General features: G+C 73.4%; 99 protein-coding genes (1 of these 99 running past the window's edge). 59 read left to right on the forward strand and 40 right to left on the reverse strand.

All coding sequences use genetic code 11. The annotated features are described in order from the left end of the window. From AB0J24_RS13710 to glpX, 3 genes are all read right to left on the reverse strand, one after another. Positions 1 to 843 carry the 5' portion of an EAL domain-containing protein gene (locus tag AB0J24_RS13710; RefSeq protein ID WP_358680296.1) on the reverse strand. The gene continues 393 nt to the left of window position 1, outside the view, so only the first 843 of its 1,236 coding nucleotides appear in the window; its start codon is at positions 841 to 843; its stop codon lies off the left edge, out of view. Positions 844 to 1,085: 242 nt separating this feature from the next. After that, the gene (locus AB0J24_RS13715; RefSeq protein ID WP_358680299.1) at positions 1,086 to 2,495 is read right to left on the reverse strand and encodes a class II fumarate hydratase; all 1,410 of its coding nucleotides are present in this window, start codon (positions 2,493 to 2,495) and stop codon (positions 1,086 to 1,088) included. Positions 2,496 to 2,554: 59 nt separating this feature from the next. Then, positions 2,555 to 3,541, reverse strand: a complete 987-nt coding sequence (gene glpX, locus AB0J24_RS13720) for a class II fructose-bisphosphatase (protein ID WP_358680566.1) — start codon at positions 3,539 to 3,541, stop codon at positions 2,555 to 2,557. A 192-nt stretch (positions 3,542 to 3,733) separates the two neighbouring features. On the opposite strand from glpX, the gene AB0J24_RS13725 reads away from it, so the two are divergent. Then, complete coding sequence (locus AB0J24_RS13725; RefSeq protein WP_358680302.1) at positions 3,734 to 4,612, forward strand: DUF4245 family protein; 879 nt, start codon at positions 3,734 to 3,736, stop codon at positions 4,610 to 4,612. Positions 4,613 to 4,750: 138 nt separating this feature from the next. Here AB0J24_RS13725 and AB0J24_RS13730 read toward each other — a convergent pair whose 3' ends face one another. Genes AB0J24_RS13730 through AB0J24_RS13740 form a run of 3 tightly spaced genes read right to left on the reverse strand, consistent with a single transcriptional unit; the run spans position 4,751 to position 6,872 of the window. Further along, entirely contained in the window at positions 4,751 to 4,972 is a 222-nt protein-coding gene (locus AB0J24_RS13730) for an exodeoxyribonuclease VII small subunit (protein WP_358680305.1), read from the reverse strand. After that, positions 4,969 to 6,288, reverse strand: a complete 1,320-nt coding sequence (xseA, locus tag AB0J24_RS13735; RefSeq protein ID WP_358680308.1) for an exodeoxyribonuclease VII large subunit — start codon at positions 6,286 to 6,288, stop codon at positions 4,969 to 4,971. The genes AB0J24_RS13730 and xseA overlap by 4 nt, the downstream gene beginning before the upstream one ends. Then, positions 6,285 to 6,872: a lipid droplet-associated protein gene (locus AB0J24_RS13740; RefSeq protein ID WP_358680311.1), complete on the reverse strand. Its 588-nt coding sequence runs from the start codon at positions 6,870 to 6,872 to the stop codon at positions 6,285 to 6,287. The genes xseA and AB0J24_RS13740 overlap by 4 nt, the downstream gene beginning before the upstream one ends. 102 nt (positions 6,873 to 6,974) lie before the next feature. Here AB0J24_RS13740 and AB0J24_RS13745 point away from each other — a divergent pair, with 102 nt between their 5' ends. Next, positions 6,975 to 7,934 carry a 4-hydroxy-3-methylbut-2-enyl diphosphate reductase gene (locus tag AB0J24_RS13745; protein ID WP_358680314.1) on the forward strand — a complete coding sequence of 320 codons (960 nt, stop codon included), beginning with the start codon at positions 6,975 to 6,977 and terminating at the stop codon, positions 7,932 to 7,934. 64 nt (positions 7,935 to 7,998) lie between these two features. Here AB0J24_RS13745 and AB0J24_RS13750 read toward each other — a convergent pair whose 3' ends face one another. The 6 genes from AB0J24_RS13750 to AB0J24_RS13775 all read right to left on the reverse strand — a co-directional run bounded on the left by AB0J24_RS13750 (position 7,999) and on the right by AB0J24_RS13775 (position 14,010). Further along, positions 7,999 to 8,541, reverse strand: a complete 543-nt coding sequence (locus tag AB0J24_RS13750) for a L,D-transpeptidase (RefSeq protein WP_358680317.1) — start codon at positions 8,539 to 8,541, stop codon at positions 7,999 to 8,001. Positions 8,542 to 8,735: 194 nt separating this feature from the next. Next, the gene (locus AB0J24_RS13755) at positions 8,736 to 9,692 is read right to left on the reverse strand and encodes a DUF6542 domain-containing protein (RefSeq protein WP_358680320.1); all 957 of its coding nucleotides are present in this window, start codon (positions 9,690 to 9,692) and stop codon (positions 8,736 to 8,738) included. A gap of 4 nt (positions 9,693 to 9,696) precedes the next feature. Then, positions 9,697 to 11,268 (reverse strand): DNA recombination protein RmuC, encoded by a 1,572-nt coding sequence (locus AB0J24_RS13760; RefSeq protein WP_358680322.1) that lies wholly within the window; start codon positions 11,266 to 11,268, stop codon positions 9,697 to 9,699. A 79-nt stretch (positions 11,269 to 11,347) separates the two neighbouring features. Continuing rightward, positions 11,348 to 11,863, reverse strand: a complete 516-nt coding sequence (locus tag AB0J24_RS13765) for a methylated-DNA--[protein]-cysteine S-methyltransferase (protein ID WP_358680325.1) — start codon at positions 11,861 to 11,863, stop codon at positions 11,348 to 11,350. Further along, positions 11,860 to 13,380 carry an AlkA N-terminal domain-containing protein gene (locus AB0J24_RS13770; protein ID WP_358680328.1) on the reverse strand — a complete coding sequence of 507 codons (1,521 nt, stop codon included), beginning with the start codon at positions 13,378 to 13,380 and terminating at the stop codon, positions 11,860 to 11,862. Before AB0J24_RS13770 ends, AB0J24_RS13765 begins: the two co-directional genes overlap by 4 nt. A gap of 57 nt (positions 13,381 to 13,437) precedes the next feature. Further along, complete coding sequence (locus AB0J24_RS13775; protein ID WP_358680331.1) at positions 13,438 to 14,010, reverse strand: hypothetical protein; 573 nt, start codon at positions 14,008 to 14,010, stop codon at positions 13,438 to 13,440. A 156-nt stretch (positions 14,011 to 14,166) separates the two neighbouring features. Here AB0J24_RS13775 and AB0J24_RS13780 point away from each other — a divergent pair, with 156 nt between their 5' ends. The 9 genes from AB0J24_RS13780 (at position 14,167) to AB0J24_RS13820 (ending at position 20,235) form a co-directional block, all read left to right on the forward strand. Continuing rightward, a complete protein-coding gene (locus tag AB0J24_RS13780) occupies positions 14,167 to 15,696 on the forward strand; it encodes a HAMP domain-containing sensor histidine kinase (protein WP_358680334.1) in 1,530 nt (509 codons plus the stop codon). Continuing rightward, positions 15,693 to 16,361 (forward strand): response regulator transcription factor, encoded by a 669-nt coding sequence (locus AB0J24_RS13785; protein WP_358680337.1) that lies wholly within the window; start codon positions 15,693 to 15,695, stop codon positions 16,359 to 16,361. The genes AB0J24_RS13780 and AB0J24_RS13785 overlap by 4 nt, the downstream gene beginning before the upstream one ends. 35 nt (positions 16,362 to 16,396) lie before the next feature. Beyond that, a complete protein-coding gene (gene ychF, locus AB0J24_RS13790) occupies positions 16,397 to 17,470 on the forward strand; it encodes a redox-regulated ATPase YchF (protein WP_358680340.1) in 1,074 nt (357 codons plus the stop codon). 213 nt (positions 17,471 to 17,683) lie between these two features. Further along, positions 17,684 to 17,914 carry an antitoxin gene (locus AB0J24_RS13795; protein WP_358680342.1) on the forward strand — a complete coding sequence of 77 codons (231 nt, stop codon included), beginning with the start codon at positions 17,684 to 17,686 and terminating at the stop codon, positions 17,912 to 17,914. Continuing rightward, positions 17,911 to 18,339, forward strand: coding sequence for a PIN domain-containing protein (locus AB0J24_RS13800; RefSeq protein WP_358680345.1), 429 nt, complete (start codon positions 17,911 to 17,913; stop codon positions 18,337 to 18,339). The genes AB0J24_RS13795 and AB0J24_RS13800 overlap by 4 nt, the downstream gene beginning before the upstream one ends. A gap of 84 nt (positions 18,340 to 18,423) precedes the next feature. Continuing rightward, positions 18,424 to 18,696 (forward strand): type II toxin-antitoxin system prevent-host-death family antitoxin, encoded by a 273-nt coding sequence (locus AB0J24_RS13805; RefSeq protein WP_358680348.1) that lies wholly within the window; start codon positions 18,424 to 18,426, stop codon positions 18,694 to 18,696. Then, on the forward strand, positions 18,693 to 19,103 hold the full coding sequence (locus AB0J24_RS13810; RefSeq protein WP_358680351.1) for a type II toxin-antitoxin system VapC family toxin: 411 nt from the start codon (positions 18,693 to 18,695) through the stop codon (positions 19,101 to 19,103). The genes AB0J24_RS13805 and AB0J24_RS13810 overlap by 4 nt, the downstream gene beginning before the upstream one ends. Further along, on the forward strand, positions 19,100 to 19,288 hold the full coding sequence (locus AB0J24_RS13815; protein WP_358680354.1) for a type II toxin-antitoxin system VapB family antitoxin: 189 nt from the start codon (positions 19,100 to 19,102) through the stop codon (positions 19,286 to 19,288). Before AB0J24_RS13810 ends, AB0J24_RS13815 begins: the two co-directional genes overlap by 4 nt. A gap of 455 nt (positions 19,289 to 19,743) precedes the next feature. After that, positions 19,744 to 20,235: a GNAT family N-acetyltransferase gene (locus tag AB0J24_RS13820; RefSeq protein ID WP_358680357.1), complete on the forward strand. Its 492-nt coding sequence runs from the start codon at positions 19,744 to 19,746 to the stop codon at positions 20,233 to 20,235. 64 nt (positions 20,236 to 20,299) lie between these two features. Here AB0J24_RS13820 and AB0J24_RS13825 read toward each other — a convergent pair whose 3' ends face one another. From AB0J24_RS13825 to AB0J24_RS13835, 3 genes are all read right to left on the reverse strand, one after another. Then, a complete protein-coding gene (locus AB0J24_RS13825; RefSeq protein ID WP_358680359.1) occupies positions 20,300 to 21,052 on the reverse strand; it encodes a chromosome condensation regulator in 753 nt (250 codons plus the stop codon). A 120-nt stretch (positions 21,053 to 21,172) separates the two neighbouring features. Further along, positions 21,173 to 21,841: a class I SAM-dependent methyltransferase gene (locus AB0J24_RS13830; protein WP_358680362.1), complete on the reverse strand. Its 669-nt coding sequence runs from the start codon at positions 21,839 to 21,841 to the stop codon at positions 21,173 to 21,175. Between the two features lie 88 nt (positions 21,842 to 21,929). After that, entirely contained in the window at positions 21,930 to 22,442 is a 513-nt protein-coding gene (locus tag AB0J24_RS13835) for a hypothetical protein (RefSeq protein WP_358680365.1), read from the reverse strand. Between the two features lie 89 nt (positions 22,443 to 22,531). Here AB0J24_RS13835 and AB0J24_RS13840 point away from each other — a divergent pair, with 89 nt between their 5' ends. Continuing rightward, positions 22,532 to 23,410, forward strand: coding sequence for a LysR family transcriptional regulator (locus AB0J24_RS13840; protein ID WP_358680368.1), 879 nt, complete (start codon positions 22,532 to 22,534; stop codon positions 23,408 to 23,410). Positions 23,411 to 23,471: 61 nt separating this feature from the next. Here AB0J24_RS13840 and AB0J24_RS13845 read toward each other — a convergent pair whose 3' ends face one another. Beyond that, the gene (locus AB0J24_RS13845) at positions 23,472 to 25,067 is read right to left on the reverse strand and encodes a GMC oxidoreductase (RefSeq protein ID WP_358680371.1); all 1,596 of its coding nucleotides are present in this window, start codon (positions 25,065 to 25,067) and stop codon (positions 23,472 to 23,474) included. A 690-nt stretch (positions 25,068 to 25,757) separates the two neighbouring features. On the opposite strand from AB0J24_RS13845, the gene AB0J24_RS13850 reads away from it, so the two are divergent. Further along, positions 25,758 to 26,390: a hypothetical protein gene (locus tag AB0J24_RS13850; protein ID WP_358680374.1), complete on the forward strand. Its 633-nt coding sequence runs from the start codon at positions 25,758 to 25,760 to the stop codon at positions 26,388 to 26,390. 80 nt (positions 26,391 to 26,470) lie between these two features. Here AB0J24_RS13850 and AB0J24_RS13855 read toward each other — a convergent pair whose 3' ends face one another. After that, positions 26,471 to 27,028, reverse strand: a complete 558-nt coding sequence (locus AB0J24_RS13855) for a TetR/AcrR family transcriptional regulator (protein WP_358680376.1) — start codon at positions 27,026 to 27,028, stop codon at positions 26,471 to 26,473. Between the two features lie 149 nt (positions 27,029 to 27,177). Between AB0J24_RS13855 and AB0J24_RS13860 the strand changes: the two genes are divergently transcribed. From AB0J24_RS13860 to AB0J24_RS13870, 3 genes are read left to right on the forward strand one after another with little or no spacing between them, the layout of a single operon-like run. Next, positions 27,178 to 27,459, forward strand: a complete 282-nt coding sequence (locus AB0J24_RS13860; protein WP_358680378.1) for a hypothetical protein — start codon at positions 27,178 to 27,180, stop codon at positions 27,457 to 27,459. A 43-nt stretch (positions 27,460 to 27,502) separates the two neighbouring features. Continuing rightward, the gene (locus AB0J24_RS13865; RefSeq protein ID WP_358680569.1) at positions 27,503 to 28,000 is read left to right on the forward strand and encodes a GNAT family N-acetyltransferase; all 498 of its coding nucleotides are present in this window, start codon (positions 27,503 to 27,505) and stop codon (positions 27,998 to 28,000) included. Between the two features lie 48 nt (positions 28,001 to 28,048). Continuing rightward, positions 28,049 to 28,465 carry a hypothetical protein gene (locus AB0J24_RS13870; protein WP_358680381.1) on the forward strand — a complete coding sequence of 139 codons (417 nt, stop codon included), beginning with the start codon at positions 28,049 to 28,051 and terminating at the stop codon, positions 28,463 to 28,465. 24 nt (positions 28,466 to 28,489) lie between these two features. Here AB0J24_RS13870 and mscL read toward each other — a convergent pair whose 3' ends face one another. Beyond that, complete coding sequence (gene mscL / locus AB0J24_RS13875; RefSeq protein WP_358680384.1) at positions 28,490 to 28,912, reverse strand: large conductance mechanosensitive channel protein MscL; 423 nt, start codon at positions 28,910 to 28,912, stop codon at positions 28,490 to 28,492. Between the two features lie 102 nt (positions 28,913 to 29,014). Further along, the gene (locus tag AB0J24_RS13880) at positions 29,015 to 30,085 is read right to left on the reverse strand and encodes a 3-deoxy-7-phosphoheptulonate synthase (protein WP_358680387.1); all 1,071 of its coding nucleotides are present in this window, start codon (positions 30,083 to 30,085) and stop codon (positions 29,015 to 29,017) included. 226 nt (positions 30,086 to 30,311) lie between these two features. On the opposite strand from AB0J24_RS13880, the gene AB0J24_RS13885 reads away from it, so the two are divergent. Continuing rightward, positions 30,312 to 31,124, forward strand: coding sequence for a carbon-nitrogen hydrolase family protein (locus tag AB0J24_RS13885; protein ID WP_358680389.1), 813 nt, complete (start codon positions 30,312 to 30,314; stop codon positions 31,122 to 31,124). 23 nt (positions 31,125 to 31,147) lie between these two features. Here the strand turns inward: AB0J24_RS13885 and AB0J24_RS13890 are convergent, their stop codons facing one another. The 3 genes from AB0J24_RS13890 to AB0J24_RS13900 all read right to left on the reverse strand — a co-directional run bounded on the left by AB0J24_RS13890 (position 31,148) and on the right by AB0J24_RS13900 (position 33,343). Then, positions 31,148 to 31,447 carry a 4a-hydroxytetrahydrobiopterin dehydratase gene (locus AB0J24_RS13890; RefSeq protein ID WP_358680392.1) on the reverse strand — a complete coding sequence of 100 codons (300 nt, stop codon included), beginning with the start codon at positions 31,445 to 31,447 and terminating at the stop codon, positions 31,148 to 31,150. A 79-nt stretch (positions 31,448 to 31,526) separates the two neighbouring features. After that, on the reverse strand, positions 31,527 to 32,351 hold the full coding sequence (locus AB0J24_RS13895; RefSeq protein ID WP_358680395.1) for an ABC transporter permease: 825 nt from the start codon (positions 32,349 to 32,351) through the stop codon (positions 31,527 to 31,529). Further along, on the reverse strand, positions 32,348 to 33,343 hold the full coding sequence (locus AB0J24_RS13900) for an ABC transporter ATP-binding protein (RefSeq protein WP_358680398.1): 996 nt from the start codon (positions 33,341 to 33,343) through the stop codon (positions 32,348 to 32,350). Before AB0J24_RS13900 ends, AB0J24_RS13895 begins: the two co-directional genes overlap by 4 nt. A 115-nt stretch (positions 33,344 to 33,458) precedes the next feature. Between AB0J24_RS13900 and AB0J24_RS13905 the strand changes: the two genes are divergently transcribed. Both AB0J24_RS13905 and AB0J24_RS13910 read left to right on the forward strand, forming a co-directional pair. Next, on the forward strand, positions 33,459 to 34,283 hold the full coding sequence (locus tag AB0J24_RS13905) for an NUDIX domain-containing protein (protein ID WP_358680401.1): 825 nt from the start codon (positions 33,459 to 33,461) through the stop codon (positions 34,281 to 34,283). Positions 34,284 to 34,590: 307 nt separating this feature from the next. Next, a complete protein-coding gene (locus AB0J24_RS13910) occupies positions 34,591 to 35,670 on the forward strand; it encodes a type IV toxin-antitoxin system AbiEi family antitoxin domain-containing protein (protein WP_358680404.1) in 1,080 nt (359 codons plus the stop codon). A 321-nt stretch (positions 35,671 to 35,991) separates the two neighbouring features. On the opposite strand, the gene AB0J24_RS13915 is transcribed toward AB0J24_RS13910, so the two are convergent. Continuing rightward, positions 35,992 to 36,141, reverse strand: coding sequence for a hypothetical protein (locus tag AB0J24_RS13915; RefSeq protein WP_358680407.1), 150 nt, complete (start codon positions 36,139 to 36,141; stop codon positions 35,992 to 35,994). A 124-nt stretch (positions 36,142 to 36,265) separates the two neighbouring features. Here AB0J24_RS13915 and typA point away from each other — a divergent pair, with 124 nt between their 5' ends. Both typA and AB0J24_RS13925 read left to right on the forward strand, forming a co-directional pair. Next, positions 36,266 to 38,161, forward strand: coding sequence for a translational GTPase TypA (gene typA / locus AB0J24_RS13920; RefSeq protein WP_358680572.1), 1,896 nt, complete (start codon positions 36,266 to 36,268; stop codon positions 38,159 to 38,161). A 142-nt stretch (positions 38,162 to 38,303) separates the two neighbouring features. Beyond that, positions 38,304 to 40,166 (forward strand): ABC transporter substrate-binding protein, encoded by a 1,863-nt coding sequence (locus AB0J24_RS13925; protein ID WP_358680410.1) that lies wholly within the window; start codon positions 38,304 to 38,306, stop codon positions 40,164 to 40,166. A 50-nt stretch (positions 40,167 to 40,216) separates the two neighbouring features. On the opposite strand, the gene AB0J24_RS13930 is transcribed toward AB0J24_RS13925, so the two are convergent. From AB0J24_RS13930 to AB0J24_RS13950, 5 genes are all read right to left on the reverse strand, one after another. Then, positions 40,217 to 41,227, reverse strand: a complete 1,011-nt coding sequence (locus AB0J24_RS13930) for a dipeptide ABC transporter ATP-binding protein (RefSeq protein WP_358680412.1) — start codon at positions 41,225 to 41,227, stop codon at positions 40,217 to 40,219. Continuing rightward, positions 41,224 to 42,264 (reverse strand): ABC transporter ATP-binding protein, encoded by a 1,041-nt coding sequence (locus AB0J24_RS13935; RefSeq protein WP_358680415.1) that lies wholly within the window; start codon positions 42,262 to 42,264, stop codon positions 41,224 to 41,226. Before AB0J24_RS13935 ends, AB0J24_RS13930 begins: the two co-directional genes overlap by 4 nt. Continuing rightward, on the reverse strand, positions 42,264 to 43,181 hold the full coding sequence (locus tag AB0J24_RS13940) for an ABC transporter permease (RefSeq protein WP_358680574.1): 918 nt from the start codon (positions 43,179 to 43,181) through the stop codon (positions 42,264 to 42,266). Before AB0J24_RS13940 ends, AB0J24_RS13935 begins: the two co-directional genes overlap by 1 nt. Before the next feature lie 28 nt (positions 43,182 to 43,209). Next, positions 43,210 to 44,136 carry an ABC transporter permease gene (locus tag AB0J24_RS13945; protein WP_358680418.1) on the reverse strand — a complete coding sequence of 309 codons (927 nt, stop codon included), beginning with the start codon at positions 44,134 to 44,136 and terminating at the stop codon, positions 43,210 to 43,212. Between the two features lie 101 nt (positions 44,137 to 44,237). Further along, entirely contained in the window at positions 44,238 to 45,854 is a 1,617-nt protein-coding gene (locus AB0J24_RS13950) for an ABC transporter substrate-binding protein (RefSeq protein ID WP_358680421.1), read from the reverse strand. 467 nt (positions 45,855 to 46,321) lie between these two features. Between AB0J24_RS13950 and AB0J24_RS13955 the strand changes: the two genes are divergently transcribed. The 6 genes from AB0J24_RS13955 to AB0J24_RS13980 all read left to right on the forward strand — a co-directional run bounded on the left by AB0J24_RS13955 (position 46,322) and on the right by AB0J24_RS13980 (position 51,693). Beyond that, positions 46,322 to 47,410 (forward strand): ABC transporter ATP-binding protein, encoded by a 1,089-nt coding sequence (locus tag AB0J24_RS13955; RefSeq protein ID WP_358680424.1) that lies wholly within the window; start codon positions 46,322 to 46,324, stop codon positions 47,408 to 47,410. Next, positions 47,407 to 48,462 (forward strand): oligopeptide/dipeptide ABC transporter ATP-binding protein, encoded by a 1,056-nt coding sequence (locus AB0J24_RS13960; protein WP_358680427.1) that lies wholly within the window; start codon positions 47,407 to 47,409, stop codon positions 48,460 to 48,462. Before AB0J24_RS13955 ends, AB0J24_RS13960 begins: the two co-directional genes overlap by 4 nt. 68 nt (positions 48,463 to 48,530) lie before the next feature. Then, on the forward strand, positions 48,531 to 49,640 hold the full coding sequence (tsaD, locus tag AB0J24_RS13965) for a tRNA (adenosine(37)-N6)-threonylcarbamoyltransferase complex transferase subunit TsaD (protein ID WP_358680430.1): 1,110 nt from the start codon (positions 48,531 to 48,533) through the stop codon (positions 49,638 to 49,640). Between the two features lie 9 nt (positions 49,641 to 49,649). After that, complete coding sequence (gene mshB / locus AB0J24_RS13970; RefSeq protein WP_358680433.1) at positions 49,650 to 50,531, forward strand: N-acetyl-1-D-myo-inositol-2-amino-2-deoxy-alpha-D-glucopyranoside deacetylase; 882 nt, start codon at positions 49,650 to 49,652, stop codon at positions 50,529 to 50,531. Then, entirely contained in the window at positions 50,528 to 50,914 is a 387-nt protein-coding gene (locus AB0J24_RS13975; RefSeq protein ID WP_358680436.1) for a hypothetical protein, read from the forward strand. Before mshB ends, AB0J24_RS13975 begins: the two co-directional genes overlap by 4 nt. Then, positions 50,911 to 51,693 (forward strand): hypothetical protein, encoded by a 783-nt coding sequence (locus AB0J24_RS13980; protein ID WP_358680439.1) that lies wholly within the window; start codon positions 50,911 to 50,913, stop codon positions 51,691 to 51,693. Before AB0J24_RS13975 ends, AB0J24_RS13980 begins: the two co-directional genes overlap by 4 nt. Before the next feature lie 83 nt (positions 51,694 to 51,776). Here AB0J24_RS13980 and AB0J24_RS13985 read toward each other — a convergent pair whose 3' ends face one another. Further along, a complete protein-coding gene (locus tag AB0J24_RS13985) occupies positions 51,777 to 52,784 on the reverse strand; it encodes an N-acetyltransferase (protein WP_358680442.1) in 1,008 nt (335 codons plus the stop codon). Positions 52,785 to 52,899: 115 nt separating this feature from the next. On the opposite strand from AB0J24_RS13985, the gene fdxA reads away from it, so the two are divergent. The 3 genes from fdxA (at position 52,900) to AB0J24_RS14000 (ending at position 55,641) form a co-directional block, all read left to right on the forward strand. Beyond that, on the forward strand, positions 52,900 to 53,226 hold the full coding sequence (gene fdxA, locus AB0J24_RS13990; RefSeq protein ID WP_349298642.1) for a ferredoxin: 327 nt from the start codon (positions 52,900 to 52,902) through the stop codon (positions 53,224 to 53,226). Next, on the forward strand, positions 53,223 to 54,326 hold the full coding sequence (gene dapC, locus AB0J24_RS13995; protein ID WP_358680446.1) for a succinyldiaminopimelate transaminase: 1,104 nt from the start codon (positions 53,223 to 53,225) through the stop codon (positions 54,324 to 54,326). The genes fdxA and dapC overlap by 4 nt, the downstream gene beginning before the upstream one ends. A 100-nt stretch (positions 54,327 to 54,426) precedes the next feature. Further along, positions 54,427 to 55,641, forward strand: a complete 1,215-nt coding sequence (locus tag AB0J24_RS14000) for an MFS transporter (protein WP_358680449.1) — start codon at positions 54,427 to 54,429, stop codon at positions 55,639 to 55,641. A 37-nt stretch (positions 55,642 to 55,678) separates the two neighbouring features. Here AB0J24_RS14000 and AB0J24_RS14005 read toward each other — a convergent pair whose 3' ends face one another. Beyond that, positions 55,679 to 56,647, reverse strand: a complete 969-nt coding sequence (locus tag AB0J24_RS14005; RefSeq protein WP_358680452.1) for a CHAD domain-containing protein — start codon at positions 56,645 to 56,647, stop codon at positions 55,679 to 55,681. 9 nt (positions 56,648 to 56,656) lie between these two features. Beyond that, positions 56,657 to 57,595 carry a 2,3,4,5-tetrahydropyridine-2,6-dicarboxylate N-succinyltransferase gene (gene dapD / locus AB0J24_RS14010; protein WP_358680454.1) on the reverse strand — a complete coding sequence of 313 codons (939 nt, stop codon included), beginning with the start codon at positions 57,593 to 57,595 and terminating at the stop codon, positions 56,657 to 56,659. Between the two features lie 92 nt (positions 57,596 to 57,687). On the opposite strand from dapD, the gene dapE reads away from it, so the two are divergent. From dapE to AB0J24_RS14045, 7 genes are all read left to right on the forward strand, one after another. Beyond that, positions 57,688 to 58,752 carry a succinyl-diaminopimelate desuccinylase gene (dapE, locus tag AB0J24_RS14015; RefSeq protein WP_358680576.1) on the forward strand — a complete coding sequence of 355 codons (1,065 nt, stop codon included), beginning with the start codon at positions 57,688 to 57,690 and terminating at the stop codon, positions 58,750 to 58,752. 47 nt (positions 58,753 to 58,799) lie between these two features. Next, entirely contained in the window at positions 58,800 to 59,570 is a 771-nt protein-coding gene (locus AB0J24_RS14020; RefSeq protein WP_358680457.1) for a TIGR00730 family Rossman fold protein, read from the forward strand. Beyond that, positions 59,570 to 60,181 carry a TIGR00730 family Rossman fold protein gene (locus tag AB0J24_RS14025; protein WP_358680460.1) on the forward strand — a complete coding sequence of 204 codons (612 nt, stop codon included), beginning with the start codon at positions 59,570 to 59,572 and terminating at the stop codon, positions 60,179 to 60,181. Before AB0J24_RS14020 ends, AB0J24_RS14025 begins: the two co-directional genes overlap by 1 nt. Positions 60,182 to 60,256: 75 nt before the next feature. Continuing rightward, complete coding sequence (locus AB0J24_RS14030; protein WP_358680463.1) at positions 60,257 to 60,619, forward strand: DivIVA domain-containing protein; 363 nt, start codon at positions 60,257 to 60,259, stop codon at positions 60,617 to 60,619. Continuing rightward, on the forward strand, positions 60,594 to 61,106 hold the full coding sequence (locus tag AB0J24_RS14035; RefSeq protein ID WP_358680466.1) for an SRPBCC family protein: 513 nt from the start codon (positions 60,594 to 60,596) through the stop codon (positions 61,104 to 61,106). Before AB0J24_RS14030 ends, AB0J24_RS14035 begins: the two co-directional genes overlap by 26 nt. Continuing rightward, positions 61,103 to 61,705, forward strand: coding sequence for a DNA-3-methyladenine glycosylase I (locus AB0J24_RS14040; protein WP_358680469.1), 603 nt, complete (start codon positions 61,103 to 61,105; stop codon positions 61,703 to 61,705). The genes AB0J24_RS14035 and AB0J24_RS14040 overlap by 4 nt, the downstream gene beginning before the upstream one ends. Positions 61,706 to 61,902: 197 nt before the next feature. After that, complete coding sequence (locus AB0J24_RS14045) at positions 61,903 to 62,070, forward strand: DUF3117 domain-containing protein (protein ID WP_344026400.1); 168 nt, start codon at positions 61,903 to 61,905, stop codon at positions 62,068 to 62,070. Positions 62,071 to 62,127: 57 nt separating this feature from the next. Here AB0J24_RS14045 and glgA read toward each other — a convergent pair whose 3' ends face one another. After that, entirely contained in the window at positions 62,128 to 63,291 is a 1,164-nt protein-coding gene (gene glgA / locus AB0J24_RS14050) for a glycogen synthase (RefSeq protein WP_358680473.1), read from the reverse strand. A gap of 135 nt (positions 63,292 to 63,426) precedes the next feature. Between glgA and glgC the strand changes: the two genes are divergently transcribed. Continuing rightward, entirely contained in the window at positions 63,427 to 64,662 is a 1,236-nt protein-coding gene (gene glgC / locus AB0J24_RS14055) for a glucose-1-phosphate adenylyltransferase (RefSeq protein ID WP_358680476.1), read from the forward strand. A 21-nt stretch (positions 64,663 to 64,683) separates the two neighbouring features. Here the strand turns inward: glgC and AB0J24_RS14060 are convergent, their stop codons facing one another. Continuing rightward, on the reverse strand, positions 64,684 to 65,316 hold the full coding sequence (locus tag AB0J24_RS14060) for an O-methyltransferase (protein WP_358680479.1): 633 nt from the start codon (positions 65,314 to 65,316) through the stop codon (positions 64,684 to 64,686). Positions 65,317 to 65,505: 189 nt separating this feature from the next. On the opposite strand from AB0J24_RS14060, the gene sigE reads away from it, so the two are divergent. The 4 genes from sigE to tatB all read left to right on the forward strand — a co-directional run bounded on the left by sigE (position 65,506) and on the right by tatB (position 68,985). Further along, positions 65,506 to 66,159, forward strand: coding sequence for an RNA polymerase sigma factor SigE (gene sigE, locus AB0J24_RS14065; protein WP_358680482.1), 654 nt, complete (start codon positions 65,506 to 65,508; stop codon positions 66,157 to 66,159). Further along, entirely contained in the window at positions 66,156 to 66,800 is a 645-nt protein-coding gene (locus AB0J24_RS14070; protein WP_358680485.1) for a zf-HC2 domain-containing protein, read from the forward strand. Before sigE ends, AB0J24_RS14070 begins: the two co-directional genes overlap by 4 nt. A gap of 74 nt (positions 66,801 to 66,874) precedes the next feature. Next, entirely contained in the window at positions 66,875 to 68,434 is a 1,560-nt protein-coding gene (locus AB0J24_RS14075) for a trypsin-like peptidase domain-containing protein (RefSeq protein WP_358680488.1), read from the forward strand. 62 nt (positions 68,435 to 68,496) lie between these two features. Then, positions 68,497 to 68,985, forward strand: a complete 489-nt coding sequence (gene tatB, locus AB0J24_RS14080; RefSeq protein ID WP_358680491.1) for a Sec-independent protein translocase protein TatB — start codon at positions 68,497 to 68,499, stop codon at positions 68,983 to 68,985. A gap of 43 nt (positions 68,986 to 69,028) precedes the next feature. Here tatB and AB0J24_RS14085 read toward each other — a convergent pair whose 3' ends face one another. Both AB0J24_RS14085 and AB0J24_RS14090 read right to left on the reverse strand, forming a co-directional pair. Then, positions 69,029 to 70,429: an amidase gene (locus AB0J24_RS14085; RefSeq protein ID WP_358680494.1), complete on the reverse strand. Its 1,401-nt coding sequence runs from the start codon at positions 70,427 to 70,429 to the stop codon at positions 69,029 to 69,031. A gap of 5 nt (positions 70,430 to 70,434) precedes the next feature. After that, positions 70,435 to 71,421: a D-2-hydroxyacid dehydrogenase gene (locus AB0J24_RS14090; protein ID WP_358680497.1), complete on the reverse strand. Its 987-nt coding sequence runs from the start codon at positions 71,419 to 71,421 to the stop codon at positions 70,435 to 70,437. Positions 71,422 to 71,545: 124 nt separating this feature from the next. On the opposite strand from AB0J24_RS14090, the gene AB0J24_RS14095 reads away from it, so the two are divergent. The 5 genes from AB0J24_RS14095 (at position 71,546) to AB0J24_RS14115 (ending at position 75,903) form a co-directional block, all read left to right on the forward strand. Next, the gene (locus AB0J24_RS14095; RefSeq protein ID WP_358680499.1) at positions 71,546 to 72,043 is read left to right on the forward strand and encodes a DUF3830 family protein; all 498 of its coding nucleotides are present in this window, start codon (positions 71,546 to 71,548) and stop codon (positions 72,041 to 72,043) included. 40 nt (positions 72,044 to 72,083) lie between these two features. Next, positions 72,084 to 72,812 (forward strand): maleate cis-trans isomerase, encoded by a 729-nt coding sequence (locus AB0J24_RS14100; protein ID WP_358680502.1) that lies wholly within the window; start codon positions 72,084 to 72,086, stop codon positions 72,810 to 72,812. 4 nt (positions 72,813 to 72,816) lie between these two features. Continuing rightward, on the forward strand, positions 72,817 to 73,494 hold the full coding sequence (locus AB0J24_RS14105; RefSeq protein ID WP_358680504.1) for a GntR family transcriptional regulator: 678 nt from the start codon (positions 72,817 to 72,819) through the stop codon (positions 73,492 to 73,494). Between the two features lie 73 nt (positions 73,495 to 73,567). After that, a complete protein-coding gene (locus tag AB0J24_RS14110) occupies positions 73,568 to 74,497 on the forward strand; it encodes an AEC family transporter (protein ID WP_358680507.1) in 930 nt (309 codons plus the stop codon). Between the two features lie 149 nt (positions 74,498 to 74,646). Then, positions 74,647 to 75,903 (forward strand): aminotransferase class III-fold pyridoxal phosphate-dependent enzyme, encoded by a 1,257-nt coding sequence (locus tag AB0J24_RS14115; RefSeq protein WP_358680509.1) that lies wholly within the window; start codon positions 74,647 to 74,649, stop codon positions 75,901 to 75,903. Between the two features lie 73 nt (positions 75,904 to 75,976). Here AB0J24_RS14115 and AB0J24_RS14120 read toward each other — a convergent pair whose 3' ends face one another. Continuing rightward, positions 75,977 to 77,125: a P-loop NTPase gene (locus AB0J24_RS14120; protein ID WP_358680578.1), complete on the reverse strand. Its 1,149-nt coding sequence runs from the start codon at positions 77,123 to 77,125 to the stop codon at positions 75,977 to 75,979. An 86-nt stretch (positions 77,126 to 77,211) separates the two neighbouring features. On the opposite strand from AB0J24_RS14120, the gene AB0J24_RS14125 reads away from it, so the two are divergent. Next, entirely contained in the window at positions 77,212 to 77,706 is a 495-nt protein-coding gene (locus AB0J24_RS14125; protein ID WP_358680511.1) for a MarR family transcriptional regulator, read from the forward strand. A gap of 10 nt (positions 77,707 to 77,716) precedes the next feature. On the opposite strand, the gene AB0J24_RS14130 is transcribed toward AB0J24_RS14125, so the two are convergent. After that, entirely contained in the window at positions 77,717 to 78,256 is a 540-nt protein-coding gene (locus AB0J24_RS14130) for a DUF1003 domain-containing protein (protein WP_358680514.1), read from the reverse strand. Further along, the gene (locus tag AB0J24_RS14135) at positions 78,249 to 79,538 is read right to left on the reverse strand and encodes a CBS domain-containing protein (protein ID WP_358680517.1); all 1,290 of its coding nucleotides are present in this window, start codon (positions 79,536 to 79,538) and stop codon (positions 78,249 to 78,251) included. Before AB0J24_RS14135 ends, AB0J24_RS14130 begins: the two co-directional genes overlap by 8 nt. Positions 79,539 to 79,624: 86 nt before the next feature. Here AB0J24_RS14135 and AB0J24_RS14140 point away from each other — a divergent pair, with 86 nt between their 5' ends. The 7 genes from AB0J24_RS14140 (at position 79,625) to AB0J24_RS14170 (ending at position 87,338) form a co-directional block, all read left to right on the forward strand. Then, positions 79,625 to 80,557, forward strand: coding sequence for a PhzF family phenazine biosynthesis protein (locus AB0J24_RS14140; RefSeq protein WP_358680520.1), 933 nt, complete (start codon positions 79,625 to 79,627; stop codon positions 80,555 to 80,557). Between the two features lie 171 nt (positions 80,558 to 80,728). Next, positions 80,729 to 81,703, forward strand: a complete 975-nt coding sequence (locus AB0J24_RS14145; protein ID WP_358680523.1) for a CoA ester lyase — start codon at positions 80,729 to 80,731, stop codon at positions 81,701 to 81,703. 43 nt (positions 81,704 to 81,746) lie between these two features. Next, positions 81,747 to 82,949 carry an acyl-CoA dehydrogenase family protein gene (locus AB0J24_RS14150; RefSeq protein WP_358680526.1) on the forward strand — a complete coding sequence of 401 codons (1,203 nt, stop codon included), beginning with the start codon at positions 81,747 to 81,749 and terminating at the stop codon, positions 82,947 to 82,949. Between the two features lie 138 nt (positions 82,950 to 83,087). Next, entirely contained in the window at positions 83,088 to 83,609 is a 522-nt protein-coding gene (locus AB0J24_RS14155) for a general stress protein (protein WP_344023750.1), read from the forward strand. Positions 83,610 to 83,743: 134 nt separating this feature from the next. Then, on the forward strand, positions 83,744 to 85,996 hold the full coding sequence (locus AB0J24_RS14160; RefSeq protein WP_358680529.1) for a carbon starvation CstA family protein: 2,253 nt from the start codon (positions 83,744 to 83,746) through the stop codon (positions 85,994 to 85,996). Then, on the forward strand, positions 85,993 to 86,202 hold the full coding sequence (locus AB0J24_RS14165; protein WP_358680532.1) for a YbdD/YjiX family protein: 210 nt from the start codon (positions 85,993 to 85,995) through the stop codon (positions 86,200 to 86,202). Before AB0J24_RS14160 ends, AB0J24_RS14165 begins: the two co-directional genes overlap by 4 nt. Positions 86,203 to 86,396: 194 nt before the next feature. Next, the gene (locus AB0J24_RS14170; RefSeq protein WP_358680535.1) at positions 86,397 to 87,338 is read left to right on the forward strand and encodes a methyltransferase domain-containing protein; all 942 of its coding nucleotides are present in this window, start codon (positions 86,397 to 86,399) and stop codon (positions 87,336 to 87,338) included. 12 nt (positions 87,339 to 87,350) lie between these two features. Here AB0J24_RS14170 and corA read toward each other — a convergent pair whose 3' ends face one another. Next, positions 87,351 to 88,469, reverse strand: a complete 1,119-nt coding sequence (gene corA, locus AB0J24_RS14175; RefSeq protein ID WP_358680537.1) for a magnesium/cobalt transporter CorA — start codon at positions 88,467 to 88,469, stop codon at positions 87,351 to 87,353. A gap of 368 nt (positions 88,470 to 88,837) precedes the next feature. Here corA and AB0J24_RS14180 point away from each other — a divergent pair, with 368 nt between their 5' ends. Beyond that, a complete protein-coding gene (locus AB0J24_RS14180) occupies positions 88,838 to 89,341 on the forward strand; it encodes a MaoC family dehydratase (RefSeq protein ID WP_358680540.1) in 504 nt (167 codons plus the stop codon). Positions 89,342 to 89,364: 23 nt separating this feature from the next. On the opposite strand, the gene AB0J24_RS14185 is transcribed toward AB0J24_RS14180, so the two are convergent. Further along, positions 89,365 to 89,772, reverse strand: coding sequence for an NUDIX domain-containing protein (locus AB0J24_RS14185; protein ID WP_358680543.1), 408 nt, complete (start codon positions 89,770 to 89,772; stop codon positions 89,365 to 89,367). Between the two features lie 259 nt (positions 89,773 to 90,031). Between AB0J24_RS14185 and AB0J24_RS14190 the strand changes: the two genes are divergently transcribed. The 3 genes from AB0J24_RS14190 to AB0J24_RS14200 are packed head-to-tail and all read left to right on the forward strand — an operon-like array spanning position 90,032 to position 92,415. Next, the gene (locus AB0J24_RS14190; protein WP_358680545.1) at positions 90,032 to 90,589 is read left to right on the forward strand and encodes a PH domain-containing protein; all 558 of its coding nucleotides are present in this window, start codon (positions 90,032 to 90,034) and stop codon (positions 90,587 to 90,589) included. Positions 90,590 to 90,614: 25 nt separating this feature from the next. Then, positions 90,615 to 91,490: a PHP domain-containing protein gene (locus AB0J24_RS14195; RefSeq protein WP_358680548.1), complete on the forward strand. Its 876-nt coding sequence runs from the start codon at positions 90,615 to 90,617 to the stop codon at positions 91,488 to 91,490. A gap of 49 nt (positions 91,491 to 91,539) precedes the next feature. Continuing rightward, positions 91,540 to 92,415: a PD-(D/E)XK nuclease family protein gene (locus tag AB0J24_RS14200; RefSeq protein WP_358680551.1), complete on the forward strand. Its 876-nt coding sequence runs from the start codon at positions 91,540 to 91,542 to the stop codon at positions 92,413 to 92,415. Positions 92,416 to 93,057 lie beyond the last annotated feature (642 nt).

The following is a 93,057-nucleotide window of genomic DNA, read 5'->3' on the forward strand; positions in this document are numbered from 1 at the left end:
GACGAGCACGATGCCGGACGCCTCCGGGTGCTCGCGCATCGTCTCACGGGCGGAGTCGGCCGTGACGTCGGCGGCCAGGGTGACCGCGGGCGCAGCCAGCCCGCGCACCGGTGGGCCGACCGGAGCCGCGGTGACCGGTGCCGCCCTGGTCGAACGCAGCAGGGTGAGCAGCTCCGGCAGCGTCGCCGGATCAGGCTCGGGGGTGGACCGGGTCCCGCCCAGCAGCGGGCCCTGCGCGAGTGCGACGCCGCTCGCGTACAGACCGGCCAGTCGTTCCGGGTCCCGCACGCCGGTCGCGGCGACCGGTGCGCCCACCGAGCGGGCCACCTCCAGCACGGCGCGCACCGCGGCACCGGATCCCGCGTCGAGGACGCCGTCGGCGAGGTCCGGCTCCAGCTTCACCACATCGGGCCGGACGGTGGCGATCAGCTCCGGGCCGAACGTGCGGCCCGCACCGTCCAGCGCGATCCGGAACCCCCAGCGGCGCAGCTCGGCGAGCGCCGGCACGAGGTGGTCGACCGGCGCCGCCGCGATGATCGGCGGGCCGACCTCCAGCAGCGGGGCGACCGCGCCGAGCATCGGCCGCAGCCGCTCCCGCGCGTAGAGCACGGTGTCGGCGGCGACGTCGACCTGAAGGGCGGTGCCGGGGGCGGCCCGGGCCGAGACGACCGCGGAGACGGCGGTGCCAGCGTCCAGCTCGGCGACCTGGCGGGCACTCCAGCCGCGGTCCTTGGCCTGCACGGCGACGGCGTCGTACGGGCGTCGCGGCACCACCTCGACACCGGCGAAGCGCCCGCTGCGCAGGTCGTGCACCGGTTCGTACGCGAAGCGCTGATCGGTCATCCGGCAGGTCCGTTCGGGTCACGCTGATCGAGACGGATCACACCGTGTCACGCGATGGTGGACCGGACGGGGGACAACAGGTGAACAGCGGATGGACTGACCGCCTGCGGTCGGGCGGTCGCGGACCGTTGTGTGATGCATCCCCGGCAGATCGGACGAGGACGCCCGAAGCGCACACCGTCCCCGGTCGGGCCGCCGGCGAGCGCTCCCGCCGACGGCCGTGACCGGCACCGCCGGCGTGATCAGCTCCGCTTCTCGCCCCGGGTCATCGCCAGCACGTCGAGGGCACGGTCCAGCTGCTCCTCGGTGAGCTTCCCGGACGCGACGTGCCCGCGCTCCACGACGACCTCTCGGATCGTCTTCCGTTCCTTGAGCGCCTGCTTGGCGATCGACGCGGCCTCCTCGTAACCGATCACCGAGTTCAGCGGCGTCACGATCGACGGCGACGACTCGGCGTACTCCCGCGTGCGCTCCAGGTCGGCCTGCATGCCGTCGACGACCTTGTCCGCGAGCAACCGGGCCGCGTTCGCGAGCAGCCGCGCCGACTCCAGGACGTTGCGCGCCATCACCGGCATCATCACGTTCAGCTCCAGGTTGCCCTGGCTGCCGGAGAAGCCGACCGTGGCGTCGTTGCCCATGACCTGCGCGCAGACCATCATCGTCGCCTCGCAGATCACCGGGTTGACCTTGCCCGGCATGATCGAGCTGCCCGGTTGCAGGTCCGGGAGCGCGATCTCGGCGAGCCCGGTGCGCGGGCCCGAGGACAGCCAGCGCAGGTCGTTGGCGATCTTGTAGAGGCTGACGGCCACCGTGCGCAGCGCACCGGAGGCCTCGACCAGCCCGTCCCGCGAGCCCTGGGCCTCGATGTGGTCGGTCGCCTCGGTCAGCTGGTCGAGCCCGGTCGCCGCACGCAGCTTCTCGACGACTGCGGCGCCGAACCCGTCCGGAGCGTTCAGCCCGGTCCCGACCGCGGTCCCACCGATCGGCAGCACCGCGAGCCGGGGCAGCGCGTCGCGGATCCGGTCGGCGCCGTAACCGGCCTGGCTCGCCCAGCCGCCTGCCTCCTGGCCGAGGGTGATCGGGACGGCGTCCATCAGGTGCGTCCGACCGGCCTTCACGACCTCCGACCAGTCCTCGGCGCGCCGGCGCAGCGCCGCCTCCAGGTGCTCCAGCGCGGGGGCGACCTCGGTGGCGAGCGCCTCGGTCGCGGCCACGTGGATCGTGGTCGGGAAGACGTCGTTCGACGACTGGGAGGCGTTGACGTGGTCGTTCGGATGCACGCTCAGGCTCCCGCCGCTCGCCCGCTCCGCCAGCGTCGCGATCACCTCGTTGGCGTTCATGTTCGACGAGGTCCCCGAACCGGTCTGGAAGACGTCGACCGGGAAGTGGTCGTCGTGGACGCCCTGCGCCACCTCGTCGGCGGCAGCGGCGATCGCGGCCGCGCGATCGGCGTCGAGGACGCCGAGCTCCCCGTTCACCCGGGCGGCGGCGGCCTTGACCAGGCCGAGCGCGCGGATCTGAGAGCGTTCCAGGGGGCGGCCCGAGATCGGGAAGTTCTCGACCGCCCGCTGGGTCTGTGCCCGCCACAGCGCGTCCGCCGGGACCCGGACCTCACCCATGGTGTCGTGCTCGATGCGGTAGTCCTCGCTCATACGCGCAGGTCTACTCCACCGCCGCCGCCCGCGCTGCGTGAGGTGAGGCTCACCTCATCTCAGGGGAGCGGGGGTGTCTCGTCCTCGAGGCGGTCGAAGTCGACCGAGGAGAACTCGCGCAGTTTCGTCAGCCGGTGGTAACCGTCGATCAGCCGGACGGTGCCGGACTTCGAGCGCATCACGATCGACTGGGTCGTCGCGCCGCCGCCCCGGTAGTGCACGCCGCGCAGCAACGGGCCGTCGGTGATGCCGGTCGCGCAGAAGAAGACGTTCTCACCGCGGACCAGCTCACCGGTGGTGAGCACCCGGCTCAGGTCGTGACCTGCGGCCACGGCGCGGTCGCGCTCGGCGTCGTCGGTGGGCCAGAGCCTGCCCTGGATCTCGCCGCCCATGCACTTCATCGCGGCCGCGGTGATGATCCCCTCCGGGGTGCCGCCGACGCCGTAGAGCATGTCGACGCCCGACGTCGGCCGGGCCGCCGCGATGGCACCGGCGACGTCGCCGTCGGAGATGAAGGCGATGCGGGCACCGGCGGTCCGGATCTCGCGGACGATCTGCTCGTGCCGCGGGCGGTCCAGTACGCAGACGGTGACGTCGGCGACGTCGACGTGCTTCGCGCGGGCGACCCGGCGGATGTTCTCGGCGACCGGCGCGGTGATGTCGATGACGTCCGCGGCCTCCGGACCGACCGCGATCTTCTCCATGTAGAAGACGGCGGACGGATCGAACATCGCGTCCCGCTCGGCGACCGCGAGCACCGCGAGCGCGTTCGGCATGCCCTTGCTCATCAGGGTGGTGCCGTCGATCGGGTCGACGGCGACGTCGCAGAACGGGCCCTCGCCGTTCCCGACCTCCTCGCCGTTGAACAGCATCGGCGCCTCGTCCTTCTCGCCCTCCCCGATGACGACGACACCGCGCATCGACACGGACGAGATGAGCTGGCGCATCGCGTCGACGGCCGCGCCGTCCCCGCCGTTCTTGTCACCGCGGCCGACCCAGCGGCCGGCTGCCATCGCCGCGGCCTCGGTGACCCGGACCAGCTCCATCGCCAGGTTGCGGTCGGGTGCCTCACGGCGGCGGGCGGGCTGGCTGGGCGACTGGCTCAACGGACGTCTCCTTCACGGCGGCGTGCTCGGCGCGGTCCCCGGTCGGGGGACGCGACAGCCCGATCCTCGCACGTGGACCGGCTATGGAGGAGTGGTGAGCGACCGACGCCATGCCTGGGAGACCATGAGGGGGTGAGTTCGCGACCGGATCCGAGCACCTCCGCATCCCCGCCGTCCGACGAGTTCTCCGGCGGGGGGACCGCGGGGGACCGGGACGGCGGTGCCGAGCTGCCCGAGGACACCGTGCGACCCGCAGGTGCCGGTTCGGCCGCCGAGGCCGGGTCGTCGACCGCGCGGGCCGATGCGTCGCGCCACGGCCCGGACGACGTCGATGGTGACACCGCGGGCCCGGTCGCCCCCGAGACGGGCGCCGGTGAGCGGCCGGTCGGGCGGACGGCTCCCCGGTTCGGGCCCCGGGCGCTGCGCAAGCCGGGGCGGGGTGAGACCTCGGTACGGGACATGATCGGGGCGCTGTTGATCCTCCTGCCGGTCGGCCTGCTGCTGTTCAGCGTGGGGAACTCCTGCTCGTTCGCCCCCGGCATGCCGGTCGAGGACCCGAACTCCGGTCCGACGGTGAACGCCTCGGCCCGTCTGGCCGAGTACGCCGTCGGCTCCGCGTTCCCGTTGCGGGTGCCGGACGTGCCGTTCCGGGCCAACTCCACCGACCGCGGCCCGGTCGACGGCGGCGGCACCGCGGTCCGGATCGGCTACGTCACCCCGGATGCCGACTTCCTCAGCCTGGTGCAGACCGACGGGACGGCCGAGGGCGTCCTCGCGACCGAGTCGGGGGCGGCCGGGCGGGGCGACGGCCCGCCGCTGATGCGCGGGACGGTCGACGCCGGCGGGCTGGACTGGGAGGTCTACCAGCGCGAGGGCGGGGAACCGTTCCGGATCGCGACGCTCCCCGGTGACCCCGAGGTCCGCCTGCTCATCACCGGTTCGGGCTCCGACGAGCAGTTCCGCATCCTCGCCGAGGCAGTGGTCGAGGCCCCCACCGTCGGCGGGGGCTGACCCGCCCCGCCGGACCCGCCCCGCCGCGCCGCCTCTCGCTCGTTCCGGCCGGCCGGGGGATCCGCGACGGGGACGCCCCGGCAGACGCGGATCGGACACCCCGCCCGCGGTGCTGCCGCGGTCCCGCGCGGACCAGGGTCAGGTGTCCGACGACTCGGCTTCGTTCAGCTTGGCCTCGATCCGTTCGCGGGCACCGGCGAGCTGGCTCTCGCAGCGGCGGGCGAGTGCCTCGCCGCGCTCCCACAGGGCGACGGACTCGTCCAGCCCGAGGCCGCCGACCTCCAGTGCGCGGACGACCTCGACGAGCTCGTCGCGGGCCTGCTCGTAACCGAGCGTGTCGACGTCGGGTTGCTCGCTCATCGGGCTTCCTCCGGGTCGGTGTCGACGTGAACCTCGGGGCCCGGGCCCTCGGCCGGATCCCCGGGGGCGGCTGCCGTGCCGGAACGGCCCGTACCGCCGGTGCCGGTGACGGTCGCGGCGACCGCGCCGTCGGCCACCCGGATCCGCAGCGCGGTCCCGGCCGGCGCGTCGGCGACCGAACGCAGCAACGGGGGCACCACACCGTCCGCGCCGGGGATCTGCACGATCGCGTAACCGCGGGCCAGCGTGGCCGACGGCCCGAGCGCGGTGAGCCGCGCGGTCAGATGTCCCAGTTCCGACGCCGAGCGGTCCAGTCGGCGCAGCATCGCCCGGTGGGCGCCGGCGCGGGCGTCGGCGACCTCGTCGGCGCGGGTGGTGACCAGCCGCAGCGGGTCGGCGAGCACCGGCCGGGAACGCAGGTCGATGAGCCTGCGCTGCTCGCGGTCCACCCAGCCGTGCAGCGCCCGGCGCGCACGGTCGCGCAGCCCCGAGATCCGCGCCGTCTCCTCGGCCAGGTCGGGCACCAGGCTGCGGCCGGCCTCGGTCGGCGTCGAGCACCGGACGTCGGCGACGTGATCGACCAGCGGGGTGTCCGGCTCGTGACCGATCGCCGAGACCACCGGGGTGCGGCAGGCCGCGACCGCACGGCACAGCGTCTCGTCGGAGAACGGCAACAGGTCCTCGACGCTCCCGCCGCCACGGGCGAGCACGATGACCTCGACGTCCGGGTCGCGGTCGAGGACCTGCAGTGCGCCGACGATCTGTTCGACGGCGAGCCCGCCCTGCACGGCGACGTTCTCGATCCGGAACCGCACCGCGGGCCAGCGCAGGGTCGCGTTCGTGACGACGTCGTGCTCGGCGGCCGAGTCCCGCCCGGTGACCAGGCCGATGGTGTGCGGCAACAGCGGCGGACGGCGCTTGAGCTCGGGGGCGAAGAGCCCCTCCGCGGCGAGCAGCCGGCGCAACCGCTCGATCCGGGCGAGCAGCTCACCGAGGCCGACCGCGCGGATCCGGTCGACGCGCAGGCTCAGGGTTCCCCGGCCGAGGTAGAACGACGGTTTGCCGTGCACGATCACCCGGCTGCCCTCGGTGACCGCGCCCCCGGACTCGCGGACCAGCGTGGCGGGGGCGATCAGCTGCAGCGAGACGTCGGCTGCCGGGTCGCGCAGGGTCAGGAACGCGGTGGAGGACCGGGCGTTGACCTGAGCGAGCTGGCCCTCCACCCACACCGAGCCGAGGCGATCCACCCACTCGGCGATCTTGCGGGCGACCGTCCGGACCGGCCACGGATTCTCCTCCGAGGCGGGGGTGCTCACGTCTCCTGGGACAGGGTCGCGATCCGGTTCGTCAGCATCGTGACGTAGGCCGGGCGGTTCTCGTGCGCCGTCTCCCAGGCGAGCAGGTCGGACAGATCGTCGATGCTGAGGGTGCGGAGCTTCCCGCGCAGCTGCGGCACCGTCATCGTCGGGTACTCGGGTACGGCGTACGGCGCGCCGGAGGTGGTCTCCGGACGGTTCGACGCGCCGGCCGACCGCTCGGGGCGGGCGATCGGGATGCCGGACCGGGCCGGGCGCAGCGAGGACACGGACCCGTTGCGCGGGTCGGTGACGGGGCGCGGGTCGGTGACGGGCTGCGGCTCGGGCAGGCTCAGATCCGGGATGTCGTCGTCGAAGGTGGCCCAGCTCGGCACGTCGTCGGCGGGCCGCAACGCGCCCAGCGCGCGATCGCCCTTGATCGCCAGCTCGGTGATCTTCTGCTGCAGGCGCATCGACACCTGCAGCGCCTGGCTGACCGCGGTCACCGGCAGCTCGACGGCGTGCCGGGGCAGCTCACGAGCCTGCTCGACGGCGGTCACGACGAGGCCCGCGGCGATCCGCACGGGGAACGGCAACGGCGACATGCGAGCCATTCTCCCCCGATCCGCGCCACGGTGTCGCGCGGGGACGGTCGAGCGTGTCACGTGGCGCTGCCCGCCTCGCAGGTGATCCGTACGCTGGAGACCATGTCCGGTACTGCCAAGCAGGTCCTGCTCGCCAAGCCCCGCGGCTACTGCGCAGGTGTCGACCGCGCCGTCGAGGCGGTCGAGCAGGCGCTCGACAAGTACGGCGCCCCGGTGTACGTCCGCAAGGAGATCGTGCACAACAAGCATGTCGTGGAGACGCTGCGCGACCGCGGCGCGATCTTCGTGGAGGAGGCCTCCGAGGTCCCGGAGGGCGCGCACGTCGTGTTCTCCGCGCACGGCGTCTCGCCCGCGGTGCGGGCCGAGGCGAAGGGCAGGCAGCTGCAGACGATCGACGCCACCTGCCCGCTGGTCACCAAGGTGCACCAGGAGGCGAAGCGCTTCGCCCGTGAGGACTACGACATCCTGCTGGTCGGCCACGCCGGTCACGAGGAGGTCGAGGGCACCTCCGGTGAGGCGCCCGAGCACATCCAGCTCGTGGAGTCGGCCGCTGACGTGGACAAGGTCACCGTCCGCGACCCGGACAAGGTCGTGTGGCTGTCCCAGACCACGCTCAGCGTCGACGAGACGATGGAGACCGTCCGCGCCCTGCGTGAACGTTTCCCGAAGCTGCAGAACCCGCCGTCGGACGACATCTGCTACGCCACGCAGAACCGTCAGGTCGCGGTCAAGACGATGGCGCCGCGCTGCGACCTGGTGCTGGTCGTCGGGTCGCGGAACTCGTCGAACTCGGTCCGGCTGGTGGAGGTGGCGCTCGGTGCGGGCGCCGGTGCCTCGTACCTGATCGACTATGCGAAGGAGATCGACGAGAGCTGGCTGGACGGCGTCAGCACGGTCGGTGTCACCAGCGGCGCGTCGGTGCCCGAGGTGCTGGTGCGCGGTGTCGTCGAGCATCTGGCGGAGCGTGGCTTCGGCTCGGTCGAGGAGGTCGACACCGCGGAGGAGACGCTGGTGTTCTCCCTGCCGAGGGAGCTGCGCCCGGCGCGCGCCGCGGCTCGCTGAGCCCTGGTCACGAGAAACGCCCCGGACCGTGCTGGTCCGGGGCGTTTCTCGTCGGTGCGGGCGCTCAGGCGCGGGCGGCGTGCACCACCTGGGCGGAGACCACCTGGACCTGGTCACCGATCTCCAGGTTGTTGAACCAGGTGATGGCGTTCTCCCGGCTGAGCCGGACGCAGCCGGCCGACGGGGTGTCGGTACGGCCCTCGTGGAACGCGATGCCGCCGTCCTGGAAGAAGACCGACCACGGCATCGGCGCGGGCTCGCCGTTGGACATCGTGTACTCGCCGCTCTTGTGCAGCTCTTCCTTGCGGTAGACGCGCAACGAGTGACCCACCGGCGTCTCCTTGCCCGGGCCGCCGATCGCGACCGGCACCGGACCGTGGGTGATCGTGCCGTTCTCGAACAGCCAGGACTGCTTCGAGTCGAGATCGACGCAGGCGCTGGCGGTGATGGTGCACGGGGTGCCCGGCACCAGCGGCTGCTCACGGAACGCCTGCGCGGCCGGGGTGGCGGCCAGTGCGGTGCCGACACCGATCAGCGCGAGTGCCGCGGTCACGAGCGCGACGACGATCGCGGGCCGAGGGGAGCGGGTGTTCCGGGTGATGGACATCGTTCTCCAGGTCGTCCGGCTGACGTTCAGGGGCGCGGCGGGGTCGCACCGGCTCCTGGTTTGTGTGACGCCCGTGTGGGGCATCGGGTTGCCTCGATCTTCCGGTCCGTCGTGCCGGACCCGGCCACCGGGGTCAGGTCGGGGTGTCCCACCAGTGACAACGCGCGACGGGCTGTCCGGATTCGGGTTGCCGTTCAGCGGGTCCGACGGCGTGTCGGCTCGGCCGGGCCTCCGCGTGTCGCCGACGGAGGCCGGGAGGCACCGCGGCCGGGGACGCGGGTGCCGCCGGTGCCCGAGATGCCGGCCGCGCCGCGGGACGTGCTCCCGGTCGAGCCGGTACTCCGGGAGGTACCGGTGGTGCCGGTGCCACGTGGGGTGCTCCCGGTGGTGCCGGTGCCACGTGGGGTGCCGCCGGTGGTGCCGGTGCCACGGGCGGCGGCCGGGCCGCGGACCGCTCCGGCCGATCCCGTGCCGGCCGGAGACCCGGTCTCCGCGGTGCCCCGACCGGCGGCGGGGCGCCTGCCGCGCCGGTCGGTGTCGGGCCGGGCGGCCCGGGCGGCGGCGCGGTCGCCGCGCCGCTCGGAACGGCTCCGCTGCGGGCCGTCCGGGTCGCGACCGCCCGGGTCGCGGCCGAGCCGGGCGCGCAGCAGACCGACCGCGTCGCCGGGCCCCAGCCGTTGACGCAGCAACCGGAACACGGTGAGCGCCAGCACCGACACGGTGGTCACCGCCATCGCCGGGAACGCGTTGATCAGAGGGGCGCCCGCCGTGAGCACGCTCTGGGCGGTGCTGCCACCGCTCGGCGTCCCGATCAGGACCGCGACCACCGGGACGACCACCGCCAGCAGCAGCGGCGGCTGCACCGCGGGCAGGAAGATGCTGCGCCGGCGTACCCAGCACACCGCGAGCACGCAGCCGAGCAGATAAGCGATCTCGAAGACCCGCCCGACCGTCCCGATCCGCAGGAAGTCGATCAGGACGCCGAGTGCGGTGGCCGCCACGGCGAGACCGATCGCGGCGACCGGCGGGATCCCGAGCACCGGCCGGAGCAGCGAACGCTCCCGGACCGGCCAGCCACCCCGCCCGGGCCCCGGCGACTGGGTCGCGGGCCCGCCGGGCCGGCGGGCCGAGCTCGATCGGGCGGTGTTCACCCGGTCAGCCTAACTCCCCCCGCGTGGAGTGCCGGTGCCCCTCGTCGGCCGCGTCGCCCCCGGCGCCGAACGCGTCGCCCCGCGCGCCGTCCGTCCGGAACGACCGGCGGTCGGACCGGTCACCGGCCTCACCGGCCCGGCCCAGCTCCTCCAGCGACACCAGCGCCTCACCCGCGGAGGCCACCAGCTCCGGTGCGGACACCGCGCGCGGGGTGCGGTCCACCGTCGCGGGTTCGGTCAGCTCGGTGTCGCTCACCTGCAGCTCGGTGAACTTGCGGGCGCTCACCAGCACCCGCGCCTCCAGCGAGGAGACCGTGCGGTTGTAGCTCTCCACCACCGAGTCGAGGCTGCGGCCGAGCCGGGCGACGTGCGTGCCCATCGTGGCGAGCCGGCCGTGCAGCTCCCGGCCGAGCCGGTGCACCTGGGCGGCGTTGCGGGCCAGTGCCTCCTGCCGCCAGCCGTAGGCCACCGTGCGGAGCAGCGCGACCAGCGTGGTCGGCGTCGCCAGCACGACGTTGCGCCCGAACGCGTGTTCCAGGAGCCCGGGGTCCGAGCGCAGCGCGGCCTCCAGGAACGGGTCGCCCGGCACGAACAGGACCACGAACTCCGGGGTCGGCGCGAACGCCTCCCAGTAGGCCTTCCCGGCCAACTGGTCGACGTGTGTGCGGAGCTGGCGGGCGTGGGCGGCGAGCTTCTGCTCGTGCACGGCCGGGTCGTCGGTCTCGACCGCCTCCAGGTACGCGGCGAACGGCACCTTCGCGTCGACCACCACCTGCTTGCCGCCGGCCAACCGGACGACCATGTCGGGGCGGACACCGCCCTCCTCCCCGTCCGCGCTCACCTGGGTGGAGAAGTCGCAGTGCTCCACCATCCCGGCCATCTCGGCGACCCGCTGCAGCTGCATCTCGCCCCACCGGCCCCGCACCTGCGGCGCCCGCAGCGCGTTGACGAGGGCCTTCGTCTCGGTGCCGAGCTTCTCCGAGCTCACCGCCATCGCGCGGACCTGTTCGCGCAGGCCCGCGTAGGCGGACTCGCGTTCCTTCTCCACCGACCGCAGCTGGCCCTCGACCCGGCCGAGCGCCGCGGAGACCGGATCGAGCAGTCGCTCGACGGCCTTCGCCCGCGCCGCCTCGTCACCCTGCGCCTTCGCCGACAGTTCTGCCGTCGCCTCCTTGATCCGGCTCTCGGCCAGCGCGACGAAGGCCTCGTTGTTGCGGGCCAGTGCATCCTGCGAGAGGGCGGCGAACGAGTCCTTCAACCCGGCCTCGGCCTGGCTGCGGGCCTCGCGCTCGGCGTGCAGCGCGGCGGTCGCGCCCGCGGCATCGGACTCGGCCCGCCGGGCCCGGGCGCTCGCCTCGTCGAGCGACTCGTGCAGCTCCTCGATGCGTTCCAGCAGGGCGGTCCGCTCCGCGCGCAGACCCGCCGCATCCGCGCGGGTGGTCGCGGCCGTGTTCGCCGCGGCCCGGGCGGCCTCGGCCGCCTCCGCCCGGAAGCGGGCGGAGGCGAGCAGCCAGGTGAGGCCGGCGGCCACCACGGCACCGAACAGCGACCCGACGAGAAGGCTGGTGACATCCACGTCGCGCAGCGTGCACCCGGCCTCCGACAATCTCGGTGGACCCGCAGCTCACGGGCGTGTCCGGGCCGGGTCCCGGAGATCAGGAGAGCCGCAGGTCGGCCGACTCGTGCTCGAGCAGCCACCGCTTCACGGTGAGGCCGTAGCGGAACCCGCCGAGCGTCCCGTCGCTGCGCAGCACCCGGTGACAGGGCACGAACAGCGCGGCCGCGTTGTGTGCGCAGGCCCCCGCGGCGGCCCGGACCGCAGCCGGGCGGCCGGTCTTCGCGGCGTATCCGGTGTAGGTCACCGGCGCGCCGGCCGGGACCGTCCGCAGGACGTCCCAGGCGTGCTCACGGTAGGGGCCCGACCGTTGCCGGACCGGCACGTCGTCGATCACCGACAGGTCACCGCCGTGGTAGCGGTCCACGGCCTCACCGACCGGCCCGAGATCACCCTGCACGACGTCGGACGGGACCAGCGACGGGTGGATCAGTCCCAGCAGTTCGTCCACCGACGTCGTCCAGCCCGAGGCGAGCACGTGCCCGTCGTCGTCGACGACGGCGGTGAAGGGGCCGGCCGGGGTGTCCCGGGTGGCCCAGACAGCAGTTCCGGTCATGTGTTCCTCCGAGCGGTCGGAGCGGCGGACACGGCGGCCCGCCACAGATGGGTGGCGGCGTACGACCGCCATGGCGACCAGGAGCGGGCGCGCCCGGTCAGCGATGAGGCGTCACCGGGCAGGCCGAGCGCCTGCGCGCCACGCCGGACCGCGAGGTCGGTCGCGAGCAGCTCGTCCGGGTCGCCCAGCACCCGCATCGCCAGGTATCCGGCGCTCCACGGCCCGATCCCGGGCAGTGCGCACAGCTCGGCCCGCAGTGCGGCCGGGTCCCGGCCCGCGTCCAGGGCGAGATCACCGGAGGCCAGTGCCGCGCACAGCCCGCGCAGCGCCTGTGCGCGACGGGCGGGTCCGCCCGGCGGCGACGCGGTGAGGCCTTCGGCGAGCGTCACCGGGTCCGGGAACAGCAGGTCCGGCCCGTCGGCGGCGCGCAGCTCGGCGGGCAGCGGTGCACCGAGCGATGCGGCGAGCCGGGTCGCGGCGGTCCGTGCGGCGGCGACCGACACCTGTTGCCCGAGGACGGTGCGGACCGCCGTCTCCGCCGGGTCGGCGGTGCCAGCCAGCCGGATCCCAGGCGTCGCCGCGACCAGCGGGGCGAGCACCGGATCGGCACCCAGCACGGCGTCCACCGCCTGCGGGTCGGAGTCGAGGTCGAGCAGCCTGCGCAACCGGTAGACCGCGGGGCCGACGTCGCGCGGGTCGGTCGCGCGCAGCGTGGCCAGCACCGCCCCCGGGCGCGCGGTCAGGTCGAGATCGACGGTGGCCGGGCCGTGCGGGAGCCGCAGCGTGCGCCGGTAGCGGCCGCCCTCGACCGACTCGACCCGGTCGACGGCGCGCTGCGCGAGATGGTCGAGCAGTCCGTGCGGGTCGAACGGCGAGCGGTAGGGCAGGCGCAGCGTGATCGCACCGGGCGGGCCCGCGGGTGTCCGGTGGCACGCCGGGCGCCGGGCGGCCTCGGCGCGCAGCTGCGAGGGCGGTACCCCGTAGACGGTGCGGACCGTGTCGTTGAACTGGCGGACGCTGCCGAACCCGGCGGCGAACGCGATGTCGGCCAGCCCCAGCGGGGTCGTCTCGACCAGGATCCGGGCGGTGTGCGCGCGCTGCGCCCGGGCCAGCGCGAGCGGGCCCGCGCCGAGCTCGGCGGACAGGATCCGGCCGAGCTGGCGGGTCGAGTACCCGAGCCGCCCGGCCAGCCCGGGCACCCCCTCCCGTTCGACGACGCCGTCGGCGATCAACCGCATCGCCCGCCCGGCCGCGTCCGCCCGCAGGTTCCACTCCGGGGACCCGGGGACGGCGTCGGGCAGGCACCGGCGGCACGCCCGGTAGCCGGCTGCCTGGGCCGCCGCCGCGGTGCGCAGGAAGTCGACGTTGCGCGCCTTCGGCGGCGGCACCGGGCAGGACGGCCTGCAGTAGATCCGGGTGGTCCGCACGGCGGTGACGAACTGGCCGTCGAACCGGGCGTCCTTGGCGGACACGGCCCGGTAGCAGGTGTCGTGGTCGAGCAGCACGACATCGACCATGCCACCACCGACGGCCCGGGACTCGCGGGAATCGGTCGCCGGTGTCGGCGGCCCCGGTCAGCTCGTGCAGGCGGCGCCGCGGATCCAGCCCCGCTCGCAGGCGAACTCGATCTGCTGCCTGCGCTCGGCCTCGTCGTCCGGTGCGCCGCGCGGCGGGAGACCGTCACCGGGGGAGGTGGACGGCGGGTCGGCGGGGTCTGCGGGCACCGGCGTCTCGGCCTCGTCACCGGTGCCGCCCGGCGCCGCGCCACCGGCACCTCCACCGCCGGTTGCGACGTCGTCACCGCTGCCGGTGCCGATCCCGCTCCCGCCGCCGGTGGCACCGGCGGAGCCCCCGCCGCCGGGCGCGCCGGGCGCGCCCCCGGACGCCGGTCCGGTGCCGGACGACCCTCCCGCGTCCCCACCGGATCGCCCGGGCCACCCGCCGCCGTCCTCGTCGTAGGCGCCGGTGGGCGGAACGGTGAACGGTGAGGAGGCCGGGGCCGGTGGCGGGACGGAGGACACCGGTGCCGGCGGCAGTGGTGGCTCGTCGGGGCCGGTCGCGCTGAACGACACGGCGGACACGGTGCCGGCGGTGGCGAGCACGGCCACCCCGGTCGTCAGCAGGGCGTGCATCCCCGGCAGTCGCATGGATTCCCCTCGGTCTCGGAACCTCTGTTCCCACCCGCCGGGACCGGTTCTGGGCCCTCCGGGTGATGCCCGGGCCGTGACGGTGAACGTTGCGTCACGACCCGGTGCTCGGCGCAGTATGACGTACTCCGGTCGGAGTAACGACAGCGACGCTGTGTGACACATGGCGAGGGGAGTCGCCGATCCCGCGGCGAGCCCGTACGCGATCATGACCAGGCACCGTCCGAGGAGGAGGCGACCATCGCGAGCGAACCCGCCGACGGCGGCCGCAGTCGCCGGGGTGCAGGGCGCGCGACCGCCGCGCGCACCCGCATCGTCGGGTGGGTACTGCTGCTCGCGCTCGGTTCGCTCGGTGTCGGCACGCTGGTCACCTGGCTGCTGCTGCTCGACGAGGCGGACCGCCGGATCGAGACCGCGCTCGACTCGCGGACCGCCGAGTTCGCCCGGGTGACCGGGACCGGGATCGATCCGACGACCGGCCGGCCGTTCGGCTCGACCGACGAGATCCTGCGCTGGGCGATCACCGCCGCCCGGCCGGACGAGACGTTGCTGGGCTATCTGGACGGCCGGCTCCGCCGGGAGTCCCGCCCGGCCGGCCCGCGGACGGCGCTGCGGGAGGACCCGGCGTTCACCGCGCTGGTCTCGTCCGTCCGGCGACCCACCCGCGGCACCCATCACAGTGCCGACGGTGAGGTGCGGTGGTCGGCGCTGCCGGTGGGTCCGGCCGGGGACCCCGCATGCGGTGTCGTCGTGATCGGCCGCTTCACCGACCAGGAGTACGGGTTCGCGAACGGGGCCGCCCGGTCGACGGCCGTCGTGGGTGTCGCGGCCGCACTGCTCACCGCGGCCGGTGCGTGGCTGGTCACGGGCCGTGTCCTGCGCCCGGTGCGCGACGTCGCCACCACCGCCCGCGCGATCACCGGCACCGACCTGTCGCACCGGGTGCCGCAGCAGGCCGGGGCGCGCGACGAGATCGGCGAACTGGCCGGGACGGTCAACGCCATGCTCGACCGGGTGCAGACCGGGACGGAGGCGCAACTCCGGTTCGTCGACGACGCCGGGCACGAGTTGCGCACACCGATCACGATCGTCCGCGGGCACCTCGGGGTGCTGGATCCGAACGACCCCGAGGACGTCTCCGGCACCGTCGCACTCGTCGACGACGAGCTGCGACGGATGGAGCGCCTGGTGTCGGAGATGCTCGCGCTCACCCGCGCCCGGCAGCCGTCGTTGCTGCGGCCGGAGGACGTCGACGTGGCCGAGCTGACCCGCGACCTGTTCGGCAAGCTCACCGGTCTCGCCGACCGGGACTGGCTGCTGCAGTCGGTCGCACCGGTGCGCGCGCGGATCGACCCGGACCGGATCACCCAGGCGGTCGTGGCGCTGGCCGACAACGCGACCCGGTTCACCGGACCGGGAGACCGGATCGCGCTGGGTTCGGAGGTCGTCGACGGACGGTTGCGGATCTGGGTGTCCGACACCGGCCCCGGGGTGGCGCCGGAGGACCGGCCCCGGGTGTTCCGGCGCTTCGCCCGCGGCGCCGACGCCCCGCGCTCGGACGGTGCCGGACTCGGCCTGTCCGTCGTCGAGGCGATCGCGACCACCCACGGCGGCCGGGTGCTGCTGGAGAGCACTCCCGGGTGCGGCGCCACCTTCACCCTCGACCTGCCGCGGGACGTGCGGTGAGCGGCCGGATCCTGCTCGCCGAGGACGAGCCCCGGATCGCGTCGTTCGTGAAGAAGGGACTGGGCACCGCCGGTTTCGAGGTCACCGTCGTGCCCGACGGGCCCGGTGTCCACGACCACGTCGTCGGGGGCGGGTTCGACCTGATGGTGCTCGACATCGGGCTGCCCGGCCTGGACGGGTTCGCCGTGCTCCGGCGGGTCCGCGCGGCCGGGTGCACCACCCCGGTGATCATCCTGACGGCGCGGGACAGCGTCGGCGACACCGTCGCCGGGCTCACCGGCGGTGCCGACGACTACATGGCCAAGCCGTTCCACTTCGAGGAGCTGCTGGCCCGGGTGCGGTTGCGGCTGGCCGGCTCCCGACCGGCGCCGGGACCGGAGGTGCTGGCGGCCGGCGGTCTGGAGCTGGACCCGCGGACCCGGCACGTGACCCTGCACGGGCGGACCATCGGGCTGTCCGCGCGGGAGTTCGCGCTGGCCGAGGCGTTCCTGCGACACCCGGGGCAGGTGCTCTCCCGGGACCAGCTGCTCCGGCTGGTGTGGGGCGGTGAGCCCGGTTCGGGGTCCAACGTCGTGGAGGTCTACGTGCGCTACCTGCGACGCAAGCTCGGCGCCGACCGGATCGTCACCGTCCGGGGCACCGGGTACCGGCTCGAACCGGACTGAGGAGGGTCTGCGCGGGGCGACTACGCTGGTCGTCCGTGTCCCTCACCCTCGGCATCGTCGGTCTGCCCAACGTCGGCAAGTCGACCCTGTTCAACGCGCTCACCCGCAACGACGTGCTCGCCGCGAACTACCCGTTCGCGACGATCGAGCCGAACGTCGGGGTGGTCCCGCTGCCGGACCCGCGACTGGGCGAGCTGGCCCGGATCTTCGGCTCGGAGAAGATCCTGCCCGCGACGGTGTCGTTCGTCGACATCGCCGGGATCGTCAAGGGGGCCTCCGAGGGCGCCGGGCTGGGCAACAAGTTCCTCGCCAACATCCGCGAGTCCGACGCGATCTGCCAGGTCGTGCGGGTCTTCGACGACGCCGACGTGGTGCACGTCGACGGCCGGATCGACCCCGCGGGCGACATCGAGACGATCGCGACGGAGTTGGTCCTCGCCGACCTGCAGACCCTGGAGCGGGCGCTCCCGCGGCTGGAGAAGGAGGCCCGGACGCACAAGGACCGGCGTCCGGTGCTGGAGGCCGCCCAGGCCGCGGCGGAGGTGCTGAACAGCGGGCGGACCCTGTTCCAGGCCGGGGTCGACGCCGCGCCGCTGCGCGAGCTCACCCTGCTCACCACCAAGCCGTTCCTCTACGTCTTCAACGCCGACGAGGCCGTCCTCACCGACGACGCCCGCCGCAAGGAGCTCGCCGACCTCGTCGCCCCGGCGCAGGCGGTCTTCCTCGACGCCAAGGTCGAGGCGGAGCTGCTGGAGCTCGACGACGCCTCCGCGGCCGAGCTGCTGGAATCGATCGGGCAGGACGAGCCGGGCCTCGCGCAGCTGGCCCGGGCCGGGTTCGCCACGCTCGGCCTGCAGACCTACCTCACCGCGGGCCCGAAGGAGTCCCGCGCCTGGACGATCCCGAAGGGGGCCACCGCCCCGCAGGCGGCCGGGGTCATCCACACCGACTTCGAGCGCGGCTTCATCAAGGCCGAGGTCGTGTCGTTCGACGATCTCGTCGCCGCGGGCTCGATGAACGCCGCCAAGGCCGCCGGGAAGGTGCGGATGGAGGGGAAGGACTACGTCATGGCCGACGGTGACGTGGTCGAGTTCCGCTTCAACGTCTGATCCGGACCGCCGGTGGCACGGCTTGCGGTGGATCCGGCGGGACCATGCGTCGGCACGACTGTCGTGGCTGCATCGACTGCATCATCGACTGCGTCGGATGATGCGATGTGAGCTGCTGAGTGTCCGTCCGGACGACGGTGGCGATCGACGACGACCTTGTTGCGCAGGCGAGTGACGACCGTGCATCATCACTGATGCAGTTATGATGCAGTCATGCGGACCACCGTGGACCTACCGCCCGCCGTGCACCGGCGGGCGAAGGAGATCGCCGAGCGCCGCGGCATCTCGCTCTCGGCCGTGGTCGCCGAGCTGGCGGCGCGTGGACTGGTCCAGTTCGGTGAGCCGGCGGTGATCGCCGTCGACGAGCGGTCGGGATTCCCGGTCGTCAGCGTCGGCCGTCGGGTGTCCTCGACGGATGTCGCAGCGGCGCTGGACGAGGAGTGACGACCTACCTCCTCGACGCGAACGTCCTGATCGCACTCACGGTCGCGGAGCACGAACACCACGATCGAGCATCGAAGTGGGCAGCGGGAGTCGAGCGCTTCGCGGTGTGCCCGGTGGTGGAGGGCGCACTGGTTCGATTCCTGATCCGTACGGGGGAGACGCCGTCAGTGGCGACCGCGGTGCTACGGGCGGTCCACGCGCTGCCCCGTTGTGACTTCTGGCCCGACTCCGTCTCGTACGCCGACGCGGGCCTCGATCACGTCCGAGGTCACCGCCAGGTGACCGGCGCCTACCTGGCGAGCCTGACGGCGGGGAGGCCCGGCTCGCTGCTGGCCACCTTCGATGAGGGACTGGTGCAGGAACTGCCCGAGCTGACGACGCTCGTCCCACCTTCCGGCGGGGTACCGCCGCAGCGTGAGCGATAGGCGGGATGCGAAACCCGTCAGGTTCAGGTTCATCGTCCGAGCGATGGCCCAGCTTTATCTTACATGTGTAGTACATTTGTCGCTGTGGAGCAGGTCGCGATGCGGGAGCTGAACCAGGACACGGCGGCGGTGCTGGCGCGGGTGGAGCGTGGCGAGACGGTGGAGATCACCCGGCACGGCCGGGTGATCGGCCGCATCGTTCCGGCCGGCGTCGGTGAGCTCGACGACTGGGTGGCCGACGGTCGGGTGGTGCCCGCGACCATCGCCGGACCGATCCCGATGCCAGCTCATCGCGCCGCACCCGGTTCCGACGCCGGGCGCCTGCTGCAGGACCTCCGCGACGAGGAACGCTGGTGATCTACCTGGACTCGGCCGCGGTCGTCAAACTGGTCCGGGAAGAGGACGAGACACCGGCCCTGGTGACGTGGCTGAACGAGCGCGCCGGACAGCGCCTGGTCGCGTCGGCGCTGGTGGAGGTCGAGGTCCCGCGCGCTCTGCGGCGTAGCCAGCCGGAGGTGCTGGGCGCAGTGGCGGCGACGCTGGCGCGGATCGACCGAGTCGAACTCGATGCTGCGATCCGAGCAACTGCTGCCGCCTACGTCGACCCGCACCTACGGTCGCTCGATGCCGTCCACCTGGCGACCGCCGACCAACTCGTCGCCTCGGGGAAGGACGTCTCGGCGTTCGTGACCTATGACAAGCGGCTCGCCGAGGCCGCCCGTACCGCGTCGTTGACGGTGGTCGCCCCCGGCGTCGGCGGGTGACGACAGTCGATGACGAGCTGGTCGCGCGGGCGAGTGAGCTCACGGGCATCGACGAGCGATCGGCGCTTCTGCGGGCGGGCCCGGAGGCACTGGTGCGGATCGAGAGTGCACGTCGGCTCGCTGCGCTCGGAGGCACGGATCCGGAGGCGACGTCGGCGCCCCGTCGGCATGACGAGATCGCGTGATCCTGGTCGACACATCGGTGCGGCTCGACCACCTGCACCGGAGTGAGCCCGATCTCCGGGTACTCCTCGGTGACGACGCCGTGGTGACGCACGACGGAGTCATCGAGGAGCTCGCGCTGGGCACGCTCGTTCAACGCGACACGATGCTGTCGCTGCTCCGGGCCCTGACCCGTGCGCCGCGACTGCGCCACGACGAGCTTCTGGAGCTGGTCGACCGTGAGCGGCTGGGGGGGGCGCGGGCTGAGTGCCGTCGACGTCCATCTGCCGGGTTCCGCGCGGCTGGCCCGGACCGCGATCTGGACGCGACGAACGACTTCTCGCCGCCGCCGCAGACCTCGGCGTCACACTGTTCGGTCGTTCGTCGTGGGCCTGACACGTCGGACGGATTCGCCACGTGCTCCCGTTCCGGGTCGCGGTCCGGACCGGCCGTGTCGAGAGCCCCGGCAGGGAGCCGCGTGAACCCCCGGAGGCCCGGTGCCGACCGGCTCCGGAGCGGGTCGGCGCGCCGGGCGACCCCCGACGACCTGCCGGTGCTCGTCGAACTGCGGGCCGAGATGTTCCACGCGATGGGCGTGGACGTCAGCCCTGCGGGCTGGAGGGATCGGGCTCACCGCTGGTTCGCGGAACGTCTCGACCATCCCGACTACGGGATCTTCGTGGTCGAGACGGACGTCGGGGTCGTGGCAGGCGCGGTCGGTGCCGTCCGGGACGCGGCGCCGTCACCGGCCGACCCGGAAGGGCGGGACGTCCTGGTCAGCAACGTGTGCACCTTCCCGGCGCACCGTGGTGCAGGCCATGCACGGCGGGCGTTCGGCGCGGTCATGAGGTGGGCCGGTGGGACGGGCGTGAGCCGGGCCGAGCTGATGGCGACGGAGGCAGGGCGGGGCATGTACGAGCGGGCCGGATTCCAGGTCACCCCATGGCCGGCGATGCGCGCGAGGCTGTAGACGTCGCGGGAGCGGGTCGACGGCGCCCCGTCGCCCGGCGCACCCCGCCGATCGGTGGGGGACGTCAGACCAGCCGCCACCGGTGAACCTCGCATCGTCCAGCCGACACGTCCCCGGTGGCGAGGACCGTTCCGTCGGACCGGAGGCCGAGTGTGTGGGCCGACCCCGCAGCGATCGCGACGATCCCGCTCCAGTCGTGTACGGCGCACCGGTCGTGAGCGTCGTCCCCGACGGCGAGGACACGACCGTCACCCCGGAGCGCCACTGTGTGGCGACTTCCCGCCGCGACGGCGACGATGCCCTGCCATCCACCGACGTCGCACTCACTCGCTGTTCCGGAGTCCGCCCGGGAGCTTCCGCCGGTGGCGACCACGGTTCCGTCGGCACGCAACCCGACGGTGTGCAGGTGGCCCGCGGACACCGCGATCAGTTCGGCCCAGTCGTCGACGTCGCACTGGCCGCGGGTGTCGACACCCGCGGCCAGTGCCGTACCGTCCGCCCGCACGCCGACGGTGTGCCAGTCACCGCACGCGACCGTGGTCAGCTCGCGCCAGCCGGAGACCGCGCACTGGCCCTCCGCGCCCCGCCCCGTCGCGACGGCGGTGCCATCGTCCCGCAGCCCGACGGTGCGCCGCCAGCCGGCGGCGACCGCCGTGATCCGGGTCCAGGCCCGCGTGTCGCACTGGGCGTCGTCGTCCCAGCCGGTCGCGAGAACGGTGCCGTCGGAACGGAGACCGACCGTGTGCGAACGTCCGGTATTGCGGGCGGTGTGCACGTTTCCTGCTGCGACGGCGATGACGTCGGTCCACGTGTCCACGTCGCACTCACCTGCCCGGCCGTCGCCGACCGCGATGACTGTTCCGTCCGTTCGGCAGCCGACCGAGTGTCGGCGGGCGGCGGCGAGTACGGGCATGGGGCACCTCGGGTGGGATCGTGGTCAGCGAGGAGGAGTCGGCTTGCGGGCGATCAGGAACGCCTGCGGGACCGGCGCGACCGCGCTGCCCGGATCCGGCAACCGCACCATCCGGGCGACCACCTCGAACCCGCGGCCGGCGAGCTGTGCCGCGACCTCGTCGGGGTCGAGCCGGTGGAAGTCCAGCGAGATCTCGTGCCCGAACGCCTCGTCGTGGCGGTGGGTGTCCGTCCCCGCCTGGAAGGCGAGCGCCAGGTAGCCGCCGGGCCGCAGCACCCGGTGGAAACCGGCGAGAACCGCGGGCCGATCGTCGGCCGGGACATGGATCAGGGAGTACCAGGAGATCACCGCGGCCAGGCCCCCGTCCGGGTGGGGGAGCCGTCCCATCTCGCCGACCTCGAAGCCGATCGCCGGATGGGCACGGCGGGCGTGCGCGACCATGGCGGGGGACAGATCGATCCCGCTGACGGCGAGACCATGGGCGGTGAGGAACGACGTGACGATCCCGTGTCCGCTCCCCACCTCGACCGCCAGCGCGTCGGGATGGTCCCGGCGGACCGTCTCGGCGAACCCGGCGAGCAACGCGCGGTCGAGCGGGGCGCCGTCGAACTCCGCCCGGAACAGGGCGGAACAGCTCTCGGCGATCGCGTCGTAGCCGGCCCTGGTGGCGGTCAGGTAGGCGGCTTCGTCCACCCGCAGACCCTACGACGCGCGGGCGCCGCTCACCGCCGCGTCCAGGATCCCGCGCTCGTCCGGGACCGGGCCCCGGGTGAGGTTCCCGCTACGCGGCGCCTGCGCGCCCGCTCCACCCGGGCTCGACCGTCGCCCAGGCGCCTGCGATCTCCCGTGCGGCCCGGCGCGAGGTCGCGATCCGCAGCCGGAGCAGCAGCCCGCCGCCGACCGCGAGTACCAGCGCCGCCGTCGTGACCGCCGTCGCGTTCCCCTCGGTGGGGGCCCGCATCGGCGCACCGTCGGAGTCGGTCCACACGGTGCGGGTGTCCCCGGGGTCCGGACGTCCGCCGAGGACCAGTGGTCCGAGGTGCGAACGCCCGTCGGGCCCGGTCCACTGCGCCCGGACGGTGCTGCGGGCGGGCCCGCCGGGTTCCGGCCGTTCGACGACGGCCAGCACGGTCGCGACCGTGCTGTGCGCCTCGGGCACCTCCCGGGCCACGACCCGGAGCCCGGCGAGGTGCCCGAGGCACAGCGCGAGGACGACCAGCACTCCGACGAGTGCGGGAGTCATCCGGCGCAGCTGCACCGCGCGCTCCGTGTCCGACCGCTCTGCACTGTTCACACTCGAAGTCTGCGCGCGGCGCGGATGGTCTGGAAGAGCGGATAAGCGTACGCAGCCTTCGGTTTCCACTGAGTCTGTAGGGTCCGGGAATGACGTTCGAGGTGCTCGATCTCCGGTTGTTCCTCGGGACCGTCGAACAGGGGTCCATCACCCGCGGCGCGGAGCTGGTGCACCTGTCACTGGCATCGGCGAGCAGCCGGATCGCGGCGATGGAGAGCGCGGCGGGGCTCCCGCTGCTCGACCGGCACCGGCGCGGCGTCACGCCGACCCGGCAGGGCGAACTGCTGGCCTCGCACGCCCGCGAGATCGTCGGCCGGCACGACCGGATGCGGTTGGAGCTGGCCGACCTGGCCGGTGGGCACGCGGCGACCGTCACGATCCTGACGAACTCCGCGGGCGCGACGCTGCTCACCGGCCCGGTGACCGGATTCCTGCACGAGCATCCCGATGTCGACGTCGACCTGGTCCAGCAGCCGAGCCACCGCATCGTCGCGGCGCTGGCCGACGGCCGCGCCGAGCTCGGTGTGCTCGCCGACAACGTCGAGCTCGGCCGGCTGGAGTCGATCTCGCTGGGGCCGGATCCGCTGGTCGTCGTGGTCCATCCCGGGCACCGGTTCGCCGGGCGGGCCGAGGTCGCGTTCGCCGAGGTCCTCGACGACGACGCCCTGGTCGGCTACTCCGAGGGCAGCCCGCTGGAGGAGCACCTGCGGCTGCACGCCGTCCCGCTCGGCGGCCATCCGCGGCACCGGGCCCGGTTCCCGGACGCGGGTTCGGTCTGCCACGCGGTCGCGGCCGGGGTGGGGATCGCCGTGCTCCCGGCCCGCGACGTCGCCGACGGTCTGGTCGGGGTGCCGTTGCGCGACCGGTGGGCCCAGCGCGAGTTGCTCGTCGCGTGCCGGAGCTGGAATGGTCTGAGCAGCCCGGCCCGCGCGCTCGCGACGCTGCTGCGCGGTACCCGCCAGGGGTAGCCGGTCGTCCGGCAGGTCACCGCAGGCGGGGCGGCACCGTCCGGCCAGCAGCCGTCCGCGGTCAGAACACCGGCCCCAGGTCGGTCCGCAGGATCCCGTCCATGACGTGCTCGGCGAGCGCGGCGATCGTCATGGACGGGTTGCAGGCCCCGGTCGAGCCTGGGATCAGCGCACCGTCGACGACGTAGAGACCGCGCTGGTCGAGGACGCGGCCCGCGGAGTCGCACACGTCGCCGATGGTCGCCCCGCCCAGCGGGTGGTAGGTCGTGGTGTCGAACGCGGTGGTGTCCGCGGTCGGGTTCAGCAGGCCGGTCACCAGGCCGCCCCCGACGATCCGGCGGATCCGGGCGGCGATGTCGCGGGTCAGCTGCGCGTCGTGGGCCTGGCTCCAGTGCAGGACGGCGTCGTCGCGCACCGGGTCGTAGCGGAACTCGCCGCGCGGTTCGACGATGCCGTACCCGATGACGCTGGTGGTGCCCACGTCGACCGGGAACGGCACGCCCGCCTGGATGACGGTGAGGGCCCGCGCCGGGTCCGACCAGTCGCGGACACCGACGCAGGCCGGCCCGCCCTGCAGCGCCCCGGGGCTCTCCCCGACCGGGGTCCAGGCGAAGATCCGGTCGCCGTTGTTGCCCCACCGGGTGCCGACGCCGTCCGGCAGGTCCGGAACGAGCCCTGTCGCCCGTGCCTTCACCAGCAGCCGGGTGGTGCCGGCCGAGCCCGCGGCGAGGAACAGCGCGTCGCTGACGACCCGGATCCGCTCCTGCACGACACCGTCGGTACTGATCCGCTCGGTGTGGACCACCCAGCGGCCGGAGCGGTCCCGCTCGACGTCGGTGGCCCGGTGCAGCGGCGCGACCTCGACCAGGCCGCTCGCCTCGGCCTCGGCGAGCCAGGTCCGGTCGACGGTGTTCTTGCCGCCGTTGTTCGCGCCGTAGAGCACGTCCCCGGTGCTGTAGGACGGCGGGAGCTCGCCGCGCAGCTCGCGTCGCACCACGTCCCAGTCGATCGGCAGCGGGACCCGGAAGCCGGGGGTGCCAGCCTCGTCGGCGCGTCGCAGGAACTGCCGCGAGCTGCGGTAGCGGCCGTGTGCGAGCACGTCGTCCGGGATGCTCGCCGGGGCCAGTACCGACTCGACCCGGCGGTAGTGGTCGCGGTCGAACTGCTCGAAGTCGAGCTCGGCGGGCATCGACGCGGCGAACGTCGCGGCCGAGGGTTGCATCGTCATCCCGTGGTAGACGAGCGAGCCGCCGCCGACGCCCGCACCGCACAGCACGTCCATCCCGATGCCGCGGACCCGGTCGAGGACCCCGGTCCAGGGCGCCCAGACGGCGGGCGGCGACCCGGTGAGCACCGGCCCCGGGGTCAGCCACGACGCCCGGCGGTCCGGGGAGAACATCAGCGGGAAGGTGTCGCCGCCGGGCCGGACCGGCCAGCGGACGCCACGTTCGAGCACGAGTGCCGGCACGCCGGCCCGGGCGAGGCGCGCCGCGGTGATCGCCCCGCCGAACCCGGTGCCGACGACGACCGCGCGCCGCCGCTCCTCGCGGGCCCGGGCCGGCGTCGCGAGGGCGGGCCGGGTGCCGAGGTGGAGTGCGGCGGCGCCGCCGACGGCGGCCGCGCCGGTCAGGAAGCTGCGCCGGGTGAGAGTCGGCATCCGACGGACTCCTCGTCGATGTCGTACGGACACGGCCGGGCCGTGCGTGGGGGAGCGTGCGTTCCGTGCCGCGCCGACCCTAGCCGGAGTTCTCCGACAGGTGTCGGGCTTCGCGACCGGCTGCCTCTCTCGGCCGGACAGCGCAGTCGATCACGCTGTATGGCGTAGTCGCAGCTCAGCAGGAGTTCGATCAAGGGGTGTCGAAATCCTGCGTGGAGAGCGGCGGGGCCGTCTCGCAAGAGGGCCGTTCGCCGATCGATATGCGGCGAGCGGTGCGGTGAAAGGCGGGGAACGGTCCAGCGCTCGTTGCTCCGACCGGGTCATCTCAGCACGTCGTCCCCTATTCGACGGGGTGTCGCCACGGTGTCCGAGAAAGTGATCGGACCCTAGGACGCGCTGGCGCCGCCCCCGTTGCATTGATGTGATCTCTATCTCTCCTCAGGTGCCGATCGTAACAATCGGTGAAGCGTCGTTCCGTTACGGAGAGTGTTTATCCGACACCTGCTGGATAGCACTATGTGTAGTTGATCAACGTCGAGCGGTACCGGATCCGGTCCCGAGTCGGCCAGAACGGACACCAAGTGAGGGGCGACGTCCTCTTGCGTGGAGGCATTCCGTACGTTCTGCGACACCGGGCCGTGACACAGCGTGAAGGCTGGCGGTCGGTTCACACAGATGAGAAGGAGAACCATGAACGCCCCCGAGACCTCCTCCGCCCGCCGTACCGCACGGCGGATCGCCACCGTCGGCGCCCTGACCGTCCCGCTCGCCCTCGGCTCGGCCGGGATGGCGTTCGCCGGCGACTACCACGGCGGCGGCAAGGGCCACGACAACGACCGCGACTGCGCCCCGTCGTTCGCCTCCCAGAAGGGCGGCCTGATCGGCCTCGACGCCGCCGTCGACCCGGGCCTGAACATCGGCGGTATCGCCAACAGCGGCCCCGTCTCCCAGTACACCGCGGCCATCGACGAGTCCAACTCGGGCATCGTGCAGTCCGGCTGCGGCGCGGGCGAGGCCGTCCAGGTCGACGACCTGGTGGGTCTGGGCCTCGACGTGAGCCCGTCGCTCAACGTCGGCGGCATCCTCAACTCCGGTGCGGTGGAGCAGGCGACCACCGACATCGACCGGTCGAACAGCGGTGTCCTCCAGTCCGGCTCCGGCTACGGGCCGGGCGGCGGCTACGCCTCCCAGAAGGGCGGCCTGATCGGCATCGACGCCACGGTGAACCCGTCGATCAACATCGGCGGCCTGCTGTCCGGCGGCCCGGTCTCGCAGTCCAGCACCACGGTGGACCAGAGCAACTCCGGGATCGTCCAGGGCTGAGCGCCCGAGACCGCACCGCGTGTCGCCCGGGCCGATGGACCCGGCCCGGGCGACACGGCCCGCCGGGGCCCCGATCAGGGTCAGAAGTCCCGGCGCACCAGCATCCGCCACGCCCACCCGGCGGCCGTCTCCGGGGCGGGTAGCGGGTCGCGCTCCAGCCAGCTCGCCGCGACGCCCAGCAGCGACCAGGTCATCCCCGCCGCGAAGACGTCGAGCGGGATCCCGGCCTCGGACTCGGTGTAGCCCATCCGCTGGGCGGTGTCGGCGACGAACTCCTGCATCCAACGCCGCATCACCGCCGCCGCATCCGGCGCCGCCGCCCCGCCGAGGGCCTGCCGGTAGAGCGTCGCGTGGTCGGCCACGTGCGCGAACCAGCGCAGCAGGGCCGCCGGCGGTTGCTGGCCGATCTCGGCGAGCACCAGATCCGACAGGTCCGCGCCGGCCAGTGTGGCCTGCGCGCTGAGCGCATCCGCGAGCAGCGCCTCCTTGTCGGTGTAGTGCTGGTAGAAACTGCTGCGGTTCACCCCGGCGCGTTCCGCGACGTCGGCGACGGTGATCGCCTCCAGGAGCCGCTCACGGGCCAGCTCCAGCAGAGCGTCCTGCAGCCGCCGACGTGTCCGCACCACCCTGGGATCCACCGCGGCATCCTCGCAGCTCGTACCCGGCGGTGCCGACCGTCCGCGCCGGAGCGGGCCCCCGCCGGGTCATCAGGTTTGCCGAGGCCGGGCGCGATCGGCCGCGGCATGCTGACCGGGGGCGCCGTCCGGCGCCGGGACGGAGCAACCGGGTGACGACCGGGTGGACCTGGTGGGACGCGGTGGTCGCGACGCTGCTGGCCGCCGCGCTCGTCGCTGCCGCGGCCGGCTTCCGCGCCGCGATCCCCGCCGCCGCCCGTCCGCCCGCCGCATGCGGCACCGGTGCGGCCCTCGTCGCGGCCATGGTCGTGACGTTGCTGGTACGCGGGCATCCGGTGCTCCAGACGACGGCCGTGGTCGCCTGTGTGAGTCTCGCCGTCACCGGTTCGATGGTTCGCCGGTCGCACGACCGTGGCCGGGCGCGGCGCTGCTAGGTTCGGCGTCCGTCCGCACCACGGGAGGCGCTCGTTGATCACCGTGCGAGAGCTGGGCCTCGACGACTGGCGGATCTGGCGTGACCTGCGGCTGGCCGCTCTGGCCGAGGCGCCGCGGGCGTTCCACAGCAGGCTCGCGGACTGGGTGGGGGCCGGTGAGCAGGACTGGCGGGAGCGGTTGCGTGCGCCCGGTCGCCACCTTGTCGCCGAGCTGGACGGACGGCCGTGCGGGCAGGTGGTGGCGGTCCCGCCGGACCCGGACGGCGTCGCCGATCTGATCTCGCTCTGGGTCGCCCCGCACGCCCGCGGTACCGGGGTGGCCGACGCCCTGATCAGCGCGGTCACCGGGCACGCCGTCGGCTGGGGCGCACACCGGCTGGCGCTGCACGTCGTCGTCGGCAACGAGCGGGCCGCGGCGCTGTACCGCAGGCACGGTTTCGTCGACCTCGGCGCGGTCGAGCGCCCGGACGGGATCACCGAGCACCGGATGGAGATCCCGCTTCCGGCCCGGTTCACCCTGCCGGTCCCGGACGGTTCCTGACCTGCGACGCAGCGGAACTGTCGGTGGCGGGTCCTAGCGTCCGGCCCCATGACCACCGCAACCCGTCCGGCGCCCGCTCCGGCCCAGGTCTTCGCCGCCCTGCGGTCCGCATGGGGCCGCGACACCTGTGACGAGGCGGATCGGGCGAGCTGGAGCCCCCTGGTCCCGTCGCGCGGGCAGTGCGGTGCCACCGCCCTGGTGCTGCAGGACCTGTTCGGCGGGGAGCTGCTGCTCGCCGAGGTCTGGTGCCCCGACGGCCGCCTGCAGGGCTACCACTGGTGGAACCGGCTGCCCGGCGGCGCCGAGATCGACCTGACCGACGACCAGTTCGGCCCGGGCGAGACGGTGCAACCGCCGCGGGTGGTGGTCCGCCCGCCCGGGCCGCCCCAGCGGTGCCGCGTGCAGTACGAGCTGCTGCGCCGGCGGGTGCTGACCCGGATCGGCCGCCCCGGTGTCGCGCGCTGAGCCGGCCCGGCCCGGCCCGGGTGCTCAGTCGGCGGGGCCGTCCGCGGCGTGCCGCCCGGCGGCCTCGTCGCGGCGGCCCTCGCGCAGCAGGTCGCGGATCTCCTTCAGCAGCTCGACGTCCGTGGGCTCGGCCGGGCCGTCGTCCTCGCCGCGCTTGCGCCGCTCCTGCAGCGTCTTCAGCGGCAGCACCACCAGGAAGTACACGACCGCCGCGGTGATCAGGAAGGTGATCACGGCGTTCACGAACATCGCCCAGTTGAACTCGACGCCGTTCACCACGAGCGTGCCGCCGAGTTCACCGCCCCCGGACACCAGCCGGATCAGCGGCTCCAGGAACGCCTCGGTGAACGCCGTGACCACCGCGGTGAAGGCGGCCCCGACCACCACGGCCACCGCGAGATCGACGACGTTCCCGCGCATCAGGAAGTCCTTGAAACCCTTCAACATGCCAGTCCCCTCCCGGTCCACCCGGCCGGTCGACCGACCGGCCGGGCCCTGAGCCTGGCACCACCGGGATCGACACGGACATCCACCACGCCGTGGCGGCTCTCAGCGACGCCCGGCCCGGACCGCGCCGGCCAGTGTCCCGAGCAGTGCGTCCGTGGTGTCCCAGGACATGCACGCGTCGGTCACCGAGCGGCCGCGCACCATGTCCGGGCCCAGCTCCTGGCGGCCCTCGACGAGGAAGCTCTCCATCATCAGGCCGGTCACCGCGCGCTCGCCGCCGGCGATCCGCTCCGCCAGCTCGCCCACGACGCCGGCCTGTCGCAGGTGGTCCTTGCCGCTGTTGCCGTGGCTGGCGTCGACCACGACCCGGTCGGGCAGACCCGCCTCGCGCAACCGGCCGGCAGCCGCGGCGACGTCGTCGGCCGAGTAGTTGGGCCGTGCACCGCCCCGCAGGATGACGTGCGTGTCCGGGTTGCCGGTGGTGGTCACGAGGCCGGCGAGCCCGTCGGCGTTGACCCCCATGAACACGTGCGAGGCGGCCGCGGCGCGCATCCCGTCGACGGCGGCGCGGATGTTCCCGTCGGTGGCGTTCTTGATGCCGACCGGCATCGACAGGCCGCTGACCAGCTGCCGGTGCACCTGGCTCTCCGCGGTGCGGGCGCCGATCGAGCCCCAGCTGACGACGTCGGCGATGTACTGCGGGGTGATCGGGTCGAGGAACTCGCACCCCACAGGCAGCCCCAGCGCGGAGATGTCGAGCAGCAGCTTGCGGGCGGTGCGCAGTCCGCGGTTGACGTCGAACGTGCCGTCCAGGCCGGGATCGTTGATCAGGCCCTTCCAACCGACGGTGGTGCGCGGCTTCTCGAAGTAGGTGCGCATCACGACGCACAGCTCACCGGAGAGCTCCTCGGCCCTGGCGGCCAGCCGGCGCGCGTAGTCCAGCGCGGCGTCCGGATCGTGCACCGAGCACGGCCCGACGACGACGAGCAGCCGGTCGTCGGTGCCGTCGAGGATGCCGGTGACCGCGTCCCGGCCGCGGGTGACCGTCCCGGCGACCTCGGGGGTGCAGGGCAGGTCGTGGCGCAGCAGGGCGGGCGAGATCAACGGACTGATCCGCTCGATCCGCCGGTCGTCCAGCGGGGCGTCCAGCAACGGAGCGGTGGGGGTACTCATCGGGGACCGTGGTCCTTTCCCGGCGGACCGCCCCGGAGCACCTCGCCCGAACCGGCCCGTGATGCCGGCTCGAGGGATGGAGGGTCAGCGCACTACAGCACCGGCCGACCCATCCCGGGCCGGCTGGCGAAACCAGTAGTAGCCGCTGCGCACATCCCGACCGTACCCCACACGGTGCCCGATGATCGAGCGCGTACCCGTCCCGCCCGCGTGGTACGACCGAACCATGCGGATCGCACTCGCCCAGATCTCCTCCACCCCGGACCCGGAGGGCAACCTCGCCGAGGTCGACCGGCTCACGCGGGAGGCGGCCGGCGCAGGGGCCCGGCTGGTGCTGTTCCCGGAGGCCACGATGTGCAGCTTCGGTGTGCCGCTCGGCCCGGTCGCCGAGCCCGTGGACGGCCCGTGGGCCGGCCGGGTGCGCGGGCTCGCCGCGGAAGCGGGGATCACGGTGGCCGCCGGGATGTTCACCCCCGCGGGCGACGGGCGGGTCCGCAACACGCTGCTGGTCACCGGGGCCGGTGTGGACACGCACTACGACAAGATCCACATGTTCGACGCGTTCGGCTTCGCCGAGTCGGACACGGTCGCCCCCGGGGCCGAGCCGGTGACCGTCGAGCTCCCGGAGTCCGCCGGTGCGGGCACCGGCCCGGTCACCGTGGGCCTGTCCACCTGCTACGACGTCCGGTTCCCCGGTCTCTACCAGCGGCTCGCCGACGCCGGTGCCACCGTGCTCGTCGTCCCGGCGTCCTGGGGCGCCGGTGCGGGCAAACGGGAGCAGTGGGAGCTGCTGGTCCGGGCCCGCGCGCTGGACACCGGCTCGTTCGTCGTGGCCTGTGACCAGGCGGATCCGACGACCGTCGGTCGTGAGCACGGCCGGGCGCCGACCGGCATCGGTTACAGCCTGGTCGCGGGGCCGCGGGGCGAGATCGTGGACAGCCTCGGTGCGGCACCGGGCCTGCTGGTCGTGGACGTCGACCCGGCCGTGGCCGGGCAGGTGCGCGAACAGGTCCCGGTGCTGCGCAACCGGCGCTTCTGAGCTCGGCCGCGCCCGGCGGTCGTTCAGCCGCCGGCGGCGGCGATCCGGTCGGAGATCTGCCCGGCCAGGTCGGTGTCCTTCGCGGTCAGCCCGCCCTCGGAGTGGGTGGAGAGCCGGAAGGTCAGCGTGGCGTACCGGATGTCGATGTCCGGGTGGTGGTCGGCGGCCTCCGCGTCCTCGGCGACCCGGTCCACCACCGCGATCGCGGCGGCGAAGTCGGGCAGCTTCGCCGTGCGGACGATCGTGTCGCCGTCCCGCGCCCAGCCCGGGAGCTTCAGCAGCGATGCGGTGATCTCGGCGTCGGTCAGCAACGGGGTGGCCATCGTCCCATCGTGGCGCAGCCGCACCGATCCGGCCCGGCGGCTCGCGCGCGTCAGCCGCGAATTCCGGCCGCGCCGTAGGTCACGAGTTGCGGCTCAGCACGAACCCGGTGACGCCCGCCCCGGCGACGGCGAACCCGGCGGCGCGCAGTGTCGTCGCCCATGCCGCACCGGTGTCCGCCGGTGAGCGGACGGTCGCCGCGAGCACCTCGTGCCAGTGCCCGGTCGGCAGCGCGGGCGCCGCCGGCCCCCACAGCACCGCCATCAGCGGTGCGACCACCAGTGCGATCAGCCCGGCCGCGACGACGACCGACGAGCGCCGCGCCGCCGCCGACACGGCCAGCAGCAGGATGCCGAAACCGGTCAGCTGCCCGGCGGCCCACACCGCGAGCAGCAGCGCCCTGGCGAGCGTCGGCCCGGTGCCGAACGGCCCGGCCCCCAGCGACAGCCAACCCACCAGCAACGAGGTGCCCACGACGACGGCCGAGGTCAGCACCGCGGCGGCGGCCACGGCGGAGGCCTTCATCAGCACCAACCGGCCGGGGCCGACCGGGGACAGCCGCAGCCCGTCGAGGGTGCCCCGGGCCCGTTCGGCGGCGAACGCGTCCGCAGCGACGAGCACGACGGGCATCCCGAGCGAGAACGCGGCGGGCTCGGCCAGTGCGACCATCACCACGCCCAGCACGTAGGCGTACTGCTCCGGGCCGGTGGTCGACAACGCGACGGTTCCCAGGACCGGGACGAGTGCGGCTGCGCCGAGCGCGACCGCGGTGCGCGGGCGGGCCAGCGCCAACTCGATCTCCGAGCGCAGCAACCGGAGCAGCGGGGCCGTCGTCCGGCGCCGGGACCGTACGGGAGCACCGGCCTGCGGGGCCCGGCCGTCCCCGGGCCGTGCCGGCGCGCTCACCGCCCGGCTCCGGCGCCGGTCCACGTCTCGGCTCGTGCCGGGAGGGGCTGCGCGTCGTGCCCGTCGGTGAGCCGGGCGAACACGTCCTCCAACCGGGCGGAGGGCCGGGTGAGCTCGTGCACCGCGACGCCGGCGTGCACCAGCAGGGCCACCACCTCGGGTGCCTGCGCGCCCCGGACGTGGACCCGGTCACCGGACGCCCCGACGGCGTCGAACCCGCGTTCCACCAGCGCGCGCACGGCGCGCGCGCCGTCGGGGGTGCCGACCACCACGGTGTCCGACGTCCCGCCGAGCAGGTCGCGCAACGGCCCGGCCGTCAGCAACCGTCCCGCGCGCAGCACGGCGACATGGGTGCAGGTGGCCTCGATCTCCCCGAGCAGGTGCGAGCTGATCACGACGGTCGCGCCGGCCGCGTGCATCTCCCCGATCAGTCGCCGGACGTCCCGGGTGCCCGCGGGGTCGAGGCCGTTGGTCGGTTCGTCCAGCACGACGAGCCGCCGCCGGGTGAGCAGCGGGACCGCCAGCCCGAGCCGCTGGCGCATGCCCAGCGAGTACTCGCGCACCCTGCGGTCGGCGGAGCCGGACAGCCCGACCCGGTCCAGCACCGCGGCGACCGCGGACGGGATCCGGGCGGTGTCCAGCAACGGTTCGGTCGCCGCGTACCGGAGCAGGTTCTGTCTGCCGGTCCGGTGCGGGTGCATGGCGGGCAGCTCGATCAGGGCGCCCACGTGCGGGAGCACCTCGGCGGCCCGGCCCGGCAACCGTCTGCCGAGCAGCTCGACCGCGCCCTCGGTCGGCGCGAGCAGACCGAGCAGCATCCGCATCAACGTCGTCTTGCCCGACCCGTTCGGGCCGAGCAGGCCGAGGACCGAGCCCATCGGGACATCGAGATCGACGCCGTCGACGGCCCGGACCCCGCGGAAGCCGCGACCGAGGCCCACGGCGCGGAGGGCGGGCGGGCGGCCGGGCGGAGCGGTGACGGTGTGTTGCACGGGCACAGGGTGGCTGTCCGGGCCGGTCGGCGGGCCGTTTCGGCAACATCTGCTCGCACGGCGTCCGTCGGCGGCTGCCCGCGGGCCGGTCGAGGGCCCTGCGAGGATCGATGCCGTGCCGGTGATCAGTCTCGACCATCGTGTGGACGGCCCTCCCGACCTGGTGGCCGGCGTGCTGCGGGAGACGGCCTCGGCGGCCGTCGCCTTCGGCCGCGTCGGTGCCGGCCTGTCCGCGCCGGCGCGGTTGCTCGTGGCGGGGGACGAGGTACGGGTGGCCCTCCCGGGCGGTCTCGCAGCGTGTCGGACCAGGATCACCCGGGCCGGGCGGGGCGGCGTGTGGTCCGAGCTGGTGGCCGGGCCGGTGACGGCCCTGCGGCACGCGACCCGGGTCGTCCCGGACGGCACCGGGTCGCTCGTCCACGACGAGCTCTGCTGGACGGCCCCGCTCGGGGCTCTGGGGAGGGTCTCCGATCCGGTGCTGCGCCGTTGCGGGTGGCGGTTGCTGGCTGCGCGCCGTGCGGTCGTCGGTGAGCGGGTGGAGCAGCTGAGCACAGCAGCTGTCGTGGTCGGCGCGGCGATCGTGCGGGACGGCCGGCTGCTGGTCGCCCAGCGGTCGTACCCGGCCGCGCTCGCGGGGCGGTGGGAGCTGCCCGGTGGTGGTGTCGAACCGGGGGAGTCCGAGGCCGATGCGCTGGTCAGGGAATGTGTCGAGGAGCTGGGTGCCCGGGTGGAGACGGGGGAGCGGCTCGGCACCGACCTGCCGATCGGGGGCCGGGTGCTGCGGATCCACACCGCGCGCCTGCTCCCCGGATCGCCGGAGCCGCAGCCGCGGGAGCACCGAGCCCTGCGCTGGGTCGGGATGCACGAGATCGCGACGCTGGGCTGGCTGGACGCCGATCGCGCGGTCCTCGGCGAGCTGGTCGAGCTGATCCGGGGCTGACCCGGCGGCATCCGGTGGCGCGGTCGCCGGTGCCGAAGTGGAGATCATCGAGGATGCACCGGAACCGCGCGGGCCCGGGTGTCGTCCAAGCCACATGAACCGGAACCGCACAGACGACGCGTCCACCGCGTCCGCCGCACCCGAGGCAGGCACCGCACCCGCCGCACCCGCCGCGCCCACTGCAGCAACCGCACCCGCCGCGTCGGCTGCTCCCGCCGCACCCGCCGCATCCACCGCACCCACTGCACCAACCGCGCCCGCTGCACCAACCGCGCCCGCCGCGTCGGCTGCTCCCGGCGCGGGCATCGTGTCGGAGGCCGCGCCCGACGCACCCCCTGCGTCGGCCGGGCCGGCCGTCTCGGCCGTCCCGGGCGGGCGGGCCGAACCCGGCGGGCGGGCCGAGCCCGGCGGGCTGGCCGGGACCGGCGGACCGGCGTTGCTCGTCGCGGCACGTGTCCGGGCACCGGGGCAGAGCTCCCGGCGGCTCCCCGAGCGGCTGGACCGGCTCATCGACGCCCAGGACGGCCTGGTCACCCGGGCCCAGGCGATCGCGCACGGACTGTCCCCCGCCACGGTGGACCGGCGGCTCGCGAGACGGTGCTGGGAGCCGGTGCACCCCCGCGTGTACCGCGACCCGGCCCGACCGGAGACCGAGCGCTCCCGGATCCGCGCCGCACTGCTGTGGGCGGGGCGCGACGCGGTGGTGACCGGGGCGGCGGCCGCGTGGTGCTGGGGCCTGCTCGCGGACGCGCCCGCGGAGATCACCGTGACGGTCCCGCGCAACCGCGCACCGCGCTCCCGGGGCGGGATCCGGGTGCGCAGACGCGATCTCTGCCCGGCCGACGTCACCGGGCATGCCGGGATGTCGGTCGCCGCACCGGCCCTGGCCGTGCTGGAGGCGGTGCTCGAACCCGGGACACCCGGGGCCGCGTTGCTGGAGCGCACGCTCTGCGGGGCCGGGCCCGATCTCGGCGCACTGGCCGCCGCGCACGGCCGCAACCTCGGAGCGCACGGTTCGGCGGCGACGGGCAGGCTGCTGGCCGCGACGGCACAGCGGGCGGCCCGCCGTGCGGTGGACCGGCTGCGCAGCCTGCTGGTACGCGAGCGGCTGCCGGGTTGGCGGTGCGGTCACGAGACGGCCGGGATCGTGCTGCCGCTGGCGTTCCCCGGCGCCGGGCTCGCCGTGGAGATCGACGGTTACGCCGGGGCGCGGGCCGGGCGCGGATGGCGCAACGCCGTGCTGCGCCGGCACGGCTGGCGGGTGCTCGTCCTCGACCCGGCCGAGCCGTGGCTGCGTCCGGCGGTGACGCTCGCGGCGCTGCGGCTGGCACTGAGCGGCAGGCCGGACGGGCCCGGCGGGGTGACGGCCGGAAGCCTGGCGGGATGAGCGTGCAGCAGGCGCGCGGGCCGGAACGGGATGAATCCCGCGTGCACCGCGCGCTGCGCCCGGTGGTCCGGGGCCCGTCGAGAGGGCGAACGGGGAGCGCCGGCGCAGCGCAGTGATCAGCGCAACGATGTGATCCCGGCCATGGTCCCGGAGGTCAGGAGGGTGGTCGCCGAGTGCTGCGGCGGACACGTCCGGGACCCGACGATGCCCGGCCCGGGCGGGCCGGCGGCTCCGGCGGACCGGGTGCGGCCACCGGGCCGCGCGCCCTGCGACGACCGGTCCGGTCACGACGTCGTGGCCGGTCATCGGCCTGTCGGCGGATCAGTAGATGCGTGCGATCTTGAGCGCTCGCTGGAAGGCCTTGCCGCTCAGCTCGTCCGCTCCGGCCTTGCGCAACCGCATCGCGACGACCGGACAGTTCTTGCAGCGCTTCGGCTTGGACCGGCAGCACTTCTTCTTCACCTTGCCCATGAGGAGGCCAGGCTAACCTGCGCCCGACGTGGGAACCAGGGGTTGCCCCGGATACCGTGGAGGTGTGACCATCCCTCGTTCCGCCTCGGCCCTCGATGCACTGTCCACGCTCGAGAGCGACGCCGTGCCTGATCAGGCAGGGCGCCCCGAGCTGCGCAACGTCGCGATCGTCGCGCACGTCGACCACGGCAAGACCACCCTCGTCGACGCCATGCTCCGCCAGTCCGGAGCCTTCGGTGAGCGCGCCGAACTCGTCGACCGGGTGATGGACTCCGGTGACCTGGAGCGCGAGAAGGGCATCACGATCCTCGCCAAGAACACCACGGTGAACTGGCAGGGATACACGATCAACGTCGTCGACACCCCGGGCCACGCCGACTTCGGTGGCGAGGTCGAGCGCGGGCTGTCCATGGTCGACGGCGTCGTGCTGCTCGTCGACGCCTCGGAGGGTCCGCTCCCGCAGACCCGGTTCGTGCTCCGCAAGACCCTCACCGCCGGCCTGCCGGTGATGCTGGTGGTGAACAAGACCGACCGCGGTGACGCCCGGATCGCCGAGGTCGTCGACGAGTCCCTGGAACTGCTGCTGGAGCTGGCCGACGAGCTGGACCTCGACGAGTCGGTCACCGGCCACCTGCTGGACCTTCCCGTCGTCTACGCCTCCGGGCGGGCCGGCAGGGCGTCCCGGATCCGCCCCGGTGACGGCGAGCTGCCCGACTCCGAGGACCTCACGCCCCTGTTCGAGACGCTGCTGGCCACCGTTCCGCCGCCCTCGGACGACCCGGCCGCTCCGCTGCAGATGCACGTCACCAACCTCGACGCGTCCAGCTTCCTGGGCCGGATCGCGCTCTGCCGGGTCCGGGCCGGCGTGGTGCGCCGCGGCCAGCAGGTCGCCTGGTGCCGGGAGGACGGCAGCACTCCCCGGGTCAAGATCACCGAGCTGATGCTGACCGAGGCACTCACCCGGGTGCCGGCCGAGGAGGCCCGCGCCGGTGACCTGGTCGCCGTCGCCGGGATCGCCGAGGTCACCATCGGTGACACCCTGGCCGACCCCGAGCACCCCGTCGCGCTGCCGCGGATCGACGTCGACGAGCCGGCGATCTCGATGACGATCGGCACCAACACCTCGCCGCTGGCCGGGCGGGACCCGGTCCCGGGCAAGAAGCTCACCGCGCGGCTGGTGAAGAACCGGCTCGACGCCGAGCTGGTCGGCAACGTCTCGATCCGCGTGCTGCCGACCGAGCGCCCGGACGCCTGGGAAGTCCAGGGCCGCGGCGAGCTCGCGCTGGCCGTGCTGGTCGAGACGATGCGCCGGGAGGGTTTCGAGCTGACCGTCGGCAAGCCGCAGGTGGTCACCCGGACCATCGACGGGAAGCTCCACGAGCCGTTCGAGCAGCTGTCGGTGGACGTGCCGGAGGAGAGCCTCGGCGCCGTCACCCAGCTGCTCGCCGCCCGCAAGGGCGAGATGGGCGACATGGTGCACGGCGAGGGCCGGGTCCGGATGGAGTTCCGTGTCCCGTCCCGCGGCCTGATCGGCTTCCGCACCGAGTTCCTGACGATCACCCGCGGTGCGGGCATCGCCAGCCACGTCTTCGACGGGTACGGCCCGTGGGTCGGCGAGATCCGGACCCGCAACAAGGGCTCGCTGATCTCCGACCGGTCCGGCCCGGTCACCGCCTACGCGGTGGATCAGCTGGCCGACCGGGGGACGCTGTTCGTCGGCCCGACGACGATCGTCTACAGCGGCATGGTCGTCGGCGAGTACACCCGGGCCGAGGACCTCGAGGTCAACATCACCCGGGAGAAGAAGCTGACCAACATCCGTTCGTCCACCGCGGACGAGCTGGTGAAGCTCACCCCGCCGACGATCCTGAGCCTCGAGCAGTCGCTGGAGTTCTGCGCGGCCGACGAGTGCGTCGAGATCACCCCGCAGAACGTGCGGATCCGCAAGACCGAGCTGGACCCGAACCTGCGGGCCCGCGCCCGGTCCCGGGCCAAGGCGGCGGCCAACGCCGCGAAGTGAGCCGGGACGACCGTCCCGGACGCCCGGCGCGCGCCGGTGAGCAGTGCGGAGGGGCCCGGCACGCCATGGTGAGCCGGGTGCAGGGCTCCGCCGAAGCACCCCGTGCGCCGGGGCGGCGGGGCCCGGCGGGGATACTGCGGACGTGAGAGCACGGCGACCGATCCGAGCGCTCCCCGCGCTGTTGCTGGCCTGCCTGCTGGCGGTGGTGGCGTGCAGCGCCGATCCGCAGCCCGCGCCGCCGCCGGACATCGACGCACCCACCGAACCGATCACCACCCCGACCCGGGTGGTGGCCGGCGTCGACGAGCTGGGGCCCGGGTTCAACCCGCACCTGCGCTCGGACCAGTCCCCGGTGACGACGGCGATCGCGACGATGGCGCTGCCCTCGGTGTTCCGCCCGGACGCCGACGGCAGCCCGCAGCTCGACCGGACCGTCGCCACCGATGCGAGGGTCACCTCGCAGGATCCCTTCACGGTCAGCTACGAGCTGAACGTCGAGGCCGGATGGTCGACCGGTGCGCCGATCGCGGCGGAGGACTTCGTGTACCTCTGGCAGCAGATGCGCACCCAGCCGAACACGATCGGCGCCGCCGGCTACCGGGAGATCACCGACGTCCGGTCGCGGGCCGCGGGCAAGGCCGTCGACGTCGTGTTCGACCGGCCGTACCCGCACTGGCGGGAACTGTTCGACAACCTGCTGCCGGCCCACCTCCTCAAGGACGCCCCGGGCGGCTGGACGGCGCCGTTCGAGAACGGTGTCCCGGCCTCGGGCGGGCCGTTCCGGCTGATGCAGGTCGACCGGCTGCGCGGTGAGGTGCTGCTGGTCCGCAACGACCCGTACTGGGACACCTCCGCGGTGGTCGACGAGATCGTGCTGCGCCGGATCCCGCCGGAGACGCTGCCCACCGCGCTGGAGAGCCAGGGCGTCGACCTCGCGCTGCCGGACGCCCGCCCGGAGATCGGGCAGGCGCTCGACGTGCTGGCCGCGTCGCCCGAGCCACCGACGGTGCAGCGTGGGCCGCGCCCGACGGTGCAGCAACTGGAGTTCCGCACCCAGGACGGCCCGCTGGCCGACCCGCGGGTCCGCGAGGGCATCGCGGCGACGCTGGACCGGGCCGCGATCCGTGCCCGGGTCAGCCCGGAGGCCGTCCCCGCCGACGCCTTCGGTGCCGCCCCGTCCGACCCCGGGTACCGGCCGACGGCACCGCCGGGGGCGCCGGGGCAGCCGGACCCGGCCGCCGCCGAGGCGGCCTTCACCGAGGCCGGATACGTGCGGGGCGGGGACGGGACCTGGACGCTCGGCGGCCGCCCGCTGAGCGTCGTGGTCGGTGCGGGCGCCGAACGGACCGAGGACGTCGAGGTCGCCCGGGTGGTCGCCGAGCAGCTGACCGCGGCCGGGATCAGGGCGACGATCGTCGCCCCGTCCGCGCCGGAGCTGCTGTCCCGCGCGAGCGTCGCACCGACCACGCCGAGCCCGACCAGCACCCCGGCACCGGGTGCGGGCCCCGCACCCGGTGACGGGGCCGCCGCGCGACCGCGGACCGCCGAACCCGCCCCCGCGGTGCCCACGACGTCACCCACTGCCGAGGCCGACGGCAGGTCACCGGTCGCGGTCGACGTGCTCGTCGCTCCCCGGCCGGCGTACGGCGCGCTCGGGCCCCGGCTGGACTCGGCCTACGGCTGCCCGCCCGACGACGTCGACGAGGACCTGCCCGGCACGTCCTGCTTCTCCGTCCTGCAGCCGCTGCTGGACGAGCTGACCGGTTCGGTGGCGGATCCGGCGGTCGTCGCCGAGGCGGAACGGGTGCTGTGGCGCCAGCTCCCGGCGCTGCCGCTGTACCAGGCGCAGGGGCTCGTGATCAGCAACCGGGAGACCGACGCGTCCACCGGGGTCACCCCCGGACCGATCGCGACCGGACCGCTGACCGGGGCGCACACCTGGGCCGAGCCGGAGGGCTCACAGGAGGACGACACCGGCACCGAGGTGCCCGACGCCGGCGACTGACCCACCTGGTGGCCGCGCCGTGCGCAGCGGCGCGGCCACCCACGGGCGGGTCAGCCGGGGAGCAGGTTCTCCTCGTGCGCGTGGTGGCAGGCGCTGGGGTGGTGCCCCCCGGGGCGGACCCTCAGCTCCGGTTCCTCCGTCGAGCAGATCTCGGTGGCCTTCCAGCAGCGGGTCCGGAACCGGCAGCCGCTGGGCGGGTCCACCGGGCTGGGGACGTCGCCGCTCAGCCGGATCCGGGAGCGCCCCTCCCGCACCGACGGGTCGGGCACCGGCACGGCCGAGAGCAGCGCCTGGGTGTAGGGGTGCGCGGCCCGGGTGTAGATCTCGGCCTCGGTGCCGAGCTCCACGATCTTGCCCAGGTACATGACGCCGACCCGGTCGGACAGGTGGCGCACCACCGACAGGTCGTGCGCGATGAAGATGTACGACAGCCCGAACTCGCGCTGCAGCTCACCCAGCAGGTTCATCACCTGCGCCTGGATCGACACGTCGAGCGCGGACACCGGCTCGTCGCAGATGATCACCTCCGGGCGCAGCGCGAGCGCCCTGGCGATGCCGATCCGCTGCCGCTGCCCGCCGGAGAACTGGTGCGGGTAGCGGTTCACGAAGTCCGGGTTGAGCCCGACGACGTCGAGCAGCTCCTGCACCTTGCGCTGCCGGTCGCCCTTGGGGGCCACCTCGGGATGGATCTCGAAGGGCTCGCCCACGATGTCGGCGACCGTCATCCGCGGGTTGAGCGAGGTGTAGGGGTCCTGCAGCACGATCTGCACCTGGCGGCGCAGCGCCCGCAGCGCGGCGCCGCGCTTGGCGAAGATGTCCTCGCCGTGGAACCGCACGGAGCCCGCGGTCGGCGGCTCCAATCGCATCAGCACCTGGGCCAGCGTCGACTTGCCGCAGCCCGATTCGCCGACGATGCCGAGGGTCTCGCCCTTGTTCAGGGTGAACGACACCCCGTCGACGGCGCGGACGTGGCCGACGGTCCGCTTGATCACCGCGCCGATCTTGACCGGGAAGTGCTTGACGAGGTCGTCGACCTCGAGGATCGGTTCGGGTGCGGTCATGACTGGGCCAGCTCCTCAGCGAACAGGCACGCCGAGGCGCGCCCACCGGGCAGCGCCAGCAGCGGCGGGTCGATCTCCCGGCACTCGTCGCGTGCGCGTGGGCAGCGCGGATGGAACGGGCAGCCGGGCGGGATCCGGGTCAGGGTCGGTGGCAGGCCGCTGATCGCCTGCAGTTGGGTGCCCTTGCTGTCCAGGCGCGGGATCGAGGCCAGCAGGGCCTCGGTGTAGGGGTGGCAGGGCTTCGCGAACAGCTGGTGCACGTCGCCCTGTTCGACGATCCGGCCCGCGTACATCACCGCGATCCGGTCCGCGACCTCGGCGACGACACCGAGATCGTGGGTGATCAGGATCATGCCCATCTCCCGCTCGCGCTGGATGTCGGCCAGCAGGTCCATGATCTGGGCCTGCACGGTGACGTCGAGGGCGGTGGTGGGCTCGTCGGCGATCAGCACGTCCGGATCGAGCGCCAGCGACATCGCGATCATCGCGCGCTGCCGCATCCCGCCGGAGAACTCGTGCGGGAAGCTGGTCACGCGCTGTTTCGCGCCCGGGATGCCGACCATGTCGAGCAGCTCGACGGCCCGGGCCCTGGCGTCGCGCCGGCTCATCCCGCGCCGGGTGCGCAGCTGCTCGCCGATCTGGAAGCCGACGGTGAACACCGGGTTCAGCGCGGACAGCGCGTCCTGGAAGATCATCGCGATGTGCTCACCGCGCAGCTCCCGGCGACGTTCGTCGTCCGCGGTCAAGAGCTCCTCGCCGCGGTAGCGGACCGCACCGGAGGTGATCCGGGCCGGCGGCACCGGCAGGATGCCCATCACCGTGTTCGCGGTGACGGACTTGCCCGAACCGGACTCGCCCAGCACGGCGAGGGTCTCACCGGCGCCGACGTGGTAGTTCACGCCGTTGAGGACGGTGGCCACACCGTCGCGGGTGTGGAACTCGACGTGCAGGTCGTCCACCTCGAGCAGCGGGACGCCGTCCGGGCCGCGGTCGGTGACGGCTCCGGCGTCCGTCTGTGTGGTCGTCCGGGTGCTCATCAGCGTCCCTTCGGGTCGAAGGCGTCGCGGACCGCGTCGCCGAGCAGCACGAACGCCAGCACCGTGACCACCAGGAACGCACCGGGGAACAGCAGCAGGTGCGGCGAGGTGCGCAGGTAGCTCTGCGCCTCGGAGATCATCACGCCCCAGGAGACGACGGGATCGCGCAGCCCGACCCCCAGGAACGACAGCGTGGCCTCCGCCCCGATGAACGCGCCCAGCGCGATCGTGGCGTACACCAGGACCGGGGCGATGGTGTTCGGCAGGATGTGCCGCCGGATGATCCGCAACGGGGAGGCACCGAGCGCCCTGGCCGCCTTGACGTAGTCCTGGTTGCGGGCGGCGATCGCGGCCGATCTCATGATCCGCATGGTGATCGGCCAGGACAGCAGGCCGATCGTGCCGATCACCAGGGCGCTGATGCCGATCACGCTCTGCCCGACCGCGAGGCGGAAGGTGGAGAGCACGACGATCGCGCCCAGGATGAACGGCACCCCGAAGAAGACGTCCGCGATGCGGGCCAGCAGCGAGTCGACCCAGCCGCCGGCGAAGCCGGCGACGAGCCCGACGACGGCCCCGACGAGCACGACCACGGTGGTGGCGAGGACCCCCACCACGATCGAGACCCGGGTGCCGTAGATGGTCCGCGCGTAGACGTCCCGACCGAGCTGGTCGTACCCGAACCAGGCCTCGGCCGACGGGCCCTGCCGGGCCCGCGACAGATCGCCCACGGTCGGGTCGACGGAGGTGAACAGCTGCGGGAACGCGGCGAGGACCAGCAGCGTCCCGATCAGGGTGGCGGCGACGATGAACAGCGGACGGCGCCGCAGGTCGTACCAGGCGTCCGCGCTGAGACTGCGGGTGCGGGTGGGTGCGGTTGCGGTGGCGGGGGAGGCGGCGGCGCCGGTGGCCACCACGGGCTTGTCCGACGTCGCGGTGGTCGGGTCAGTCAAGGCGGATCCTCGGGTCGAGCAGGGCGTAGGTGACGTCCACCAGCAGGTTGGCGAGCAGGTACACCATCACCAGCAGGACGACGACGCCGGTGACGACGACGCCGTCGAGGCGCTGGATGGACTCGAACACGAGTCCGCCGATCCCGCGGATGTTGAAGATCCCCTCGGTCACGATCGCCCCGCCCATGAGGGTGCCGAAGTCGGCGCCCAGGAACGTGATGACCGGGATGGCGGAGTTGCGGGTCAGGTGCACCCCGACGACACGGCGCCGGGTCAGGCCCTTCGCGGTCGCGGTGCGGACGTAGTCGGCCCGCGAGTTCTCCGCGATCGAGGTCCGGGTCAATCGCGCTACGTAGGCCAGCGACAGGCTGCCCAGCACGTAACCGGGCACGATCAGGTCGGTGAACCCCGGGTCCGCGGGGACCGTCGGCGGGATCAGCCCCAGCCGCAGTCCGAGGACGGCCTGCAGCACGTAACCGGTGACGAACACCGGGACGGCGACCAGGAACAGCGTCGCGGTGAGCACGACGTTGTCCAGGTAGCCGCCCGGGCGCAGGCCGGTGAGAACACCCGCGGTGAGGCCGATGACGGCCTGGATGACCAGCGCGACCAGGGCGAGCTTGATCGTCACCGAGTAGGTGTTCGCGATGAGGGTGCCGACCTCCTGACCGCGGAAGTTCTCGCCAAAGTCGCCCTGCAGCAGCCCGCCGAGGTAGGAGAGGTACTGGACGACGAGCGGCTGGTCGAGTCCGTACTCGGCGCGCAGCTGCTCGATGAACGCCGGCGGGCAGGCCTGGTCGCCGCACTTGCCGGCCAGCGGATCACCGGGCAGCGCCCAGACCATGAAGTAGATGAGGAAGGTGGTGCCGAGGAAGACCGGCACCAGTTGCAGGAGTCGTCGCAGGACATAGCGCCCCACGGGTCACCTCCGGGTTCGGGACACGCCCGGCGGTTCGCGCCGGGCACGTGCGCCGGCGGCCGGATGGTGATCCGGCCGCCGGCGGTGGTGGTAGTGGTGCGTCACTCCTGGACGGTGACCGTCCGCAGCTCGAGCTCGCGGCCGTAGTTCATCTCGACGTTGTCCAGCCGCTCCGACCAGCCGAACTGCGCGGCCTGGTTGTTGATCGGCACGCTCGGCATGTCCTGCAGCAGCACCCGCTCGGCCTCGGCCCACAGCGCCTGGGCCTCCTCGATGCTGGCGGCCCGGCTGCCCTGCTCGACCAGCGCGTCGAACTCGGGGTTCGAGTAGAGGCCGTCGTTGTTCTCGGCACCGGTGACGTACTGCGGCTCCAGCACGTACTCCATCGTCGGTTGAGAGGCGATCCAACCGGAGCGCCAGAGGCCGGTCAGCGACTGCGACTGGCGCTGCTCGAGGAACTCGGCGAACGTCGGCACCGGCACGAAGTTGCACTCGACACCGAGGGTGTTGGTGATGCTGATGCAGGCGGCCTGCATCCACTCCCGGTTGATCGCCGAGTCCACGTTGGAGATCAGCTCGATCGGTCCGTCGAACCCGGACGCGTCGAACTGCTGCTTCGCGCGCTCGGGCTGGAAGGTGCAGAGCTCACCGCACTGGTCGGCGACGTAACCCGGGACACCGGCCGGGACGACCCCGGTGGCCGGCTCCACGAGTCCGTTGTAGACGTTGTCGATGATCGCCTGGCGATCCACCGCCATCGAGATCGCCTGGCGCAGCTGCGGATCGGCGTAGCGCTCCTCGTAGATCGGGAACGACATCGTGTTGATCCCGGCGTAGGGCTGGTTGCCGTTCCGCTCCGGGAGGTCCTGCTGGTAGATGTTGTCGATCAGGGCCGATCCGGGGATGGTCTCGAGGAAGTCGAGGTTGTTGCTGACGACGTCCTGGTAGGCGGCCTCGCTGTCGGCGTAGAACCGGAACTCGACACCACCGATGTTGGTCGTGGCGTCGTCGCCGCCGTACTCGGCGTAGCGGGTGAGGGTCACGTTCTGGTCCGGCACCCGGGACTCGAACCGGAACGGCCCGTTGCCGATCGGGTTCTCCTCGAACGCCGCCGGATCGGCGAAGAACGACTCCGGCATCGGGAAGAATGCGACGTCGCCGAGCGTGGTCTCGAAGACCGGTGACGGCGCGCTGAGCGCGACGGTGAACGTGCGGTCGTCGACCACCTGCAGGCCGGACATGGTCTCGGCGGTCGGTTCGCCCTCCGCCGGCGCGACGTCGGCGTAACCGGCGATGTCGGAGAAGAACGCGGTGCTCGACTGCGCGTTGGGCGCGTACGCCACGTAGTTCCAGGCGTCGACGAAGCTCTGCGCGGTGACCGGGGTGCCGTCGTGGAAGGTCCAGCCCTCCTCGATGGTGATCGTGAAGTTCTGCGAGTCCGTGGTCTCGATGGACTCGGCGACGACGTTCTCGACCTCGCCCTCGGGGGTGTAGGCGACCAGGCCGGACCAGAGCGCGTCGACGATCTTGCTGCCGCCGGTCTCCCGGGTGTTGCCGGGAAGCAGCGCGTTCTGCGGCTCGGTGCCGAACACCGAGATCGTGGGTGCGTCGCCCTGGGCGTCTCCGGCGGCGTCCCCGCCGCCTCCGCCGCAGGCGCTGAGGACCAGTGTGGTGGAGAGGGACAGCGCGAGGAGCGCTGCAGCTCGGCGTGTTCGCATCAGGTACCGGTTTCTGTGCAGTGGGCCGTGCGGGGGTGATGGCACGGCCGGACGGGCGACTGTGGCTTGGGACAGTAGCCGCCACGAACCGTCGAGTAGGTTACAAATCAGTTGCACGGGGCGCGGCGGCGGCGTATGGGCGTTCCGGTCCTCGTGGGCGCTCCGGTCGACCCGGGTCGTGAGTGGTACATGTGTACCAAACGCTGGTCGGGGCAGGGTAGGGCCGATGCCGGGCGGTCGCACCCCTGCGCGGCGCCGATCCACCCCGTGACCTCGGCGTCCGTCTCGCGGTCACCGTTTGGTCACGATCCCGTCAGCTGTCGGCCGCCCTGGATCACCTACCCACGGGGCCCGCGCCGGTTGTTCTCGACGACGAAGGTCTTCATCATCGACGTCGCGCTCACGAACGACATCGTCCGCGACGGCCTGCGTGACGCGCTCGACCCGCGACAGACGAAGGTGTGCCGGTGAGCAGAGCAGCGGGGGAGACGGTGCTGGACGTCTCGGGTCTGACCGTCACCTTTCCCGGACCGGAGGGCCCCGTCCGCGCCGTCCGCGGGGTCGACTACCGGCTGCGGCGTGGTGAGGTCCTCGGCATCGTCGGCGAGTCCGGGTCCGGGAAGTCGGTGACCTCACTCGCGGTGATGGGACTGTTGCCCCCGACCGCGCAGGTGGCGGGCTCGATCACCTTCGACGGCCGGGACCTGCTGACTCTGTCGGACGACGAGCTGAACAGGATCCGCGGCGAGCGCATCGCGATGATCTTCCAGGACCCGATGAACTCGCTGAACCCGGTCTACCCGGTCGGCTACCAGATCGAGGAGGCAGTGCTCGCCCACCGTGCGGTGAGCAGAGCCCACGCCCGGGAGCGGGCCGTCGAGCTGCTCGACCTGGTTCGCATCCCGAACCCGCGGGAGCGCATCTCGTCGTACCCGCACGAGCTCTCCGGCGGGATGCGGCAGCGCGTGGTGATCGCGATCGCGATGGCCAACGACCCGGACGTGATCATCGCCGACGAGCCGACCACCGCCCTCGACGTGACCGTCCAGGCCCAGGTGCTGCAGGCCCTGCAGGCCGCACGGGCGGCGACCGGCGCCGCGATGGTGCTGATCACCCACGATCTCGGGGTGGTCGCGGGCCAGGCGGACCGGGTGATGGTGATGTACGCCGGGAAGCTCGTCGAGACCGGTGACGTCGAACCGGTCTTCTACGAGCCGCGGATGCCCTACACGCTGGGTCTGCTCGGCGCCCTGCCCCGGCTCGACCGGCCCGCCGAGCGGCTGACCCCGATCCCCGGTGCGCCGCCGTCGGTGGTCGACCTGCCGCCCGGCTGCCCGTTCTCGCCGCGCTGCCCGCTGTCCACCGATCTCTGCCGGGACACCGAGCCGGAGCTGACGGCCGTCGGTGGCTCCGCAGTCGATCATCTCGCCGCCTGTCACCACTCGGCGCAGGTGTCGGGCGCGGTGGCGCAGGACGTGTTCGCCCCGGGCGCGGCCGGTGACATCGGCGCCGTGTCCGACCCGGAGGCCACGGTCGCGGCGGAGGGGCCCCGGTGAGCGGTGCGGCGACCACGCCGGTCACACCGGGGCGCCGGGCGGCGGCGACGCTGCTGTCGGCCCGCCACGTGGTGAAGACCTTCCCGATCCGTTCCGGCGGCCTGCTCCGCAGGCAGGTCGGCGCCGTCGGGGCGGTGAGCGACGTGTCGTTCGACATCGTCGAGGGCGAGACGCTCGGGCTGGTCGGCGAGTCCGGTTGCGGGAAGTCGACGCTGGCGCGGGTCGTGCTGAACCTGGTCCCGGCGACGTCCGGTGAGGTCCGGTTCGACGGCCGCGAGATCACCGGCCTGTCCGGGGCGCGGATGCGGGCGCTGCGCCGCGAGATGCAGCTCGTGTTCCAGGACCCGTACGCCTCGCTGGACCCGCGGATGCCGGTGCAGGAACTGATCGCCGAGCCGCTGCGGATCCACGGCAGCTTCGGCGGGGACGGCCGGCGGCGGGTCCGCGACCTCATGGACACCGTCGGGCTGCGACCCGAGCACGGCACCCGTTACCTGAACGAGTTCTCCGGCGGCCAGCGGCAGCGGATCGGGATCGCCCGCGCGCTGGCCCTGCAGCCGCGGCTGATCGTGCTCGACGAGCCGGTGTCCGCGCTGGACGTGTCGATCCAGGCCGGCGTGCTCAACCTGCTGCAGGAGCTGCAGGCCGAGCGCGGGCTGTCGTACCTGTTCGTCTCGCACGACCTGTCGGTCGTGCGGCACATCGCCGACCGGATCGCCGTCATGTACCTGGGCAAGATCGTCGAGACCGGGCCGGCGGAGACGCTGTTCGGGGCGCCCGCGCACCCGTACACCCAGGCGTTGATCTCGGCGATCCCGCTGCCCGACCCGCGCCGCGAGCGGGCCCGGGAACGGGTCACCGTGGTCGGTGAGCTGCCCAGCGCCGCCGACCCGCCGTCCGGTTGCCGGTTCCGCACCCGCTGCCCGACGTTCGCCGACGCGCTCACCACGGGGGAGCGGAGCAGGTGCGTCGACGAGGAGCCCGCGCTCGTCGACCGGGGCGGCGGGCACCCGGTGGCGTGCCACTACGCCGAGGCCCGCGCGCTGCTGTAAACCCCGGGCACTGCTGGGCGGGGCGGGTGCACTGCGCCGACACGCTGCCCGGTGCGAGACTGGACGGCGTGTCGCTGGTGCTGGGGATCGAGACGTCGTGCGACGAGACCGGGGCCGGTCTCGTCGCGGACGGGGTGCTGCTCGGCGAGGGCCTGGCCTCGTCGGCGGACGAACACGTCCGCTTCGGCGGCGTCGTCCCCGAGGTCGCGGCCCGCGCGCACGTGAATGCCGTGGTGCCGATGGTGCGCGCCGCCGTCGCCGCGGCCGGGGTGTCGCTGTCCGACGTCGACGCCGTCGCGGTCACCGCGGGCCCCGGGCTGTCCCCGGCGCTGCACGTCGGCGTGGCCGCCGCGAAGGCGTACGCGACGGCGCTGGACGTCCCGCTCTACGGCGTGCACCACCTCGCCGGGCACGCCGCCGTCGACGTCCTGGAACACGGGCCGCTGCCGGCCCGCTGCGTCTGCCTGATCGTCTCCGGCGGGCACACCTCGCTGCTCTCGCTCGGCGACCTGGCCCGCGACCCGGTCGAGCACCTCGGCGACACCGTCGACGACGCGGCGGGGGAGGCGTTCGACAAGGTCGCCCGGCTGCTCGGTCTGCCCTACCCCGGCGGGCCGTCGGTGTCGGCGGCCGCGCTCGACGGCGACCCGGCCGCGGTCGCCTTCCCGCGCCCGATGACCGGGCCCCGCGACGCGGCGTTCGGGTTCTCCTTCTCCGGGCTGAAGACGGCCGTCGCCCGGCACGTGGAGGCCGCCCAGGACGCCGGGCGCCCGGTTCCGGTGCCCGACGTGGCGGCGTCGTTCCAGATGGCCGTGGTCGACGTCCTGGTGCGCAAGGCGCTGCGGGCGTGCGCCGAGCGCGGCGCGGACACCCTGCTGATGGTCGGCGGGGTCGCCGCCAACCGGGTGCTGCGCGCCGAGATGGAACGTGCCTGCGCCGCCGCCGGGATCACGCTGCGGGTGCCCGCGCCCCGGCTGTGCACCGACAACGGCGCGATGATCGCCGCGCTGGGGGACCTGCTGGTACGGGCCGGGATCGAACCGGACGGGCTGGCGACCACGGCGGTGCCCACGGTGCCGCTGACCGGTGCCTCGGTGCCTCTCCCTCCCGCGGACGGGGAGGCCGCGCTCCACCCGCTGCCCACCTCCGTGGCGGCGGGGTCGATCACCGCCTCGTAAGCTCCACCGGTGTCTCCCGCCCGCCGACTGCTGCTCGTCCACGCCCACCCGGACGACGAGACCCTGACCACCGGCGGCACCATCGCCCGCTACGTCGCCGAGCCCGACACCGGTGTCACCGTCGTGACCTGCACCCTCGGCGAGGAGGGCGAGGTGATCGGCTCCGAGCTGGCCGAGCTCGCCCCGGACCGGGGTGACCAGCTGGGCGGCTACCGGATCCGCGAGCTGGAGTCGGCGCTCGCCGCGCTCGGCGGGCCGGACCATCGCTTCCTGGGCGGCGCCGCCCGCTGGCGGGACACCGGCATGGTGCTGGCCGGTCACGGCACGCGGGCCGCGCTGCCGCCGCAGCTGCACCCGCGGGCGTTCGCCACCGCCGATCCGTTCGGCGCCCAGCTGGCGGAGCTGCTGGAGATCGTCGACGAGGTCCGGCCACAGGTCCTGGTGTCCTACGCCGCCGACGGGACGTACGGGCATCCCGATCACGTCCGCGCGCACGAGCTGACCGTGGCGGCCGCGGCCGCGCGACCCGACGTCGTCGCCAAGCTGTACTTCGCGGTCCGCTCCACGGCGGAGCTCGACGCGGGCCTGACCGCGCTGCGCGCGGCGTCCGGCGGTGAGACCGGTCTGCGCTGGCCGGAACCCGACGAGCACCCCGGTCACGACGTCACCGCCGTGACGACCCGGATCGACGTCGACGCCTACGGCGCCGAGCGGATCGCCGCGATGCGGGCGCACGCCACCCAGATCGACGTCCGGACCGGGCCGGGCTGGACCGCGTTCGCGATGAGCAACGGGATCGCCCAGCCGCTGCTCGGGGTGGAGGAGTTCGTCCTCGCCGACGCCCCGGCAGGGTGCAGCGAGACCGATCTGTTCGAGGGGGTGGGGCCGTGACGGTCCTGGCCAAGGCGCCGCTCGCCGCGCTGCTGTTCCTGATCTCGGTCCTGCTGGTCGCCTTCGCGTTGATGTTCCAGATGCTCTACGTCGGGCCGGTGCCGGTGCCGATCGGCACGGTCGTCGTCGTGGTGTCGCTGCCGTGGCTGGTGCACGTCACCGTCACCGAGATCTCGCCGACGACGGCCGGTGCCGCGGCACCGGTGCTGCTCTGGTTCGCGGGTGTGCTGGTGCTGGGCATGTTCGGGCCCGGGGGCGACGTGCTGCTCCCGGCGACCTGGCAGTCGTTGCTGCTGCTGGTCGCCGGAGCGGCGACCGGGATGATCGCGTTCCGCCGGGCGGTCGAGCGGCTGGCATCCGTGCGGGGCACAATCGTGCGATGAGCGGGATCTCCGATCGCGACCTGGTGACAGTGCTCCGGCCGTTCGTCCGGGCGACCCGGCCCGTGCTCGACGGACTGCGCGAGTCCGACCCGTTCGGCTTGCGCTCGCGGGTCGCCCCGGGGGTGTCCGGGACCGACCCGGAGGAACGCGGGCTCGCCGACAAGATCCTCGACACACTCGCCTCGGTCCAGGTCCCGGGCACGGCCGCGTGGGCCCGGATGGACGTCGAGGGCCGCGCGCACTGGTGGGTCTACCGGGTCGGCCGGTTCACCACGCTGATCGCGGCGATCCCCGGGCTCGGCGGTGCGCTGGCCCGGACCCTCCCGGTGTCCGACGCCGTCGGCGCGGCCGGGGAGGGTCTGCTGCTGGTCGCCATCGCCGGTGAGCACGGCGTGCGCGAGGAGGACCGGCTGGTCGAACTGCTCGCCTCAGTACTGTTCCAGCGCGAGCTGAGGCTCGCCGATCTGACGCTCACCGCCGAGCAGGACGCGGCGGCGGACGCCGCGGCCCAGGAGCTCACCGGGGAACTCGCCGGCTCGGAAAAGCGGGCGACCCTGAAGAAGGTCGGCGCGGCCGTCTGGCGGCTCGGGCGCGCACTGTGGTCGGTGGAGGACGAGCTCGACAAGCGCCCGCACGGCCGCTTCTACCACCAGTGGCTCGGGCTGCTACCGGTCGTCGGGGCGGTCGGGAAGTACCTCGGGGAGTGGTCCGGGCTCAAGCGGGCGGCCAGGCAGGGCCGTAGCTGGCTGGAACGGCACGGGCTCGCCGCGTCCGGCTGAGCGGCCACCGGATCCGTACCCGGCCGGCCACGGTCCGGACGGACGCGGACCGGATGTGTCACATGTCACCGGTGACGCGTTCGTCAGAGCGGCGAGCGATCCCCGGACGCCGGGGGTCCCGGAGCGAGATAGTGGTAGCGGTGGTGCTCGGTCCAGCCCAGCCGTGCGTACAACGACCGCGCCGCGTCGTTGTCCGCGGTCACGTCGAGCACGGCGTGCCGAGCTCCGTGGGCACACCCCCACGCCAGCGCGTGCCGGGTCAGCCGGCCGCCGAGCCCGCGGGAGCGCAGGTCGGGCCGCACGGCGAGCCGGGCGAGGTACAGGTGCTCGTCCACCACCGCCGCCCGCACGGCTGCCGCCGGGGTCCCGTCAGCGGCCCGGAGCAGGCCGAACCCGAGGGCGGGTGCGTCCGGGCCGTCCGGCACGAGCACCCGGAGCGCGGGATCGCCCGCCGCCGGCACCGAACCGTGCGGTGACCACCAGTCGGGGCCCGGTGCGGCGGGCCAGTCGGGCACCGGCCCGTCGTCGGGGTGGGCCGGGGCGACGAGGACCAGGACCTCCCCGACCGACCCGACCGACCCGACCGATCCGACCGGGACCCAACCCGCCCCGAGGATCCGCCGTGACCAGGGCGAACCGACCGGCACCTGCACGAGCGGCCGGATGCGGTGCTGCTCGGCGAACCGGACCACCTCGGCCAGCGCGTGCTCCACCGGCATCCCGGGGTCACCCAGTGCGAGCGCCGAGTTCGCCCGCATGCTGTACCCGGATGCGGCACGGAGCCGCCAGCGGCCCAGGTCCTGACGGGTCGGCGCGGGCCAGGCAGCCGCCCGGACCAGCTCCAGCCGCTCCACCGCGGTCCACGACGGACGACGGCGCGGCGCCGCCGGGACCTCGCGGACGGCGACCACCGCGTCCCGGGCCACCCGTACCGGACCGGACCGGGTGTGCACGATCACGACGTCCGGCCCGTCGGCGGCGAGCTCACCGACGGCGTCGGAGAACCGCGGACCCGGTGAGTCGTCGGGTGCGATCCGGTGGCGCAGCGCCACCCGGCGTCCGGTCAACTCCTCCAGCATCGTGCCGACCACCTCACTCCTGCCCCGGGCGGGGTCGCGGGTTAACCTGCGGGAGTCCCAGTTTGACCGGGCCCCTCACCACCACGTGATCGCCGGGGGTCCGCGGCCCGAGTGGAGGACCACCGAAGTGACCTACGTGATCGCCGAGCCCTGCGTCGACCTGCTCGACAAGGCGTGTATCGAGGAGTGCCCGGTGGACTGCATCTACGAGGGTGGGCGAATGCTCTACATCCACCCCGACGAGTGCGTCGACTGCGGCGCGTGCGAGCCGGTCTGCCCGGTGGAGGCCATCTACTACGAGGACGACGTCCCCGAGCAGTGGGCCGCCTACACCAAGGCCAACGTCGACTTCTTCGACGAGCTGGGCTCGCCCGGCGGCGCCTCCAAGGTCGGCAAGATCGACCGTGACGTGGAGCCCGCCAAGAGCCTGCCCCCGCAGGAACACGACGAGTGACCAGGCTGGATCTCCCCGACTTCCCGTGGGATTCGCTGGCGGCGGCGCGCGATCGGGCCGCCGCCCATCCCGACGGCATCGTCGACCTGTCGGTCGGGACCCCGGTGGACACCGTCCCCCGGGTGCTGCGCGACGCGCTCGCCGGGCCGGCGGCCCACGAGCCCGGCTACCCGACGACGCACGGCCCGTTCGCGCTGCGTGAAGCGGTGGCGGCCTCGATGCAGCGGCGTTTCGGCGTGGCCGGGATCGACCCCGCCGCCGTGCTGCCGACCATCGGCTCCAAGGAACTGGTGGCCTGGTTGCCGACGCTGCTCGGGTTCGGGCCGGGCGACACCGTCGTCATCCCCGAGCTGGCGTACCCGACCTACGAGGTCGGCGCACGTCTGGCGGGCGCCGCGCACCTCCGGTCGGACGGGTTGACGTCGGCCGGCCCGGCCCGGGTGCGGCTGGTGTGGCTGAACTCGCCGTCCAACCCGACCGGGCGGGTGCTGCCCGTCGAGCACCTGCGGAAGGTGGTCGCCTGGGCGCGGGAGCGGGGTGCCGTCGTGGCCTCCGACGAGTGCTACCTCGGCCTCCCCGGTGACGCCGACCCCGCGCCGCGGTCGGTCCTGCACCCCGATGTCTCGGACGGTGACCCGACCGGCCTGCTGGCCGTGCACTCCCTGTCGAAGGTGTCGAGCCTGGCCGGCTACCGGGCCGGGTTCGTCACCGGCGACCCGGCGCTGGTGTCGGGTCTGCTCGAGGTCCGCAAGCACGCCGGCATGATCGTGCCCCGGCCGGTGCAGGCGGCTCTGCAGGCCGCCGTGTCCGACGACGTGCACGTGGCCGAGCAGGCCGCCCGTTACGACTCCCGCCGGACCAGGCTCCGGGCGGGTCTGGAGAAGGCCGGCCTGCAGGTCGAGCACTCCCGGGCCGGTCTCTACCTGTGGGCCTCCGACGGTGAACCGTGCAGGACGACCGTGGACCGGCTCGCGGGCCTCGGGATCCTGGTCGCGCCGGGTGAGTTCTACGGGCCCGCAGGCGTCCGGCACGTGCGGGTCGCGCTGACCGCGTCGGACGAGCGGATCGACGCCGCCGTGGAGCGGCTCAGCGGTACCTGACCAGCGACGCGTGCAGGCACGCCCGCTGCTCGGGGCCGGTGGCGCCCCGGGTGCGGGCCCGGGTCGAGCAGGGTGGACCCGAGCGAGACGAAGGAGCCTGATGGCGTCTCCGGCGAGCCCCCCGCCCGAGCGGCGGGGAGTCCGCCCGGTGCTGGTCCTGCTCGGTGTGCTGGCGGTGGCGGCCAACCTGCGTGCCGCGCTGGCCGGCTACCCGCCGCTGCTGGAGACGATCCGGGTCGATCTCGGCGTCGGCGCCGGCGCGGCCGGGCTGGTCCAGGCCGGTGCGGTGTTGATGATGTCGGCGGGATCGTTCGGCGCGTCGGCGCTCACCGGCCGCGTCGGGCGGGAGCGGCTGCTCGGGATCGCGGTGGCCACGATCGCGGTCGGCAGCCTGCTGCGTTCGGTCGCGGCCCTGCCCGCCCTCGTCGGCGGGAGCGTGCTCGTCGGGTTGGGGATCGGTGTCGCCGGTGTCGCGCTGACCGGGGTCGTGAAGGAGCAGCTCGCCGACCGCGCCGGTGCGGTGACGGGCGCCTACGTGGTCGCCATGATGGTGGGGGCGACGGTCGCGTCGGCCGTCGCGGTCCCGCTGGCGGTGCTGCTCGGTGGCTGGTCGATCTCGTTGGCGGTGTGGGCCGTCCCGGCCCTGCTGGCCCTCGCCGTGTGGGCGCCCGTCGGGTCGAGGATCGGCCGGTCCCGTCCCGTGCCCGTGGCCCCCGGACCGCACGCCACGGGGCCCCTGGAGCGGCGCACGTGGCGGGATCCGTTCGCCCGCTGGACCGCCTGCTACCTCGTCGGTTCGTCGAGTGTCTTCTACGGCTGGTTGACCTGGTTGTCGCCGTACTACGAGTCGCAGGGCTGGAGCCCGCAGGCCGCCGGGCTGCTCCTGGCGGTCTGGAGCGTGGCGCAGATCCCGGTCGCGCTGCTGGTGCCCGCCGCGGCGGAGCGGCGGCGGCGCTGGAGGTTCTGGGCGTCGATGTCGGTGCTGAGCACGGTGGCCGGGACCGTCGGGGCGTTGCTGCTCCCGGCGCCGGACACGCCGCTGCCCTGGTTGTGGACGGTGCTGATCGGCTTCGGCGTCGGGGCAGGGCTCCCGCTGGGCCTCGCCGTGATCGCCTGGCGCACACCGACCCCGGCGCGCAGTGCCGCGGTCAGCGGGTTCGCACTGGGGATCGGCTATCTGGCGGCCGGGATGGGCCCTCCCGCGATGGGCCTGCTCATCGACGTGGGCGGCTTCGGGCCTGCGATCGGCCTGCTCGTCGCGGCTGGCCTCGTCCAGGGGATCGCCGTTGCGCGGATCGGCGACCGCCCGGCCTAGCCGCGGTGCCGGACTCCGCCACTGAGATCAGCGCAGGTCAGAGCCGCTCGGCCCGCTCGGACAGGGATGTCCACGCCGTCCACCAGCGGCCGCGGAGCTCCTCGGCGCGGGCCCGCTCACGTTCGACGAGACGACCACCGACGAAGACCTCGTGGGCGTCGGGGGAGTCGCCGAGCTCGTCGAGCAGCACCCGGATGCGGTGTTCGGCGACACAGGCGTCCTGGTGGTCGCCGAGCACCTCCTGCAGCTCCTTGGCGGCGTCGAGCATCTTCCGGACCCGCTTGGCGTCCGGGGTCCGCTTGCCCCTCGAGTTCCGCATCGCGGGCTCCACGAGCTCACCGGTGTAGCGCAAGCGCTTCGTCCTGATCCGCAGATCGTGCAGGGTCATGTCCGGCGGGTTGGGCCCGGCCCGGTCCACGGCCCTGGTCAGCTTGCGGGTCTCGGCGCGGACCAGGTCGATCAGCGCCGGCCGGGCCACCTCACCGGGGGGCTCCGGGAGCGGCGCGGACACCGCCTCGATCAGGCGACGGCGAAGCGTGGCGTGCCGGTCGGCGTCGAGTTCGTCGAGCATCTCCGCGCGCGCCCCGACCCGGTCGGCCTCGAGCACGGCCACCAGCCGTTCACCGGCGGCCCGCTCGACCGGCGGCAGCGTGGCCACCGCGCCGCGCAGGCGTTCGATCATCACGTCGAGATCGCGGACCGGGCCCAGCGCCCTGCCGAGCCGGCCCAGCTCCGCCCGCAGGTCGTCGGCCCAGGCCCCGTCGAGCAGGGGCCGGGCCGACTTCAACGCGGCACGCATGCGGCGCACGGCGACCCGCATCTGGTGCAGGTCCTCGGGATCGGACCCCTCGCGCGCGCCCGGCTCGTGGTGCAACAACGCGCGCAGCCGCTTGTCGAGCAGCGCGCGGACGTGGTTCACCGCCGGCTCGCCCGGCCCGGCCTTCACCGGCTCACCGAGATCGGCGACGCCGTAGAGGTTCGAGGGAGGCTGCGGAGCTCCGTCCATGCTCACGGCCTAGTTGGCGTGGAGAGCGGCGTTGAGGGCGATGCCGTCACCGGTCCGGGGCAGTGCCTCGACCGCGCCGGTCACCGAGTTGCGACGGAACAACACCCCGTCCTGCCCGGACAACGTGTGGGCGGCGGCAGTCGTGCCGTCGGGCAGCGTCACCTTCGTCCCGGCGGTGACGTAGAGGCCGGCCTCGACCACGCAGTCGTCACCGAGCGAGATCCCCAGGCCCGCGTTCGCACCCAGCAGGCAACGCCGCCCGATCGAGATGACCTCCTTGCCGCCTCCGGACAGCGTGCCCATGACCGAGGCGGAACCGCCGAGGTCGGAACCGTCGCCGACGACGACGCCGGCCGAGATCCGGCCCTCGACCATCGAGGCGCCGAGCGTGCCGGCGTTGAAGTTGACGAAGCCCTCGTGCATCACGGTCGTGCCCTCGGCCAGGTGCGCCCCCAGCCGGACGCGGTCGGCGTCGCCGATGCGCACACCGGAGGGCACCACGTAGTCGACCATCCGCGGGAACTTGTCGACGTGGGTGACGGTGACCGGCCCGCGCGCCCGCAGCTTCGCCCGGGTGAGCTCGAACCCGGCCACCGGACACGGGCCGTGGTTGGTCCAGACGACGTTGGACAGCAACCCGAACTGGCCCTCCAGGTTCACCTGGTGCGGCTGGACCAGGCGATGGCTGAGCAGGTGCAACCGAAGGTACACGTCGGCGGCGTCGGTGGGAGCCTCGGCCAGGGAGGCGATCTCGGTCCGGACCACCTCGGTGCGCACCCCGCGCAGCTCGTCGGAGGTGACGAGAGCGGAGAGATCGTCGACGGAAGCGGAGATCCCGGTCCCGGCGAGCGCCGGGGCCGGGTACCACACGTCGAGGACGGTGCCGTCGGTCGTGACGGTGGCCAGGCCGGTGCCGGAAGCGCCTTCGCGGCGGTACTCGGTACTCACGGCCCCCGAACCTACCGGTCCGGAGCGGACCGAGCGTGGTGGGCAGCGGGGGGCCGTCGCGGGTCGGTACCGTCGTCGTGGTGACGAGGACGATCCCCTCCCTGGACCTGACCGCCGATCCGGTCGCGCTGACCGCGGCCCTGGTCGACGTGGCCAGCGTCTCGGGGGGCGAGGAGCACCTCGCCGACCTGCTGGAGCACTCCCTGCGGGAACAGGCACCGCACCTGGAGGTGCTCCGCTCCGGGAACGCGGTCCTGGCCCGCACCCGGTCGGGCCGCCCGCACCGGGTGCTGCTCGCGGGCCACATCGACACCGTCCCGATCGCGGACAACGTGCCGTCCCGGCGTTCCGGCGGGTTCGTGCACGGCTGCGGGGCCTCGGACATGAAGTCCGGGGACGCGGTGTTCGCCCACCTCGCCGCCACGCTCCGGGAACCGCGGCACGACGTCACGTTCGTCTTCTACGACTGCGAGGAGATCGAGGCCGAGCGCAACGGGCTCGGCCGGATCGAGCGGGAGCACCGGGACTGGCTCGACGCGGACCTCGCGATCCTCGGCGAGCCGACCGACGGTGCGCTCGAGGCCGGGTGTCAGGGGACGCTGCGGGCCGAGCTCCGCACCGACGGCCGGCGCGCGCACTCGGCACGGTCCTGGCTCGGTGACAACGCGATCCACCGGGCCGGTGAGATCCTTGCCCGGCTGGCCTCCTACGAGGCCCGCGCCGTCGACATCGACGGCTGCCGGTATCGCGAGGGGTTGCAGGCCGTCCGGATCTCCGGTGGCGTCGCGGGCAACGTCGTGCCCGACGAGTGCGTCGTCACCGTCAACTTCCGGTTCGCGCCCGACCGGACCACCGATCAGGCCGTCGAGCACGTCCGAACCGTGTTCGACGGTTTTCCGATGGTCGTCACCGACCTCTCGGCGGGTGCCCTGCCGGGGCTGTCGGCGCCGGCCGCGGCCGAGTTCGTCCGGGCCAGCGGTGCCGTCCCGCGGGCGAAGTACGGCTGGACCGACGTGTCCCGCTTCGCGGCGCTGGGGATCCCGGCCGTGAACTACGGCCCCGGCGACCCGAACCTCGCGCACACCCGGGACGAGCACGTCGCCGAGCAGGCGATCATGGCGTGCACCGCCGTACTGCGCCGCTACCTCGCGCCCTGAGCCATCCGGGGGACCGGCGGCGCACGCCCGGGAATACCGTGCTCGGCATGGCCGATGAGAACGCCGATCCCCAGAGGCTGCCGGAGAAGCAGCGCGGCCCCGTGGTGCTCCGCCGCAGCCGCAGCATCGAGCCCACCACCACCGACCAACGGTTGCTCGACTCGCGGGGCCCGGCGGACTGGGTGCACACCGATCCGTGGCGGGTGCTGCGCATCCAGGCCGAGTTCGTCGAGGGCTTCGGGATGCTCGCCGAGCTGCCGCGGGCCGCGACCGTGTTCGGCTCGGCCCGGACACCTCCCGGTTCGGACGAGTACGAGCTGGGGCGCGAGCTCGGCGCGCGGCTCGTGGGAGCCGGGTTCGCGGTGATCACCGGCGGTGGCCCGGGAGCGATGGAGGCGGCCAACCGCGGTGCCTCGGAGGCCGGCGGGTTGTCGGTGGGCCTGGGGATCGAGCTGCCGTTCGAGCAGGGCCTCAATCCCTGGGTCGATCTCGGGATCAACTTCCGGTACTTCTTCGCGCGCAAGACGATGTTCGTGAAGTACTCGCAGGCCTTCGTCTGCCTGCCCGGCGGGTTCGGCACCCTCGACGAGCTGTTCGAGGCCCTCGTGCTGGTCCAGACCAAGAAGGTCACCAAGTTCCCGGTCGTCCTGCTGGGCACGGACTACTGGGGCGGGCTCTACGACTGGATCGCCAGGACGGTCATGCGCGACGGCAAGGTGTCACCGAAGGACCTCGACCTGCTGCACGTGACCGACGACGTCGACGACGCCGTCGACGTGGTCAACGAGGCCTATCACGCCTGGGAGGAGACACACTGATGTCCGACGGACGCGGTTTCGCGGTCTGTGTCTACTGCGCGAGCTCGAACGGGGTGGCGGCGCGCCATCTCGATCTCGCGGCGGCCGTCGGCCGCGGCATCGCGGCCCGGGGCTGGACGCTGGTCTCCGGTGGCGGCCGCACGTCGATGATGGGGGCGGTGGCCGCCGGTGCACGAGCGGCGGGCGGCCGTACGGTCGGGATCATCCCGCGGTCGATGGTCGAGCGGGAGTGGGCCGACCACGACAGCGACGAGCTCCTCATCACCGGCAGCATGCGGGAACGCAAGCAGTTGATGGAGGAACGGTCGGACGCGTTCCTCGCGCTGCCCGGTGGCCTCGGGACCTGCGAGGAGCTCTTCGAGGTGTGGTCGGCGGGCGTGCTCGGGCTGCACGGGAAACCGGTCGTCCTGCTCGATCCCGGTGGGCACTGGGACGGTCTGCTCGACTGGGTCGCGGGGCTCACCGACGGTGGGTTCACCTCGTCGTCCCCGCTGGAGCGGCTGCGTGTGGTGCGCGGGGCCGGCCCGGACCGGGCCGCGGTCACCGGTGCGGTGTCCGAGGCCGACCTGGTCGAGGAGGCGCTCGCGGCCTGCGGCCGGCCCGTCACGTAGCCGGCCCGGCCCGGGCGGTGCGTGAACCGCGCGGGGCGGACCGCCGGCGCCGCCGTCTCGTGATGAGATGGCGGCATGGGGACCGCGCTGGTGTACGTGCTCGTCCTCGCGGTCGTGGCGGGGGTGGTGTTCGTGCTGGCCGCGGCGGTGTTCGGCCGTGGTGAGGAGCTCGCCCCGCTCGCCCCGGACGCGACGCCGACGAGATTGCCGGCCCGCGAGGTGTCCGGCGACGACGTGCGTGACCTGCGGTTCCAGCAGGTCGTTCGCGGGTATCGCATGGCTGAGGTCGACTGGGCGCTGGACCGCCTGGCCGGGGAGCTGGACCGGCTCCGCGCCGACCGGCAGGAGCTGGTGGAGCGGGTCGTCCGGCTGGAGGCGACGATCGCGCGGATGCGCGCCGAGGAGGGTCCGGATGACGGACACCGGCCGGAACGGTGAGCAGGGCAGAGCGGCGGAGCTCACCGTCACCGTCGACGTGAACGTCCCGGCGGAGCTGCTCTGGGAGGTCGTCTCCGACCTCGAGGGCCAGTCCGACTGGATGCTCGCGACCACCGTCGAGGTCGTCGCCGGCGACGGCCGCTCGGTCGGCACCGAGCTGCGCGCGGTGACCGGGTTCGGTCCGCTGGCCGTCGCCGACACGATGCGTGTCACCGAGTGGACGGAGCCGCCCCCCGGTGGGCGGGGCCTGCGCCGGATCGTGGTGACCCACACCGGAACGCTGATCCGCGGCGACGGGGTGTTCGCCGTCGAGGAACTCGGGCCCCGCCGGAGCCGGTTCCTCTGGACGGAGTCGCTCGACCTCCCCCTGGGTGCGCTCGGCAGGGCCGGCTGGCCGGTGGTGCGACCGGCCCTGCGGGCCGGCGTCGCCCGGTCGCTGCGCACGATGGCCGAGCGCACCGAGGACCGTTACCGGGCGGGCCGGTGACCGCGCCGGACGGCCGCGGCCGCTGCGACTGGGCGTTGTCGGCGCCGGACTACGTCGCCTACCACGACGACGAGTGGGGCCGCCCGGTGCACGGCACCGCCGCCTGGTTCGAACGGATGGTGCTGGAGGGCTTCCAGTCCGGCCTGTCCTGGATCGTCATCCTGCGCAAGCGTCCGGCGTTCCGTGAGGTCTTCGAGGGGTTCGACCCGGAACGGGTCGCCCGCTTCGACGACGGCGACGTGGCCCGGCTGCTCACCGACGCCCGGATCGTGCGCAACCGGCAGAAGATCGAGGCCACGGTGTCGAACGCCCGCGCGGTGCTCGAACTGGCCGCCGCCGGCGAGGACCTGGGCGGGTTCCTCGCCTCGTTCGCGCCGGACCCGGCCACCCGCACCCGGCCCGCGACCCTCGCCGACGTGCCGGCGAGCACCCCGGAGTCCACCGCGCTGTCGCGGGCGCTGAAGAAGCGCGGGTTCCGGTTCGTCGGCCCGACCACCTGTTACGCACTCATGCAGGCGACCGGCCTGGTCGACGACCACGTGGCGTACTGCTGGCGGGCCGGCGGCGACGGCACCGCCCCCTCCCCGCCCCCCGGATGAGCGCAGCGGAGCGTCGCCGGGCCGTTGCGCTGCGTCGATGCCGGATCGGCTCCCGGAACACCGTCGCCGCGTCGTGATCGCCTCGGTTGCACCCCGGCACCGGCGATGAGCGACAATGGTGTTCCCGCCGCGGCGCGTGCCCCGAGCGCGTCCATGCGGGACGACAGTGTGTGTGGACCATGACGGAGGACGGACGAATGGCCGCGATGAAGCCCCGCACCGGCGACGGGCCCCTGGAAGTGACCAAGGAGGGCCGGGGCATCGTGATGCGCGTCCCGCTCGAGGGCGGTGGCCGCCTGGTGGTCGAGATGACCCCCGACGAGGCGGCGGACCTCAGTGAGGCGCTGAAGGCGACCGTCGGCTGAGCATCCCGGGTGGCGGCCCCGAGACCCGGTCCCGACAGCCGGAGCCGCCACCCGTCGTCACACCACGCTCTCGTAGACCGCCAGCGTCCGCCGGGCCATCTCGGCCCAGGCGAACTCGCCGGCCGCGCGCTCCCGCCCACGCTCTCCCAGCCGCGCCGCCCGATCCGGGTCCGCGACGAGTTCGTTCACGCGGTCCGCGATCGCGGTCTCGAAGGCGCCGGTGTCGGCAGCGTCGTAGTGCACCAGCAGCCCGGTCTCGCCGTCCGCGACGACCTCCGGGATGCCTCCGACGTCGGAGGCGACCACGGCGGTCCCGCAGGCCATCGCCTCCAGGTTGACGATCCCGAGCGGCTCGTACACCGAGGGGCAGACGAACACGGTCGCCGCGGACAGCAGCTGGCGGACCTCGGTGGTTCGCAGCATCCGCTGGATCCACACCACGCCGCCGCGCGACTGCGAGAGTTCGGCCACCGCCCGCTCGGTCTCGGCCGCGATCTCCGGCGTGTCCGGCGCGCCCGCGCACAGCACGACCTGGGCGGCCGGGTCGATGCGGTGGGCCGCGGCGAGAAGATGCCCGAGCCCCTTCTGCCGGGTGATCCGTCCGACGAACACCACGCTCGGCCGGTCCGGGTCCACCCCGTTCTCGACGAGTGCGTCGCGAGCCGGGTCGGGCCGGTAGAAGCCGGTGTCGATCCCGTTGTGCACCACGTGCACCAGCTCCGGGTCGATCGACGGGTAGGCGGCCAGCACGTCGCGGCGCATGCCGTGCGAGACGGCGATGACCGCGTCCGCGGCCTCGTAGGCGGTCCGCTCCACCCAGGACGACAGCCGGTACCCGCCACCGAGCTGCTCGGCCTTCCAGGGCCGCAGCGGTTCCAGCGAGTGCGCGGTGACCACGTGCGGGCGACCGTGCAGCAGCCCACCGAGGTGACCGGCCATGTTCGCGTACCAGGTGTGCGAGTGCAGGATGTCGCAGCGCTCCACCTCGGCCGCCATGGACAGGTCCACACCGAGTGTGGACAGTGCCGCGTTCGCCCCGTCCGGCAACGGTGGCGCCGAGTGGGTGCGGGCGTCGGCCGGTGCGTCGCTGCCCGGTTCGGCGAAGCAGTGCACGTCGACGTCGACGAGCTGCCGCAGGGCGGGGACGAGATGTCCGACATGGACCCCGGCGCCGCCGTAGACGGCGGGGGGGTACTCACGGGTGAGGATGCCGACGCGCACGGCGGCTGACCGTACGGGATCGGGGCGGGGCGCCGCGAGCAGTGATCGGGAGCGGGGCGGGCGACCTCGCGGGACGTGGTCCGGCGTGCCGCGGACGTATGGCCCCTTCACGGTGCGGGCACTAGGGTTCACCCCATGCGACCGACGTCGTCCGGACGGCTGCCCGGCAGGGTCTTGGGAATCGTGCTGGCGGGTGGCGAGGGCAAGCGTCTGTGGCCGCTCACGGCGGACCGCGCGAAGCCGGCCGTCCCGTTCGGCGGCAACTACCGGCTGATCGACTTCGTGCTGTCGAACCTGGTCAACGGCGGCATGGACCGGCTGTGCGTGCTGACCCAGTACAAGTCGCACTCGCTGGACCGGCACATCTCGACGACCTGGCGGCTGTCCAGCGTCCTCGACCAGTACATCACCACCGTCCCGGCCCAGCAGCGGCTCGGCCGCCGCTGGTACACCGGCAGCGCCGACGCCATCTTCCAGAGCCTCAATCTCGTCTACGACGACGAGCCCGAGTACATCGCGGTGTTCGGCGCGGACCACGTCTACCGGATGGACCCGGCCCAGATGATCGCCGAGCACGCCGAGTCCGGCGCCGGGGTCACGGTCGCCGGGATCCGGGTGCCGCGGGCCGAGGCGAAGGCGTTCGGGTGCATCGCCTCCGACGAGACCGGCCGGATCACCGAGTTCGTCGAGAAGCCCTCCGACCCGCCGCACGTGCCCGACGACCCGGACGTGACGTTCGCCTCGATGGGCAACTACGTCTTCACCACCCAGGCCCTGCTGGACGCGCTGCGGGCCGACGCCTCGAACGCGGACTCCGACCACGACATGGGCGGCGACATCATCCCGGCGCTGGTCGAGCGCGGCGAGGCGAACGTCTACGACTTCGCCGACAACATCGTCCCGGGTGCGACCGAGCGGGACGCCGGCTACTGGCGCGACGTCGGCACCATCGACGCCTACTACGACGCGCACACCGACCTCGTCTCGGTGCACCCGATCTTCAACCTGTACAACGCGCGCTGGCCGATCCGGACCGCGACGCCGGCGTTGCCGCCCGCGAAGTTCGTCGAGGGCGGGATCGCCCAGGACTCGGTGGTCGGTGCCGGGACGATCATCTCCGGTGCGATCGTCCGCCGATCGGTGATCAGCCCGAACGTCAGCGTCCAGGGTGGTGCCGAGGTCTCGGACTCGGTGGTGCTGCCGGGAGCCCGGATCGGTCGCGGAGCGGTGGTGCGCCGGGCGATCCTGGACAAGAACGTGGTCGTGCCCGACGGTGCGCTGATCGGCGTCGACCTGAACCTCGACCGCAGCCGCTACACGGTCTCCAACGGTGGGGTGGTCGTGCTCGGCAAGGGCGTCACCGCCCAGTAGGTCCCGCCGGCCCGGGTCGGCTCAGCGCCGCACCGCGCACAGCATCCCGTCGGCGACCGGCAGCAGCGCCGAGAGCAATCGCTCGTCGTCGCGGACCAGCCCGGCCGTCTCACGCAGTGCGGCCGTGCCGGGTCCGTCCGCGCTGCCGTCGCCGGCGACCCGGCCGCCGTCGAGCACGCCCTCCAGGACGAGCACGCCGCCCGGCCGCAGCAACCGGATCGCCTCGGCCAGGTAACCCGGGTACTCGGCGGGCACGGCGTCGGCGACGACCAGGTCGTACCCGCCGTCGGTGAGCCGCGGGAGCACGTCCAGGGCCATCCCGTTGATCAACCGCAGCCGGCCCGGCCCGTAACCGGCGCCCAGGAACGCGCGACGCGCCGAGCGCTGCAGCTCCGGGTCGACGTCGATGGTGGTCAGCACGCCGTCACCGGCCATGCCACGCAGCAGGTACAGGCCGCTGACCCCGGCGCCGGTGCCGATCTCGACGACGGCCCGCGCGGAGATCGTCGCGGCCAGCACGGACAGCGCCGCACCTCCGGCCGGGCTGATCGGGTGAGCCCGGGCGGCGGTGCCGAGCGAACGCGCCGAGCCGAGCGCCTCGTCCTCGGCGAGGTAGCCCTCGGCGTACGCGGTCGCGCCCGCGGGTGTGCTCATGGCGCAAGATTATCGGTGAGTTCCCCGGCGATATTTCACAGACTTCTCTCAGACGGGTTTCACATCCTCCTCATCGGGCGAGGGCACTCTGTATCGCAACGAACGACACCGCGCTGGTCGCACGCACCCGTCGCACGGACCCGGACGGATCGCCGGCCGACCGCGCCACACCGGAGGTGCCCCACCCCGATGCCCGCTCCTCGCGACCATGACGACGCCCCGGTCAGGGACGCCGCCGACGGCACCCGCCCCGGCGAGGGTGCCGACTGGACCCCGCCCAGCTGGGACGAGGTCGTCCGGGAGCACGCCGACCGCGTCTACCGTCTCGCGTACCGCCTGTCCGGCAACCAGCACGACGCCGAGGACCTCACCCAGGAGACCTTCATCCGGGTGTTCCGCTCGCTGGCCTCCTACAAGCCGGGGACCTTCGAGGGGTGGCTGCACCGCATCACGACGAACCTGTTCCTCGACATGGTCCGCAGGCGGGCCCGGCTGCGGATGGAGGGACTGCCCGACGACACCGAGCGGCTTCCCGGAGGCGGGCCGGAGCCGGAGACCGTGTTCGCCATCAACCACCTGGACCCGCACCTGCAGGCCGCCCTCGACGAGCTGCCCCCGGACTTCCGGGTCGCGGTCGTCCTGTGTGACGTCGAAGGCCTGTCCTACGAGGAGATCGGCGCGACCCTCGGGGTGAAGCTGGGCACCGTGCGCAGCCGGATCCATCGTGGGCGGACAGCGCTGCGGGCGTCGCTGGAGCGCCACCGGGCGGCCGACGCAGCGGGTGCCGAGTCGGGGCCGACGGTGGCACCTGACCGTGGCCCGGTGGCAGAGTTGGTGCCGTGACCGATCGACCGCGTTTCCAGGTCGTCCCCCCGGATTGGGGGGAGGCCCATCTGACGCTGGAGGCGGTCGTCGCCTACGTCGACGACGAGCTGGCCTCCGGCCCGCACGAGCGGGCCACCCGTCACCTCGAGCGGTGCGCGGACTGCGCGGCCGAGGTCGCCGGGCAACGACGGGCCCGGTCCGTACTGCGCGGGGCGGACGCACCGACCCTGCCCCCGTCGCTGATGAGCACGCTCCGTTCGATCCCGCAGGAGACCGAGCTGCCCCCGCCGCCCGCCGGGTTGTCGCTCACCCCCGAGGGGGAGCTCGTCTCGGTGCTGCGCCCGGCGTCGCCGGACGGGCAGCAGCGCAGGTCGAGGCGGTCCCGGCGGGTGAAGCTCGGTACCGGTGCCGCCGTGTCGGGGATCGCGCTCGGTGCGCTGGCCTTCGGTGTCCCCGCGGCGTGGACGTCGGCGCCCGCGCCGGCCCCGGGCGGTCAGGGCCCGGCCGCGGCAGCGGTGGCCCGGTTCGCGACGACCCCCGCGCAGGCCCCGCGCCAGCGCTCGACCTCGGTGGCTCCGGTGTCGGAGGCGACCGGTGGCGCGCAGGCCCCGGAGCCCGCGGCGCCGCTGCGGAACGTGGGTCTGCCCCCGTCCGGCTGAGCGCAGGGACCCGAAACAGTAACTTCACCGGCTGACCGGCAGGCTGGGCCGGTGCCGACCGTGATGGACCGCCGATGAGCGATACCCCGGACCCCGGTCCGTCCGGTGGCCCCGGGACACCGATCGGTGACGGCACGGCCCCGCCCCGGCTGGCGCCGAGGCCGTTGGAGCGTCCGGCCCCGGACCCGGTGGACCGTGCGGCGTTCGGCCGGCCGGCCGGCGTCGTCTCGTCGTTCGGGCCGCGCCCACGCACCACCTCGAACGGTTCGGTCCCGGTGGCGCCCCCGCCCACCGCCGCGGTCGCCCGCGCGTTCGGCCGCCCCGCCGGCGGTGACGGCGGTCTGCAGCGTCCACCGGCGCAGGATGCCGGTGGGCACAGCAACGGCCGGGGCGAGCACGGCGGCGACGCCTTCTGGCCGGGCGGATCCGCCGAGGACCCGTGGCGGAACCCGGGCACGCCGGTGGTCGCCGCGTCCCCGCACGGCGACGCCGGTCCCGCGCCCGCCCCGGACCTCCCGGCCGGGCCCCGGCTGAGCGTGCGCGAGGTGTTGTTCGGTGATCGGGTCCAGCCGCGGGCGCTGGCGCTGTTGGGGGTGCTGGCACTGGGCATCGGCGCGATCGGCGGCCTCACCGGGCACTGGGCGGCCTCCGGCGCGAGTGCTCTGACCAGCCCCGGCGCGGTGCTCGCCACGGCCGAGGAGGCGAAGGAACGCCCACCCGGCTCGGTCCCGGACGTGGCGGCCCGGGTCCTGCCGTCGGTGGTCTCGCTGGAGGTGACGGTCGGGAACCAGGCGGGCAACGGCTCCGGCGTGGTGATCGACCCGGAGGGCTACGTGCTCACCAACGACCATGTCGTCGCCCCGGCCACCGGGCCCGGTGAGGGCTCGGTGGAGGCGGTCTTCTCCGACGGGTCGCGGGTCCCGGCGGTCGTCGTGGGTACCGATCCGATGACCGACCTGGCGGTGCTGAAGGTTCCGGTGGAGAACCCCACGGTGGCTGCGATCGGCCGCTCGTCCGAGCTCGCGGTCGGTGACGCGGTGATCGCGATCGGCTCGCCGTTCGGGCTGGCGGGCACGGTGACCACCGGCATCGTGTCGGCCGTGGACCGGCCGCTGCGGCTGGACCCGGAGGGCAGCGCGGGGGACGCGGTGATCGACGCCGTGCAGACCGACGCCGCGATCAACCCGGGCAACTCGGGCGGCCCGCTGGTCGACGCGACCGGAGCCGTGGTCGGGATCAACACCGCGATCCGCAGCGCAGGGGCCGAGGTGGGCGGACAGGGCGGGTCGATCGGGCTGGGGTTCGCGGTCCCGATCGACGACGCCCGGACGATCGCCGAGGAGCTGATCCGCACCGGCCGGGTCGCGCACGCCGATCTCGGGGTGAACGCGCGCTCGGTGACCGACGGAGCCACCGACGGCGCCCAGGTCCAGAACGTCGCCGCGGGCGGGCCGGCGGCGGCGGCGGGACTGCTCGAGGGGGACGTCGTCGTGCGGGTGGGGGGTCGTGCGATCGCCGGCGCCGACGAGCTCGTCGTCGCGGTGCGGGAGCACGTGCCGGGCGACCAGGTGCCGATCGAGCTGGTGCGTCAGGGCAGGCCGCTCACGGTGACGGTCACGCTGGGGCAGCGCTGAGCCCCGGCCGGATCACCGGCCTGCATATCCTGGTTCCGGGCCGTTGTCCGTACCCTGGTGAGGTGTTCGAGAACATCGGCATGTGGGAGATCCTCATCCTGGTGGTCGCGGGGCTGTTCATCCTCGGCCCGGAGCGGCTCCCCGAGGCTGCCCGCTGGCTGGGCAGCGCCGTGCGCAAGGTCAAGGAGTACGCGACCGGCGCCCAGGACCATCTGAAGCGTGAGCTCGGCCCGGAGTTCGACAAGATCCAGCAGCCGCTCAACGACCTGCGCAGCCTGCGGTCGTTCAACCCGCGTACCGCGATCACCCGCAGCCTGTTCTCCGACGACGAACCGGTGAAGCGCAACGGACACGGCCCGGGCTCCCGCACCGCGAACGCCGCCGGCGGGATCGCCGCGGCCGCGGCGAGCAGCACCGCGGCGGCCGGCGCCACGACCTCGCCCGCCGCACCCGACGAGGCCGTGGCGAACGGGATCACCGCTCCCGCCACGCCCGCCCGGCAGCCGCTCGCCGCCGGCGAGCGTCCCCCCGTCGATCCGGACGCCACCTAGCAGCGGTGCGCGGGCCCGGAGGCCCACGCACCGGCGAGGGGCCTCAGCCCAGCAGCGGCGGTCGCCGCAGGTGGTGCTCGGTCGCCTGCTGGTAGGCGTGCGCGGCGGCGAGCACCGTGGCGTCGGCGTGCCGCGGCCCGACGACCTGCAGCCCGACCGGCAGCCCGGCCGAGGTGAACCCGCACGGCACGCTGGCCGCCGGCTGCTGGGTCATGTTGAACGGGTAGGTGAACGGCGTCCACGACGTCCAGCGCGGGTTCGGCCAGCCCTGCGGCACCTCCCGGCCGCCCTCGAACGCGGTGATCGGCAGCGTCGGTGTGAGCAGCAGGTCGTACTCGTCGTGGAAAGCGCCCATCAGCGTGCCCAGCTCGTTGCGGACGGCCATCGCGCCGAGGTAGTCGAGCGCCGGGATCGATGCGCCCTGCTCGGCGATCTCGACCAGCGCCGGGTCCATGCGGGCGCGGGCCCGGGCGTCGATCGGCTCGAGCGACTTCGCCGCCGCGGCGAACCACAGGGTGTGGAAGGGCTCGATCGGGTCGGCGAAACCGGGATCGGCGCTCTGCACGGTCGCACCGAGCGAGCTGAAGACCTCGACCGCCGCGGCGACCAGCGCGGCGACCTCGGGATCGACGGTGGCGAACCCGAGGGTCGCGGAGTACGCGATCCGCAGCCCCTGTGCTCCTCCGGCGAGTCGGTCGACGGCGGATTCACGGGGGACGTCGAGCACCCACGGGTCGCGGGTGTCGGGCCGGGCCACGACGTCGAACAGCAGCGCCGCGTCGGCGACGGTGCGGGTCATCGGGCCGACGTTGGCCAGCGTGCCGAACGCGGAACCGGGGTAGTGCGCGATCCGGCCGTAGGTCGGCTTGTGCGCGACGGTCCCGGTGAAGGCGGCCGGGATGCGCACGGAGCCACCGGCGTCGGTGCCCAACGACAGCGGGCCCATCCTGAGCCCGACGGCCGAGGCGCTGCCGCCGGACGAGCCGCCCGCGGTGAGCGACGGGTCCCACGGGTTCGTGGTGACACCGGTCAGCGGCGAGTCGGTGACGCCCTTCCAGGCCAGCTCGGGGGTGGTGTTCTTGCCGAGCAGCACCGCCCCGGCCTCGCGGACCCTGGCCACCGGCGGGCCGTCCACCTCGAACGGTCCCTCGGACGGGGTCGTGGTGGAGCCGCGCCGGGTGGGCCAGCCGACGGTGAGCAGCATGTCCTTGATCGAGGTGGGGACGCCGTCGAGCGGACCGATCGGCTCGCCGGCCTGCCAGCGGGCCTCGGAGTCCTTCGCCGAGGCCAGCGCGGAGTCGGCGTCGACGAGGCAGAACGCATTCACGGCGCCGTCGTGCGCCTCGATCCGGTCGAGCGCGTCCCGGGTGGCCTGTACCGGGGAGATCTCGCCGCTGCGGTACCCGGCCAGCAGCTCGGTCGCACTGAGGTCGGCAGTAGTCACGGCCGTCACGCCCTTCCCCCGGAGGAGCTCACGTATCCACGTTCCTTGTCCACCACGTTGCGCAGTTCCCGGCCCGTCCGGTAGCGCTCCAGGTTGTCCGCGAACAGCTCGACGAGCATGTCCTTCCACCCGACCACGTCACCGGACATGTGCGGGGAGATCAGCACGTTCTCCATCGTCCACAGCGGAGAGTCCGCGGGCAGCGGTTCGACCTCGAACACGTCCAGCGCCGCCCCGGCGATCCGCCCCGACGCGAGCGCCTCGACGAGGTCGTCCTGCACGACGAGCGGACCCCGCCCGATGTTGATCACCCGTGCCCGCTGGGGGAGGAGCGCGATCGTGCCGCTGTGCAGCATGCCCCGGGTCGCGTCGGTGAGGGGTGCCGCGAGCACCAGGTAGTCCGAACCGGGGAGCAGGCCCGGCAGCTCGTCGAAGGCGTGCACGCCCTCGGCCGCCCGCCTGCCGACGAGCCGCACGTCGAGCCCGGCGGCGCCCAGCAGCTGCGCGATCGCGCGCCCGATCGGGCCGCTGCCGACGACGGTGGCGACCCGGCCCGCGATCGTCTCGGTCTCCCGGTGGTGCCATGTCCGTTCCCGCTGCAGGGCGAGCGAGCGGGCGGTGTCCTTCGCGAACGCGAGCACGGCCCCGAGCACGAACTCGGCGATCGGCCGGTCGAAGACGCCGCGCGAGTTGGTGAGGGTCAGCGGGGTCGCGAGCAGCTCGGGGAACGCGACCCGGTCGACGCCGGCGCTGGCGGTGTGCACCCAGCGCAGCGACCGCGCGAGGTCGTCGTGCCACACCTGCCTGACGGCGTCGGAGGTGAAGTCCCAGGTCAGCAGCACGTCGCTGCCGGGGAGGGCGGCGGCGAGCTCCTGGGCGTCCGCGGCGAACCGGAGACGTGCGTCACCGGCCCGGGTCTCGAGCCCGGGCGGGGTCTCACCGGCGTGCAGCACGGCAATGGTGATGGGGTCCTGACCAGCGGAAACCGGCAATGAACGATCCTGTCGGTGGTGAGGTCGGGCGGCGTTGACACGCTAGGAAGCGCACCTAGGATTGTCAACAATCCGCCTATCCGGCGGAAGTCTCCCCGCACCCACGACCGTTCCTGGGGGAACCGTGAGCAAACTGATCAGGATCGAGCTCGCCCAGCGCGGCGTCGCCTGTACCGCCCGGTTGCTGGAGGCCGAGGCGCCGCGGACGTCGGCGGCCGTCTGGGAGGTGCTCGCCGACGGTCCGGTGGGCGGGGACGCGCAGCACGCCAAGTACGCCCGCAACGAGGTCTACACGATCGTCCCCCGGTTCGGCCCGCGGATCGGCCAGGAGAACCCGACGGTGACCCCGATTCCCGGTGACGTGTGCTACTTCGACTTCCACGGCGGCATGCTCGACACGTCGTTCAAGGCCGACCAGGGCATCGACGCCGAGGCGGGCGGCATCGATCTCGCGATCTTCTACGGCCGGAACAACCTGCTGCTCAACGGCGACGTCGGCTGGGTTCCGGGCAACGTGTTCGCCTCGATCGTGGACGGGCTCGACGCGATGGCCACGGCCTGCCACGACGTGTGGCGCTCCGGCAGCGTGGGGGAGCGGCTCGTCTACTCGCGGGTCGAGTGACCCTTGCGATCCCGGGGAGATCTGTAGGATTGTCGACAACATGAGCACGGTCGGCATCCTGTACCCCGGTCACTCCGCCGAGGACGACTACCCGCGCGCCGAGAAGCGGCTGCAGGACGGCAGCCTGCTCCCGCTGGTGCACACCGAGATGAAGGTCGACGCCCACCGGGCGGACGCCCTGCTGGACATCGGCGGTGACGACGTCCTGGCCGACGGCGCCCGCCGGGTCGCGGCCGAGGCGGGTCCGCTGGACGCGATCGTCTGGGCGTGCACGTCGGGCAGTTTCATCTTCGGTCCCGAGGGCGCCGCGCGCCAGGTCGCGGCGCTGCAGGAGGTCGCCGGGGTGCCGGCGTCGAGCACGTCGTTCGCGTTCGTGGACGCCTGCCGGCGGCTCGACGTCTCGACCGTGGCGCTCGGTGCGACCTACCCGCAGGACGTGGCGGACGCGTTCGTCGCCTTCCTGGGCCACCACGGCATCACGGTGCTGACGGTCTCGGCGCGCGACATCATCACCGCCGCCGAGGTCGGGACCCTGCCCGCGCAGACCGTGCTGGACTTCGCCGAGGCGGTCTCCGCCGACGCCCCGGCGGCCGACGCGGTGCTGCTGCCCGACACCGCACTGCACACCGTCGAGCTGCTGGACGCGCTCGACGCCCGGGTCGGGAAGCCGGTGCTGACGGCCAACCAGGTCAGCATCTGGCAGGGGTTGCGGCTGGCCGACGCCGACATCGTCCGCCCCGGCCTGGGGACGTTGTTCCGGAAGGGGTGACGCGGTGAGCACAGAGGTCTCGGACCTGGAGCCGGTGAGCAGGCGATCCACCGCGGAGATCGTCGCGGACCGGATCCGCACCGCGATCATGCGCGGCACGTTCGCGCCGGGGGCCCAGCTCGGCGAGGTGGACCTGGCCGGCCGGCTCGGGGTGAGTCGCGGCCCGCTCCGGGAGGCGATGCAGCGCCTGGTCGCCGAGGGTCTGCTGCGCAGCGAGCGGCATCGCGGGCTGTTCGTGCGCGAACTCGGCCCGGACGACGTCCGCGACGTCTACCTGGCCCGCACCGCCGTGGAGCGCGCGGCAGCACTGCAGGTGCTGGCGGGTGACCGGGCCGCCGCGGCGGTCGCACTGGAGATCCCGCTGGGCGCGATGCGGGCCGCCGCCGCGGCGGGGGACGCGGTCGCGCTGGCCGACGCCGATCACGACTTCCACGCCGCGCTGGTGGCGGCGTCCGGCAGCCCGCGGCTGCGCCGGATGACCGACGGGCTCCTGGTGGAGACCCGGATGTGTCTCGCCGCCTTCCAGCAGACCGCGCCACCGGCGCCCGAACTGCTCGCCGAGCACGAGCTGCTCCGGGACGCGCTGCGCGACGGACGTACCGAGCTGTTGCTCGACCGGCTGGCCGCACACATGGACGAGGCGGTCGCGCGGATCCTCGCAGCGATGCCCGGCGCGGCGTGATCGCCGTGGTGCGCATGTGAGCCCGCGCGCTGTGCATGCCACGGGATCGTTGCCGCAAGTAAAGTAACGGCACGTGACAGGTGTGCTCGAGGGGTTCCTGGTCATCGGCGTGGTCGTCGGTGTCGGGTACGTCCTCGGGCGCTACGAGCTGCTCGGCGAGCAGGGCGCCCGGGTGCTGGCCCGCACGGCGTTCTTCGTCGGGGCGCCTGCGCTGCTGTTCATCACGCTGGCCCGGGCCGACATCGGCGCGGTCCTCTCCCACGGCCTCGCGGTGACGGCGGTGACCAGTTCGCTGGCCTGCCTGCTCTTCGTGCCGGTGGCACTGCTGCGGCGTCGTCCGGCGGGCGAGATCGTCGTGGGGGCGATGGCGTCGGGTTACGTCAACGCGGGCAACCTCGGTATCCCGATCGCGACCTACGTGCTCGGCGACGCCGCAGCCGTCGCCCCGGTGCTGCTGTTCCAGTTGGCGGTGCTGACCCCGCTGTTCACGACACTGCTCGACGTCGTGCCGGGTGACGGCAGGGGGGAGCGGCCCGGCCTGCTCCGGGTCGTCGGCGCTCCCCTGCGCAACCCGATCGCGATCGCCACCGCCGCGGGTCTGACGGTCTCCGCCACCGGAGTACGGCTCCCGGAGCCGGTGACGGCGCCGGTGGAGCTGCTCGCGGCGCTCGCGGTCCCGGCGATGCTGCTGGCCTTCGGCCTGTCCCTGCGCGGCGCCCGCCGCCCCGGCACGGGGGAGACCGCACCCTCGGTGTGGACCGCTGTGCTGATCAAGAACGTGGTGCATCCGGTGATGGCGTGGGCGTTCGCGGCGGGCGTGCTCGGACTGAGCGGCCCGGCCCTGCTGGCCGCCGTCGTGCTCGCCGCGCTGCCGACCGCTCAGAACGTCTTCGGCTACGCGGTGCGCTACGAGCGCGGCGTCACCCTGGCCCGGGACACCGCCCTGGCGACGACCGTCGCGGCGGTACCGGTGCTGCTGGTCGTGGCCGCGCTCCTGTCCTGAGCACGCCCGCCGACGGTGGTCGCCCCTTGCCCGAGCCGCCCGCGCATGATTCCCTGAGATTGTCGACAACTCGACAACCGTCGATCGGTGCCTCCGGTCGACCCCGGAGCCGGACGCTCGACTCTCGACGCATCAGGAGTTGCGAACCCATGGCACAGCTGTCCCCGCTGCTGAAGCAGGCCACCCCGGTCCAGGCCGCCCGGGGTGAGGGCGTCTATCTGTTCGACACCGACGGGCGACGCCACCTGGACTTCACCGCAGGCATCGGCGTCACCTCGACCGGACACTGCCACCCGGCGGTGGTGAAGGCCGCGCAGGACCAGGTCGCGACGCTGATCCACGGCCAGTACACGACCGTCATGCACCAGCCGCTGCTGAAGCTGGCCGAGCGGCTCGGCGACGTGCTGCCGGAGGGGATCGACTCGGTCTTCTTCTCCAACTCCGGATCGGAGGCCGTCGAGGCGTCGGTGCGGCTGGCCCGCCAGGCCACCGGCCGGCAGATCGTCGTCGCCTTCGACGGCGGGTTCCACGGCCGGACGATGGGTGCGGCGGCGCTCACCACGTCCGGCGCCAAGATCCGGGCCGGGATCGGCCCGCTGATGGGCGGCGTCGCGTTCGCGCCGTTCCCCTACGCCTACCGGCACGGCTGGACCGAGGAGCAGGCGGTCGCGTTCGCGCTCGGCGAGCTCGACCGGCAGCTGGCGAGCACCGCCCCGGCCTCCGACGTCGCGGCGTTCATCGTCGAGCCGGTGCTCGGCGAGGGCGGTTACGTGCCGACCCCGGCCGCGTTCCTGCAGGGCCTGCGCGAGCGGGCCGACCGGCACGGCGTCCTGCTGATCGCCGACGAGGTGCAGACCGGGTTCGGCCGCACCGGCAGGTTCTGGGGCCACCAGCACGCCGACGGCGTCGTCCCGGACATCATCGTCACCGCCAAGGGACTGGCGTCGGGGTTCCCGCTGTCGGCCATCGCCGCACCGAAGGCGATCATGGAGAAGGCGTGGCCGGGTTCGCAGGGCGGGACCTACGGTGGCAACGCCGTCGCCTGTGCCGCCGCGCTGGCCACCCTCGACGTGGTGCTCGGCGAGAACCTGGTGGAGAACGCCCGGGAGCAGGGTGAGCGGCTCCTCGCCGGCGTCCGGGACGCGGCACAGGGCATCGCCGCGATCGGCGACGTCCGCGGCCGTGGCCTCATGGTCGGCATCGAGTTCGTGGACGCACAGGGCAGGCCGGACGGTGCGACCGCCGCGACGGTGCACGCCGCAGCGGCCGGACACGGGTTGCTGCTGCTGACCTGCGGGCTGCACGGCAACGTCGTGCGCATGATCCCGCCGCTGGTCGTCACCGCCGACCAGATCGACGAGGGCCTGGCCCTGTGGACCAAGGCGCTGACCGACGCGCTCTCCTGAGCACGGACACGCGAACGGCCCGCCCACCGGATCCGGTGGGCGGAGCCGCTCGTCCCGCGAGTGGGCGAACCGGTCAGCGACCGGCCGGGGTGATGTTCAGGCTCATCCCGGCCAGGCCGCGCGACTTCACCACCAGCTGCTTCGCGACCCCGTCGAGGGCCTGCGCGGCCGCCGACTCCGGCTTGCCCAGGACGATCGGGGTACCGGCGTCGCCGCCCTCGCGCAGCGCGACCTCCAGCGGGATCTGGCCGAGCAGCGGAACCGTGGCGCCGACGATGCGGCTCAGCGAGTCGGCGACGGTCTGCCCGCCGCCGGAGCCGAAGATCTCGGCGCGCGAACCGTCGGGCATCTCCATCCAGGACATGTTCTCCACGACCCCGGCGAGCCGCTGCCGGGTCTGCGTGGAGATCGCCCCCGCCCGCTCGGCCACCTCGGCGGCCGCCTGCTGCGGCGTGGTGACGACCAGCAGCTCCGCGTTCGGGACCAGCTGCGCGGTCGAGATCGCGACGTCACCGGTGCCCGGCGGGAGGTCCAGGAGCAGCACGTCCAGGTCGCCCCAGAACACGTCGGCCAGGAACTGCTGCAGCGCCCGGTGCAGCATCGGGCCGCGCCACACGACCGGGGTGTTCCCGTCGGTGAACATGCCGATCGAGATGACCTTCACACCGTGCGACTGCGGCGGCATGATCATGTTGTCGACCTTGGTCGGCCGGTCGTCGGCCCCGATCATGCGCGGTACCGAGTGGCCGTAGATGTCGGCGTCCACCACGCCGACCTTCAGGCCGCGGCGGGCCATCGCCGCCGCCAGGTTGACCGTGACCGAGGACTTGCCGACGCCGCCCTTGCCGGACGCCACGCAGTAGACCCGGGTCAGCGACCCGGGCTGGGCGAACGGGATGACCGGCTCGTCGGAGTCGCCGCGCAGCGAGCGGCGCAGCTCGCTGCGCTGCTCGTCGCTCATCACGTCGAGCTCGACCTCGACCCGCTCGACGCCGGGGACCTTCGTGACGGCCTCGGTGACCCGCGAGGTGATCGTCTCCCGCATCGGGCAGCCGGCGACGGTCAGGTAGACCCCGACCCGGGCCGTGCCGTCGGCGGCGACGTCGACGCTCTTGACCATCCCCAACTCGGTGATCGGCTTGTGGATCTCCGGGTCCTCGACGGTCCCCAGGGCGGCGCGCACGGCCTCGGAGACGGTGCTGGTGCTGCCGGTGACGGACATGAGCTTCAACGACCTCTTTCCTCTCGCGACACACCCATGCTACGTGGGTGTCCGGAGCGTCTCGCTCGTCTCCTAGCATCTCGGTGATGGACGAGACGGTCGGCGGCGCCGCGGGGCGCGGGAACCCGGGGCGGCGGCGGGTTGTCCCGACGCGTGCCGAGCTGGAGTCGTGGCGCAGCTTCCTGCGGGCCCACTCCGGGATCACCAAGCGGCTGGAGACCGAGCTCGAGTCCGAACAGCGGTTGTCACTGGCCGCCTACGACGTGCTGGTCCAGCTGTCCGAGGCGCCGGACCACCGGCTGCGGATGACCGAACTGGCCGACGCGGTGCTGCTGTCCCGGTCCGGGGTGACCCGGCTGGTGGACCGCTTGGAGAAGGCCGGCCTGGTCGAGCGGGCCAGGGCGTCCGGTGACGGGCGGGGGATCACCGCCCGGATGACCGACGCCGGCTACGAGCGGCTCCGGATCGCCGCGATCACCCACATGCGCGGGGTCCGCGAGCACTTCGCCGGCCGGTTGGACGCCCGGGATCTCGCTGATCTGCAGCGGGTCGCTCGCAAGCTGATCCCGGAGCGGAGCTGACCGGTCGCGCTCAGTCCCGTCTGCGGCCCCGCCTGCGGTCCTCCTGCCGGAGGGCAGGGCCGGTGCCCGCAGCGGCCTGATGCACGGCGTCCTCGATCTGCCCGGACAGCTTCTCCAGCTCCCCGCGCAGGTAGTCGCGGCTGGCCGTCTCGCCGACCGCGAGCCGCAACGCCGCCAGTTCCCTGGCCAGGAACTCGGTGTCGGCCTTGGTCCGCTCGGCCCGGCGGCGGTCCTCGTCCAGCGCGATCCGGTCCCGGTCGTCCTGCCGGTTCTGGGCCAGCAGGATCAGCGGTGCCGCGTACGCGGCCTGGGTGGAGAACGCCAGGTTGAGCAGGATGAACGGGTACGGGTCCCAGCGGATCTGCCAGGCGATCAGGTTCAGCGCGATCCACACGACGACGACCACGGTCTGGATGGCCAGGAACCGGCCGGTCCCGAGGAACCGGGCGACCCGCTCGGAGAGCCGGGCGAAGCCGTCGGGATCGACCTCGAACCGCCTGCGGCCGACCCGGGGCTGGTCCAGCCGCCGCCCGGTGGTGATCTCAGGCATGCCGCACCTCCGGTCGTCCGTTCGCCGATCCGCGGCCGACCTCGGCCGGCCCGAGGTCGCGGTCCCGCCAGCCCTGCGGGAGCAGGTGGTCCAGCACGTCGTCCACGGTGACCGCGCCGAGCAGGTGGTTCTGCGCGTCGACGACCGGCCCGGCGACCAGGTTGTAGGTGGCGAACCAGCGGGTCACCCCGCCCAGCCCGGTCTCCGGGCCGATCTGGGAGAGCTCGGTGTCCACCATGCCGGCGACCAGCTCGAACGGAGCGGCGCGCAGCAGCTGCTGGGTGTGCACGCAACCCAGGTACCGCCCGGTCGGGGTGGCGGTGGGCGGGCGCACGACGAACACCATCGACGCCAGTGCCGGTGGCACCTCCGGGTTGCGGACCCGGGCCAGCGCCTCGGCCACCGTCGCGTCCGGGCCGAGCGTGATCGGCTCCGGTGTCATCAGGCCGCCCGCGGTGTCCCACTCGTAGCGCATCAGCCGGCGCACCGGCTCGGACTCGCCGGGCTCCATCAGCCCCAGCAACCTGCCCGCCTCGTCGTCGGACAGCTCTCCGAGCAGGTCGGCGGCGTCGTCGGGGCTCATCGCCTCCAGCACGTCGGCGGCCCGGTCGTCGCCCAGGTAGGCCAGCAGCTCGCGCTGGTCGGACTCGGACAGCTCCTCGAACACGTCGGCGAGCCGCTCGTCGTCGAGGGCGTCGACGACCTGGTGCTGACGCTCGTCGGGCAGCCGGGACAGGGCGGCCGCCACGTCCGCCGGGCGCATCGAGTCGAACACCGCGATCAACCGGTCCGCCCCCTGGGCCGCCGCGACGTCGAGCCCGGACACGTTCTCCCAGCCGTGGACGTCGACCCGGGCGCGGCGGGCCAGCCGGGTCCGCCGGAACCGCACCGCGACCCTGGTGATCGCCCAGTCCCGGGTGCGGGTCGGTTCGATCGCGGCGTCCACCACGACGCCGCTCTCCCCGGTGTCGCGCACCGTGACCGGCGAGTTCAGCAGCTCGCCCAGCACCAGCGTCTCGTTCGGGCGCTGGTCGAACGACCGCAGGTTGACCGAGCCGCTCGCCAGCGTGACCGCCGTCGGGGCGACGTCGGAGACCCGCAGCATCGGCACGAAGATGCTGCGGCGCGCGGACAGGTCCACGACCAGGCCGAGCACCCGCGGTGGATGGCTGTCCACCCGCAACGACACCACGACGTCGCGGACCTTCCCGATCCGCTCACCGTCCGGGCCGAACACGGCCAGCCCGGCCAGCCGCGCGACGAACACCCGTGCCGAGGCCATGACGTCGAGCCTAGAGCGGCCCGTCCCGGCGGGCCGGGCGGCGCCCGCGGCGGTGTTCACACGGGGCGTCGTTAGGCTCGCGTGACGTGAGCGAGCCGCATCCCGAACCGACCCACCGGCCCGGCCCGGACCCCCTTCGCTTCGACATCGTCGACGTCTTCACCGACCGGCCCTACGAGGGCAATCCGCTCGCCGTCGTGCACGGCGCCGAAGCGCTCTCCACGGCCCGGATGCAGGCGATCGCCGCGGAGTTCAACCTGTCCGAGACGGCCTTCCCGCTGCCCCCGACCGGTGACGCCGACGCGGGCGCCGACTACCGGGTGCGGATCTTCACTCCGCGCCGGGAGCTGCCCTTCGCCGGACACCCGAGCGTGGGGACCGCGTGGGTGCTGGCCCGCGACGGCGTGATCGGCCACGGTGACCGGATCCAGGAGTGCGGGGCCGGGCTGCTCCCGGTCCGGGTGGACGGCAGCGGCGCCCGGGTCGAGGGCGGCCCGCCGTCGGTCGGCGAGGAGCTCGACGCGGCCGGGCTGGCCGCCGCGGTCGGGCTGGGCCCCGACGACGTCGACGGTGCGGCCGCACCGGGGCTGGCCGGGGCGGGCGTGGAGTACGCGATCCTGCTCGTGCACCCCGGCGCGGTGGGCAGGGCGCGCCCGGACGCCGCAGCGATCGCCGCGCTGCCCGGCGGCGTGATCGGGGTGCTGGTCGCCGCGGTCGACGCGACCGCCGAGCGGGTGCACGCGCGGATGTTCGCGCCTGCGGCCGGGGTGTCGGAGGACCCGGCGACCGGGTCCGCCGCGGTCGCGCTCGGGGTGTTCCTGGCCGATCGCGGGCTGGTGCCCGACGACGGCGACCATGCGTTCGTCGTCTCCCAGGGGGCGGAGCTGGGGCGGCGCTCGACGCTGCACGCGGGCGTGCGCACGGCCGGTGGACGGCCGGTCACCACCTGGGTGGGCGGCACCGTCGCCGCCGTGGCGAGCGGCTCCCTGACCCCGCCCCCCGAGCCGGACCGATCCTGACCTCGACCGGACTGACTTGCGGGTAACCCCCCGTGACCACCTGCGGGTGAGAAACCAATCACCTGGGCGGGGTGTTCGGCGGCCGCTCGTGCCAGCATCAGCGGGCAGCCGATCGCCCGCTGCACCGTCACCGGTGTGCGGGCGAGGACGAACTCGACGAGGAGCCAGCTTGTGAGCCCCACCCCCGGATCCCGCGTGCAGCGTGCCCGTCGTTCCTGCCTGGCAGTGCCCGGGTCGAGCCAGAAGTTCATCGACAAGGCGCGCACGCTGAACTCCGACCAGGTGTTCCTGGACCTGGAGGACGCCTGCGCCCCCCTCGCCAAGCCGGGCGCCCGGAAGACGATCGTCGAGGCGCTCAACGAGGGCGGCTGGGGCGAGAAGATCCGGGTCGTCCGGGTCAACGACTGGACCACCGAGTGGACCTACCGCGACGTCACCGAGGTGGTCGAGGGCGCCGGGGCGAACCTGGACGCGATCATGCTGCCGAAGGTGCAGACGCCCGAGCAGGTCGTCGCGCTGGACCTGCTGCTCACCCAGATCGAGAAGACGCTCGGCTACGAGGTCGGCAGGATCGGGATCGAGGCGCAGATCGAGAACGCGCTCGGGCTGACGAACGTGAACGCGATCGCCGCCGCGTCGCCGCGGGTCGAGACGATCATCTTCGGCCCGGCCGACTTCATGGCCTCGATCAACATGAAGTCCCTGGTCGTGGGTGAGCAGCCGCCCGGTTACGACGTCGGCGACGCCTACCACCACATCCTCATGTCGATCCTGATGGCCGCCCGCGCCCACGACAAGCAGGCCATCGACGGCCCCTACCTGCAGATCAAGGACGTCGACGGGTTCCGGCGCGTCGCGGGACGTTCGGCCGCGCTGGGCTTCGACGGCAAGTGGGTGCTGCACCCCGGCCAGATCGACGCCGCGAACGAGACCTTCTCGCCCACCCAGAGCGACTACGACCACGCCGAGAACATCCTCGACGCCTACGAGTACTTCACCTCCGAGGCGGGCGGCAAGCGGGGCGCCGCGATGATCGGCGACGAGATGATCGACGAGGCCAGTCGCAAGATGGCGCTGGTCATCTCCGGCAAGGGCCGCGCGGCGGGCATGACCCGCACCGACAAGTGGACCCCGCCGGAGGCGTGAGCACGCCCCGGCAGCTGACCAGAGACGCTCAGGAGGAACACAGATGGCGCGGCTCGCGCAGACCGCCGGTCTGACCGACATCCAGACCGAGATCCTGTCCACCGTCCGCTCGTTCGTGGACAAGGAGATCATCCCGCACGCCACCGCGCTGGAGCACGAGGACGCCTACCCCACCGACATCGTCGAGGGGATGAAGGAGATGGGGCTGTTCGGCCTCATGATCCCCGAGGAGTACGGCGGGCTCGGCGAGTCGCTGCTCACCTACGCGCTGGTCGTGGAGGAGATCGCGCGTGGCTGGATGAGCGTCTCCGGTGTGATCAACACCCACTTCATCGTGGCCTACATGCTCCGTCAGCACGGCACCGAGGAACAGAAGCAGCGCTACCTGCCGAAGATGGCGACGGGGGAGACCCGCGGGTCGTTCTCGATGTCCGAGCCCGACCTCGGCTCCGACGTCGCCGCGATCAAGACCAGGGCGGTCGAGGCGGGGGACGGCAGCGGCGACTACGTCATCGACGGCGCCAAGATGTGGCTGACCAACGGCGGCACGTCGAACCTGACCGCGGTACTGGTCAGGACCGACGAGGGCGCCGAGAAGGCCCACCAGAACCTGACCACGTTCCTGGTGGACAAGCCCACCGGCTACGGCGAGGTCGCGCCCGGCCTGATCGTCCCGGGCAAGATCGACAAGATGGGCTACAAGGGCGTGGACACCACCGAGATGGTGTTCAAGGGCCACCGGATCTCCGGCGATCAGATCCTCGGCGGGGAGCGCGGCAAGGGCTTCGCGCACATGATGGACGGGGTCGAGGTCGGCCGGGTGAACGTCGCGGCCCGCGCCTGCGGCATCGCGATCCGGGCCTTCGAGCTCGGCGTCGAGTACGCCCAGCAGCGCTCCACCTTCGGCAAGCCGATCGTGAACCACCAGGCGATCGCGTTCAAGATCGCCGAGATGGCGACCAAGGTCGAGGCCGCGCACCTGATGATGGTCAACGCCGCCCGCCTCAAGGACCGGGGCGAGCGCAACGACGTCGAGGCCGGGATGGCCAAGATGCTGGCCTCGGAGTACTGCAAGGAGGTCACCGAGGACTCGTTCCGGATCCACGGCGGCTACGGCTACTCCAAGGAGTACGAGATCGAGCGGCTCATGCGCGAGGCGCCGTTCCTGCTGATCGGTGAGGGCACCTCGGAGATCCAGAAGACGATCATCTCCCGCGGCCTGCTGCGCGACTACAAGCTGCGCTGACGCCACGCCGCACGTCACGTGTGCGCATCGCGCGCGCACGTGACGTGCGAGACCTCGATAGTCTCCTCGGGCACACCGGACGGCCGTCGACCGTTTCCCGGTAGCAGAAGCGGAACACCACCTGCGAGGAGAATCGCCATGACCAACCCCTTCGGCGGCCAGGCACGCCCGGCACCGGGCCTTCCGCAGCTGCCCACCCCGCCGACCGGGTGGCCGGTGGGCTCCTACGCCACCTACGAGGAGGCGCAGCGGGCCGTCGACCACCTGGCGGACTCCGACTTCCCGGTGCGGGACGTGACGATCGTCGGTGTCGACCTCATGCTGGTCGAACGGGTCATCGGCCGGTTGACCTGGGGTCGGGTGCTTGGTTCGGGTGCCGCGTCCGGCGCCTGGCTGGGTCTGTTCGTCGGTCTGCTGCTGTCGTTGTTCTCCCCGGACGGCAGCTTCTGGCCGATCGTGGTCGGCCTGGCCTCCGGCGCCGTGTTCGGCATGGTCTTCGCCGCGGTCGGCTACGGCGCCAGCCGGGGCAGGCGCGACTTCCAGTCGGCCAGCCAGATGGTCGCCGGCCGCTACGACGTGCTGTGCGAGCCGCGCAACGCCGAGCAGGCCCGTGAGATGCTCGCCCGGCTGGCGATGGGCAGCCCCGGCGGGGGTTTCTGAGTCCGTGCCGCGATCCTGACCGTCGTCACCCCGTCCGGTGACGGCGGTCTCGTTCCTCAAGATCTACTCAAGGCTCTTTCGTTTCGCACCGGACTGCCTATAGTGCGCCTCGGACTTATCGGGAGGGACGCGCTATGACACAGGTGTCAGGCGGCGGTGCGGCGGGGCAGGAACTCCCGCCGGCCGCGGTGGACGAGGACGTGTTCCTCGCAGAGCGGCGCACATGGACTCCGCTCAAGATCGCGATCTGGACCACGATCGCACTGCTCGGTGGTCTCGGGTGGGTGATGCTCGCCCTGGTCAGGGGCGAGACGGTGAACGCGATCTGGTTCGTGTTCGCCGCGGTCAGCACCTACCTGATCGCCTACCGCTTCTACTCGACCTACATCGAGAACAAGCTGCTCAAGCCGGACGACCGGCGGGCCACCCCCGCCGAGTACGCCGAGAACGGCCAGGACTTCGTCCCCACCGACCGGCGGGTGCTCTACGGGCACCACTTCGCCGCGATCGCCGGCGCCGGACCGCTGGTCGGCCCGGTGCTCGCGGCGCAGATGGGGTACCTGCCCGGCACGATCTGGATCATCGTCGGCGTCATCGTCGCGGGCGCCGTGCAGGACTACCTGGTGCTGTTCTTCTCGATGCGCCGCGGCGGCCGCTCGCTGGGTCAGATGGCCCGTGAGGAGCTCGGTCGCGTCGGTGGCACGGCCGCGCTGGTCGCGACCCTGTCCATCATGATCATCCTGATCGCGGTGCTCACCCTGGTCGTGGTCAACGCGCTCGGTGAGAGCCCGTGGGGTGTCTTCTCGGTCGCGCTGACCATCCCGATCGCCCTGTTCATGGGGGTCTATCTGCGGTTCCTGCGCCCCGGGAAGGTCTCCGAGGTCTCCTGGATCGGCTTCGCCATGCTGATCGCGGCGATCGTCGCCGGTGGCTGGGTCGCCGAGACCGAGTGGGGCCAGGCGCTGTTCACCCTGGACCGGGTGACGATCGCCTGGGGCATCATCATCTACGGTTTCGTCGCCGCGGTGCTCCCGGTCTGGCTGCTGCTGGCACCGCGTGACTACCTGTCGACCTTCATGAAGATCGGCACGATCGTGCTGCTCGCGGTGGCGATCATCGTGGTCCGCCCGGAGCTGGCGGCGCCGGCGTTCAGCGAGTTCGCCGGGCGCGACGACGGCCCGGTCGTCTCCGGGTCGCTGTTCCCGTTCCTGTTCGTCACGATCGCCTGCGGTGCCCTGTCCGGGTTCCACGCGCTGATCTCCTCGGGCACCACCCCGAAGCTGGTCGAGAAGGAGCGGCAGACCCGTTTCATCGGCTACGGCGGCATGCTCATGGAGTCGTTCGTGGCGATCATGGCGCTGGTCGCGGCGCTGTCCATCGACCGTGGGCTGTACTTCGCGATGAACGTCCCGGCCTCCCTGACCGAGGGCACCGTCGAGGGCGCAGCCGCGTTCGTGAACTCGCTGGGCCTGATGAACGTCAACGTCACGCCGGACCAGCTCGCGACGACCGCGGCGCTGGTCGGCGAGGAGTCGGTCGTCTCCCGCACCGGTGGCGCGCCGACCCTCGCCGTCGGGCTGGCGAACATCATGCAGCAGTTCATCGGTGGCCCGTCGATGATGAGCTTCTGGTACCACTTCGCGATCATGTTCGAGGCGCTGTTCATCCTCACCGCGGTGGACGCGGGCACCCGGGTGGCGCGCTTCATGCTGCAGGACGCGATCGGCACCGTCGTCCCGAGGTTCACCGACACGTCCTGGCGGGTGGGCGCCTGGATCTGCACCGCCCTGATGGTCGGCGGCTGGGGCGCGATCCTGGTCATGGGCGTGACCGACCCGCTCGGGGGCATCAACACGCTCTTCCCGCTGTTCGGCATCGCCAACCAGCTGCTCGCGGCGATCGCGCTGGCCGTGTGCCTGGCCCTGGTGGCCCGGCGGGGGCAGGTGCGCTACCTGTGGATCATCGCGGTGCCGCTGGCGTTCGCGGCCGTCGTGACGATCACGGCGTCGATGTACAAGATCTTCTCGCCGAAGCCGGCGATCGGGTACTGGGCGCAGCACTTCGCGTTCCGGGAGGCGATCGCGGCGGGGGAGACGAGCTTCGGGAACGCGGCGACCCCGGAGGCGATGGCCGCGGTCGTCCGCAACACCTTCGTCCAGGGCTCGCTGTCGATCCTGTTCGTGTCGCTGGCGATCATCGTCATCGTCGCGGCGGTCGTGTCGGCCTGGCGGTCGGTCTCGATGGGCGGCCGCCCCGAGCTGGAGGACCCGGTGGTCCCGTCGCGGATCTACGCACCGTCCGGGCTGATCGCGTCGCCGTCGGAGAAGGAGCTGGAGCAGCGCTGGACCGAGGTGGCCGGCGACCGGGCACGGGCCGGGCACCGATGACCGGCGCCGGCCGGGTGCAGGCCGTGCGCGACGGCCTGCGCGGACTCGGCTGGTGGTGGCGGGGGGTGATCGGGGCGGACCGCTACGAGCGCTACCTCGACCACCACCGTCGCGCCGGGCACGACCACCCGCCGATGACCGAGCGCGAGTACTGGCGGGCCCGGACCGAGTTCCAGGAGCAGAACCCGCAGGGCCGGTGCTGCTGAGAGCGGCGTGCGGAACGATCCGGGTGCCGGCCGGCTCGGAGAACGGTTGCGCCGCACGGGTGGTGTGACGGTTCCCGATCGGGGGAGCGGGCCCGGTCGGGTGGGTGGTGAGCCCGCCCCGACCGGTCCCGTCCCGGTGTCACCCGGGCGCGTCGGGTTCCGGGGAGGGTGCCTGCCGGGGCAGGATCACGCCCGTGAACGGCGAGGCGCGGCAGACCGATGAGATCCGCCCGTCCACGGTGCACCGCGCCTACGGACGCGGCGCGGGCGGGTACGACGGGTTCGTCGGCTCCATTCCCAGCTACAAGGCCCACCTGCGGGTCTCGGCGTCCCGGATGGGGCTCGGTGACGGCCCGGGTCTGCGGCTGCTCGACATCGGCTGCGGCACCGGCGTGTCCACCGAGGCGCTGCTGACGACGGTGAAGGGCGCCGAGGTCGTCGCCGTCGACGCTTCGGCGGAGATGCTCGCGGTCGCCAGGAAGAAGAACTGGTCGCCGCGGGTCACCTTCGTGCACTCCAGGCTGGAGACACTGGCCGAGGTCGGGATCGAGGGCCCGTTCGACGGGATCCTCGCCTCCTACCTGGTCTCCAACCTGCCCGACGCCGAGCACGGCCTGCGCCGGCTGCTGGCGCTGCTCGCCCCCGGAGCTCCCCTGGCGGTGCACGACTACGCGGTCGGCGGGACCCGTGGCCGGGTGCGCTGGGCCGCCGCTGCGTGGGGCTATCTCGTGCCGATGGCCGCGATGCGCTGGGGCGTCGCGGATCTCGCCCGCTACCGGGCGAAGCGGATCAGCGGCGCGGGCGGCCCGGAGCAGATGGTGCACCGGATGGAGCGGGCCGGGTTCTCCGACGTCCGGGTGCAGACCGTCGGCGGTCTGCAGCAGCACCTGGTGCACACCTTCCTGGGCAGGCGCCCGGACGAGCCGGACGTGGTGGGCGAGCGGCTCGCCCGTTCGTCCGCGCTGGCCGCGGCGGGCTGGCGCCCCGCGCAGCCGCAGGACCCGGTGGACCGGGAGGACCCGGTACAGGAGGGCGGCCCGGAGGACCCGGGCTACGCCGACGAACTGCCGCCCGAGGCCACCGGTTCCCCCGACGACGAGCCACCCACCCCGCCCGCCGGCGCGCCGCGGGTCTGAGCCGCTCCGCCGCTACAGCCAGCCGTTGCGGCGGAAGTTGCGGTAGAGCAGCGTGCAGATGGTCGCGATGATCAGTAGCACCATCGGGTAACCGAAGCTCCAGTGCAGCTCGGGCATGTAGTCGAAGTTCATCCCGTAGACACCGGCGATCATCGTCGGCACCGAGATCAGACCGGCGTAGGCAGTGATCTTCCGCATGTCGTTGTTCTGCCGCATGCTGATCTTCGCCAGCACCGCGTCGACCAGCGTGGTCAGCAGCTCGTTGAACCCGGCGACCTGTTCGGCGACCCCGCCGAGGTGGTCGTCGACGTCGCGGAAGTAGGAGCGCACGTCGTGCGGCACCAGCGCGCTGTAGCCCTCGGACAGCTTGCGCATCGGCCCGACCAGCGGCATCACGCAGCGCCGCAGGTCGAGGATCTCCCGCTTCATCACATAGATCTGTTCCGGGTTCATCGTCGAGCGCGGCGAGAACACCTCGGCCTCGACCGCGTCCAGGTCGTTCTCGATCTGCCGGACGACGTCGATGTAGGAGTCCACGACGTGGTCGGCGATGGCGTGCAGCACTGCGGCCGGGCCCAGCCGCAGCTGTTCGGGGTCCTCCTCGAGCCGCCGCCGCACGTCCCGCAAGCCGGTGTGCCTGCCGTGCCGGACCGTCACCACGAAGTCCCGGCCCAGGAACGTCATCACCTCGCCGGTCTCGACGATCTCGTTCGCCGTCGTCGGGTCGGCGTGGCCGACGTAGCGGACCGTCTTGAGCACCATGAACAACGTCTCGTCGTAGCGTTCCAGCTTCGGCCGGTTGTGCGCGTGCACGGCGTCCTCGACGGCGAGCTCGTGCAGCCCGTAGGTCTGCGCGACGCCGGAGATCTGCTCGGCGTCCGGCTCGTGCAGCCCGATCCACACGAAACCGGTACCGCGCCCGCGGACCTCGGCGATCGCCTCGTCGTGGGTCCAGCGGCCGGGAAGCCGTGCGCCGTCGACGTAGACCGCGCAGTCCACCACGTAGGCCGACAGCGGGACGCGCAACCGGGCCGGGTGCTGTGCCTGGGCGCGGGCCGCGTTCCGGTCGGCGCGCCGCGACCGGGCGGCGGCGGACCGGATCGACGGACGGAGCTGGGAGAGCGAGGGCATCACGGTGACCTCCGGGGACGAGACCGGCTCGGCGAGCACGGCTACCGGGACGTGCGGCCACCGCGGCGGCCGCCGGACACACGACACGCCTCCCGCCGGGATCAGCCGGGTGACACCGTCCGGGTGATGGGCAGCGGGAGGCGGCACGTACTGCTCACCGGTGCCTGGGGTTCGGACGACTGTTCAGGCGACACCGCGCTCACCTCCCCGCTCCTGCCGTTGTCCGGTGCATCGCGGCGCACGCCGGCCATGTCACCGGAATGTGAGATGCCCGACCGCGCGCGTGTGAGTTGGACCGCCGCTGACCCCGCGGACCGGCCGTTAGATTACCCCCGCAACAGATCCATGACGTGAGGGGAGCGTGAACGGTGCAGTTCGGGCGCTACTACGAGGAGTTCGAGGTCGGTGCGGTCTACAAGCACTGGCCCGGCAAGACGGTCACCGAGTACGACGACCACCTGTTCTGCCTGCTCACGATGAACCACCATCCGCTGCACATGGACGCGCACTACGCGGAGGAGACCACCGACTTCGGCAAGAACGTCGTGGTCGGCAACTACATCTACTCGTTGCTGCTGGGCATGTCGGTGCCCGACGTCTCCGGCAAGGCGATCGCCAACCTCGAGGTCTCCTCGCTCAAGCACACGAAGCCGACCTTCCACGGCGACACCATCTACGGCGAGACCGAGGTCCTGGACAAGACCCCGTCGAAGTCCAAGGACGACCGCGGCGTCGTCCACGTCGAGACCCGCGGTTACAAGCAGGACGGCACGGTCGTGTGCACCTTCCGGCGCAAGGTCATGGTGCCGAAGGTGTCCTACGGCGACGCCCGCGGCGGGGAGCAGCCGGGCCGTCCGACGCCGCAGGACTGACTGCGCGGCCGGGCCGGGCCCGCTCAGATCCGGGGCAGTGCGGCCCACTCGCGCAGGATCTCGGCGAGCCCGTCCACCATCGGCAGCGCGGCGAACCCGGCGATGTCGACGAACCGGGCGTCGTCGGCGTCGTCGCCCGCGCGCGGCCGGGCGGGCGAGCCGGGGGCGAGATCGCAGCGGTAGTCCGCGATCCGGTACGGCCCGCGCACGACGACGCCGGCGAGCGCTCCCGGCCGGACCGTCAGACCGGTCTCCTCGGCCAGCTCGCGGACGACCGCGGCTCGCTCGTCCTCACCCGGCTCGACCCGTCCGCCGGGGACCGACCACAGCCCCCGCCCTGGCTCGTTCGCCCTGCGCACCAGCAGCAATCGGCCGTCCGGGTCATGAACTATTCCACCCACGCAGGCGATGTGTCGGCTACTGTCGGTCATCCGGAATGACGGTACGCTGCTCGGGTGCCGGTACCCGTGCCTTGGCGGGTTCGGGTACCAATGTCGAGGTTGTCCCAACGGGCCGGAACGGGTGACGGTTAACGTGCGCAAGATTCTCATCTTGGTCGCTGTGGCACTGGGTATCTTTCTGGTCGTGACCGCCCCGCAGGCGGCCGCGAACTCGGTGACGAACGTGGGCAACATCCTCTACGACGCGGCTCAGTCGGTGTCGACGTTCGTGACGTCGCTGATCTGAGTCGTGCTCGCGCCCCGGGAGATCGACGAGTACCTGCTCCCCACGGAGCGGCGGGTCATCCGTGTGCGCCAGCACTGGGCCGTCATGGCGAGGCACATGACGCAGACGACGCTGTTCATCGCCGTCGTCGTCGGCTTCGAGGTGCTGATGAATCGGGCCGGGAACAGCCCGGCGGTCGAGGTCGTCGTCGACAACCTGACGTTCTACCTGGTGCTGGTGGCGGTGCTGCGGTTCACCGCGCTGACGATCCTGTGGTGGATCGAACGCATCGTCATCACCGACAAGCGGGTGATGATCGCCCAGGGGATCATCGTGCACAACGTCGGCATGATGCCGCTGGGCAAGGTCACCGACCTGACCTTCCAGCGCACGCTCGCCGGCCGCATGCTCGGCTACGGCACGATGGTCGTCGAGTCGGCCGGCCAGATCCAGGCGCTCAACCGGATCGACTACATGCCCCGCCCCGAGGAGATCTACGAGGCGCTCTCCGAGCTGGTGTTCGGTGAGAAGGGCAAGACCCGCGCCACCGGTATGCTGGCCAAACCGCGCTGGCGGCGCTGAGCGGGCCGCCGGTTAGGGTCGGGAGATGTCCCGGCCCGTGATCGATCTGCACGCCCACTCCACCGCGTCCGACGGGACGGACAGCCCCGCCGGGCTGGTCCGCGCCGCCGGTGCCGCGGGCCTCGACGTCGTCGCGATCACCGACCACGACACCACCGGCGGGTGGGACGACGCCGTCGCGGCGCTGCCCTCCGGGCTGACCCTGGTGCGGGGTGCCGAGTTCTCCTGCCTGAGCCCCACCGGACGCGACGGCGAGCCGCGCTGCTCGGTGCACCTGCTCGGCTACCTGTTCGACCCGCAGCACTCGGCGATCGTGACCGAACAGGAGCGGCTGCGCGCGGAGCGGGTGCAGCGGCTGCACACGATGATCGGCCGGATGGCGGCCGACGGATACCCGGTCGACGTCGACGGCGTGTTCGCGTACCTGCCGGAGGGGGCCAGCGCCGGGCGACCGCACCTGGCCCGTGCGCTGGTCGCGGCCGGCGTCGTCGGCTCGGTGGACGAGGCGTTCACCGAGCTTCTGCACAACGACAGCCCCTACTACGTCCCGCGGGCCGACACGTCGGTCGAGACGGCGATCGAGATGATCGTCGCCGCCGGTGGGGTCGCGGTGTTCGCCCATCCGCTGGCCCGCACGCGCGGGACGGTGATCGAACCCTCGGTGCTGGTCGACCTGACCGCCCTCGGTCTCGGCGGGGTCGAGGTGGACCACCCCAACCACGAGCCCGGCGATCGCGAGCTGCTGCGGGCGCTCGCCGACGAGCACGGCCTGCTCGTCACCGGATCGAGTGACTACCACGGGACGAACAAGACGACCCCGCTCGCCGAGGAGACCACCGATCCCGAGGTGTACGCCGCGATCGTCGAGGGCGCGACCGGGGTGCAGGCCGTCCGCGGTTGATCCGCACGGTGCTGCACGAGTGCGCCTCCGGCCGCTGTACCGTGGCAGGATGGCCCCTCCCGTGACCGGGCTCCCGGACGGCCAGCTCGGCCTGGACCTGCTGGATCCCGACTTCGGGGCGACCGCACTGCACCGGGTGACCCCGGCCCGCCTGGACGCCTGGGACGCCTGCCCGCGGCGCTACCGGATGCTGCACGTGGACCGACCGGCACCGGCCCGCGGGGGCGCGTTCGCGCACACCACGCTGGGCGCGGTGGTGCACCTCGCGCTGCGCTCGCTGGCCGCACTGCCCGCCCACCGGCGCACCCCGGCGCAGGCCGCCGCGCTGGTCCGGAGGCACTGGAACGGGGAGGGCTTCCGGGACGACGCGCAGGCCGCGCACTACCGGGACCGCGCGGCCGACTGGCTGGCCGCCGCCGCCGAGGGCCCGGTGGGCAGGGCCGAGCCGGTCGCCGTCGAACGCCGGGTGAGTGCCCGCGCCGGGGCGCTGCTGGTGGAGGGCCGGATCGACCGGCTCGACGAGGGGACCGACGGGGGGTTGCGGGTGGTGGACTTCAAGACCGGCCGTCGGGTCCCGCGTGACGCCGACGCCCGCGACTCCCGCCAGCTCGCGCTCTACGCCGTGGCCGCGGGGGAGGTCTTCCGCCGACGGTGCAGACAGGTCGAGCTGCACCACGTCCCCACCGGCACGGTCGCCGTGTGGGAGCACGACCAGGGCTCCCTCGCCGCACACGTGAGCGCCGCGGAGGCGACGGCGACCCGGACCGCCGAGGCCGTCGACGCGCTGACCGCGGGCGCCGCACCGGACGAGGTGTTCCCGCCCCGCACCGGTGAGCAGTGCCGGACCTGCCCGGTGCGCAGGCACTGCGCCGACGGCCGGGCCGCGGTGCCCGAGCCGCGTCCGTGGGACCTGCTGGTTCCGTGATGCGCCGGCCGGAACCCCACGACCGGGTCGGTCACCCCGTACCGGACGCCCCGCGCGTGCCCGCGCCGGCGAGCCCCCCGCCGCGCGGAGCCGGCCGCCCGGACCGGCCGCAACCGCCGGGCGCCGAGCCGCCGACCCGTCCGACCGGGCACCAGAACCCACCGCGCCGTCCCGTGGCCCCGGTGCGCGGCCGTGCCGTGGGCCCGCGGTCGGGCGAGGACACAGCGGGCCGGGCCGCCGCCGGTGCGTCCGGCAGGCGGGTCGCCGACGGCGGCCCCGACGGCGGGGCCCGGGGCGGCGCACCGCGGCGTCGTCCCGGTGGCACCGACCGGCCCACGGTGCGGGGCGCCGCGCCGGGAGCACACCGGGACGCCGGATCCCGGCGCGGACCCGGGAGTGCGGACCCCGGTGCGGACCCGCCGGACCATCCCGCGTCGCGCCCACCCGCGGGCGGGCGACGCCGGGCCGGTGGCGCCCGGGGCACCGACGGCCGGCGCGGTGGCGGCCGCCGGGGACGCGGCCGCCGGGGCGGGCCGGGGGGGGACCGCGCCGGGCCGGGGTGCCGGGGCCCGCGGGGCCCGGGCGGGCGGTCCGGGGGGGGGGCGGGCGGGCGCGGGGGGGGCGCGGGGGGGCGGGGGGCCG

This window comes from Pseudonocardia sp. NPDC049635 (genome assembly GCF_040659795.1).
Classification (GTDB): Bacteria; Actinomycetota; Actinomycetes; order Mycobacteriales; family Pseudonocardiaceae; genus Pseudonocardia.

What these genes read in the sequence shown, in the direction of transcription:
- AB0J24_RS14130 (WP_358680514.1), bottom strand. Translation starts at nt 78,256, where the DNA reads ATGCCTGAGATCACCACCGGGCGGCGGCTGGACCAGCCCCGGGTCGGC.
- AB0J24_RS13930 (WP_358680412.1), bottom strand. Translation starts at nt 41,227, where the DNA reads ATGACCGCACCCGAACCGATCCTCGAGGTCGACGACCTCGTCAAGCAC.
- AB0J24_RS14045 (WP_344026400.1), top strand. Translation starts at nt 61,903, where the DNA reads ATGGCCGCGATGAAGCCCCGCACCGGCGACGGGCCCCTGGAAGTGACC.
- AB0J24_RS13765 (WP_358680325.1), bottom strand. Translation starts at nt 11,863, where the DNA reads ATGACCGGAACTGCTGTCTGGGCCACCCGGGACACCCCGGCCGGCCCC.
- glpX (WP_358680566.1), bottom strand. Translation starts at nt 3,541, where the DNA reads ATGGAGCTGGTCCGGGTCACCGAGGCCGCGGCGATGGCAGCCGGCCGC.
- AB0J24_RS13850 (WP_358680374.1), top strand. Translation starts at nt 25,758, where the DNA reads ATGAACGCCCCCGAGACCTCCTCCGCCCGCCGTACCGCACGGCGGATC.
- AB0J24_RS13950 (WP_358680421.1), bottom strand. Translation starts at nt 45,854, where the DNA reads ATGCGAACACGCCGAGCTGCAGCGCTCCTCGCGCTGTCCCTCTCCACC.
- AB0J24_RS14115 (WP_358680509.1), top strand. Translation starts at nt 74,647, where the DNA reads ATGGCACAGCTGTCCCCGCTGCTGAAGCAGGCCACCCCGGTCCAGGCC.
- AB0J24_RS13840 (WP_358680368.1), top strand. Translation starts at nt 22,532, where the DNA reads ATGACGTTCGAGGTGCTCGATCTCCGGTTGTTCCTCGGGACCGTCGAA.
- AB0J24_RS14060 (WP_358680479.1), bottom strand. Translation starts at nt 65,316, where the DNA reads ATGAGCACACCCGCGGGCGCGACCGCGTACGCCGAGGGCTACCTCGCC.
- AB0J24_RS14165 (WP_358680532.1), top strand. Translation starts at nt 85,993, where the DNA reads ATGACCGGCGCCGGCCGGGTGCAGGCCGTGCGCGACGGCCTGCGCGGA.
- AB0J24_RS14135 (WP_358680517.1), bottom strand. Translation starts at nt 79,538, where the DNA reads ATGGCCTCGGCACGGGTGTTCGTCGCGCGGCTGGCCGGGCTGGCCGTG.
- AB0J24_RS14020 (WP_358680457.1), top strand. Translation starts at nt 58,800, where the DNA reads ATGGCCGATGAGAACGCCGATCCCCAGAGGCTGCCGGAGAAGCAGCGC.
- AB0J24_RS13915 (WP_358680407.1), bottom strand. Translation starts at nt 36,141, where the DNA reads ATGGGCAAGGTGAAGAAGAAGTGCTGCCGGTCCAAGCCGAAGCGCTGC.
- AB0J24_RS13730 (WP_358680305.1), bottom strand. Translation starts at nt 4,972, where the DNA reads ATGAGCGAGCAACCCGACGTCGACACGCTCGGTTACGAGCAGGCCCGC.
- glgC (WP_358680476.1), top strand. Translation starts at nt 63,427, where the DNA reads ATGCGACCGACGTCGTCCGGACGGCTGCCCGGCAGGGTCTTGGGAATC.
- AB0J24_RS14030 (WP_358680463.1), top strand. Translation starts at nt 60,257, where the DNA reads ATGGGGACCGCGCTGGTGTACGTGCTCGTCCTCGCGGTCGTGGCGGGG.
- AB0J24_RS13845 (WP_358680371.1), bottom strand. Translation starts at nt 25,067, where the DNA reads ATGCCGACTCTCACCCGGCGCAGCTTCCTGACCGGCGCGGCCGCCGTC.
- AB0J24_RS14035 (WP_358680466.1), top strand. Translation starts at nt 60,594, where the DNA reads ATGACGGACACCGGCCGGAACGGTGAGCAGGGCAGAGCGGCGGAGCTC.
- AB0J24_RS14075 (WP_358680488.1), top strand. Translation starts at nt 66,875, where the DNA reads ATGAGCGATACCCCGGACCCCGGTCCGTCCGGTGGCCCCGGGACACCG.
- AB0J24_RS14100 (WP_358680502.1), top strand. Translation starts at nt 72,084, where the DNA reads ATGAGCACGGTCGGCATCCTGTACCCCGGTCACTCCGCCGAGGACGAC.
- AB0J24_RS13745 (WP_358680314.1), top strand. Translation starts at nt 6,975, where the DNA reads ATGTCCGGTACTGCCAAGCAGGTCCTGCTCGCCAAGCCCCGCGGCTAC.
- AB0J24_RS13740 (WP_358680311.1), bottom strand. Translation starts at nt 6,872, where the DNA reads ATGTCGCCGTTGCCGTTCCCCGTGCGGATCGCCGCGGGCCTCGTCGTG.
- AB0J24_RS14025 (WP_358680460.1), top strand. Translation starts at nt 59,570, where the DNA reads ATGTCCGACGGACGCGGTTTCGCGGTCTGTGTCTACTGCGCGAGCTCG.
- AB0J24_RS13935 (WP_358680415.1), bottom strand. Translation starts at nt 42,264, where the DNA reads ATGAGCACCCGGACGACCACACAGACGGACGCCGGAGCCGTCACCGAC.
- AB0J24_RS14200 (WP_358680551.1), top strand. Translation starts at nt 91,540, where the DNA reads ATGGCCCCTCCCGTGACCGGGCTCCCGGACGGCCAGCTCGGCCTGGAC.
- AB0J24_RS14005 (WP_358680452.1), bottom strand. Translation starts at nt 56,647, where the DNA reads ATGGACGGAGCTCCGCAGCCTCCCTCGAACCTCTACGGCGTCGCCGAT.
- AB0J24_RS13715 (WP_358680299.1), bottom strand. Translation starts at nt 2,495, where the DNA reads ATGAGCGAGGACTACCGCATCGAGCACGACACCATGGGTGAGGTCCGG.
- AB0J24_RS14160 (WP_358680529.1), top strand. Translation starts at nt 83,744, where the DNA reads ATGACACAGGTGTCAGGCGGCGGTGCGGCGGGGCAGGAACTCCCGCCG.
- mscL (WP_358680384.1), bottom strand. Translation starts at nt 28,912, where the DNA reads ATGTTGAAGGGTTTCAAGGACTTCCTGATGCGCGGGAACGTCGTCGAT.
- AB0J24_RS13795 (WP_358680342.1), top strand. Translation starts at nt 17,684, where the DNA reads ATGCGGACCACCGTGGACCTACCGCCCGCCGTGCACCGGCGGGCGAAG.
- AB0J24_RS13880 (WP_358680387.1), bottom strand. Translation starts at nt 30,085, where the DNA reads ATGAGTACCCCCACCGCTCCGTTGCTGGACGCCCCGCTGGACGACCGG.
- AB0J24_RS14185 (WP_358680543.1), bottom strand. Translation starts at nt 89,772, where the DNA reads ATGACCGACAGTAGCCGACACATCGCCTGCGTGGGTGGAATAGTTCAT.
- AB0J24_RS14125 (WP_358680511.1), top strand. Translation starts at nt 77,212, where the DNA reads ATGGACGAGACGGTCGGCGGCGCCGCGGGGCGCGGGAACCCGGGGCGG.
- AB0J24_RS14150 (WP_358680526.1), top strand. Translation starts at nt 81,747, where the DNA reads ATGGCGCGGCTCGCGCAGACCGCCGGTCTGACCGACATCCAGACCGAG.
- AB0J24_RS14195 (WP_358680548.1), top strand. Translation starts at nt 90,615, where the DNA reads ATGTCCCGGCCCGTGATCGATCTGCACGCCCACTCCACCGCGTCCGAC.
- AB0J24_RS14000 (WP_358680449.1), top strand. Translation starts at nt 54,427, where the DNA reads ATGGCGTCTCCGGCGAGCCCCCCGCCCGAGCGGCGGGGAGTCCGCCCG.
- AB0J24_RS13775 (WP_358680331.1), bottom strand. Translation starts at nt 14,010, where the DNA reads ATGCGACTGCCGGGGATGCACGCCCTGCTGACGACCGGGGTGGCCGTG.
- sigE (WP_358680482.1), top strand. Translation starts at nt 65,506, where the DNA reads ATGCCCGCTCCTCGCGACCATGACGACGCCCCGGTCAGGGACGCCGCC.
- AB0J24_RS13750 (WP_358680317.1), bottom strand. Translation starts at nt 8,541, where the DNA reads ATGTCCATCACCCGGAACACCCGCTCCCCTCGGCCCGCGATCGTCGTC.
- AB0J24_RS13980 (WP_358680439.1), top strand. Translation starts at nt 50,911, where the DNA reads ATGAGCGGGATCTCCGATCGCGACCTGGTGACAGTGCTCCGGCCGTTC.
- AB0J24_RS13890 (WP_358680392.1), bottom strand. Translation starts at nt 31,447, where the DNA reads ATGGCCACCCCGTTGCTGACCGACGCCGAGATCACCGCATCGCTGCTG.
- AB0J24_RS13770 (WP_358680328.1), bottom strand. Translation starts at nt 13,380, where the DNA reads ATGGTCGATGTCGTGCTGCTCGACCACGACACCTGCTACCGGGCCGTG.
- AB0J24_RS14120 (WP_358680578.1), bottom strand. Translation starts at nt 77,125, where the DNA reads ATGTCCGTCACCGGCAGCACCAGCACCGTCTCCGAGGCCGTGCGCGCC.
- AB0J24_RS13870 (WP_358680381.1), top strand. Translation starts at nt 28,049, where the DNA reads ATGACCACCGCAACCCGTCCGGCGCCCGCTCCGGCCCAGGTCTTCGCC.
- AB0J24_RS14155 (WP_344023750.1), top strand. Translation starts at nt 83,088, where the DNA reads ATGACCAACCCCTTCGGCGGCCAGGCACGCCCGGCACCGGGCCTTCCG.
- AB0J24_RS13885 (WP_358680389.1), top strand. Translation starts at nt 30,312, where the DNA reads ATGCGGATCGCACTCGCCCAGATCTCCTCCACCCCGGACCCGGAGGGC.
- corA (WP_358680537.1), bottom strand. Translation starts at nt 88,469, where the DNA reads ATGCCCTCGCTCTCCCAGCTCCGTCCGTCGATCCGGTCCGCCGCCGCC.